This window comes from Acetobacter lovaniensis, from assembly GCF_014207635.1.
Classification (GTDB): domain Bacteria; phylum Pseudomonadota; class Alphaproteobacteria; order Acetobacterales; family Acetobacteraceae; genus Acetobacter; species Acetobacter lovaniensis.
Genome location: NZ_JACHIE010000001.1, coordinates 226972 through 342314, shown reverse-complemented (window position 1 = coordinate 342314; position 115343 = coordinate 226972). Strand labels below are relative to the sequence as shown.

The following is a 115343-nucleotide window of genomic DNA, read 5'->3' as shown; positions in this document are numbered from 1 at the left end:
AATTTTGGTATCAGCCTTGCCGCGCATTTTTTTAACCGCTTCATCCAGCGGTGTGCCGTCTATGGTGTGGCCATCCACGGCAATAATGTAGTCGCCCGGCTTGATCCCTGCGCGAAAGCCCGGTGTGCCATCAATGGGGGATACAACGCGGATGTGGCCGTCCTGCTGCTGGAGTTCCAGCCCAAGGCCGCCAAATTCGCCTTTCATCTGCACCATCATGTCATCATACTGTTTCTGGGTCATGTATGAGCTATGGGGGTCCAGACCGCTGAGCATGCCGTTCAGGGCGTTGGTGATCAGGTCCCGGTCGGAAACAGGCTCAACATAGTCCGCCCGCACAAGGTCCAGCACCGTACCAAACAGGGTCAGCAGGCGGTAGGTTTCCGCATGGTTGGTGGTGGGGGAGGCGTCCGGGGTGGTGCTTTCCGCCTGAGCCGGTGTGCTCAGGAACCCAGCGCCATTGTGGTATCCGGGGTGAAAAGTCAGGGCAAGGCCGGTCATGGCTGCGGCGCCGAGCATCAGACCTGTGCGGAACTTCATGCGATCTTGTCTCCTGTCGCAGGGCTTTGCCCGTGCGCTTGTTCTTCCTGTCTTTTCAAATACGCGCACCAACCAAAGTCGTGTGCATTGCGCGCCGTGCCGGAGCATGGCGGCATATTGCGCAAGACTAGCGTGTTCCGCAACAGAGGGAAACAGCCTGAGCGCGCAACCCGTCTCTCTCTTTACAGAAACGGAGCGGGGTTGACGGTTTTTTGTCCGTTACGCAACTGAATGAAAAGGGTAGCGGAACTGCCTGCTGCACTCATGTGTCCCACGGGTGCGCCTTTTGTCAAACTCTGTGCAGTGTCCACGCTCAACTCGGAAAGTCCTGCCAGAACAAAGCGGTAATGTCGCCCGCAGTTTAAAATAACCATCTGCCCATAGCTGCGGAACGCCCCGGCAAAGTCCACACTGCCAGAACAGGGGGCGCGCACACTTGCACCCGGCGGGGTGCGGTAGGTCATGCCGGTTGTGGGGCCGGAATCGCTGGCGACCCCCCAGCCCGAAACCAGTTTGCCAGCAACAGGCTGTGCCCCCGTACCCGTGCTGTGTTCAGCCAGACCCGGCCCCTCGTTCTGGCTGAGTGTGGCTTCCTGCTGGCGGGCAGTCCGTGCCCGCTCGGTCTGATGGGCCTGCTCGGCGGTGGCAATTTCGCGCTGCAGGGCGGCACGGGCGGTTTCTTCCAGTGCATCCAGCCGGGCAATCGCATCCTGCAGGCTGGAGGCGCGCTGGGTTGCGGCAAGCAGTTGCTGCGCAGTACTCTGGGCCAGTTTGTTGGCCTGCTGCTGGGTTATGCGGGCACGGGCCGCCTGCTGGCGTACGGTATCACGCTGCTGGCGCTGGTTCTGCTTTAGCCCTGCAAGGGTCGCGTACTGGGCGGAAAGGTCCGCATCTACGGCACTCAGGCGCGCCTGCTGAGCCCGCATGCCCTGTGCCTGCACCTCCATCTGGCGTGACAACCCCCGCAGGATCAAAAACCCGGTTACGGCCTCCCCCTGTGGTACAGGGGCTGCGAGAAGGGTATCGGATGGGTAAAGGGATAAGCGTTCAGCCAGTGGCAGAATGGGGGCTAGGGCCTGTGCGCTGGTGCGCAGGGCGTTTTGCAGGCCACGCTGCTCATTCCGGATTGCGTTAATGCGTTCGCTCAGGTCGGAGATCTGCTGTTCCGTATCATGCAACTGGCTGGTTGCGGCAACAGTTGCCGCAGACAGGGCGAGTGCCTGATTTCTGGCCTGCATGGCCGCTGCCTGTGCGGCTTCGTTTTTAAGGCGGGAAGCCTCTATGGCTGCTGCCTGCCGTTTTTTTTCCTGCTCCATGGCCAGATGCTGCGCGCGGGCGGCTTCTACCGCCGCCTGTGCCTGCAAAACGGAATGCCCCACCTTGCCGTGGACTGGAGGGCGCGTATTGGGCAGCGTATCCGGGGCCGGTGCGCCCGGTTGGCTGGCGTGCTTTTTTTTGTGCACGCTGGTGGCCCCTGCCTGCCGGGCATGGCGTGTGTGCTCTGCCCCCCAGACTGCCTGAAGAGGGCAGAACAGGCCCACCCCCAGCAGCAATGCTGCCCCGACCAGTGTGCCACCTGTTTTGGCAGAAGGGCCTGTGGCGTAAAAAAATGGCCGGGGAGTGCTCATTCAGTGCGCAAGCAGGGACTGGCCTGTCATTTCGGCGGGTTTGGGCAGGTTGAGGGCATCAAGCAGGGTAGGGGCCAGATCAGCCAGTTTGCCGCCGTCATGCAGTTTTGTTGCGCTGGCCCCAGCAACAATAAAGGGCACAAGGTTAAGCGTATGGGCGGTGTGCGGGCCGCCTGTCTGCGGGTCTTTCATGGTTTCGCAGTTGCCGTGGTCGGCTGTTACCAGCAGGATTCCGTGTTCCTCCTCCAGCGCGCGGGCAATGCGGCCCAGCCCGGTATCCACGGCTTCCACGGCGGTAATGGCCGCGGCCAGCACCCCGGTATGGCCTACCATGTCCGGGTTGGCAAAATTGAGCACGATCAGGTCGTATTCCCCGCTTTTAATGGCGGCTACGGCCTTGTCGGTCAGTTCCGGGGCCGACATTTCGGGTTGCAGGTCGTAGGTGGCCACTTTGGGGGAGGGCACCAGAATACGGTCTTCGCCTTCAAACAGTTTTTCGCGGCCACCATTCATGAAGTAGGTGACGTGCGGGTATTTTTCCGTCTCCGCCATACGGAGCTGGCGGAGACCTGCCTGCGCGACTACCTCGCCCAGCAGGTTGGTCAGTTCTTCCGGCGGGAACAGAACGGTCATGCGCCCTGCCAGAGCATCGCTGTAATGGGTCATGGCCAGAGCTGCGGCAAAATGCACCGTTTTGCTGCGGGCAAAGCCTGCAAAATCCGGCTCCAGCAACGTATCCATCAACTGGCGGATGCGGTCTGCCCGGAAGTTGAAGGACAGAATACCATCCCCATCCTGCATGCCCGCATAGCCTGCCAGCACGGTGGGGAGAATGAACTCGTCCGATACATCCTGCGCATAGGCCGCATCCACAACCTCTTCCGGCGTATTGGCCTGCGGGCCGGTGGCGCTGACCAGAGCGTTGTAGGCTTTTTCCACCCGGTCCCAGCGTTTGTCGCGGTCCATGGCGTAATAGCGGCCCGAGATGGTGGCAAGTTGCACACCGGCAGGCAAAGCCGCGCGGAGCTGTTGCAGGTAGGTGTGTGCCGAGCGGGGGGCTGTATCGCGGCCATCGGTAAACAGGTGCAGGGCTACGGGTACGCCTGCGTCACTGACAATACGGGCAAGGGCTGCGGCGTGGTCCTGATGCGAATGGACCCCACCTGTGGAAATCAGCCCCATAAGGTGGCAGGTGCCACCGGTTTTTTTGAGCGTGGCGATAAAATCAGTCAAAACCGGATTGCGCGCCAAGGACCCGTCCTCAATGGCGGTAAAAATACGCGGCAGTTCCTGCATGACCACCCGGCCTGCGCCAATATTGAGGTGCCCGACTTCCGAATTGCCCATCTGCCCCGCAGGCAGGCCCACGTCCTCCCCGCTTGTGCGCAGGAAGCTGTGTGGGTTGGCCTGCCACAACTGGTCAAAGTTGGGTGTTCTGGCCAGATGCACCGCGTTGTCTGACGGGTCTTCACGCCAGCCGAACCCGTCAAGAATGACCAGCATGGCAGTGCGCTTGGGAGGCTGAGGGATGGAGGACATGGTGTTGGACCTCATTTTTATGTTTTTTTGGTTCTGCGTGAATAATGCCACCAAAACGCGGGGAAGATAAAGAGGTCGCGCAGCAGGGCAGGCGGGTGGATACAAAAACGGGGTGGTGGAACAGCCTCCACCACCCCGTTCAGGGTTTATTCCAAAGTGCCATCCGGCCTTCAGGCCCTGCGTACGATGTAGGTGCGTTCCAGTGCTTTGGTAATAAGGGCTGCGTGTTCGGGATCACGCGCTTCTATCATCACCTCAAGCTGGGCGGCCTGCACGGAGGGGGCGGCAAAAAGCCTCTGGTGCGAGACTTCTATAATATTGCCGCCAGCTTCCCCGATGGTTTTGGAAATATCGGCCAGCACGCCGGGGCGGTCGGGAATTTCCATAACCAGCCGCAGGATGCGCCCGTCGCGGAGCATGGCGCGCAGGAGGGTGTTGGCCAGAATACGGCTGTCAATGTTCCCGCCAGAGATGGGAAGAGCCACCTTTTTACCCCGGAACAGGTCAGGGTAGGTCAGCACGGCGGCAAGAGCAGCGGCTCCGGCCCCTTCGCTCACCTGTTTTGCGCCTTCGGCCAGCAGGGTAATGGCGTTTTCAATCGCGCATTCGGAAACAACCAGAACCTTGTCCACCTGCTTGCGAATGATCACATCCGTCTGCTTGCCAATCTGGAGTACGGCAATGCCTTCGGCAATGGTGGAACCACCATTGGGGTGTGTGGCCGGGCCGGGGAAAGCCGCAAGGGAATCGTACGATTCAACCTGCACGCCAATCAGCTCCATGTTCGGGCGCAGTGCGCGCGCAGCAATGGAGCAGCCCGCCAGCAGGCCACCACCCCCAATGGGGGCGACCAGCATGTCCAGCTCGCCCGCATCTTCCAGCAGTTCCAGTGCGCAGGTGCCCTGGCCTGCCATAACGGCGACATCATCATACGGGTGTACAAAGGTCCGGCCTTCGCGCGCCTGCATGTCCTGTGCAAACATCAGGGCTTCGGCAAAGGTTTCCCCTTCCAGTATCACGCGCGCACCCCAGTTGCGGGTGCGTACCACTTTGCCGGTGGGCGTGAACTTGGGCATGACAATCACCGCGTCAATGCCCAGCAGGCTGGCATGGCGGGCCACACCCTGTGCGTGGTTGCCAGCGGATACGGCAATAACACCGCGTGCGCGTTCCTCCGGGGTCAGCAGAGCCAGCTTGTTGGCGGCCCCGCGTTCCTTGAAGGAACCAACGGCCTGAAGGTTTTCCAGCTTGAGCGTAATATCCGCCCCCGTTGCGCGGGAGAGCGCATGGGAGGGCAGTGTTGGCGTGCGGATAACCTTGCCACGAATGCGCTCGGCCGCGGCGGTGACATCTTCGAGGGAGATCATGTCAGACAAATTTGACGGACAGGATTTCGTAAGTCCGGTCCCCGCCGGGAGCGGGTACGGAAACGGTGTCACCTTCCTGCTTGCCAATCAGGGATTTGGCGAGCGGGGAGGAGATGGAAATCTTGCTCTGTTTGATGTCCGCCTCGTGCAGACCCACGATCTGGTAGGTGATTTCCTTGTCCGTATCTTCGTCAACAAGGCACACGGTCGCACCGAACTTGATGTGGCTGCCAGACAGGGAAGAAGGCTCGATCACCTCGGCGGTGGAGATCAGTTCTTCCAGTTCCTGAATACGCCCTTCAATAAAGGACTGGCGCTCGCGCGCGGCATGGTATTCAGCGTTTTCCGAAAGGTCGCCATGGCTGCGGGCTTCCGCAATGGCGCGGATAACAGCTGGGCGTTCTTCTGATCTCAGCTTGCGCAGCTCGTCTTCAAGCTGAAGCAGACCCTTGCCCGTCATTGGAGTTTTCTGCAAGACGTGTCCCCAGAATAAAAGCTGCCGGGCCTGCTGGCCCGGCGCAGTAGTTACACAATAATCGCGTCGGGTGACGCCTCACACTCGTGGGGTTTGGCCCGGCATGGAACGGGTGGGGCAGCCCTAAAGGCTACCCCGTGCGCTCAGAACGAACCGCTAAAGTATGACTGAAGTGGCGCAACATCAAGCGGTCCTTCACGCATTGCCGCAATCGCATGGATTGCCGCACGCGCGCCCGCCATGGTGGTGTAGTGCGGAATGCCCAGAACAAGGGCCGAGCGGCGGATGTCAAAACTGTCTGCCACCGACTGCGCACCCTGTGCGGTGTTGATGACCATCTGCACCTCACCGGAGCGAATGGCATCCACGCAGTGCGGGCGGCCTTCAAGCACCTTGTTGACCACGCTAACCTCGATCCCGGACTCACGCAGCTTGCGCGCCGTACCCCGTGTGGCCACGATCTTGAAGCCCATGGAAGCCAGCAGGCGGCCAAGTGGGGGCAGTAGGGGCTTGTCGCTTTCCCGCACGGACAGGAACACCGTGCCGCTCATGGGCAGGCGCACACCAGCCCCAAGCTGGGACTTGGCAAAGGCCCGCTCGAACGAAGTATCCAGCCCCATGACTTCACCCGTGGAGCGCATTTCCGGCCCAAGGATGGTGTCCACTTCCGCAAAGCGGTTGAAGGGGAACACCGCTTCCTTGACGGCCACATGCGGCACCACGGCGCGGTCGTCCAGATTAAAGGTGTTCAGCTTGCTGCCTGCCATAACCCGTGCGCCAATCTTGGCGACCGGCACACCCGTTGCCTTGGCCACAAACGGCACAGTGCGCGATGCGCGAGGATTGACCTCGAGCACAAAGATCTCCTGATCCTTGATGGCGTACTGGACGTTCATCAGCCCCACAATGCCAAGCTCGCGGGCCATGGCTTCGGTCTGGGCCTTGAGTTCGGTCACAATGGCGGGGGAGAGGGTGTAGGGCGGCAGGGCGCAGGCACTGTCACCCGAGTGAATGCCCGCTTCCTCAATGTGTTCCATAACACCGGCCACGTACACATCCGTGCCATCGGCAATACAGTCCACGTCTGCTTCAATCGCTTCGTTCAGGTAGCGGTCAAGCAGGATCGGGCCGGAGGAAATCTCATGCCCGGCAACCCGCAGCACGTCACGCATGTAACGCTGGAGGGAGGCGCGGTCATACACGATTTCCATCGCCCGGCCGCCCAGCACGTAAGATGGGCGGACAACCACGGGGTAGCCTACGCGCTCGGCTACGCTTTCGGCCTCTTCGGGGCTGCGGGCAATGCCGTTTTCGGGCTGGCGCAGGCCAAGCTTGTGCAGCATGGTCTGGAAGCGCTCGCGGTCTTCCGCACGGTCAATGGCGTCTGCTGGCGTGCCCAGCAGCGGAATGCCAGCGGCCTCCAGTGCGCGGGAGAGCTTGAGCGGGGTCTGGCCGCCATACTGCACAATGCAGCCCTTGACCGTGCCGTTACGCTGTTCGCAACGGATCAGGGCAATGACGTCCTCGGCGGTCAGGGGTTCAAAATACAGGCGGTCGGAAGTGTCGTAGTCGGTGGAGACCGTCTCGGGGTTGCAGTTGACCATAATGGTCTCATACCCGGCCTCACGCAGGGCGTAGGCGGCATGCACACAGCAGTAGTCGAACTCGATACCCTGACCGATGCGGTTGGGGCCACCGCCGAGAATAATGATCTTTTCGCGGTCCGTCGGGTTGGATTCACAGATCGGGGGGGCAAAATGCCCTTCGTAGCTGGAATACATGTAAGGCGTTGCGGAGGCGAACTCACCAGCACAGGTGTCAATCCGGCGGTAAATGGGGGTGACACCCGCTTTTGTGCGGAGCTGCTCCACTTCTTCAGGCTGGGTGCCCGACAGGCGGGAGAGCTGCACATCAGAAAAGCCAAGGGCTTTGAGGCGGCGCAGGCTCTGCGCATCCTTGGGCAGGCCGTGGTGTTCGACTTCCCGTTCCGCGCGGATGATTTTTTCCATCTCACGCAGGAACCACGGCTCAAACTTGCAGGCTTCGTGAATGGCCTCAACCGACAGGCCAGCCCGCAGCGCCTGAGCCGCCATGAGAATACGCTCCGGCCGCGGCTGGGAGAGCGCTGCACGGAAGGCATCTTCCCCACCATCGCCGGGGGCTTCCACGGGGTCCAGCCCGTGTAGCCCGGTTTCCATCGAGCGCAGGCCCTTCTGGAGCGCTTCGGGGAAGGAGCGGCCAATGGCCATGGCTTCCCCAACCGACTTCATGGAGGTGGAGAGCAGGGCCGGTGCGCCGGGGAATTTTTCAAACGTAAAGCGCGGGATCTTGACCACAACGTAGTCAATGGTCGGCTCGAAGGAGGCCGGGGTTGTGCGCGTGATGTCGTTTTTCAGTTCATCAAGCGTGTAACCCACAGCCAGCTTGGCCGCGACCTTGGCAATGGGGAACCCCGTAGCCTTGGAAGCAAGGGCCGAGGAGCGCGAGACGCGGGGGTTCATCTCGATCACCACCATACGGCCATCGGCGGGGTTTATGCCGAACTGCACGTTGGAGCCGCCTGTTTCCACCCCAATGGCGCGCAGGCAGGCCAGGGAGGCATCGCGCATACGCTGGTATTCTTTGTCGGTCAGCGTAAGGGCGGGGGCTACGGTAATGGAGTCACCCGTGTGGATGCCCATGGGGTCGATGTTTTCGATCGAGCATATGATAATGCAGTTGTCCGCGGTGTCGCGCACAACTTCCATTTCGTACTCTTTCCAGCCCAGAACGGACTCTTCAACCAGCACTTCCGTGGTGGGGGACGCATCCAGCCCCGAGAGGATGATCCGCTCGAACTCCTCCCGGTTATAGGCAATGCCACCGCCCGAGCCGCCCATGGTAAAGGAGGGGCGGATAATGGTGGGGAAGCCAATCTTCTTGAGCGCTTCGTGCGCTTCGGCCAGCGTATGGGCAATAAAGCTGCGCGGGCTTTCAATGCCAATGGCATCCATGGCTTCGCGGAACTTCTGGCGGTCTTCCGCACGGTCGATCACATCGGCCTTGGCGCCGATCAGCTCAACATTGTGCTTTTCCAGAAAGCCCGAGGCATGCAGCGCCATGGCCGTGTTCAGGGCCGTCTGCCCGCCCATGGTGGGCAGGACCGCGTCTGGCTTTTCCTTGAGGATAATGCGCTCGACCACTTCTGGCGTAATGGGTTCCACATAGGTGGCGTCCGCAAGGCCGGGGTCGGTCATGATGGTGGCGGGGTTGGAGTTGACCAGAATAACCCGGTACCCTTCTTCCCGCAGGGCCTTGCAGGCCTGTGCGCCGGAATAGTCGAACTCGCACGCCTGACCGATAACAATGGGACCGGCGCCGATGATGAGGATGGAGCGGATGTCTGTCCGTTTGGGCATGATGCGTTCGGTCCTGTTAGTGCTTGACGCCGTTGGTGTCGATCAGGGTGACAAACCGTTCAAACAGATAAAAGCTGTCTGACGGGCCGGGGCTTGCCTCGGGGTGATACTGGACGGAAAAAGCCGCGTATTTGTCGGATGCCAGCCCTTCGTTCGAGCCATCAAACAGGCTGACATGGGTCACATGCGCATCGTCGGGCAGGGTTTTGGCATCTACGGCAAAGCCGTGGTTCTGGCTGGTAATTTCCACCTTGCCGGTTGCAAGGTCCTGCACGGGCTGGTTGGCGCCCCGGTGGCCGCGTTCCATCTTGTAGGTCTTCGCCCCAAGAGCCTGCGCCAGAAGCTGGTGCCCAAGGCAGATGCCAAACAGCGGTATGCCCGCTTCCAGCACGGTGCGGATGGCAGGTACGGCGTAGGTGGCCGTGGCTGCCGGGTCCCCCGGACCGTTGGACAGGAACACACCTTCGGGCTTGAGGGCGAGGATCTGCTCACCCGTGGTGGTGGCGGGGACTACGGTCACATCACAGCCCGCACTGACAAGGCAGCGCAGAATGTTGCGTTTTGCCCCGTAGTCCACCGCAACAACCTTGCGGCGCTTGCCGGTGGGGGCTGCGGTGTTGTCAGGCCATGACCACACACCTTCGGACCAGTCATAGGGCGCTGCACAAGTGACTTCCTTGGCAAGGTCCATGCCCTCCAGCCCCGGCCATGCGGCAACTTCTGCGGCAATGGCGTCCAGATCGAACCTGCCATCGGCAGGGAAGACAAGGGCTGCGGTCTGTGCGCCGCCATCACGGATTTTCAGGGTCAGGCTGCGGGTGTCCACACCGGCAATGCCGGGGGTGCCGTGCTGCTTGAGCCACGCATCCAGACTGCTGGTTGCGCGCCAGTTGGCCTGCTCGGTCGGGTCTTCCTTGACCACAAGCCCAAGGGCTGCTGGGCGTGCGGCCTCATCATCCAGCGCGTTCGTGCCGACATTGCCGATATGCGGGAAGGTAAAGGTAATGATCTGACCGGCAAAGGAGGGGTCGGTCAGGGTTTCCTGATACCCGGTCATGCTGGTGGAAAAGCAGATTTCCCCAATGGCGGGCCTGGGCGTGAAGGCGCCAAAGCCTTTCCCCCACAATACGCTGCCATCTGCGAGAACAAGAGCGGCGGTCGCGCCATCCGGGCGGGCTTGAGGCATGGATGATCCTGTCTGGCTGCCTCCCGCAAGGGGGGAGGGTCTGTCTGTAACTGCGGGTGTGGGCTGGAGGTCCTGAAGGGAAAGACCCGTGGCCTGCGCAATGGCTGGCCAATGGCGGGAGGGAATGGCCTGCGCCTGCCGCCATTTGCGAATGGCCTCGGTGCCAACGCCGGTCAGCCGCGCTGTGGCATCTGCGCCGCCAATGCGGGCTATAATGGAGTCGATTGACATGGGCATGTGCAAAATGGTTCCTCCCGGAGCGCTCTTCTAGCAGCATGTCAGCGAGGTGGGAAGAAATTTCCCACCCGAAGAAAGCGAACGCGCGGGACGCTGGGAAGTTTTTTCCCGTAAAGCTTTTTTCCGTGCCGGGTGGTATGGTGCGGGGCGATTGTAAACACATATGGAGCGTAGAAGAAGCATGACCCTTCGTGAAAGCCTGATGGCAGACCTGAAAACCGCAATGAAGGCAGGCGAAAGTGCCCGCGTTGCAACCATTCGCATGGTGACGGCCAAGCTCAAGGATGTGGAAATCGCAGGTCGTGCAAAGGGGAATGAAGGGCTGAGCGAGGAAGAAGGCATGTCCGCCCTGCGCGGCATGATCAAGTCCCGAATGGAATCCGCTACCCTCTACCGCGAAGCCGGACGCCCCGAACTGGCAGACAAGGAAGAGGCCGAAATTGCCGTCATCCGTGGCTACCTGCCGCCTGAACTGGATGAAGCAACGCTGAATGCCGCCGTGGCCGAAGCTGTGGCTTCTACCGGAGCCGCGTCCATGAAGGATATGGGCAAGGTCATGGGTGTGCTAAAAGGCAGGTTTGGCGCTGCGCTGGATATGAGCCGCGCAAGTGCCGCCGTAAAGGCCCTGCTGGGCTAAGGCGCGGAGTAGCATACGCACCCCATGGCCATTGATTCCAACTTTCTGGATGAACTGCGCGCCCGTACGCCCATAACGTCTGTTATCGGGCGTAGGGTCAAACTCGCGCGTTCGGGGCGGAACTGGAAAGGGTGCTGCCCCTTCCATGGGGAAAAAACACCTTCCTTCTATGTGTATGATGACCACTTCCATTGCTTTGGCTGTGGTGTGCATGGGGATGTCATCTCCTTTGTCATGCAGATGGAGGGTAAAAACTTCCCCGAGGCGGTGGAGGAACTGTCCGCCGCCGCAGGGATGGAAGTGCCAAGGGACACCCGCGCCACGCGTGAGGAGGTGGCCCATGTCCGCTCGCTGGAAGATGTGCTGGAGGCCGCTCAGGCCGTGTGGTCCGCCGCCCTGTACAAGCCTGAAGGGCGTGCAGGGCTGGACTACCTGCTCGGCCGTGGCCTGACGCGTGAGACCATAACGGCTTTTGGGCTGGGCTGGGCCAGTGCGGGGCGTGGGCATCTGGTGGAGGCACTCGCCCCACAGGGCATAACCCCCGAGCAGATGGCGCAGGCCGGGCTCATGCGGGTGGATGAGGATGGCAGGCCAAAAGGCGAACTGTTCTGGGGGCGTGTGACATTCCCCATCCGTGACCGTAAGGGGCGGCTTGTCTCCTTCGGGGGGCGTATTCTGGGGGATGGGCAGCCCAAATACCTGAACGGGCCGGAAACGCCGCTTTTTTCCAAGCGCAGGCTGCTGTTCGGGCTGGACCGCGCCCGTGCGGCCGTGCGGGCGCCAAGGCCCAAAGGTGTGGTGGCCCCGGACCTGATTGTGGTGGAAGGGTATATGGATGTCATAGCCCTGCATCAGGCGGGCTTTACCGGGGCTGTAGCCCCCTTGGGCACCGCCCTGACACCTGAGCAGATGGACGTGTTGTGGCAGGTCGATCGGGCACCCATATTGTGTTTTGATGGCGATGGCGCAGGCAGGCGGGCTGCCGTAAAGGCGGCGGAAACCGGTCTGCCCCTGCTTGCCCCCGAGCACACGCTGCGCATCTGCCTGCTGCCTGATGGGGAGGACCCCGATAGTCTGGTCCGCCAGCGGGGAGCCGCCTTTGTGGCGGAGTTTTTTGCCGGGGCTTCCCCCTTGTCCAGCGTGCTGTTTGACCTGCTGGCCGCCGGGGTTACCAACCCGGGGCCGGAGGAACGTGCCGCCCTGCGGCGCAGGCTGACCGATGTTGCCGCCCTTATTCCGGACAAGGCTCTGGCATCGGAATACCGCGCGACATTGCTGGACCGGTTTTTTGCAACCTTCCGCCAGCAGGGGCGGGGGAAGGCAAAGTCCGGGGGAGGGAAGTCTGCTTTTGCCAGCCCCGGCGCCGTGCAGGATTCGCACACGGTTAATCTGGATCAGGCGCAGGAGCTGCAACGCCTGATGCTGCTGCTGCTGGTGGAGCATCCCCAACTGGTGGCGGAAATGGAAGAAGCCCTGTGTCGCCTTGACTTACCAGTAGATTTTGCGCCATTGCGTGGCGTGCTGCTGGATCTGTCGGCTGATGGTTGCCTGCCCCAAACGGAGGATGACCTGCGGGCATGGCTGAAGGCACACGGGCAGGAGGCAACTCTGGCGCCGCTCATGCGTGTTGATGGCGCAGGCCTGAGCCATGGCGATGTGGAGATTGTTGCTGCCAGAACACGATGGTGGCATTTTTACGGCTTGTTGTACCGTGACCACTTCATACGCGAGGTTATGGACGACGCGGCCCGTTTTTGTTTGGAAAAAACGGGAGATACCAGCCAATGGCAGAGATTACAGGCGCGGCTGGAGGCCATGGAGCGTCTGCGTCGTGGTGGACTGGATGAGGCGGATATCTGAGTAGTGGCTGAATGTTCCTGAGGGTGTTCCTCTTGACTTCGTGCTCAGTATATCCCACGTCCTGCCCGCCCCGAATAACGTGAACAGTGTAAGTGTGGTAAACTGGTCGTTCTGTATTCTGTCCGGGATACAGATGGGGGGAGGAGCAGGTCTGGCATGGCGACAAAAACGGCATCAACGAACGCAGCGCAGGAACAGGATGGTGATTCCAGCCTGTTGGATACTCAGTCATCCGCGGTCAAAAAGCTGATCGCAAAAGGGCGCGAGCGGGGATGCATCACGTTTGATGAGCTGAATGCCGTTCTGCCGCAGGATAAAATGTCCTCCGAACAGATCGAGGACATTATGGCCGTCCTGTCCGAAATGGGCATTCAGGTGGTCGAAAGCGAAGAGAGCGAAGAAGGCGAAGCCCAGAAGCCTGCCGATGACGATGAAGAATCGGATGAGGAAGAGCCTGAAGCCGAGGCCGATGCAGAAGGCCCGGCGGCAGGGAATGTGAACGAAAGCGCAGGCCGCACGGATGACCCCGTCCGGATGTACCTGCGCGAAATGGGCACGGTTGAACTGCTCTCCCGCGAAGGCGAAATCGCCATCGCAAAGCGGATCGAAGCAGGCCGTGATGAAATGATCGGCGGCCTGTGCGAAAGCCCGCTGACCTTCCGCGCCATTATCTCCTGGCACGAGAAAATCCTGAACAATGAAATGCTGCTGCGTGACATTGTGGACCTCGAAGCCATGCAGAGCGGTGGACCGATGGAGGAAGGGGCAGAGGGTGCCGAAGGCGAAGCCTTTGCCGAATCCGAGACCGAAGAGGCCGAAGAGACAGACAGCGAATCCGAAGGCGATATTGAGGGCGAAGGTAGCGGCCTGTCGCTTTCCGCGCTGGAAGAAAAACTCAAGCCAGAGATTCTGGCCCATTTTGCTGAAATCGAACCTCTGTACGAGGCCCTGCGCAAATTGCAGGTGCACCGGATTGAAGCTCTGACATCCGGTGAGGATGTGGATGGCGCGTTCGAAGACAACTACATCGCATTGCGTGACCAGCTGGTGAGCAAGGTTGAGCAGGTTCACCTGCACAACAACCGCATTGAAGATCTGGTGGCCCAGCTCAAGCAGATGTTCCAGCGCCTGAACGTGCTGGAAGGGCGCATGCTGCGTCTGGCCGAAAGCTGCCGTGTCTCCCGCGATGATTTTTTGATGAAATACCGTGGTCGTGAACTGGACCCGGGCTGGATGGACATGGCTGCCGCCCTGCCGGGCCGCTCATGGAAGAACTTTGTGGCCAAGCACGCGCCAGCGGTTGTTGACCTGCGGAACAGCGTGGCGGGTCTGGCGCAGGAAACCGGTCTGCCCATTGGCGAGTTCCGGCGTGTCTATGCAACGGTCGCCCGTGGCGAGCGGGATTCCGCGCGCGCCAAAAAGGAAATGATCGAGGCCAATCTGCGGCTGGTTATTTCCATTGCCAAAAAATATACCAACCGTGGTCTTCAGTTCCTTGACCTGATTCAGGAAGGCAATATCGGCCTGATGAAGGCGGTGGACAAATTCGAATACCGCCGTGGCTACAAGTTCTCCACCTACGCGACGTGGTGGATCAGGCAGGCGATCACCCGCTCCATTGCGGATCAGGCGCGGACCATCCGTATTCCTGTGCACATGATCGAGACCATCAACAAGCTGGTGCGCACCTCGCGCCAGATGCTGCATGAGATCGGGCGTGAACCCGCACCCGAAGAGCTGGCCGAAAAGCTGGGCATGCCGCTGGAAAAAGTGCGCAAGGTGCTCAAGATCGCCAAGGAGCCAATCTCCCTCGAAACCCCGATCGGGGATGAGGAAGACAGCCACCTTGGGGACTTCATCGAAGACAAGTCGGCTGTTATTCCGCTTGATGCGGCTATCCAGACCAACCTGCGTGAAGCTACAACCCGCGTTCTGGCCTCTCTCACTCCGCGTGAGGAGCGTGTGCTGCGCATGCGCTTTGGTATTGGCATGAACACCGACCATACGCTTGAAGAAGTCGGTCAGCAGTTCAACGTTACCCGCGAGCGTATTCGCCAGATTGAGGCCAAGGCGCTGCGCAAGCTCAAGCACCCCAGCCGGAGCCGCAAGCTGCGTTCCTTCCTGGATGATAACTGATCTGGGCTTTCTGGAACCGGTCACACGCATGCAGGTGCAGGTCACCTTCATGCGTATGGACCAGCCCCCGGCAACGCCCGCTCGGGCCTTGCCGCCGGGCTGGGTGCTTGAAAATGACGTGCGCCTGTCCTTGACCCAGTACCGTACCCTGCATTTTGGTGTGGGGCGCAACTGCTGCTGGTGGATGCGGCAGGTTCTGTCAGACAAGGCTTTGGCCAGTCTGCTGGCGACAGCTCCCATAAAAGTTGGCCTGCTGCGTGAGCACGAGCATATTCGCGGTTTTTACGAGCTTAATCTGGGTGACCCGCAGAACATCAATCTGGCCTATTTCGGACTGCTGCCCGAAGCCATAGGGCTGGGTGTTGGCCGGGCTTTTCTGGATGGGGTGCTGCGCCAAGCATGGGCTTATGGCCCGCAGAGCGTGCGGGTCAATACCTGCACGGCGGACCATCCCCGCGCTCTACCGCTCTACCGGCAGATGGGGTTTGAGATCATCCGCCGCGTGGATGAGGAATGGGACGTGCCAGACCGCCTTGGACTGGATATTCCTGCGCATCTGCGCTGCTAAATATCTTGCATTTTCGGGCTGGGTGTGGTTGACACTCCCTTTCCCTGCCGGGCTCAGGCATTGGTCCGGCTATACCCTCGCTTTCTGGCCAGTTCAGAGGCTCCGCTGCCGAAAGGGTTCGGCGTGGATGGGTTGATTGTATCCGAAGGGAGCAAACATGCCACTTTACGAAAGCGTGCTGATCGCACGTAATGATATTTCACAGCAGCAGGTGGACGCTATTCTGGACGGTATTGCCGCTCAGATCGAAGCAGACGGCGGTGCCGTTCGCAAGCGCGAATACTGGGGCCTGCGCAGCCTTTCATACCGCATCAAAAAGAACCGCAAGGGCCATTACGCTCTTCTGGGTCTGGAAGTGCGCTCCGAGCTGCTCAAGGAAATTGAACGCCAGCTGTCCCTCAATGAAGACATCCTGCGTCTGCTGACGCTGCGGGTGGATGAAATTGACGAAGCACCGTCCCCCGTTCTGTCCCGCAAGGGCGAAGACCGTGGCGAACGCGGCAGCTTCCGTGGTGGCGCCAAGCCAGCCGGTGGCCGTTTTGAAAGCGGTCGTGGCGGCCGTCGCGGTGGCGACGACCGGATTGCTGACCAGCCAGAAAACGCAGCGGAGTAATTCAGATGTCTGAAACCACAGAAATCAATCCCGCCGCCCGTCGTCCGGCTGTTGGCGCTCGCCGTCCGTTCTACCGTCGTCGCAAGTCCTGCCCGTTCTCCGGCCCCAACGCGCCGAAGATCGACTACAAGGACGTGCGTCTGCTCAGCCGCTTCCTTTCCGAACGTGGAAAGATCGTGCCGAGCCGCATTACGGCGGTTTCCGCAAAAAAGCAGCGTGAGCTGGCACAGGCTATCAAGCGTGCCCGCTTCCTGGCTCTGCTTCCTTACGTTGTGAGCTGAGGGGAACAACCATGGCTGCTACAGAAGTAATCCTGCTCCAGCGCGTTGCGCATCTGGGTCAGATGGGTGATGCGGTAAAGGTTCGTCCGGGTTATGCCCGTAACTACCTGCTGCCGCAGGGCATGGCCATTCGTGCGAACGAAGCCAACCGCGCCCGTTTTGATCGTGAACGTGCACAGCTTGAAGCACAGAACATCAAAAACCGCGAAGAAGCAGAACGTCTGTCCGAACGGATGGAAGGTCTGGCGGTTGTTCTGATCCGTCAGGCTGGTGACAGCGGCAGCCTGTATGGCTCCGTGAGCACCCGCGACGTGGCACAGTCCGTAACGGAAGCTGGTTTTACCATCTCCCGCCAGCAGGTCTCCCTTGCTCACCCCATCAAGTCCCTCGGGCTTTATGAGGTCAAGGTTGCTCTGCACCCGGAAGTTGTCGTGTCTGTTATCGTTAACGTTGCCCGTTCGCAGGAAGAAGCTGAACGTCAGGCACGTGGCGAAGCGACCTCCGTGGAAGAAGAAGCCACTCTGGCCGGTGACGAAGCCTTTGTCGAAGGCGAAATCGTTGCTGACGCAGAAGAAGTTGAAGCTCAGGACGCAACGGCCTGATTTTTCGCTTTTGCGAGAGTGTGAAAAGAGGATCGGCTCAGGCCGGTCCTTTTTTTTTGTCGGTTTGTCCGTTTCGTTCTATGTATTTGCTTAATTATTTTTAAGCATAGGGAAACGTGAGCATGAAGCGCGTTCTGGGGCCGATCTTGCGGCATTTTGTGGAAGCTGGCTCCCTGCGCGTGTTATGGCCAGACGCGACCACCACAGTTTACCAGGGCGCAAAACCCGGCCCGCAGGCTGGCGTGCATTTAAAGAATGCGGCTGCCGTTAAATCCCTTGTGCTCAACCCCGGTCTGGCCTTTGGCGAAGCCTATATGGATGGCGTTCTGGAGCCGCTGGACTGCACCCTGTACGACCTGCTGCACCTGCTTATGCTGAATGCCATGAACCCCGCTGGCCATATTGCAGAGCAGCTTTCCGCGGCTTTTCGCTATGTGCGGCGCGGTTGGATCCAGTTTAATTCCACCGCGCGCTCCAAGCAGAATGTGGCTCATCATTATGATCTGGGGAACAGCCTGTATGCGCTGTTTCTGGATAAGGACTGGCAGTATTCCTGCGCCTACTTCCCCACCGGGGAGGAAACGCTGGATGCAGCACAGGAAGCCAAAAAACACCACATTGCCTCCAAGCTCAAACTCGACCGGCCCGGGCTGGAAGTGCTGGATATAGGCTGTGGCTGGGGTGGCATGGCCCTGACACTGGCCAAGGATTACGGTGCCAGTGTTACGGGGATTACCCTCTCGGAAGAACAGCTGGCTTTTGCACGCCAGCGTGCGCAGGATGCCGGGCTTGCCGGGCAGGTGCGTTTTGAGCTGCTGGATTACCGCCACCTCACGCGCAGGTTTGACCGGATTGTCTCAGTTGGCATGTTCGAGCACGTCGGGGTCGGGCACTACAAGGCGTTTTTTGAAACCATCCGCAATGCCCTTACCCCCGATGGCATAGCGCTGATCCACTCCATAGGCCGGAGTGACGAGCCGGGCACAACCAACCCGTGGATGAACAAATACATCTTCCCCGGTGGGTATTCCCCTGCATTGAGCGAGGTTTTTTCTGCCGTGCAGCAGACGGGCCTATGGGTGACGGATTGTGAAATCCTGCGCCTGCACTATGCCAGAACCATTGCCATCTGGCGCGAGCGTTTTGCCGCACGCCGCCCCGAAGCCGTAGCCATGTATGACGAACGCTTTGCCAGAATGTTCGAGTTCTATCTGGCCGCAGCCGAACTGGCTTTCCGTGTGCAGGGGCACATGAACTTCCAGTTGCTGCTCTCCCCCTCCATAAGTGCTGTACCTTATACCCGCGACTATATGGTGGATGCAGAGCGGAGCAAAACTGGCGCGAACTAACCCAGCGCCAGATGGGCGCGGGCCAACTGGTCAAACTCTGCAATGCTCAGGGTTTCGGCCCGGCGGGTGCCGTCTATGGCGGCGGCATCCAGCAGTTTGGCACCGTTCAGGCTCTTGAGCGAGCCGCGCAGCATTTTACGCCTTTGGCCAAAAGCCGCGGCAGTAACACGCTCCATGGCTTTGAACAGGGCAGGGGCAGGCTGCTCGCGGTGAGGCGTAATGCTGGCCACAGCGGACCAGACCGCCGGAGGAGGCGTAAAGGCCCCCGGTGGCAGCTTCATTACCACGGCGCAATCGGCACACCACTGGCTTAGTACGGCAAGGCGGCCGTAATGTTCGCTATCGGGTGCGGCACAGATCCGCTCTGCCACTTCCAACTGGAACATAAGGGTCAGCCGCCCCCATGCTGTGCCCTGTCGTAACCAGCCTACAAGCAGAGGGGTGGCAACATTGTAGGGCAGGTTGGCGACAATCTGGCGGGGGGCAGGGCAGAGGGCTGTCAGGTCCTGTTTAAGGGCGTCAGCCTCGATCACGCTCAGGCGGCCGGGGTAGAACTGGGCCAGTTCCTGAATAACAGCCACAGCGCGGCTATCCAGCTCCACTGCGGTAACGCTGGTAGCCCCTGCCGCCAGCAGGGAGCGTGTCAGCCCACCCGGGCCGGGACCAACTTCAACAACATGCTGTCCGTCCAGCGTACCCGCAAGGGCAGCAATGTGGTCGGTAATGCCGGGGTCGAGCAAAAAGTGCTGGCCCAGCGCCTTGCGGGCGTCCAGTTCATGCCTGCGGATGACGTCGCGCAGGCTTTCCAGTTCGGGAGGCAGAGTTACGCCCCTTTCAGTTTAACGCGCAGGTCGATCATGGCGCGGCGGTGCAGGTCGCTATCAAGCTGGCGTGCGGCCTGTTCCACGCGCTCGTTCATCAACTGATCGGCAATTTCGCTCGGGGAGCGGTTGGAAAAGTTCTTTTCCGATTTGGAGCAGACCATCAGCAGGTCAATCCCCTCGCGTGAGACCATGGGGCGTGAAACCTGACCAATGGGAAGTTCGGCCAGCACAGACTGCATCTGTGGGTTCAGGCGCTCAAGCGGCAGTTCGCCGGGGTTGCTGGGGCGTTTTTCCCCTTCTCCCCTGTTGGCGGCTTCCATTTCCGGACAGCTATGGGTTGTCTGGCTGATGTGCATGGCCTTCTGGAGCGCGGCCTCCTGCTGGGGGGTCACATGCTGGGGATCGAGAGGTGTATCAAACGCCACAAAAGCCTGACGGATATCAACCATATGCCCGATTTCTTTCCCCACAACCCGTTTGCCGTTCAATGTGACAATCAGGAAGCCGCCGGGCACGGTAATGGGGTTGGAAACAGCGCCGATGCCCACAGGCATCCGGCGGACAATATCGACCACGCTGGGGTCCAGCTCATCTTCCTGCACCCAGCCCATGGAGCCACCGTCAAGTGCTGTCTGGCTCTGGGAGAACTGGGCGGCAACAATGGGGAAGGGAGCACCTTTGCGCAGTTCGTCAATAACCGTATTGGTAAAGGCGAGTTCTTCCTCCGCGTGGCGGGGGTCATCCACCTTGACAAAAATTTCGCTGATTTCGTATTCCGTCCGGCCTTCTTCGCGTTTTAGCGCGGCCTGACGCTGGGCAATATCGCCAGCGGATACGCGTGAGCGCGGCCCAAGTTCCTGCCGCAGAACCTGAATCCAGCCGATCTGGACGCGCAACTGGTCGATCAGCGTGGTCAGGGAGACACCATCCTTTGCAAGATGGTTGCGCAGGGTGCCTGCGGGCATACCATTGCGCTTTTCAATGTTGCCAATGGCTGCGGCAATCTGTTCAGGAGCAATGTTGATGTGGCGGCTCAGGATTTCCTGCGTGCGCAGCTTTTCATCAATCATCTGACGGATAATCTGTGGGCGCAGGCGCGCCATCAGGTCATCGGACACGGGCAGGCCGGTGGAGAGGGCAAACAGCTTGCCTCGGTTGTCCACGTCCCTTTTGGTCAGGGGAATACTGTTGACGACCGCAACGATCATGTCGTCCGGTTCGGGTTGTGCCCCGCTCGCAGGAGCCTGCGCGGATTTGGAGCCAGATGAATGGTGGTGGGTGGCCGCCGCGGCATGGGGAGCCGCCGCACAGACCGGAAGAGCCAGCGCGGTAAGAGAACAACAAGCCAGTGTTAAGGAGCGCAGACTCATACGGAACGGTCTTTCAGCTTTCTGCCATATCAGAACGATCTGTTTGTGATACCGGAGATGGCACTGTTTTTGAAGCGGTTCTTACTTGAGGCCGAAAGCCCCCAGCGTTTTAAGGCTCACCGTGATCAGATAGGTCGAGTTACGCTGCTGCCCACCAATGGTGGTGTATTGCTTCAGGTACATGAAGTCGATAGCGAAGCAGTCATTATCATACCCGATATCCCCGCCGAGAGAGACGAAGTTCTTGCGTGAAAGGCTGCGCCGGGAAAAGCCCGAGGCGTGCCAGCTCTGCCAGTCCACGGACACGCCGCCGCTGAGTTCGCTGGTCTGTGTCGTGTAGAGCTGATTGGGGGAATAGGCGCGGTAGTTGGTGGCAAAATAGTAGTAGGGTGTGACGGGTTCGTAAATGTAACCACCACGAACGCGGAAGTGCGGCACACCAGCGCTGAAGAGCGCATCGCCAAAGTTGATTTTGGTCTTGTGCGGGTCCAGACGCATGCGGGCCGTGAAGTCAAAATACTGGCTGGGAATAACCCGTGCGCGCGCCACCACGTCTGAAGCATGGTGGTCAAGACCGGAATAGGGGATCATGTCATGTGTAATGTGCTGCTGAAAACTTTCGCCTGCCAGCAGGTCCACAATGTGCCCGTCCCATGTCCAGTTGGCATGTACGCCCACGTTGCCGCGTAGCCCGCCATCCAGCCTGTCCGTACCCTGATACCGGTTGAGGGAAAACAGCGTGCTGTCGGTAAATTCGTAGCTCATGCTGTCTTCGTTGGGGATCATGTCATTGCCGTTATTGCCGGTATTGGGGGCGTAAATGCCCTGCACAATCGGCTCGATCAGCTGTGTGCCGCGACCGCGCTCAAAAGTGCGCACGAATGGCCAGTTGGTTTTAAGGGCTATGGTCGGCAGAACCTGCCCGGTAACGGAGGTATGGGCCGTATTGTAATAGGTCGGCTGCTGGTACAGTTTGCGGGCGCGGTAGACCATTGAATCCAGACGCAGGGTCAGCAGGAACTGCTGGCCCATTTTTGTGTGGAACGGGCGGTTCCAGTTCAGCTGCAATTCACCGCGCTGGTCGGAAACCCCGTTATCGCGCTTGACGTTGAAGTCTGTTGTGTTGACGCTCAGGCGCCCCCCCAGCATGTCAGGCTGGCCGGTAAAGCTGTAGGTGTAGCGGGGCAGCACAAGGGGCAGGTCCCTGTTGTGGATGATCCCCTGGTTCAGCCCTTCATAGTACTGCCCGTCCAGACGGTTGTAAGACCCGGTGCCAAACCCTTCCAGATAGGCGTTGGAGTTCAGGGTGTCTGCCCCATAACCCTGCACACGGTAGTCTCGCATATAGTTGGCGGAACTGGTGTAGTTGATGTTCGCGCCCGCGAGCCAGTATTTGTTGATGGAGAAGTTGCCGCTGACGAACACGTGGCCCTGCAAGCCATGGTTGCCACCACTTTTTTCCTCATCACCGAAGTTGTTCGTGTACATTTTGGCTCTGTGCGTATCGTAAGCGATACCGGCACGGACGCTCAGCAGACCAAAGTTCAGGCGGTTACGGTAAAGCCCGCTCAACTGTGGTCCCGTCTTGGTGGCGAGCAGCCCCTGTACGCTCATATCCGACTGCTGGTTGATCACCCAGTAGTAGGGAATGGTAATATAGGTGCCAAGGTAGCGGTCATGCGGGGTAAGCCCCGGCATGAGAAAACCGCTCCGTCGCTTGGCGGACGGATCGGTCATGGAAAAATAGGGCAGGTAGACGACCGGTACACCCAGAATATCAAGGTAGGCATCGCGGAAGTCTATCTTCTGGTGTTCAAGGTCCTGTGTCGCATCAAAAGCGCGGAACTGCCAGAAGGGCGGGCGGGTTTTGTCTTTTTCGCAGATTTCGCAGGCCGTATACACGGCGCGGCTCATGTCGTTGATCTTGCCGCCGGTGCGCCGCATGCCATTGGCGGCCAGTTTGGCGTTGTCTGGCATGGTGGCGTTCACATGCAGCATGATCCCGTCCTTCATGCCGCCTGTCAGCTCGGCATAATGGGCATATATGACCGAGCCATTGGGCTGGATGGTAACAACATTTCCACGTGCGGCCATAAGGCCCGTGTCCCTGTCATACACGATCTTGTCCGCACGCAGGACGCGGTCGCCCTGCCAGACCTGTACGTTGCCGGTCCAGGTTACGGTGTGTTCAACGTCGTTGTAATCAACCTTGTCGGCCTGAAAGGTGGCCGGGTCGTTGGGGGATGTCCGCTGCTGGGAGTTGACGTGCATGGACCGGGGTTTGAACTGCGCAAGAGCCGTTTTGGGCTGGCTGATCACCAGACAGGCAGCAACGCTCCCCAGTGCTGTTGCAGCACTCAGGGTGGAGCGGCGGCGCAGCAGAGCGCAGCAAAAGGGCCGGAGCGCCACGATCAATCAGCCATCCTCCAGATGAAGAAGTAGTGCAACAGCCAGACAGAGCCCGGCAAGGGTAGGTGCCCATGCAGCCAGAACGGGGGGAAGCGCTCCTGACTTTCCTAACTGCTCAGCGACTTTGGATATGGTGAAAAGCAGAAAACCCGCCGCAACACCAGACCCAACCATTTTGGCAACGCCCCCCCGCCGTGACGAACGCATGGAAAAACCGGCGGAAACCAGCGCCATGGTGCCTGCCAGTATAGGTAATGCCAGAAGAGACTGGAAATGAATACGGTGGCGAATGGATGAAAAACCTGAATGATCCAGCAAGGTTATAAAACCCGGCAGTGCCCAGACGGAAAGCGTGTCGGGTGAGGCAAAGCTTTCCTGCACCCGTTCAAGGGTCAGGCTTGTGGGGAGGATGACGACGCCAACAGGTGTTAGAATGTTGTTGGGCCGGACCACCGATGCCTCGGTAAGCTCCCATCCTGCGTTTTTCAAAGACCCTCTGGGGGATTCGATTCGCATGATCAGCTTGTCTTCATGGTCGAGCCGAAACACGCTGATATCGCGAATATGCAACTGCCCCTGCGTCACCTGTACATCCCCCGCATGCAGCATGGTTACGCCGTGGGGGTCGTATTGTGTGTCTGCCTGCCGTAGCCACAGTGAACCGCCAGAAAGGCTGAGTGGCCCTCCATCGGAGCGGAGATACTGCTGGTCCAGATCCGCGGCCCGACGGTACATGACCGAAGAAAAAGGGGAGATGACACAGGTCGCCAGAACGCCAAGCAGAACGGCGCAGGTCAGAGGTGCTGCCAGAAACTGCCAGACCGAAAGCCCCGCCGCGCGCGCCACAACCAGTTCGGATGAGCGGGTCAGCCGCCAGAAGCACACAATGCCCCCGAGCAGAATGCCAAATGGCAGAATTTCAATGGCAAAATAGGGTACGTGCAGCCCGGCGATTTCCGTTACGATGTTGGAGGAAACCTCCGGGCGGGAGGAGACGCGGCGAAACAGGTCAATCAGATCGAACAGGCAGATAATACCTGTGAGCGCCGCAATCATGATCAGCACCCACAGCAGGAACTGCCGCGCAATATACCGCGAGAGGGTGACGGCAACGATCATGCGTTCGGGCGTCCTCTCATGCCTGCCGGGGCTGGCGGCGGTTGGCCTTTATTTCCGGCACGAACAGCAGATAGGCGCAGATGATCCCGGGCAGGGTGGCAAGGAGCGGAATAAGGGGAATAAGCTGGATGTTGCGCCCGGCCAGATTCTGCAAAAGCATGGTTCCCGCCAGCAGCCCGACAATGCACAGCACCGCCACAAGCGGGCGTGTTATATTGCCGTGGCGGGAAAACGCCCCCCGAAGCATGGCGAACATGCCGATCATGGCAAAGGAAAAGCAGGTCAGCGGGGACGTCAGGCGTCGCCAGCCCTCAACCTTGAACTTGCCCGTATCCCGCGCCGAGACGGCGCTGGGGTCGGGGGAGAGCAGTTCGGACAGGGACATTTCGGCCGAATCACGCAGATGCTGGCTTGATGGGTGTGCGGTAGAAAAATCCATGGTGTCCTGTTTGAAAACCAGCATGTTCAACCGGCCGGTTTTACGGTCGAGAACCTGACGGGACCCATCGTAAAGCACAACGCGCGGCACGTCATTGACCATGACCATATTGCCCCGGCTGGCCAGAATTGTGGCATGGTTGTCGGGTTGCCGGTCATCCTCCACCAGAATACCCCACAGAACACCGTTCTGGTCGCGTGAGCGGATATAGACGGTCATGGTGTTTGACACTTTTGTAAAAACACCATCCTGCAGCATAAAAGCCGCCATCTTGTTCCTGATCTGGAGTTCGTACTGGCGGAACGCATGGTAGGAGGAGGGGACAACCCACACGTTGAGCACAAACACGATCAGGGTGGACAGTGCCGCGCAGATCAGCCCCGGCCGCGCCAGAGAGAAGGAGGAAAGCCCCGAAGCCTGCATGACCGTAAGCTCACGGTCGCTGGCCAGACGCTGGTAAACAAACAGGCTGACAATAAAGGTGGTAATGGGCATGACCACCGCCACAAAGGACGGCAGCAAAAGACTGGTCAGTCCAATGAAAACGCGCAGGGACAGGCCCCTGTCCACAACAAGCGGCACAAAATGCAGGGACTGCATGAGCCAGATCAGCGCCACCAGCCCCCCCGTTGTGGCAGCCAGTGCTATCAGCAACTGGCGCAGCACGTAGCGGTCCAGTGTCAGAAAATGGTGGTGGAGCCACGGGGGAAGAGAGCGGGCAGTCATGGTCTCGGTTATCTACCTCCGTGGGGTCGGAGGCAACAGTCCGGGCTGTAATCGGTCTATAAAATAGAGACGACAGAACCCCTTGACCGGACTAGAACATCAGCATGACACCACCCGATGCGGTGTTGTCGCTCTCCTTGCTGCCCCCGTGCGCGGAGGAGGAGGTGTGGGAATATTCGCCAACCACAGTCAGCCAGTCGGTCATCTGGTAATAGGCGGCCCCGACCTCGGACTGGTTGCGGCGGACAAGCCCCGCAGACCCTGCCTGACTTTCCAGAGCGGTATTCTCATCACCCGCCAGATACAGGTTACTCACACCATAGCTGCCAACCAGACGGAATTTTTTGGTAATACGGTAAGCACCCTGCACGTAGTAGCCTTCCGAGTCACGCTTGCGGCCACTGGCGTCAACACCATCAAAGAACAGACCCGTCGTGCCCAGCCCGCTGCCACGATAGTAGTAGGCGACACCTTCGAGCGGACCATAGGTGACCTTGGTGCCAATATCTCCCGCTTCCACCATGGCGCTTTGATGCTGGTCGGAACTGAGCAGAGGCGTTTTGCCATCTGCCTGCAGGCTGCTGAGGCCCTGCATGTGCTGGATCAGGAAGCTGGCCCAGATGTGGAACTGCACATCGGAGACAGAAAAATCATACACGGCGCGGCCCTGCACCATGGGAGAGGAATGCTGGGTGGACCCGGCCGAATACTGGCTGGCAGCGGAGGCTGCGGTGGGGTTGGTGGCGTCGGCGTAGCCAAATTCATCCAGTGGCTGGAAAATACCCACAGAGCCCTGAAAACCGCCCAGCTTGGGGGAGGTATAGGAGATCTGGGGGATCCAGTCCGCGTACACATAACCTACGCCAATGCGGCCCAGCGATGTATTGCCCGGTGATGCGTTGCTGCCCGTGGAGCCAACACTCAGCAGGGTTGCATCGTTCATGATGGCGTCGCTGGCGAACAGGGCCAGATCACGACCGACCTTGAAGGTCCCCATGTCCTTGTTGCCAAAGGTCATGTACACCTGACGAAGGTCGATGCCTGCCGTACCCAGCCCCACGGGGCTACCACCGGAGTTGGCGTTAAAGGCGGCGGGCTTGGCGTTGTCCAGCCCCGGATACATGCCCAGAACAGCGGAAATATCCATACCCTGCTGCACGGTGTTCATCTTGAGAATGAACCCGGCTGGCAGCAGCCCGTTCCTGACGGCGGAGGAATCAAAGCCCGAAGACCCCGAAGAAACGCCACCCGCAACGGGGCGCCCGCCCGCGGGACTGTTATAGGAGTAAAAGCCGTTCACAAAGCCGGAAAGGTTGATGTCTATGGGCCCTGCTTTAAAGGTCAGCCCCTTGCCCGGTACGTATTTGGCAACGCGTACAAAATTGCCGCTATCCAGTGCTCTGGCGGCTTCCTGCGCGGAGCGCGCGCTGGCTTCTGCCCGGTTGGCGGCGTCTTCCGCCCGCAGGGACATATCGTTTTCACCCGCGCCGGGGTCAAAGCGGATACCCGGCTCATAGCCCGATTGTGCACCATGGGCTGCATGCGCCATGGCCGTGCGGCTGCCGCCAGAGGCCACATGCGCCGGGTGTGCCGCACGGGGCTCGGCCGCAAGGGCGGCATGGTGGACATGCTTGGTCAGAAGAGTGTCATATTCATGCTTGGTCAGGCTGCCCTTGGCGCGCAGCACATCCAGCAGGTCTACGTAATCATCTGCATAGGCAGGCGTGGGGAGCATAGACGGCACCCCGGCAACTGATGCAGCCATGACAGTAGCCAACAGTGCCTTTTTTCGCGATGCCATGAACTGTGTACTCCCCTGAATTCTCCTGCTCTCTGTGGAAGCCAAGGCTTGCTGTCGTCAATATGTGGATAATGGGCGGCAAGGTGGTGTGGGGGGTGCGGATGTTATGCGTTTTTTGGTAATCTGATATGCCTGTATCGGATATCAGGTTGCCCCAGTGCATGCCCGGCCCGTTGGGTACTGCGTTATTTCAGTTAAAATAGTGTAATACTTTCAGGTATTTATATAATTTTTAGCATAGATTGATCCGGAAAAATTCTGTTTGGAGATGAGCCGACCCCGGATGGTCTGAGCCAGAGAATGGGGTGGAAAAGATGAAAAACAGGTGAACCATGGTTGCTTCGGGCTGTGGCTCATCACGCAGTGTTTATCGTCATAACAAGGGGTTCTGGTGCTTCCGGTCGGTTCGGAATCATAACGTGCAGGGCGCAGGCCGCGTGTTGGTCTGTGCGAAAACCTGTTTGGGATAAGCCTGAAAGGCACGTAATGTGGATGCAAGACCCGACTGCGGCAGGCAGGATGGGTGCTGTTCCGGTCTGGCTGTCGGGTCAGGCGTATTCTGCCAGGGAAGAAACCAGAGCGTGTTGGTGGACGATAAAAACAACAAGACCGACGGGGCCAACCCCGTATCCGCCCATGTAACCGTACCCGATGACGCCTTGCCCGCCTATGCAGGCAGGCCGGTACGCTTTTTGCTGCGCTATATGCGGGCGCGTCCTGTAGGGCATGCGCTGGTGTTTGGGGCCGTGGGCGGGGCCATAAGCTGCATTGTGCTCTCCTCCTACGGTATCCGCCATCTGGTGGACCTGATGACCAGCCACTCCGGCGCGGCTACGGTTTCGGCCGTGTGGGCGGCTGTGGGGGTGCTGATCGGGCTGATCGTGGCGGACAATATCTGCTGGCGGATTGCAGGCTGGTTTGCCGCCCGGACATTTGTGGCGGTTACGGGGGATATACGGCAGGACCTGTTCCGGTTTTTAACGGGTCATTCCCCGGCTTATTTTGCTGACCGTATGCCCGCATCCCTTGCTGCGCGCATTGCAACGGCGGGGAATGTCAGCTTCACCATCGAGAACATGCTGGCATGGAACGTGCTCCCGCCGAGCCTGAATGTTCTGCTCTCTGTGGTGCTCATGCTCTCGGTCAGCCTGACCATGGGCGGGGCGACCGTTCTGCTGGCTGGCGGTTTGTGCCTGATCATGTTCCGCCTCGCACTCAGGGGGCGCCGTCTGCATGGGCATTACGCGGTGGCCGCCGCCGGGCTGGAAGGGGAGACACTGGATGTGATGGGCAATATCGCTCTTGTCCGTGCCTTTGGTATGCGTAACCGCGAGCGCCAGCGCTTTAACGCCCTGACCGAGCGGGAAATGGGTGAGCGGCTTAAATCCCTGCGCTATATGGAACAGCTCCGTATGATCCATGCGGGTATGACCGCAGTGCTCACGACGGGTCTGCTGGTCTGGGCCGTGCTGCTGTGGCAGTGGCAGCAGGCCAGTGTGGGGCAGGTGGTTATGGTGATCACGCTGGGCTTTGCCATTCTGCACGGCACGCGTGATCTGGCGCTGGCGCTGGTGGAAACCATTCAGCACAATGCGCGCCTGTCCGAGGTGCTGTCCTCCCTGCTGGTGCCGCATGACATGCCCGACCCACAGGTTGCCGCCGACCTGCCCAGCCCCGTGCGGGGCGATGTCCGCTTTGGCGATGTCACTTTTGCCTACCCCGGAGGGGAGCCGGTTCTGGCGCATTTCAACCTGCACATTGCCGCAGGGAGCCGTGTGGGGCTGGTGGGGCGTTCGGGCTCGGGCAAAAGTACGGTGCTGGCCCTGTTGCAGCGCATGCGTTTTGTGCAGTCCGGTTCCATACTGATCGACGGGCAGGATATCCGGGAACTGACAGATGACGCCCTGCGGGCCTGCCTGTCTGTTGTGCCGCAGGATGTCTCGCTTCTGCATCGCAGCGTGATGGAGAACATCCGCTACGGTCGGCCTGATGCGAGTGATGAGGCCGTGCGCGCCGCCGCCGCCGCCGCCGGATGTGCCACGTTTATTGATGCCCTGTCCGAAGGGTTTGAGACAGTTGTGGGGGATCGGGGGGTCAAGCTTTCGGGCGGGCAGCGCCAGCGCATTGCCATTGCGCGGGCCTTTTTACGTAATGCGCCTATTCTGATTCTGGACGAGGCAACCAGTGCGCTGGATACGGAAAGCGAGGAGCACGTCCAGCGCGCACTGGACCGGCTTATGGTCGGGCGCACGGTTATTGCCGTGGCGCACCGCTTGTCCACCCTACGAAACTTTGACAGAATCGTTGTTATGCAGGATGGCAGAATTGCAGAGGACGGCTCTCCTGCGCAACTTGAGCAGCAGAATGGTCTCTACAGTCAGTTTCTGAACAGGCAAATGGCACATGCGCAATGACATTTAACACCATCACCATACCAGCGCAGGGTGAGAGCAGGCCCGAAGGGCGGGGCGCTCTGGCGGCGTATGCCTACCAGCAGATCCGTGACCAGCTGATTTATTGCCGGTATCAGGGTGGGGAGCGGCTGGTGCTGCGCCCACTGGCTGCATCGCTGGGTTTAAGCCCAACCCCTGTGCGTGAGGCCCTGCTGCGCCTTGTATCCGAGCAGGCACTGGTGCTGGATGAGCGCAATACGGCGTGTGTCCCGCTGACTTCCCGCCCTGTTTTTCTGGATATTCATGGGGTGCGCGAAGTGCTGGAAGAGCGCGTAACCCGCGATCTGGCGGCCCACATTACGCCCGAACAGATTGCAGTGCTTGAAGAAAAGCATGCGGCATTTATTGCTGCGTATGAGGCGGGCGAGCCGCATGCAACCGCCATAACCAATGTGTATTTCCATAGCACCGGAGCCGGTTTTTCAAGGTTATCGGTCACAGTGGGGCTGATCCGGGGACTATGGACCCGCATGGGACCAATTTATGCCGCCGCCAATGGCCTGCCCACCATAAGCCCCGCCAACCCCGACCACCCGCACCTGCAACTGCTCGAGGCCTTCCGCGCGGGGGATGCGGATGCCGCAGTAAAGGCTCTTAAACGGGACTTCATGCAGGCCAAGGAATGGCTGGAGCCTCTTCTGCCCGGCTAAGGCGCTCTTATGGCCCGTGTATAAAAAACGCCCTGTTCGCACCTTATCAGGGATAGGGCGCGAACAGGGCGTTCATGTCTCGGCGGCATACAGGCCGTTTGGGCCTGCGCCACCTGAGCGTAATGGGTGCGGTCAGTCTTCTTTCTTGGCGTTTTCGGCCCTGTCGGTCAGGCCGGGAACTTCCACGTCAATTTCCAGCACCGAACACTGCGCACCCCGGTCCATTTTAATCTGAACCTTGTCCTGATCGACTGCCACGTGCCGCTTGATCACTTCCATGATCTCGCGGTGCAGCTTGGCAAGCAGGTCATCCCTGCCATCACCAACAGCAATACGCTCGTGCGCCAGCAGAATCTGTAGCCGGTCGCGCGCAACCGGCGCCGAGGAGCGGCGCTTGAAAATGCTGGAGAGGAATGTCATGCGACTCTCCGTTTGAACAGCCAGTCAAACAGGCCCTTGCGTTCTGTGGGAATGGTGACTTCCACCTTCTCTCCCATCAGGCGGCGAGCGGCTTCGGTATAAGCGCGGGCTGGCGCGCTATCCGGTTCTGCAATGGTGACGGGCGCGCCCACGTTGGACGCCTTGAGCACGTCCGGACTTTCGGGGATAATGCCAAGCAGCGGGATGGACAGAATTTCCAGCACATCGTCCGTGCCCAGCATGTCGCCACGAGCGGCGCGCTGTGGGTCGTAGCGGGTGATCAGGAGAAACTTCTCCATTTTCTCACCAGCTTTGGCTTTTTCCGTCGTGCTGTCCAGCATGCCGATAATGCGGTCACTGTCACGCACGGAGGAAACTTCGGGGTTGGTCACGATCACGGCCATGTCGGCGTGGTGCATGGCCATTTGCGCGCCGCGCTCAATGCCTGCGGGGCTGTCACAGATCACCCAGTCAAACTTTTTGCTCAGGTCGGCGATAACCTTGGCCACACCTTCTGGCGTCAGGGCGTCCTTGTCGCGCGTCTGGGACGCGGGGAGGAGGGAGAGCGTATCGACCCGCTTGTCCTTGATCAGGGCCTGAGCAAGGTTGGCATCCCCCTGAATCACGTTGATCAGGTCAAACACCACGCGGCGTTCGGCTCCCATGACAAGGTCGAGGTTACGCAGACCAACGTCAAAATCCACCAGAACCACGCTCTGGCCAGCTCTGGCCAATGCTGCCCCAAGAGCTGCGGTGGTGGTGGTCTTGCCGACACCCCCTTTGCCTGACGTGACGACCAGAACCTTTGCCATCAGTCTTCCTCTTCCTTATGCAAGCCGGTAAAGGCGCGTTTTATGCCGCAGCCCAATCTTGGACAGACATTACAATCTGCGCGCGAAAATGAAACGTATAATATGACATTAATACGACTTTTATAGCATGTTTTATTCAAACCCGCATCAGAGTAGGGGTTTGAATACCAGAGTTTCCCCCGCCAGCATGACCTGAGTGGGTTTGCCGGTGCATTTTGCGTCCATTTCTTCCGCCGTGGCGTAGAATCCGTCGATGGCGACAAGTTCGGCAGCAAGGTTGCGGGTAAAAATCCGGGAGTCCGCATTGCCGCCAATGCCAGCAATGGCGCGGCCCCGCAGTGCGCCATAAATATGCACGGACCCACCCGCCGTGACTTCAGCCCCCGAGGACACGGCCCCCAGAATAACCACATCCCCATCGGGCCAGATAATGTGCTGGCCGGAGCGCACGCTTTCTTCCACCACAAGGGTTGGGGCCAGCGTTGGGGTTTTTTCCCCTTCGGGGATGCTGACCGGGCCAGAAGCACGGCCCCCCATCGGGCTTTCCGGCCATGCCCAGTCGGCTACGGCGGGCCATGACCTGTCACCCCCTTCTATGCCCAGCACGCGTATGCCGCGCTCTTGCAGGGCGGGCAGGAGATGGGGCAGGTCGGGCGTGTCCGCCCGCATGAGGCTGAGGTCCAGAATAACAGGTTTACCCGCAAAAAAGCCCACTGCGCGCTGGATCTGGTGGTCCAGTGCGGCCAGCCAGTCCACCAGCGGTGTTTCCGGCGTGAGGGTCAGGGCCAGAAAGGAACGCCCAGACATACGGATGCGCGAGGAGTTGGGATGTGTGCCGGACAACGAACAGATGCTCTCTCAAAAACAGGAATGCCAGTTAGCGTGTAGAATAACAGGGTCGTATTGCAACAGGGAAGTTTGTGTTGCAGGTTAGTTTTTGCCGCACAAAAGGAATATGTGGAAATTGATTGGGCTTTGCCCGGTTTTCCCTCTGGCGTGGCTGCATGCAATGGCATAAAGCACTAGGGTATGCGTACCCTGTTCCATTTCCCCCTTTCTCCCGCCAGCCGCACGGTGCGTCTTGTGCTGGGTGAAAAACGTCTGCCGTTTGAAGCCATTGTTGAACGCCCATGGGAAAAACGTCCCGAATTTCTGGCGCTCAACCCTGCGGGTGATGTGCCCGTTCTGGTGGAAGATAACGGATTGATCGTACCCGATGCGTACGTGATCAGTGAATATCTGGAAGAGGCGTATGCCGATATTCCCCTGCTGGGTCGCACACTGGCCGAGCGGGTGGAAGTGCGGCGTGTCGTGTCGTGGTTTGAAACGCTGTTCGCCCGCGAAGTCTCTGGCCGGTTTATTGATGAACGGGTGATGAAGCGCCTGAGCGGGCGCGGCAACCCTGATGGCGGAGCCCTGCGTGAGGCCTATGCCTCCATGCGTCCGCTCATGAAATACGTGAACGATCTGGCCGAAAACAGGAGCTGGCTGGGGGGGCACTTTTTATCCCTTGCCGATTTTACGGCGGCCGCACATCTGTCCTGCCTCGATTTTATTGGCGACATAGACTGGGCCAAGGTACCCGCCGTGCGTGACTGGTACGCCAAGATGAAGTCCCGCCCGTGCTTTCGTCCCCTGCTGAACGACCGGGTTTCCGGCATTACGCCGCCTGATTACTATACCAATCTGGATTTCTGACATTTTGACACAAAAAAACGTAACGCCGATGTTTGATGTTCTTGTCATCGGTGGAGGAGCGGCCGGGTTAATGGCCGCCCTGACGGCGGGCCAGCATGGCCGCAGCGTAGCCGTGCTGGAGCATGGGCCGGAAGTGGGGCGGAAAATCCTTATTTCTGGTGGTGGGCGGTGTAACTTTACCAACCAGACCATGCGGGCCGACCGGTTTTTGTCCGCCAACCCGCATTTTGTAAAATCGGCCATCAGCCGGTATCAGCCCAGCCATTTTCTGGACCTGCTGGCCAAACACCGTATTGCCTGGCACGAGAAAAAACTCGGCCAGCTTTTTTGCGATAATTCCGCACATGATATTGTGCAGATGCTCCTTAACGAGTGTGCCGCAGCCCGTGTGCGGATCCTGACCGATGTGCGGGTTTATGATGTCAGCAAATCCGATGTCTTCCGGGTCCAGACCTCCCGGGGGGATATGACCGCCCGTTCCGTGGTGCTGGCAACGGGTGGGCTGTCCATTCCCAAACTGGGGGCCAGCCGCTTTGCGTATGAAATGGCGCGGCAGTTTGGTCTTGCAGTCATTCAGCCCGAACCTGCTCTTGTTCCGCTGACCTTTGGTGGGGAGAGCGAGGAATGGGTGCGCTCACTGGCCGGGCTTTCGCTTCCCGTGCGGGTTACATGTGGCAAAACCACGTTTGAGGAAGCCCTGCTGTTCACGCATCGGGGCATGTCTGGCCCGGCCTTGTTGCAGATTTCCTCCTACTGGTCGGCGGGGCAGCCCCTGTTTGTGGACTTTCTGCCGGGGCAGGATATTGCCGCCCTGCTCATGAAGCTGAAAAAGGAAGGCTCCAAAGCCAGGGGTGCCGGGGCACTGGCACGCTGGCTGCCGCAACGTCTGGCCCACGCCATGGTGGAACTGGGCGCGCCCGAGCGTACACTGGCGGAATGGGCCGACCGGGATATCCGGCTTATGGCGCAGCGGGTCCATAGCATGGAGCTTAAACCGCAGGGGACGGAAGGCTTTGCCAAGGCCGAAGTCACGCGCGGAGGGGTGGATACCAAAGCCCTGTCTTCTCGCACCATGGAGGCGCAATCCGTGCCGGGGCTGTATGTGGTGGGCGAAGCCGTGGACGTAACAGGCTGGCTGGGGGGCTACAACTTCCATTGGGCATGGGCCAGCGGCCACGCCGCAGGCGAGGTTGCGGGCGCGCTCTAGCCTGCCGCGGCACCCCGGCCAGCAAGGGAGCCGGGGTGTTTTTTATGCTTCTTTTGCTTCTGCCGCCAGTTCCAGCGCGCGCGCATAGACCGTGCGTTTGGGCAGGCCCGCGGCTGCGGCTGCCAGTGCGGCGGCATCCTTGACCGAATGCGTACCCAGCAGGGCGCGCAATGTGGTGTCCAGATCATCTGCGGACGTTTCAACGTCCGGGGCCGGGCCGAGCAGTACGGTAATTTCGCCCCGTGGTGGGGTCTGGGCATAAAATGTGGCCAGTTCTTCTGCCGTGCCGCGTTTGACCTCCTCAAACCGTTTGGTCAGCTCCCGCGCTACGGCACAGGGGCGGTCGGGGCCGAATACACTGGCCATGTCTGCCAGTGTTTCCGCCAGACGGTGGGGTGCTTCATGCCAGATCAGCGTGGCACTCAGCCCTGCGCGTTCGGCTGCGTGCAGCCGGGCGAATGTTTCTTTCCGCGCGGCGGAGCGGGGGGGCGGAAAGCCCACAAACATATACGGGTGGGGCGGCAGGCCGGACAGGACAAGGGCCGTCAGCGCCGCGTTGGGGCCGGGGACAACGGTTACGGGAATATCGGCATCAATGGCGGCGCGCGTCAGCCTGAATCCGGGGTCCGAGAGCAGGGGCATGCCTGCGTCGGATACAAGGGCAATCTGTGCCCCTTCGCTTAAGCGCCGGATCAGGTTGGGTACGCGCTGGCGTTCATTATGTTCATGCAGGGCTTCTGTCCGGACAGAAATCCCCCGATCCGCCAGCAGGCGGGCTGTCATGCGGGTATCTTCACACAAAACCAGATCGGCCCGGGCCAGTGCCTCCGCCCCTCTGGGGCTGAAATCCCCCAGATTGCCAATAGGGGTCGCAACCAGCACAAGCCCACCTGAAAAACGCGCATGACTTGGCGCATGTCCTTCGGTATGCAAAGGTTCGATCCCATTGGAAGACGGTGCCTCGGACGGGGTATTGGTAGAGGATGATCTGGATGATGACGCGTGCATACTCGCTCCTGTCAGGGCTTTCCCGTCAAGGTCTGGCGGCAAACCGGGCATTGTGCAAGACCGGAGTGGCTGCCCTTGGCGTAACCGGGCTGATCCTTGCCGGATGCGCCGACCAGTCCGGGTCATCGGGGACAGGGGCAGGTAGGGGGGCTGTTACAGCGCCGGTTACGCAGGCTACCAGCCACAGGGTGGGGGTGCTGCTGCCGCTGAGTGGCACGAATGCAGCCCTTGGGCACGAACTGCTCGCCGGGGTGCAACTCGCCCTTGGGGGCGGAGGACTGCCCCCGGATATGCAGATGGATGTGCATGACACGGCAGCAATAGGGGGGGCAGCTTCGGCCACGTCTGCCGCCTTGCAGGCCGGGGATGGTATTCTGCTCGGCCCGCTGACCAGTGGAGACACCGCAATAGCGGCCCCGGCGGCACAGGCGGCAGGTATTCCCGTACTGGCCTTTACCAGCGACATTACGCAGGGGCGGCCCGGTGTGTGGGTGATGGGCATTACCCCCGAGGAACAGGTGCAGCAGCTTGTTGCGCAGGCCAAGCGGGACGGACGGCAGCATTTTGCCGCATTGCTGCCCGATAACGCTCTGGGCCACGCCATGGGGAATGGTCTGGTCAGCGCCTGCCGTGATCAGGGTCTGGCTGCACCTGCCATAGCCTACCATAACGGCACGGCGGACAGCATCACCCAGACACTGCGCCAGCTATCCAGCTACGATGCACGCGTTGCCGCGGTCAAGCAGGCCATGCCTGCAACCCCCGTGCCCGGCGCGACCACAACGAGTGGCAATCCCAGTGAAGTGACCGGGCTGACCGAACTGCCAAAGGTTGCGCAGTTGCCCGCCAGTCTGGCGGCTGCCCTTGGGCAGGACCCCAACCAGCCACCGGCTCCCGTTGCCCAGCCGGGGCAGGCATCGAATGGTGCTGCGTCCCCGGTAGCCCCGGCGGCCCCGCAGATTACACTGGGCGCTCCGCCGTTTGACGCCCTGTTGCTGGCCGATATTGGGCTGGGGCTGAAAAACGTGCTGGATGCACTGGTTGTCACGCAGGTCAATGCGCCTGATGTCCGCATTATGGGGCCGGGGTTGTGGGCATCTTTTGCCTCCAAGCTCGGGGCGATCAAGGGGGCGTGGTATGCGGCACCTGACCCCACGTCCCGTCAGGCTTTTGTCACGCGCTTCATAGCGCGTAATCACCACATGCCCAAGCCACTGGCTGATATGTCGTATGATGCGGCAACCGCAGCCCTGACCGTGGCCCGCAGCGGTGTGCCCGGCTACCCTGCTGAATCCCTGACACGCCCGGGTGGTTTTGCCGGGGTGGATGGCACCTTTATCCTGTTGCCAGATGGGCGCGTACGCCGCGCTCTTGGAGTGTTTGAGGTTATTGGGAACGGGAGCGACGCCCGTATGGTCTCAACCCCGGTGCAGGCACGGGCCGGAACGTCTGGCTAGACCGTTCCAGCCAGAACAGGCGAAAAAAGGCGGCCCGGCATAGCGCGGGCCGCCTTTTTTGCAGGCTGGTTCAGCGCCGCTGTGCGGCCATATCTGCCAGTGCCTGTGCAACGCGTATCATAACATTATCCCACTGGCGGGGTGTGGTCTGGCGGATAATGCGCAGGGTTGGGTACCATGGGGTATCCTCCCGCCCATGCAGCCAGCGCCAGCAGTTATCGTAGCGATCCATCAGCAGGACGGGTTTACCCAGCGCCCCCGCCAGATGAACAACCGAGGTATCGACCGTTACCACCACGTCCAGCCCCATGATCAGGGCCGCCGTGTCATCCAGAGTGTGCAGGTTGTCTGTCGGGTCGTAGAGCGCCATGCCTTCTGGCGGGTCCATTATCTGTTCAGCGTAAGGGCCTTTTTGCAGGCTGATCAGGTTAATGCCCGGTATGGCCCCTAATGGGGCGAGGGTGTGCAGGCTCATGGAGCGCCTGCGGTCAATCATATGGGCAAAGTGGGAGGTCGGGCGTGGAGCACCTCCCCAGACCAGCCCGACATTCAGTTTGCCATTCATGGGCAAAAGCGGGGCCAGTACTGCAACCTTGTGGCTGTTGGCCCGGATATACGGTACGGGCGCACCCCATGGCTGTGATGTTGCGGCAAAAACCCGTGGCAGGCTGATAAAAGGGCAATGCCAGTCATAGTCCGGGGTGGTGCCGCCAACCTGCACCGTGTGTACCCCGGCCATATTGCGGCACAGGTCTGCCAGTGCTTCTGGCACCCACAGGTGGGTTATGGCGCCACGCTCGGCCAGTGGGCGAACATAGCGCATAAACATGAGCGTATCCCCCAGCCCTTCTTCATGCGTGATCAGGATACGCTGGCCGTTCAGGTCGGTGTCGGGGCCAAGGGTTGGCAAAAGGCGTTCCATGGGCAGGCTGGTATGCCCGGGGAGCTGGAAGCGCCATTCATGCTCGCGCCAGCCCTGAGCGTACTGGCCAGCCTTGAGCAAGGCAACGGAGTGGTTGACCCTGATCCGGGCATCCTGCGGGCGCAGGGCCAGCGCTTGGGCAAAATAGCCAAAAGACTGCTCCATATGCCCCTGTGCCGCCAGAACGGAGGCAATATTGGCCAGAGTGGGCACATCGTTGGGGGTATGGGGCAGGCATGCCGTGAGGCATTGCAGGGCGGTGTCCAGCGCCCCGCTTTCGGTATACGCCATGGAGAGCAGGTTATGGGCAAGCATGTCCTGCGGGTGCGTGGTGGTTGCTTCTGTTAGCGTGGTTATGGCGGCCTCGAACTGGCCTGTCTGGACCAGCAGGTCGCCCAGAGCCGTGTGTATGCGTGTGTCTGCCGGGGCAAGACGGATTGCCGCACGGCAGACGGCAATGGCGGCAGGACGCTGGTCCAGAGCGGCCATGATCTCGCTCAGGTCCTGTAAGGGGTGCTGGCTGTTGGGGTTGCGCAGGCCAATGGTCGCCAGAATCCGGGCGGCCGCGTCGCTGTCTCCCTCCCCACACAGGCAGAAGGCGTGCAGAATTAAGGCCTGTTCGTTCTGTTGCGCTACAAGGGGGGCCAGCAGGGCGCGTGGCTGGCTGAACTGGCCTGCCTGAATGGCCTGCATGGCGTGGCGCAGTGTTGTAAGTTCCGTGCCGGGTGTTGTGGAGGGCGGGCGCATGGTTGTGTTCCGCATGGTTTAGGGGGCGGGCGGTAAAAACACAGGTTTCTGGCAGGGTATAAAAAACCCGGCAGGGCTGTGCGCCATGCCGGGTCAGGGTAAACTGGACCAGAAGAAAAACGTGCTTTGGCCCAAAAGCTCAGGCGGCTTTCATGACCGCGGTCAGTTCTTCCAGAACCGCGTTGGGTTCTTTCTTTTCCAGCACGGCAACTTCCGCCACAAAACGCTCCTGTGCGGCTTCGAACAGTTTGCGTTCGCTAAAGCTGCCATCCAGACTGTCCACGTTGCGGCGCAGGTCACGCAGGACTTCGGCAATCTGCACCAGATCACCGGAGTTGATTTTTTCCTGATACGCAACGGCCCGGCGGGCCCACATGCCTTTGCTGACATGCGGCTTGCCTTTGATGATGGACATGGCTTTGTCCACAATCTCGCGCGAGACAATCTTGCGCAGGCCGGATTTGCGGGCCTTGGAAAGCGGGATGCGCAAGGTCATCTGGTTGCCGGGGAAGGAAATCTGGATCACTTCCAGCTTGGTCCCGGCAATTTCGTCAATCCCGATCCGGTCTACACGCCCGACGCCGTGAGCGGCATAGACAATGGAATCCCCTTCCTGAAAAGGGTCTTCGTCTTTCACCTTGGTTTTGGCCTGGGCCGCAGTGGTGGCGGCAGCGGTGCGTGCCATTGCATCTGTCACGCCGCCTTTTGGAGGTGTTCTAAACGTGTTCATGGTTGGAACCTGTAGCATAAAATACGCTGTTTGTCTGCAATATAAAGAATAGGGGCGGCAATGCTCTTATTGCTGGACGCCATTTTGTGTCTGTAGGGGGGGCGCGGTCTGGTCACCCGTGGGCTGGACCACATCAATTTCAATATTACGGGCCATGGTTGCCATGGGCAGCGCATGCGGAGTGCCTGAAAAAGGGTTTTGCAGGTCGTCTGCACTTTTGTCCAGAATAAGGAACAGGCACCCCACAAGCGAAGACCCAAGAGGGGTAATCCATTCCAGCGTCTGCACCATGGAAAGGGGCAGAACAATACAGAAAATATTCACCAGCGCACGGGGCAGAACCGAAAACTGTATGGGCAGGGGAGTGTTGCGAATACGCTCCAGCCCGCCCTGTGCATTGGCGATGTCGGACAGGATGCGGTCAATCTGACCATGGACCGCCCCGTCTATGCCCTTGCGCGTGACCTCCTCGCTGACGCCCAGACCAATCTGGTAGAGAATGGCGTTGGGTTTATTGCGGTATGGCTCAATGGCCTTGAGCATAGAGGGGGGCAGCAGGCGCTCCACATCCGCGCTGGCATCAACCGGGCCAAGCGCCATACGCAGGGCGTGGGGGTAGGCGGCAATGGCGTACATCAGGTCGGGCCGGTCGCCCAGCAATGTGCCCGCCTGTCGGCCAAAGGAGCGGCAGTTATTGGTAATGGCGCCCCACAATGTGCGCCCCTCCCACCAGCGCGCATAGGCGTTGTTGGAGCGAAAACCCATGAACAGCGCCAGCGCCGAACCGATAAGGGAGACCGGCAGGCTGGGCTGCTCCATCCATTCCTGATGGAAAATCTGAAAAAGAATGACAACAACCAGATCCCACGCAGCCATAAGCAGGATGACCATAAGGATTTCCCGCGTGATAATGCGTAAGCCGACCTTCTGGTCAACGATCATTCAACAATCTCCGGTTTCTGTGTCACAGGGCGGAATGCCCGGTGTCATTTTAACACACAATACCACGCGGGGTTGCCAGTGCGATGATGGTTTGTGCATGCTGGGCAATGGTAAGCATGGGCATGAATGGCTGACCAGATGAAAAGGGGCATGGATATGACTGAAGCAAATGGGCTGACACTGCTGGAAGAACACCGGGCGCATGGCGGGCGCGTCATGTTTTATGAACATTCTTCCAGCGTGCTGGGCTTGCCCGCGCGCTTTGGCGTGTTTTTGCCACCAGCGGCAGAACAGGGCGGTAAAGTGCCGGTTGTGTACGCTCTGGCCGGGCTGACCTGCACGCAGGAGACTTTTCTTATCAAGGCGACCGCACTGGCCGAAGCCGCCCGGCTGGGTGTTGCTCTGGTCACGCCGGATACCTCGCCTCGTGGCGCAGGCATAGAGGGTGAGGATACGGACTGGGATCTGGGAACAGGTGCGGGGTTTTATCTGGATGCAACCCGGCAGCCCTGGGCGCAGCATTACCGGATGGGCAGTTACATAGCGCAGGAACTGCCTTTGCTGGTGGAATCCGCCCTGCCGCTGGATGGCGCAAGGCGGGGGATCATGGGGCATTCCATGGGAGGGCATGGTGCGCTGGTGCATGGTTTGCAGGCCCCCCTGTTCTGGAAGTCCATTTCCGCCTTTGCGCCTGTTGTGCACCCTTCTGTGGTGCCTTGGGGTAAAAAGGCGTTCTCTACCTATCTGGGGGCAGACCCTGCTGACTGGCGCGCGCATGATGCCGTGTGCCTGCTGGAAGATGGTTATACCCATCCCGCTCCCATTCTGGTGGATACGGGGCTGGCAGACCAGTTCCTGCAGCGCGAACTCCAGCCCCAGCACCTTGTGGCCGCAGCGGAAAAGGCCGGTCAGGCCCTGATCTGCCGCGAGCATGAAGGGTATGACCATTCCTACTGGTTTGTGCAGAGTTTTGTGGCCGACCACCTGCGCCATCATGCAGGGCTTCTGGGAGTGTGAGTTTCCTGCATTAGACCCCATTGGTGCATGGCCCGGTCCGCCGCTGCCGCGCTATGGATGACAGCGAGAAATGACGTTGCGTTTTTTTGTCTCTGGTGGCGCGAGCACGCCAGTCGATGAGTGCGCTGCTACTGTTTGCAGGTCCGTCGCTGGCGCTGCGCGCCAGGCAGAGCCGAAGGAGCGAGCGCCTATTGTGAGGAAGGCGGAGCCGCAGAGGCAGAGGCGGTTGAAGGGATTGATCGTATTCCGGAACTGTCTTCGAACAGACCTTGGAAGGCCATGATCGGACTGGCCAAAGACGATATTCCCCTCAGCGATACGGTTTGGAAGCGTACGATATTTCAGACGGAATTGATTATCGTAGAGGGACTTGTCGCAGGAGCCTATGTTCTGGACGAAACCCGGTAGACACGCCTGAACGCAAAGGCTGCAAAGCGTCTTCGTCCTGCCGTCTGCGGTAACAGGGCACATGCTCGAAACGGACCGTGCGTGACAGACTGACCTTATATTGTGTGGCCCAGCCACAAACTGCGTCTTTCAGTCAACCATCAGTCGCATAAAAGCCGAACAGCCGGACACAGAACTCCAATCTGTTCCTGTAAAAATGTGCGTCCATCATGTGAAAACTCTGATTTTTGGATGTTTGGCGCCGATATTCAGGCGGAAATGGAATGGAAGAACAATGTGTTTGTCAAAAATAAACAAAACATAAAGTATTTATAAAAATCAGTATTTTACGTTAATTTGAATGAAGTGCGATTTCATGTATTTTCGTAAATTAATATAATATTTAATTATTTTTGAGATTGTATGTATTCCGTATTTTTTCAGAAAAGCGAGAGTACTAATATGATAACCTGGATTTTATCCAGAGCGACTGCGCAACTGTCTTTGCCCTTTGTGAACGGGTTCAGAACATTGTTGCTGGGAAGTGCGTTCGGTATTGTTGGATATGCCATGCCCGCATCGGCCCAGACAGATGCTTATGGCAATAAAACACCAGATGCATCGAATACGGGTGCGAATTACCTCTATAACCAACAGAGTTTTCCATCGTCGGATAATGGGTACGTCAGAGCCGATCCTTCAGGAAATACGGCTTTCATTCCGGCAGGAGGTCTGGCTTTCCTTGAATCGTCATATACCGTTGGCAACAATTATGTAGGCCAGACCGTGTCCGCCAGTGGTGCGAACGGGTTGCTGAGCATGCCGATCAACCCGCCATCATCCACGCCGGAAGTTTCCCTTCTGGCGGGCAATTACATAACCCCGTCTTCAGTGACGTTGGAAATCGAGAACACCGCGCAAAATTCCTATGTGGTTCTGTATCAGAATTATGTATCCGGTGTACACATTACCAATGAAAACGCTGGCGTGATATATCTTGATGAAAATACGGCAGACGGGGTGGTGCTGCGCAACGATGAATCCAGAATGTATGTTCTGAATAATTCAGCGAATAGTGCGCATATAAGTAATGAATCCGGTAGTTTCATGAATTTTATCGGGAATAGTGCTGAAGGTGCATCCGTCAATAATGATGCATCCAGCATGAATTTCTTGAACAATCTGGCTAATAGCGCCGTAATAGTCAATAGTAATGGCGGCGATATGGTTATGGAAGATAACACGGCCAACAATGCGATTGTGACGAACGAGACCGGAGGTATTCTGTATCTGACAGGTAATACGGCGACAGGGCTAACAATAGGCAACACGGGAGCAACCCTGACTGCTGAAAATAATATCCTGTCCAATGCGATAGTAGTCAATAACGGTTCCGCCAATATGGTACTGAACAATAATAACATTGATGGAACATCGCTGAACAATAACGATTCAAACGTGAGCGTTGTTAATAATACGATACAGAATTCAGATTTGACCAATGCAAATGGCGCGACGATGGTCGTTTCCGGGACATCGGCCACAGGAACGAAGATCACGAATGGTTCTGCATCTGATTCATCAAACACCACAACACTGCTGAACAATACAACCTCAGGCATGACCATAGAAAATTATGGAACAATGGGCCTGTATGGCAACAGTATTTCTGGCTCGACACTGACGGCGGCCGCTAATGCCCAGACGACGATTGGTGACTGTTCCACAGGTATGGGCTGCACCAGTAATACGGGAAGCGTTATTCAGAATACAACATTTACCAATAACGGTACTTCTACCGTAACTGGTGGTGTGCAGCTTTCTGGCTCAACAATTATCAATAATGCGGCCCTTAATCTGTCCAATACGGCGCTCACGGGTGGTGGTGATCTGACCAATGCAGGCACCATCACCATGTCTGGCAACAATTCCGTAGAGTCCGACATGGACAATAACGGAACGGTCAATGTTGTAAGCGGAGTTTCCGCCCTCAGTGGCGCACTGGACGGGAATGGGGCGATGTCCATCACGGATGCATCCGTTCTGCTGTCTGGTAATGGCGCCTACACGGGAAGCATCTCGGTTCAGAATGGCGTTCTGAATGTTTCGGGCGCAATTCCCAACGCCACGGTTGACGCGCTAAGCGGCGGGACCATTCAGGGGAACGGCACGATCGGCACGACTACGCTTGCTTCAGGTTCCATTATTTCTCCCGTGGCGGGGGGGAGCATCGGCACATTGACCATCAACGGGAACCTTACGGTGGAAAATGGCGCGAAATATATTGCTGATGGCGGGGCAGGGACGGTCATAGGCACTGTCACCCTGCCTCTCCAGAGCGCGCCCCTGAACAGCATGGCCAGCGATCTGGTGTCGGTTACGGGTTCCGTCAATCTGGAAGGGGGGGATGTTTCCTTCGCCTCTCTGTCCGGTAAGGTGGCGCCGGGGCAGGTGTATCGCCTGCTGACTGCCGGGAGCGGGATCAGCGGGCGGTTTTCGGGCCTGACCACACCGTATGTTTTTCTTTCTCCCGCACTGCTTTATTCCACCAATGCCGTGGATGTTCTGTTGACCCGCAACGCGCTGAGCTATTCTGCGGTGGCGACAACACGCAATCAGTTCATGGCCGGGGTTGGGGTGGACGGGCTGAGTGCAGGCCATGACGTGGCTCTGGCGCTCGACGGCCTGACGGCGGCTCAGGTCCGGCCTGCGCTGGATAGCCTGTCTGGAGAAGTGCATGCCTCGGCCCGCACGGCTCTTATTCAGGACAGTTTTTTTGTCAGGCAGTCCGCGCTGGACAGGCTGGATACGGCGGATTGTGACGGAAGCATTGCGGACTCAACCCTGCATACGGCGTCTTTGAAAACCGGGCGCAGGGGGGGAGGGTGTCTGGCTGACCAGCCCGTGATCTGGGGGGAAGCATATGGCAGCCTTGGTCATAACAGCGGCAATGGCAATGCCGCGAACATGAATCATTCCACCGCCGGATTCATCATGGGTATGGATACGCTCGTGGCGCAGACATGGCGTGTAGGGGGGCTGTTTGGCTATGGTCGTTCCATGTTTGATGTGGGGGGTGACCGTGGGTCATCGGGCCATAGCAACAATGTGACTGTGGGTGGATATGCGGGTACGCACTGGGGCGGGCTCAATCTGCGGCTTGGTGCTGCCTATACATGGAACATGCTGAGCATGACCCGCAACGTCACGGTTGCGAGTTTCGGGGACCATCTGTCCAGCGACTACCTTGGTGGCACGGCGCAGGCGTTTGGCGAACTGGGTTACAAGTTCCATATCGGCCACGGCATGGTCGAACCCTTTGGCAATCTGGCGTATGTCAATCAGCAGACCAACAGATACAACGAACAGGGAGGTGCTGCCGCACTCCATGGCAGAGGAATGGATACGGGGGTGACATTTTCAACCTTCGGTATCAAAGCCTCTTCCCTGTTCCATGTGGGGAAACTTGCTCTGGTTCCCCATGGAACGCTCGCGTACCGGCATGCTTTTGGCCTGTCCACACCAACCGCGCATGAAATGTTCAGGCAGGCCCGTTATGGCGATATGGATATTGCGGGGGTGCCGCTGTCTGTTAACGCGGCGGTGGTTGACGCAGGGCTGACCGCAAAACTGACCGACAGGATTGATGTTGGCCTGTCCTATACAGGCCAGTACGGGAACCAGTCTGTTGATAGCGGGGCAAGGGCACAGGCGCGTTTCCGGTTCTGAGGGTCGGAGGCTGCTGGCGCGATGGAGGACAGGGGTCTCTTTCGTGCCAGCGTTCGTTCTGTTGATCCGAAGCGGATAAAGGACGCGCCGCTCGCCTGCCCCGGATGGACCTGTTGGTCGCCATCCTGTTGCAGGTCTTGGGGCGCGTCTCAAGGAGAGGCGCACTGCTGCTGCCAGATACGGAAAAACCGCGATGTCATCTCCCACGGTTATTTTCATCGCCCGCGGCAGTTGACTGGATCAAGTGCTGACAGGGCCGCATTTTTCAGACCTGAAGGGACGGGTTATGCTTCATGCCCGCCAGCGCGCCAAGCCATTTCATGTATTCCATGCCCATCAGGCGCAGGGTGGAGACCCGCCACGGGTGGTCCATGGCAGGGGGCATGACGGGGTAAGGTGTCAGGGTGACATCGGGCAATGTACGGCCGAGTTCAAGCATGGCGCGGCGCATATGGTAGCCTGCGGTAACAATAATCAGGCTGTTGATGTGGTGATCCGCAACCCATGCGGCCGTTTCTGTTGCGTTGCCAATGGTCGAACGCGCCTGATAGCCCAGTGTAATGCGGGCGGCCATATCCGGTGGGATGGAGGCGGGCAGTACTGCGCGCACCGATGTCTGTAAGTCCACGCCGGAAATAAGCAGGCGCGCATCGGGGTTGCTGGCAAGCAGGTGGAGGGATGCTTCCACCCGCCCTGTGCCCCCGGTCAGCGCCACAATACCATCGGCATGCATGGTGGGGGCGGGGGGCTGGCGTGCATCATGGACAAACCAGACAAACCCGGCCAGCCAGCATCCGGCCACCAGCAGGCAGGTTTTTCGCAGCAGGGGCAGGAACCGCCGGCTCAGGCGGGGCAGGGGTATGGTGTTGCGCATTATGGGAGGCGGAGCAGCCACAGGCGCACCATGACCTGAGTTGTAAACCAGCAGATGAATGCCGCGACAAAGGGGAGAAGTGCCAGCGCGCACAACATGTCAGACGGGATGGTGTTTGCCAGTGCCTGCCAGTTCTGGGGCAGGAGCCGTTCGGGGGTAGTCAGTGGAACGCTGGCGAAGGGGGCAGCCATTTGCAGGAGCAGCAGCAGGGGCAGGCAGGCCATAAGGGTTCCGCTCAGCCCGCCACCAAAACCAAGGGTTGCGGTCCGCCATGCAAAGCGACCGGCAATATAACTGTCCGAGGCTCCAAGCCCATGCAGGGTTTTGATGATATCCTTGCGCGAGGCAAGGCCGGTGCGCGTGGCAAGGCCGGTTATCATGGTGGCAATGCCGCCCACACTCAGCAGGGCCAGCCCCGCGCAGGCCAGCAGGCTGTTGGCCAGTGCCCGCAGGCGTTCGCCCCAGCGGGCGTTATGCTCCATGATGGTGCCGGGAACATGGGTGCTCAGTGCCTGCTCCAGTGTGGCAGGCACACTGGCGTCTGGTGGGAGTTTAACGCGGATAATTGCAGGTAGCGGCAGAGCGGAACTATCGGTTTCTCCCAGCCATGGTTCCAGCAGGCGAGCCAGTTCGGGAGGGGTCAACTGGTGTACTTCCGTGCCATCTGGCAGGCTGGCAAGGTCTGCCAGAACGGCCTGCACACGGGTTGTGGTGGCACTGCCGCCACCTTGTGCGGCCAGCGGAGCATTTGCATCTGGCACCTGAATGGTGAGCAACTGGGCTGCCCCCCCCGACCAGCGGGCGGAAAGTGCCCGCGCACCACTGGCCCCGGCCAGGGTGAGTGCTGCCAGAAAGCCCATCATGGCCACCAGCGCGAACAGGCTGCGATCCGGCAGGGCTTCGGAAAGGGAGAGGCCATCCTTACGGCCGGAAAAAGGCCGTGTCATGCCTGTGCATCTCCCTCTTCCACCAGCCGCCCCCGTTCAAGAAACAGAAAAGGCCGCTCAAGCCTGCGCACCAGAGATTCGTTGTGGGTCGCCACAATAACGGTGGTGCCCATGGCACTGAGTTCGGCAAACATGTCAAGCAGGCGGCAGGCCTGACTTTCCTCCAGCGCGTTTGTCGGCTCGTCCGCTAGAACAAGGCCCGGTCGGTGGATAATGGCGCGCGCAATGGCGGTGCGCTGCTGCTCCCCGCCCGAAAGCCGGGTGGCGGGGACATCCACGCGCTCGCCCAGCCCCACCCATTTGAGAATGGCGTGAACCTCGTCCTGAATTTCGTCCTCGGGGCGGTTTTGCAGGCGCAGGGGCAGGGCCACGTTATCGGCCACGGACAGGTCGGGCATGAGCTGGTAGTCCTGATGCACCATGCCGATTCTGTGGCGCAGGCGTACAAGGGCTGCACGTTTTTCGTCCTGTGCAACGGTTTTGCCCAGAATGGTCATCTGCCCGTCGGTGGGCAGGTTTTCAAGATGCAGCAGGCTGAGCAGGCTGCTCTTGCCCGCCCCGGAAGGCCCAAGCAGCCAGCGGAATCCGCCCTGCGGCACGGCAAAGGACAGGTGGGCCAGAACAGGCCCGCTCTCCTTTTTGCCCCGGCGCCAGGATACATTGTCCAGACGAATCATTTACCGTTTTCCGGGCAAAAAAGCATAAAAATAAGGCAGTTCACTCATTCTGCAACTGTAGCGGATAGTTCCATGCACTGTCGATTGAGAAGCGTCCTTCAGTGCTGAATTGAAAAAGGTGTTCCGTGCCTTTAGGATCGGGGGCTGGCACGGATTGCCTTTTCCTGTGATAGGAAGGGGGTTACGTCTATCTTCCGTCCTGATGCCCAGCCTGCCGTTCCAGCCGGTTCGGGGCAACAGGGAGAGGCCCTGCTAAGAGAGTGTTCATGAAGATTGTCTGTCCTTCCTGCGGTGCGGCCTATCAGGTTCCCGAAGCTCTTCTGGCTAAAAGGCATACGGTCAAATGTTCAGCTTGCGGGGTGAAGTGGCGGCTGACCCCGCCTGATGCACCAGAAGACGCACCCGCAGGCACGATTACTCCCGCGCCAAGCCCCGTTGCTGCTCCTTCTCCCGCAGTCACGGCCCCACCCGTTGAGGACGTGCCAGCAGAGCCTCAGGTTCCGCCGCTGCCGGTGCAAAGTGTTGCGGACAGGCCGGAACTCGCCCCGGAGCAGGTGGGGAACAAGGCAGAACAGGCTGCACCCACCCCAGCGGCAGCAGAAGACACGCAGGCCGAACCGCAGGAGCCGGTAGCACCTTCTGCCGCACCAGCCTCTCTGGAGGCCGAGACGGCCGGGGAGGGGGATCATGCCGACACAGGCATGGCTGTTCCTGCTCCATCTGCTCCACAGGTGGATATTCCTCTTGCATCCTCCCCCATTCAGCCCGAAAGCCAGCCAGAGCCAGAGCCAGAGCCAGAGCCAGAGCCAGAGCCAGAGCCAGAGCCAGAGCCAGAGCCAGAGCCAGAGCCAGAGCCAGAGCCTGTGGTTCCGGTTGTTGCCGTACCGGTAACGCCGGTTGTGGCTCCGGTGCCACCTGCTGTGCCGCAGGTAGCTCTTCCCGTCCAGACAGTCTCCACGTCAGCAGGCCTTGCGCCGATAGCCCCCGTGGTGGAGAGTGCTGTAACACCCGTCCCCACCTCGTCAGGCGCGGTTCAGACGCCGGGCCGGTTGCCAGCCCGTGCGGAAACAGACAGAACAGAGAGTGCACCGCTAGCGGCCCATATTGCGCGTCCGGCCTACAAGCTTGGCACAGGCTCGGCCTTGCAGATGGTGCGCGAGGCTGTGGCCAGCTTGTCCAAACGGGTCGCCGGTACGGATATGCGCGCCCTGCTGCAAAGCGAGCTGTTCTGGCGCAGGGCCTGGGTTGTCAGCTTTGTGCTGGCTGCACTGGTTGTGCTGGGTGTCTGGCACTGGTGGGCGGCGATTGTGGACGCATGGCCTGCCGCAGCCCGGCTCCACCAGCCGGGCTAATACCCATTTTATACCCCGCAGGCCGTGCGGGGCAGGTGGCTGCTAAAAAGAGGCTTAAAGCTTGCGGCCGACCAGCATGGCCAGCGTGGCGCCTGCGGCGGCCACGGCCATAAGCCCCAGACCATCGCAGATCAGTCCGCTTGCGGTCAGTTCGTGCCCGGCAAGCACAATCTGTTCGGGAATGGCGTTGGCAACGCTGGCAATGGCGTCATGCGCCTGCGGGTCGGCTGATGCGGTGGTGCGGGTCAGGGTTTTGACCAGCGCTGGCAGTGCCGCCCATGCGGCCCCTGCAATGAGCAGAAGAGGGGCAAACAGTTCGGCCATCTGCTGCACAAAGTAGAAAACGAAATAACAGGCGGCTCCAATGGCCGTACGCAGCACCCGCAGCCCGGCGGAGGCCGATGTGTTCTGGCGGGAGGACATGGCAAGAGGCTGCTGGGAAGCGGGTATAGGTGTGCGCGTGTCCATGGACCAGTGTTCCTTCAGGTCATCCTAGGCGGAAATGTCAGTCAATCTGCCAACGGGGCAGGCTGCTCAAGTAAAGAGCGGCCTTTATACCGTTCTTGTGTGTGTCTTGCCACCTTGCTTGCAAGGGGACAGATACAGGTGTCATGGTGGTAACGCATTCGAGAGCAGACGGTGGATGTTTTTGTTTGGTATGAGTCTAAAATCAGATTTAAGCGTAAAAAGGATGGGCCTAGGCGTCCAGCTATAGGCAGAATTTATGGATTTTCCTTCCTGCACCATCCTGTTCGCGGGTGTAAATGCAACGTGCGAACAGCAGCTTGTAGCCGAACTGGACAAACGCGGTCTGGGTGTGCGTGTCGCCGCAGATGGCCGCACGGTTTTTGCCGGGTTTGATACCGAACTGCCAAATCTTCTGGTCGTGCAGGACCGTCTGCCCGATATGTCCGCCGCCCAGTTATGCCAGCGTTTGCGGCTGACATCGGCCACGCGGAGTATACCTGTGGTGGTGCTGGTGGATGCGCATGACCCCGAACAGGAGCGGGAAATTCTGGAACGTGGGGCGGACGCCTGCTTTTGCGCCACGGATGACCCGGTTTTTCTGATCTTTCGCATATGCGCGCTCCTGCGTGACTTCGGGAACGAAACCGCCGAGCGCGAGGGCGCCGTTTTTCGCCAGCCATGCGTTTCTGTTGTGACCGCACCAGGAGGTATCTTATGGGCCTGGCCCGACGGGGCGAGCGTTGGCAAAACGCCCCGCCTTGTCCAGATGCTCCGCCAGAACGGTGAGGAAGCAACGCTGGTGGAAGACCCGGACAGGCTTGAACTCTCCAATGTCAGCGCCGGGCGTATCCAGCCTGACTGCATTGTGGTGGACCTGAGTTGCCCGGCCTTTAATGGTCTTGCGCTGGCGCAGACAGTCGCCGCCTTCCGGCGCAGGAGCCGCCAGTGTACCCGTGTGCTGGGGGTGGTCGAGCGCGGCCAGCTGACAGCCGAAAAAATGCGGCTGGTCTTTGACGCCGGTGTGGATGACCTGACGGACTCGGACATAACTCCCGCTCTGCTGGTTGCCCGCATAAGCAGCCTTGTGCGCCGCAAGACCTTGCAGGATGAAGCCCGGCGCGAGGAAGCGCATATAGAAAGTGCCCGTGCCCGTATGGCTCTGGCCGATGCCCTGCGCCGCGTGAATGCGGATCTGGCAGCCGCTAACCGTAAGTTGATTGATGCGCAGGTCAAACTGGTGCAGTCGGCCAAAATGGCGTCTCTGGGGGAGCTTGCCGCGGGTATTGCGCATGAGTTCAATAACCCGCTGGCTTTTGTTCTGGCGCATGAAAATACGGTCAAGCGCAGTATGGCGCAGGCTTTGCAGGCTGTAAGGCAGAACGACATTGGCATGGCCGAAACCGCTCTGACCAAAGGGGCCGAGCGTCTGGCCTCCTCCCTTGTCGGGTTATCAAGGCTGCGGGAGCTGGTGGCCAGCCTGCGGCGTTTTTCCCGTCTGGAGGAAGGCGAGTTCCGTCGTCTGGATGTGCCTGAGGCCATCGCTATGGTGCTGACACTTCTGGCGCCCAAACTCGGGCAGGAAATAGCGGTGGTATGCCGTCTGGAGGCACCGCCGGAACTGGTCTGTCAGGCAGCGCTGGTTAATCAGGTGGTCATGAACATTGTCAGCAACGCAGCCGACGCCATTCTGGAACAGCGCGAAACAGCCCGCAAACAGGGTGGTTCTGCACCGGCCAGAGGCAAGGATCAGATTCTGATCGCCTCTTTTTTGGAAAAGGTGGAGGCCAAAGGGGCCGAAAATTACGTGTTGCAGATATCGGATACAGGGCCGGGAGTGCCGCAGGAATTGCAGGAACGCGTTTTTGAACCGTTTTTTACAACAAAACCTGTAGGCTCGGGGACCGGGCTAGGTCTGGCAACGGCATATGGGGTTGTGCAGGCTCATGGTGGGAGTATTGTTATAACAAACTCGGGGGCTCTGGGCGGTGCCTGCTTTACCATTCGTGTGCCCTATAAATCAGGAGAGGAGAGGCGCGGTGAGCACGTTATATGAACCAACACAGCGCCCTTTTGTGCTCGTTGTGGATGACGAGCCGGAAATTCTGGTCGCACTGTCTGATCTGCTGGAAAGTGCCTACACGGTCCTGACCGCCTCCTCGGGGGAGGAGGGGCTTGAGCGCCTGCGCAGCAACCCCGGTGTTGCTGTTATTGTTTCCGACCAGCGCATGCCGGGCATGACGGGCGATGTCTTTTTGGCCCATGCGCGTGACCTGTCTGCGGCGGGGGCAATCCTGCTCACGGGGTATGCGGATATTTCCGCCGTGGAAGCAGCCCTAAACCGGGGCCAGATCTCCTTTTTTGCGTACAAGCCGTGGGATGATGAAACCCTGCTGTCCATGGTCGGGCAGGCGGCCGCGCGGTATTTTCTGGAAAAAGAGCTGGAGTGCGAACGCCTGCTTCTGCGCGGGCTGCTGGATAACCTGCCCTTTGGTCTTGCGGTCAAGGATCAGGCGGGCTGCTTTGTGCGGCTAAACCAGCAGATGGCAAGCCAGTTGGGCCATACGGTCGCGCAGTGCATTGGCCAGCGCGAAGAGGATCTGGTGGATGGCCCACGGCTGGAAAGCCTGAAGGAAGCACAGGGCCAGCTTGCCCAGACCGGGCGCGACCAGCAGGTGCTTCAGCTCCCGGCGCAGGATGGCCCCGCCCGATGGCATGACCTGACGCGCGTCAGGCTGGATAGCCTGCGCAACACTCCGGTCCAGTCCTCCATGCTCTCGGATTATTCCATTCTGATCGACCGGGATGTGAGCGAGCTTTTAAGTCTGGAGCAGCGGCTGCGGCAGGCACAAAAAATGCAGGCCATTGGCACACTGGCCGGTGGCATTGCGCATGATTTCAATAACCTGCTGACGGCCATTCAGGGCTCTCTGGAACTGGTGCAGGACCTTGAGCCTCCAAAGGAGGCCTCGGTTGTCCGGCTGTATGAAAACGCCATGGAAGCCGCCCGACGTGGCGCGGTGCTCACCCGCAAGCTGCTGGACTTCAGCCGCCCGAGGCATCTGGTCTGCCAGCGGGTGGATATGCATGATGTGCTGGAAAATCTTCAGACCTTCATGAAGCAGGGGAAGGTGCCCGAGGAAATCCGCGGCGCGCTGGATGCGTCCCGGCTGGAGGGCATGAGCCGCTTTAGCAGCGTACGCTTCAATATCCCTCAAGAGCCGCTGCCCCCGGTCTGGACAGATGCCGTCCAGCTTGAGCTGGCGGTGTTCAGCCTGTGTGTGAACGCGCTGGATGCCCAGTCGGAAGGAGGGGAAACCTGCGTTTCCGTCCGTCAGGTTGCGCGCCTGCTGGGGCGGCATGTGGGGCGCGAGCATGCTGGCGCATGGGTGGTCGTGCAGGTGACGGATCGTGGCATCGGCATGACCGAGGACATACGCGCCCGCATTTTTGACCCGTTCTTTACCACGAAAGGCACAGGGCATGGTGTGGGGCTTGGCCTGTCCATGATTTATGGCTTTATCAGCCATTGCGGGGGAGAGGTGCGGGTAGACAGCGTTCCGGGGGGCGGCACGTCCGTTGAGCTATGGTTCCCCGCCATGGATCAGGAGATGGCCGCCGCCATTCCCGCCGTGCCCGCCAGTACGGTGCAGACCATAGCTGCCGTTCTGCCTGAAAACGGTGCAGGCAGCACCATTCTGGTGGTGGATGACGAACCGGGTGTACGTGCGGTGACCAGCGGCTTTCTGCGCCGTGCCGGGTATGAGGTCATGGAAGCGGCCAGTGGTGCCGAAGCCGTGGAAAAGGTGCAGTCCACCCCCGGCATTGCCCTTGTGGTCATGGATGTGATGATGCCGGGCATGAACGGGGGCGAGGCCGCACGGCGCATCCACGACGTGCGTGCAGACCTGCCGGTTCTGTTTGTCACCGGCTATGCGGATTTTGGCGTGCTGCCAGAAGGGGTTGCCGTTTTGCATAAGCCCTACACGCGTGATGCGTTGCTGGGAGATGTAAGGGCTATGCTGGCAGCATAGCCCACCCCCTTGTGTCCTGCGCCAGAACGCCTATTTCTTGGTGTTATGGATAGTTTTCATTCTGCTTCGTCTTCGCATGATCCCGTCGGCTGGCACGGGACCACCATTCTTTGTGTGCGCCGTGGCGCGCAGGTTGCCATGGCGGGGGATGGTCAGGTGACACTGGGCAGCACCGTGATCAAGGGCAACGCCCGCAAGGTCCGGCGCATTGGCCCTTCCGGCACCATTCTGGCGGGGTTTGCCGGTGCTACGGCCGATGCCTTTACCCTGCTGGAGCGGCTGGAAGCCAAGCTGGAGCGCTACCCAAACCAGTTGGAGCGCGCCTGTGTGGAACTGGCAAAGGACTGGCGCACGGACCGTTACCTGCGCAGGCTGGAGGCCATGATGGCCGTGGCCGATGCCGAACACTCCTTTACCCTGACCGGCAATGGCGATGTGCTTGAACCCGAGGATGGTATTATTGCCATTGGTTCGGGGGGGAACTACGCCCTTTCGGCGGCGCGGGCACTGCTGACGGTAGAAGGGCTGGGGGCGGAGGAAATTGTAACCCGCGCCATGAAGATTGCTGGCGATATCTGCGTCTATACCAACCACTCCGTGCGGATAGAAACGCTGGATGCCAAAACGGCGGGAGAGAGAGTCTGATGCAAGCCCCCCATCTTTCCCCGCGTGATATTGTTGCCGAGCTTGACCGCTACATTGTCGGGCAGGGTGACGCCAAACGTGCGGTTGCCATTGCCATGCGCAATCGCTGGCGCAGGGCGCAACTGCCAGAAGTCATGCGTGAGGAAGTTGTGCCCAAGAACATCCTCATGATCGGCCCGACCGGCTGCGGCAAAACCGAAATCGCCCGCAGGCTGGCCAGACTGGCGCAGGCACCCTTCCTCAAGGTGGAAGCCACCAAGTTTACCGAGGTCGGCTATGTTGGCCGGGACGTGGATAGCATTGTGCGCGATCTGGTGGATGCCGCCATTGTCATGCTCAAGGACATGCGCCGCAAGGATGTGGAGGAGCAGGCGACTCAGGCGGCGGATGAACGGATTGTCACCGCGCTGGCGGGTGAAGGTTCCTCGGCCGATACCAAAAGCAAGTTCCGCACCATGCTGCGCAGCGGCCAGCTTGAGGATAAGGAAATTGACATCGCCATAACCGATCCCGCCCCCACGGGCCCGGCGGACATGCCGGGCATGATGCCGGGGAGCGTGATCAACCTTGGCGAGATGATGAAAGGGTTTATGAATCGCGCCCCGAAGCAGAAAAAACTCCGGATTTCCGACGCACGCAAACAGTTGCAGCGTGAGGAAGTCGAGCGTCTGCTGGATAGTGAGAGCCTGACGCGTGAGGCCGTAGCCCATGTGCAGAACAATGGCATTGTCTTTCTGGACGAGATCGACAAGGTCTGTGCCCGCTCATCCGAGGGTGGCGTAAAAGGGGGCGATGTCTCGCGCGAAGGGGTACAGCGCGACCTGCTGCCCCTTATTGAAGGCACGACCGTTTCCACCAAACATGGGCCGGTCAAAACCGACCATATCCTGTTTATTGCTTCTGGTGCGTTCCATCTGGCCAAACCGTCCGACCTGCTGCCGGAATTGCAGGGGCGTTTGCCTATTCGTGTGGAACTGCAACCCCTCTCACGCGATGATCTGCGGCGTATTCTCACCGACCCGGAACACTCCCTGCTCAAACAGTACACCGCCTTGATGAAAACTGAAGGTGTAAACCTGACCTTTGCCGATGATGCCGTGGATGCGCTGGCCGAACTGGCTGCGGACATTAACGAACGGGTGGAAAATATAGGCGCGCGCAGGCTTGCAACAGTGCTGGAAAAACTGCTGGAAGATATTTCCTTCACCGCACCCGAGCGTGGGGGCGAAAATGTTGTTGTGGATGGCGCCATGGTGCGGGACAAGGTGGCCCCACTGGCCCGCAAGGGCGATCTGAGCAGGTTTATTTTGTAATGGAAGCACCTTTTGTAACCCCGCAGGAAGACACTGCGGCAGAAGCCATCGAAGCCATTGGCGACGAACTGGACGTGTTTGATGACTGGATGGAACGCTACCAGTACATCATAGAAATGGGGCGCAAGCTGCCGCCATTCCCACCAGAATGGTGCAATGATGCGCACCGTGTGCCCGGTTGCCAGAGTCAGGTCTGGCTGGAGGCAAAGGAAGCTGATGGCAGGCTCTACTTTGCGGGCCTGTCCGATGCCGCCATTGTCAGCGGGTTGGTGGCACTCCTGCTGCGTGTGTATTCTGGCCGCACGCGGGAGGAAATTCAGGCAACGGACCCCGGTTTCCTGCGTGATCTGGGGTTGGTGCAGGCTTTGTCCACCAATCGCGGTAACGGGGTTGAAGCCATGGCCCGCGCCATGCGCTCGGCTGCTGCCGTATCTGCCTGATCAGGCCCGGTTGTCTGTGCCCCAGCCTGTGGGTTACAGGCTGGTTTGGGGGGAGTGGTGAGATACAAAGTGTTCAGTAGTCCACCACGCCGGGGTAAAAACAGCCAGCAAGATGTTCAATAATCTGTTGGTAACGGGCTTTTTCGGCTTTTGGGTATCTCAGTTCAAAATTTGAGAACTGGTGCTTTTTCCAGAATACCTTGGCGTAAAATTCTGATTTTTCGTCTATATCATCCGAAAGAACGGCCCAGTCCCGGTGAATGGTCCTGTAGGTGATATTGCGCTTTCCTTCGGCGATATAGGAAATTTCCTCCTCGAGAGTTTCAGGGGCGAAGGAGCCGTAAACCAGAAGGTCACCGCCATCTTTGGCCAGAAAATGCTGGCCGTCTCCATTCCCGGCTTCCCCCTGCGGCGTGAAGAGGTGAGCCGGGTAGCAGATCTGATACCCAAAACGTTCGTTTGTATAAGTCTGCCATGTAATGGCCTGTGTTCTGGCTGGTGCACAAAGCGCAGAGGTCGGCCCAGCACTTGCTAAGGCAAACGGCAATGCTCCCAGCAGGAGTATTTTTCGTACACTGACAGACATATCGGTTTTTCCTGCTGTTTTCTTGCAAAGAGCAGCCTACATGGTTCGGCTGTCTGGTGGAATGCAGGTGCTCAGGCACAAAAAAGCCGGTCCCCCATGCGGCGGACCGGCTTTTTTTAAAGTGTGGAAAGCCCGGTGCTTCAGGCGTTCCCTTTTTCCTTCAGCGCTTTCAGCACATCCGCCGGGCGGATGGGCAGGTGGCGCAGGCGCACACCTACTGCGTTGAAAATGGCGTTGCCCACGGCAGGTGCAATGGTTGTAACGCCCGGCTCCCCCAGACCCATGGGTTTTTCCGTGCTGGGCAGGAACTCAACATCCATTTCCGGCACATCCGCAATGCGCAGGGGGGTGTAGGTGTTCAGGTTACGGTCGCGCACGTTGCCGTCCACAATTTCTGTCCCTTCAAACAGGGCCATGCTCAGCCCCCACAGGGCACCGCCCTCGGTCTGGGCAGCGGCTCCGTCGGGGTCGATAATTGTGCCAGCATCCAGCACCAGCCAGATTTTCTGGCAGGTTACAACGCCTGTCTTGCGGTCAACATGCACCTGCACGGCACCAGCCGTCCATGTTGGCATGGCGCGTTCCTGCCCAAAGGTGGTGGCAATGCCAATGGCTGTATCCGCAGGCAGGGACACTTTGCCATAACCACATTTTTCCACCAGATGCCTGAGCACATTGGCCTGACGGCTGGCCCCACCCACGGAGTTGGGGGCGCTGCCTACATTGCGGCCTTTGCTGTCCAGCAGGCTCAGGCGGTAGTCCACCGGGTCCAGCTTACGGGCATGGGCAATTTCGTCCAAAAAGCTCTCATGCGCCCATGGGGTCCAGCCGGAACTGACCGAACGCAGCCAGCCGGGGCGGAAGGTCTCACTTGCCAGTTCATTGTCCAGCGCGCGCACCAGCATGGGGCCGACATCGTACCAGTGGTCGGCACCTGCAATGGCAAACTGGTCATAGGGTTTGCCGTCCGCGCCTTTTTCCATGAATGCGCTGGCCATAACACGGGTTGGCCAGCCAGCGGAGGCATGGTGCTGCCACGCAGTAATTGCGCCGTCCTGCCCCAGTGCCGCGCGGACCGTCTGCACGGAGGGGGAGCGGATGGAGTCAAACAGCACGTCATCCGAGCGGGTAAAGATCAGCTTGACCGGCTTGCCCCCGATGGCCTTGGAAATAAGGGCCGCAGGCACTGCGTAGTCCCCGTTCAGGCGGCGGCCAAAGCCCCCACCCAGCAGGTAGCTGCGCATGACCACTTCGGATTCAGGCACCTGTAGCGCCTTGGCGATAACGGGCAGGAACAGGGTCTGCCACTGGTTGCCGCAATGCACTTCCCATTTGCCTTCGTGCTGGCGGGCCAGCGCGTTCATGGGTTCAAGCTGGTAATGCAGTACGGAGGAGCAGGTATAGGTCTGTTCGACAACCTTGGCGGCTTTGGCGAATGTTTCGTCCACGCCGGGGTCGTTGAACACGCACGAACCACCGGCTTTGTCCGCAATCTGCCTGCGGCCGTAGTCCAGAATATCCTGCTCGGTTACGTTGGCGGTCTTGCCCGGGGTCCAGACAACCTTGAGCGCATCCGTTGCGCGGATGGCCGCAGGGTAGGATGAGGCCAGAACCGCAACCCAGCCCGGTACGGTATCGGACGGGTCTTCGAGCACAATGTAGCGGATGTACCCCTTGACCTTTTTGGCTTCGCTGTCATCCACAGAGACAACTTTGGAGCCATAACGCGTGGGCGGCAGTTTGGGGCGGGCGTACACCATGCCCTCAAGTTTGGCGTCTATGCCGTAAAGGGCGGTGCCGTTGGTTTTGGATGGAATATCCAGCGCCTTGACATCTTTGCCAATCAACCGGTGCTCGGATGCAGGCTTGAGCGGCAGCTTGGCCATTTCTTCTGGCGTATAGGTTTTGGTCGGGTGCGCACGGCTGACAATATCGCCGTAGCTGATCGACCGGCCGCCAGCAATAACCTGCCCGTTGCGGGCAATACAGGCAGCGGGGGAAACACCCAGCAGTTTAGCACCCTGTTCCACCATGACCGTGCGCGCAGCAGCCCCGGCCTGACGGAACTGGTCCCACGTCATCCACACGGACCAGGAGCCACCTGTTACCATAAGGCCCCATTTGGGGTCTGTATCCACATAGGTAATGCGGACCTTGTTCCAGTCGGCTTCCATTTCATCCGCAATAATGCGGGCAAGGGCTGTGCCAATATGCTGGCCCATTTCCGCACGGATGATGTTCACGTTCACCCAGCCATCGGGGGCAATGGAGCACCAGATCGTGGGTTCAAAGGCGGCGGCTTCCTTCAGGGCTTCCGGTGCGCCCTGCGGGTAAACCTGCGCTGCCTTGCCCTGGCGGGCAAACCCGAACAGAAAGGCAGAGCCTGCGGCGGTGAGCAGAAAACTACGGCGCGAAGGCCCACGGCCCGCCGCCCGGTCCTGCTGTGCGGCAATACGTTCGAGCTTACCCATTGGATGCCTCCTCCTTGCGCAGGGCGGCAGCTGCTTTTTTAATGGCTTTGCGAATACGGACATAGGTCATGCAGCGGCACAGGCTCCCGCCCATAACACCATCAATTTCCTCATCCGTGGGGTCGGGGTAGTCCTTTAACAGGCTCACGGCCTGCATGATCTGGCCAGACTGGCAGTACCCGCACTGGGGAACCTGAATGTCCTTCCATGCTTCCTGCACGGCATGTCTGCCATTGGGGTCCAGCCCTTCAATGGTGGTAACATCAGCCCCTTCCAGCGAACTGAGCGGAGTAATGCAGGAACGGGTTGCCCGGCCACCAACCAGAACGGTGCAGGCACCACACTGGCCTACGCCACAGCCAAACTTTGTGCCTGTCAGGTCCAGATCATCACGCAGCGCCCACAGCAGGGGGGTGTCGTCCGGCACATCGACAGAAACGTCACGGCCATTGAGTTTGAATTTTACCATCTCGTGCTCCGTGGTCCGTCTTAGTGCGATGAATTGACAGGAATGGTGGTAATGGTCTTGCGCACTGCGGCTGCTTTCTTTTCCAGGTCCGTCCATGGTGGCAGGGTGGTGCGGGTGCGGCGCAGGTAAGCGGCAATCCGCGCCATATCCTGATCGGACAGGGCATTGTAGAAGCTGGGCATGGCTACGCCGGACTGGCCTTCTTCCGCTGTCAGCCCATGCAGGATGACCTGATAGAGGTTGGTGGGTTCATCCAGCCAAAGCGCGTTGTTCAGCGCCAGATCGGGGCGGCCCAGTACGGGGGAAGGGGCTGCATTGTAATGGCAGGCCGCACATGCACCCTGATAAAGCTTGGCGTCGGGGTCCACGGTCGGGCCGATCAGGTCGATCTTGGACTGTTCCATGGCGCGGGCAAGGGCGGCCTTGTCATGCTTTTCACGCTCGGCGGCATGGTCCACATCGGCAAAATAATGCGCGATGGCGTGTACATCTTCTTCCGGTACGGTGGAGAGGAAGCGGTGCGGCACGGGGGACATGGGGCCACCAGCAGGCCCATGGAGCGGTGCCACCCCATAACGCAGGTACTGGAACAGCTCGTCTTCCGTCCACGTGGTGGGGGTCGGGTTATGCTCGTTCAGTGGGGGGGCAATCCAGTTGTCCACCACTGCGCCGTCGTAAGGAGCGCTCTTCTTTTCCGCCCCCATGAAGTCACGCGGGGTATGGCATGCGCCGCAATGGGCGTTACCTTCAGACAGGTAAGCCCCACGGTTCCACAAGGCATCATGCCGCGGGTCGGGCTTGTACACGCCGGGGGTGAAGTACAGCAGCTTCCAGCCGGCCTGCAGAATACGCAGGCTGAGCGGGAAGGGCAGCTCGTTGGTGCGGTGCGTCATGTGCACGGCAGGGCGTGTCATCAGATAAGCATAAAGATCGGAGACATCCTGCTCGGTCATTTTGGTGAAATGATCAAACGGGAAGGCCGGAATAAGATGAACCCCCTTGCGGGAAACCCCAAGATGCATGGAACGCTGGAAAGCTTCTTCCGACCAGTTGCCAATACCGGTTTCAGGGTCCGGTGTAATATTGGGGGAATAGATGGCGCCAAACGGTGTATCCATCTTGTAATCGCCAGCCAGTTCCGGTCCACCGCCCATGTCTGTGCGGGTGTGGCACTCCGCACAGTATCCTTCGGCGGCCACAATCCGGCCCCGCTCGATCTGCTCGGCGGAAAAACTGCCGCGGTCAGGGGGATCCACCGGTTCTATGGGGGGGTACCAAGCGTAATAAAGAAAACCCATGCCGGCCACGGCGCCAATGGCGGCTGCTCCTGCTAAAAGACGTTTGATCACTCTAATCCCCACCTTATGTGTAAACGTCCCGTCTGGAGGGCAGATGGATCAAGTCTGCCCAACACAGCCAGAGGAACAGCATTTGCGGTCTGTCGTTGATTAAGATCAATCGTATCTGGATTTCTGTCGTAGATAAACGCATAGAAGCAATGTTATTACACGACAAAGTGTATATGATTTATCTATATCGCAAGAATATTACAAAAACTGGCCTTTTCTGGGTATTATCTATATTCACAAAGATATAGATCGTCAGAAATTTGCATGTGCGGCATGCATTTTATTAGGGTGAGTGGCGGGGTCCAGCTTAGGGAAAGAGGCTGGATAGGCACAGGAGTGCCCCACAGAATCCGACCGGTCGAAGAATCGGTTACCCTTGTGGAGCAGATTTGTTGCAAGCAAAGGCTTGAAAGCTGCCCCCCTTTCTTTTAAGGAAGCGCATTCGCGCACGCGTCCGGGCCTGTGGGGCATGCCCGGCCGTGCAGAAGCCACTTTATTCCTTCGGGGGTAGGGCGGTTATGTCCAGCGTATTTCAGGAGTTAATGAAATGCCCAAAATGAAGACCAAATCGTCGGTCAAGAAGCGGTTCAAGATCACCGCGACCGGCAAGGTGCTCTCCGGCCCGAGCGGTAAGCGTCACGGCATGATCAAGCGTACCCAGAAGATGAAGCGCTCCGCTCGCGGCACGCAGGTTCTTCAGCCGCAGGACGGCCGTACGGTTAAGCAGTGGGCCCCCTACGGGCTGTAAGGAGCATCTAAGATATGGCACGTGTTAAACGCGGTGTAACCACACTCGCTCGCCACAAAAAAGTTCTGGAACTGTCCAAGGGTTACCGCGGCCGGTCTTCCACCAACTACCGCATTGCTCTGGAACGCGTTGAAAAGGCGCTCCAGTACGCATATCGCGACCGCCGCAACAAGAAGCGTGAATTCCGCGCTCTGTGGATCCAGCGTATCAACGCCGCTGTGCGTGAACACGGCCTGACCTACAGCCGTTTCATTAACGGTCTGGACAAGGCTGGGATCGAGATTGACCGCAAGGTTCTGGCCGCCATCGCATTTGATGACGCAGCAACCTTTGCCGAAATCGTCAAGAAGGCACAGGCCGCTCTGGCAGCCTGATTGCCGGTTCTGACAGATCCGGTATACAAGAAGGCCGTCCCTTACCGGGCGGCCTTTCTGCTTTCTGGCGGATGGTTTTTGGGCCTAAGGGCTTTTCTCCCGGAGCGGGAGATTGTATCCGCCCGGTAGTATTTTTTCCTCAGCGCGGGGTTCCATGAGCGACGATCTAGAAACTCTTCGGCAGGATGTCCTGTCCGAACTGGCTGGTGCCACAGACCTGCGGGCATGGGATGCCGTGCGCGTTGGCACTCTGGGCAAATCCGGCCGCCTGACCGGTCTGCTCAAGGCGTTGGGGAAAATGCAGCCCGATGAACGCAAGGCGCGGGGCGTTGCCCTGAACCGCCTGCGTGATGAGCTGACCCAGGCGGTAGAAGCCCGCGGCAAGGAGCTGGAAGCCGCTGCCCTGCAGGCCCGCCTGATTGCCGAAAAACTGGACGTAACCGTACCTCCCCCGGCAGAGGCCGCAGGCTACATCCACCCGATCAGCCGCACGATCGAGGAAATGACGGCCATTTTTGGTGTCATGGGTTTTCAGGTTGCTGAAGGGCCGGATATCGAGACTGACTGGCACAACTTTTCGGCCCTGAACACGCCCGACCATCACCCCGCGCGGACCGACCACGACACGTTTTACCTCCCGCCCGCGCCGGGGCTGGATGTGACCCGCGTCCTGCGGACCCAGACCTCGGGCGTGCAGATCCGCACCATGCTGGGGCAAAAGCCGCCCATCCGTATTATTGCACCCGGCCGGACCTACCGTGCGGACCATGATGCAACGCATTCCCCCATGTTCCACCAGTGCGAAGGTCTGGTTGTGGGGCAGGGCATTACTCTTGGGCACCTCAAGGGCTGCCTGATCGAGTTTTTGCGTGCGTTTTTTGGCAAGCCGTCCCTGCCGGTGCGTTTCCGCTCATCCTACTTCCCGTTTACCGAGCCGTCTTTGGAAGTGGATATTGGCTGGTCGCGCAAAACGGGTGAAATCGGGGCCGGGGAAGACTGGCTGGAAGTGCTGGGCGCAGGCATGGTCCATGCCCGTGTTCTGGCCAATTGTGGGCTGGACCCGCGCGTATGGCAGGGTTTTGCCTTTGGTATGGGGGTCGAGCGTCTGGCGATGCTGAAGAACGGCATCCCCGACCTGCGCTCGTTCTATGAAAGCGATATCCGCTGGCTGCGACATTACGGGGCAGACCCGCTCGCACCCGCACTGCTGCACGAAGGGGTGTGAGAGTATGAAATTCACGCTGTCATGGCTGTATGAGCACCTGGAAACACAGGCAACGCTGGCCGAAATATGCGCCATGCTCAACCAGATTGGCCTGGAGGTGGAAAGTGTCGAGAACAAGGGCGCCGCTCTCGAACCGTTTCTGACCGCGCGTATTCTGGACGCCCAGCCCCACCCCAATGCTGACCGTCTGCAGGTCTGCCGGGTGGATGCGGGTCCCGGTTTTTCGGATGTGCAGGTGGTGTGCGGCGCCCCCAATGCACGCAAGGATCTGGCGGTTATCTTTGCACCGCCGGGCGCTTATGTGCCGGGGCTGGATACAACCATCAAGGCAGGCAAGGTCCGGGGTGAACTCAGTGGTGGCATGCTCTGCTCCCTGCGTGAACTGGGGCTGGGGGAAGAAACCAGCGGCATTGCCGAACTGCCCGCCGACACACTGCCCGGCCAGTCCTACCCCGATTTTGCCGGGCTGGATGACGTGGTGATCGACATTGCCATAACCCCCAACCGGGGCGATGCACTGGGTGTGCGTGGCATTGCGCGCGATCTGGCCGCTGCCGGGCTTGGCACGCTGCGCCCGTGGCTGGCCGAAACGGTGGAAGGCACGTTTGCCTCCCCCGTGGAATGGGCCATTACCTACCCCGAGGCCTGCCCGTGGGTGCTGGGGCGGACCATCCGTGGGGTCAGGAACGGCCCCAGCCCGGAATGGCTGCGTAACCGGCTGGAAAGCATTGGCCTGCGCTCCATTTCCGCACTGGTGGATATTACCAACTATTTCTGTTTCGATCTTGGGCGGCCGCTGCATGTGTTCGATGCGAACACAATCGCCGGTGGCAGGCTGACCCTGTGCCGTGGCGCGGGGGAAACCTTCCGCACGCTGGACGGGCAGGATTGCACCGTAACAGCGGAAGACTGCGTTATTGCGGACCAGAACGGTGTGCAGTCCCTTGCCGGAATCATGGGTGGGGAAGCCACAGGTGCTACTGACGCCACAACCGATGTGTTTGTGGAATGCGCCCTGTTTGACCCCGTGCATGTGGCCCTGAGCAGCCGCAGGCTCGGCCTGTCGTCTGATTCGAGCTATCGCTTTGAGCGCGGTGTGGATCAGGCGCTTCCCGTAGCCGCTCTGGAAGCGGCAACCCGCATGATTATTGATCTGTGCGGGGGGGAAGCCAGCGAGGTTGTCTCCGCCGGGGAACCGCCCGCATGGCAGCGCACGGCAACGCTGCGCTTTGACCGGGTGCGCGATCTTGGCGGGCTGGACGTGTCGGCTGATGAGAGCGTCAGCCTGCTGGAAAAGCTGGGCTTTGAAGTGCGCGAGCGGACCGCCGAACAGGTGGAACTGGGTGTGCCTTCGTGGCGGAATGATGTGGCGCAGGCTCCTGTTCTGTCGCAGGGCAGGGACCTGCCCGCCGATGTGGCAGCCCTTGCCGCACAGGGTGTCGCTGCCATTGAGGCTGAGAGCGATCTGGTGGAAGAAGTTCTGCGCCTTAAAGGGCTGGACGCTGTTCCCGCTGTGCCGCTGCCCCCCATCAGTGTGGTGCCCGGTGCATCGCTCACTCCCGCACAGGCCCGTTTTGCACTGGCACGCCGCGTTCTGGCCGCCCGTGGCCTGACTGAGACTGTGGGCTTCTCCTTTGTCTCGCACGAGGAGGCCATGCATTTTGGCGGCGCGCCGGAAAGCCTGCGCCTGCTAAACCCCATTGCCTCTGATCTGGACCAGATGCGTCCGACCCCGCTGGTTAATCTGGTGGCGGCCATCCGGCACAACAGCGTGCGCGGGTGGGGAGATATTGGACTGTTTGAGATTGGTCCGGCCTTTGCCCAGTCCGCACAGCAGACGCTGGCAGCCGGTGTGCGCTCGGGTTCCACGCAACGTTACCCCGGTGTGCCCGGGCATGCGGTGTCGCTCTGGGCCGCCAAGGCGGATGCGCTGGAGGTGTTGCGGCAGTTTGGGGTTAACCCCGATGCCATAACCACCACGGCGGACGCCCCGGCATGGTACCATCCCGGTCGTTCGGGTGTGCTGCGGCAGGGGCCCAAAAACGTTCTGGCGTATTTTGGTGAACTGCATCCTTCCGTGCTTCAGGCTGCGGGGATTGATGTGCCGGTTGTGGCCTTCGAAGTGTTTGTCGAAGGCGTGCCGCAGCCCAAAAAGAAGAAGAAAACCGCGCCTGTTCTGTCTGCTTTCCAGCCGGTGCGGCGTGACTTTGCGTTTGTGCTTGCGCAGGATGTTCCAGTGGAAAGCGTGTTGCGCGCAGTACGTGGTGCGGACCGTCTGCTTGTGGCCGATGTCAGCCTGTTTGACATTTATACAGGGCCGCATGTGGCGGAAGGCACACGCTCGGTTGGGGTGGAAGTCACACTCCAGCCTACCGAGAAAAGTCTGACAGATGCTGAACTCGAAGCCGTATCCGAGCGTATTGTGGCTGCTGTCAGCAAGGCAACCGGGGCTGTCCTGCGCTAAGGGCAGGCCGCGGCAGAAGGAGCAGGTCATGGCATGTTATTCCCCCGCCCATGTAAGCCGCTGGGTCAAGGCCGGTTTTGCCGCTGTGCTGCTATGTGGTGGGTTTACCCTGCCGCATGCCGTACGGGCGGATGAAATTACAGGGGCGGGCTCAAGCTTTGCAGCGCCGCTGTATCAGGCTTGGTCGGCTGCTGCTCCTTCTGGCGTAGACGTGCGGGTGAATTACCAGACCATAGGTTCGGGTGCCGGGCAGAACCAGATTCTGGCCGGCACGGTGGATTTTGGCGCATCCGACGCCCCCATGGCTCATGCCCGTCTGGTGGCTGGCGGGCTGGTGCAGGTGCCTACCGCTATTGGCGGTGTGGTGGTAACGGCCAATGTTCCCGGTGTGGCTGATGGTGCCCTGCGCCTGAGCGGGCCTGTGCTGGCTGCTATTTATGCAGGCACCATAACCCAGTGGAATGATGCCCGGATTGCCGCCCTTAATCCCGGAGTCAATCTGCCAGATCAGGTGATTGCCCCTTTGCACCGGGCGGACGGCTCGGGCACGACCTATGTTTTTACAGATTATCTGGCCCATGTATCCCCCGAGTGGAAAAATGGCGTGGGTAAGGGCACTTCCGTGGCATGGCCGGTGGGTGCTGGCGCGCGTGGTAACGACGGTATTGCCGCGTATGTGCGGAATACGGCAGGCAGTATAGGTTACCTTGAATATGCCTATGCCGTGCGCAACCATCTGGCTCTTGTGCAGATGCAGAACCATGATGGTTTTTTTGTCAGTCCAACCGCCGCAAGTTTTGCGCAGGCTGCCCAGTCCGCGCGATGGGATGAGGCGGACCTGACCGCAGCCCTGAGTGATGTGGAAGGGGCGCAAAGCTGGCCCATTATTACCACCACCTATGTGCTGTTCCCGGCCACGGCAACCGCCGATAATCAGGGGCAGGCCGTGCGGCGCTTTTTCCGCTGGGGGCTGGTTGGTGGGGAGGCCGTGACCCGGCAGCTTGATTATGTGCCGCTCCCTGAGCAGATCCGTGCCCGTGTTCTGCTCAGGCTTGGCGGGGAGTGAGCCGTATGCGGGGGTTATCCCGCGCTCATTCCAGACTTGTCCTATATTTCATCCACAGATTCTGTGGATAACCGCCCCGGTGGTTAATGCAGCCAGACCTGAGAGAACAGGATCTGATTGACCTCGGTATAAAAAAAGTTCCGAACACGGGCGGATGTCAGCACCACGTTGTCTTTTTCAATCATGGGGGCGGCGGGTGCCTGCTCCATGATCAGCCTGTTGGCTTCCATCCAGAGCTGGTCGCGCTGGGTTGTGCTCAGGCTGGTATCCGTTTTGGCTCGCTCCATGACAGACTGGGCGTGGGGGTCGCAAAATCCCGGTATGTTAATCGAGCTGTCGGAATGGGGATGAAAATTCTCACACCCGAAGAGCGCGTCCACAAAGTTGGAGGCCGAGGGGTAATCGGCTGACCAGCTTGTGAGCGATATCTGCACATGGTTATCCGTGTTCTGGATGTAGGGCAGATGCAGGCTGCTGCTTATGGAGCGCAACACGGCCTGATAACCAAGGGATTGCAGCATGTCGCGCACCCATGCCCCCATGGCCATGTCCGCGCTGGTATTGTCCACGACCAGTGTAACCTTCTGCCCCGTGGTGCCGCTTGCGCGGACCAGATTGCGGGCCACCTGCATGTCCGGCGCCGACCATTGCTGTGCCGGTGCGGTGGGTGATGCCCCGCGTGTATAGGCGCAGTTCTGCCCCGCAACATCCAGAGCAGACGGAACAAGCCCGCATAACGGGCGGGCAATACCCGGTCCACCGTACAGAATAACCAGCGCTTTGCGGTTGAGAGCATAATTAACAGCCTGACGCACCCTTATGTCCGTAAAAGGGGGCTCATGCATGTTCATGGGTAAAAAGTAGATCGAGGGGTGGCGCATGACATGCGTCTGCCCCGCAAAGTGGCTGCCAAGTTCCCCCAGCCGGTCCAGGGGGATGGTATCAGCCATCCAGTCATACTGCCCGTTTTCCACCGCGGTTACGGCGGCCTCTTCGGGAATGCCAAAGGTATATTCAATCCGGTCCGGGTAGCCTGCGGGCTGTGCCTGCGGGTTCCAGACATGGAAGGCGGGGTTGCGGGCAAGATACAGAAAATTGTTGGGATCGTAGGCTTCCAGCCGGTAGGGGCCGGTGCCGGGCAGGGGGGTATTGCCCGTATCGTGGTCGGGGGTGCTGGCTGGCAGAATAACAGCGTGGGTAAAGGCCAGCTTTTGCAGGAACTCGGTATCGGGGTGGGTCAGGTGGAAGGTTATGCGCCGGGTGGCTGCATCGGCTTCTATTCCATGTTCGAGTGTGCAGTGTGTGGGGGGGCGCAGGCAGGCATCCGCTCCGACAAGAGCACCATAAAACGCCCCCGCTGTTGGCGCGCCAATACGGAAAAGGCGCTGGAAGGAGGCAACAACATCTGTCGTGGTCACAGGCTGACCGTTGGAGAAGGCAATGTTGGGGCGCAGCGTAAACGTGTAACTCAGCCCGCCATCCTGCGGGGCTGGCAGGGTTTCTGCCAGATCGGGCACGACCTCCTTGCCCGCAGGGCCGGTGACTTTGCGAAAAGTGGTGAGCCCATCATACACATTGGCAAAAAGATTGATGTATTTGCCAGTGTAGTTGATCTGGGGGTCCAGTGTGCCGCCAGAAGCAGAGGCAACCAGCCGGAGCGTTCCACCTGCATGTTCGGGCAGGGGGAGTTCGGGTGGAGGGGCTGGAGGGCTGGCGCATATCCCATGGGGAAGAGGCGAGGCCAGCAGACATCCCAGCAGTCCGCCTGCCAGCCGACTGTAAAAAGATGGTGGCTTTTTAGCGGGGTACATTCTGGCCCATGGTCTGGGCGGGCTGCCCTGGCATGGGTTGGCCGGTCATAAGGGCGGCAAAGCCGGAATACATGGTGCTCAGGACAATAATGCCAACCATGACAGCCCCGGCGATAACGGCCAGACGGACAACTTTTTCCGTCTTGTCATTATCGGTCATATTGTACGCCTTGCGGGGCGCCGACAGCCTGTTTTTCATACAGGTTCTGCGACTTTGTGTATTGGAAGGTGTTCTGCGGGGTTGCTGGCGGCCTGTACCAGTCGGGTGTGACCTGTCCTTTATGGATGCGTGCGTGGTAGTGGTGCGCATTGGGGTCTTCCGCACAGGCCGAAAGGCCCGTGAGCATCAACACAAGCAGGGCAAGCTGGGTACTGGAGCGTGTGGGCGTTTTCATGCCGCCGAGCATACTCCCAATTTTCCTGCCAGAAAAGTCTTGCCTTCTGTGGTGCTGTGATCACGCCATATGGCGGCGGCAGGTTTCGTAAAATGCACAGTTATGCGCCGCGTGCATGTTCCTTACCTGTGCTTGCAGGTGTGGCATGGTTGCCTCGGGCCTGTTAAAAGCGGAGCCAAAGAGCGGAGTTTGCCATTTCCTTGCCTTATCATTGTGTTAGCAAGGAAGGAATCAGACAGGTTTTGGCAGTAAAAGGGACATGGGTATGGCGGTAACAGGGCTGGCTGCGATACTGCTTGTTATTGCGCTTCTGCTGGTTGTGGTGAGTGCGGTACAGCCTATTGCCCGCAAGCTCGAACTCTCCGAAACCGTTCTGCTGGCTATTGTCGGCATTATTATTGGTTCGCTGGCGGATTTTGCGCTGCGCACGTCCTATGCTTCCGCCCTGAGCGGAATAGCCGAAACCCTGCTGGATTTTCCCATAAGCAGTGAGTCGTTCCTGCTTATTTTTCTGCCTGTGCTGGTTTTTCAGGGCGCGCTGGCCATTGATGTGCGGCGTCTTGCGCACGAGGCCGCAACCGTGCTGCTGCTGGCCGTGGTGGCTGTGGCGCTCTCCACCGCTCTGATCGGTTTCGCCCTTATGCCCTTTGCGGGTATGCCGCTTGTGGTCTGCCTGCTGCTTGGCTCCATTGTGGCGACCACGGACCCGTCCGCCGTGGCCGGGATTTTCCGCGATATTGGGGCCTCCACCCGTCTGACCCGGCTGGTCGAGGGGGAGGCGCTGCTCAATGACGCCGCCGCCATTTCCATTTTTTCCATTCTGCTGCCATCGGTCACGCTGCATCGCGCCATCCATCCGGGAGAGGCCGTTGTTTCGTTTGTCGTCTCCTTTGCGGGGGCTCTGGTGGTCGGGGTGCTGTGCGGGCGGCTGACACTGGCCATGATGTCGGCCATCGGCAGTTCCGCTGCCGAAATTACGCTCAGCGTCGCGCTGCCTTATGTTGTCTATATTATTTCGGACGAGTTTCTGGGGGTATCCGGTGTGGTGGCTACTGCTGCTGCGGGGTTGACGCTCTCGGTTTACGGGCCGTCCACCGTGCGGCCACAGACATGGCTGTTTCTCAACCAGCTCTGGCAGCAGCTGGTATTCTGGGCGGGGTCTCTGGTGTTCGTGCTGGCGTCCATGCTGGTGCCGCACCTTCTGGTGGGCATGACCCGCTGGGACTGGGTGCTGATCCTGATCGCCAGTGTGGCCGGGCTTACCGCCCGTGCAGCCGTAGTGTTTGGCATGCTGCCATTTCTGGCGTGGTCGCGCCTTTCTCCCCCCGTGCCAACACCGTTCAAGGTAACCATGGTGTGGGGGGGGCTGCGTGGGGCGATTACGCTGGCGCTGGCGCTGGCGGTGACTGAGAATGAGCACGTCGCAACGCCCATTGCCCATTTTATTGGTATTATCGCCACCGGCTTTGTGCTGATTACCCTGCTGGTCAATGGCACCACATTGCGCTCGCTTGTTCTGTTTTTAAAGCTCGACCAGCTTTCTCCCATTGATGAGGCCATGCGCCATCAGGTGCTGGGCATAGGTTTGGGGAATGTCCGCGAACGGGCGCAGGAACTGGGGAGAGAACTCGGCTTTAGCGCGGACGCCACGCGCCCCGTGCTGGACCAGATCGAGCGTCGCTCGGAGGAGGAACAGGCCGCCAATGTGTTCGATCAGGCTTTGTCCGATACCCAGCGTGTCAACCTTGCCCTGATCACCATAGCCAGTCAGGAGCGCTCCTTGCTGCTGGACCTGTTCCGTATGCAGGGTCTGTCGCGGCGGGTGATGGAAACCCTGCTGCGCTCCTCCGAAGCCGCGATTGATGGTGCAAGGCTGGAAGGGCGGCTGGGGTATGTGCGCGCATTACGGCGGCGGCTGAGTCCTTCCTTGCGGTTTGATCTGGCGCAATGGGTGCATAATTACCTGCACTGGGACCGGCCCCTGATGCTGTGCATGGCCGAGCGGTTTGAAATGCTGATGGTGGCGCATTTTATTTCCATCTCGCTGACCCGCTTCATGCGTGAACGACTCGAACCCACGCTGGGCAGCCGTATTGGGGAGATTGTGGCCGAGGTGCTTTCCCGCCAGCGCAAGCTGCTGGATGAGGCGCTTGAAACCCTGCGCCTGCATTACCATGGCTATGCCGAAGCGCTGGAAAACCGTATTTTCCGCCAGATATCCCTGCGTCTGGAAGGGGAGGAATACGACACCCTTCTCGCGGAATCCCTGATCAGTGATGAACTGAACCGCGAACTGCTCAAGGAACTGGAGCGCCGCAGGCACCGCCTGAACAAGCGCCTGAGCTTTGACCTGCGTAGCGGGATTGAGGACCGGATTAAAAACGCGGCCGTGTTCCGTGGGCTGCCGGGTGCGGAACTGCATGATCTGGCCACCACCACATCCCTGCGCTTTGTGGCACCGCAGGAACTGCTGTGCCGCAAGGGGCAGAAGATGCGCTACGTCTATTTTATCAGCGCCGGGCTGGTGGAGGCGCATGTGGCCGGGGTGGATGAATTGTACGGGGCAGGGGACCTGCTAGGCGCGCAGGAAGCTCTCCAGCGCTGGCGCTGTGTGGGCAATGTGCGGGCCGTGCAGTTCGGGCATTTCATGGCGATCAAGGCGTCGCGTTTCCGCCGTCTGGTAGATGACTACCCGGTGGTCATGCAGAACATCGAAACAATCCTGCGCAAGCGCGAGGCAGGGGAGCGCCCGACATCGCTCCTGCCAAGGCGGAAAATAGCCGCTATGGATGAGGATGGTCTGGCGGCCAGAGCCCTGCTTGCACCCGAAGGGGATGTGCTGGCTCTTATGCCGCCGGAAAAGCCCGATGCAGGCGCATCAGACGATAAAGAGGCAGGCGGGGCGTAAGTCCCCTGCCTCCTTGGAGTATCAGGCAGGTCTAGCGCAGGTTGCTCTGGCGCAGCGCAAGGCCGAACTGTACCCAGCCAATGCCGCTTGCTATCAGTTCAACGGCGATAAAGGTGCCAATCAGCCACAGGCCGGACCAGGGCAGGCTGAGATACAGGCACATGCCCACCACAAGGCTGATCAGCCCGCTGCCCAGAATAATACCCCAGCCCGGTAGCCCACGGTACTGCAACGCCATGATCGAGCGCAGAACACCCACCACAACAAAACAGGCCGAAGCAAAAACCGTAATGGCCACGGAGCCGGAGACAGGTTCCTTGATCAACAGGGCACCGGCAAGAATATAAAGCCCGCCGCAGAGCAGGGAAAACAGGAAGCCCCCCCAGTCCTTGACCGCAAGGGCATGCACACCCTGCATGATCCCGGCAAAAATAAGCAGGCCACCAATAAACATGGTGCTGGCGAGGGTAACGGACACCGCATCAAGGCAGGCAACAAAGCCCAGTATGACCAGTGCAACGCCCAATCCGACAAAGAGGGCCCATTTGTGTGCAAATGGCATGGAGTATATCCTTGCGTCCCAGAGTGAAGAGTAGTGCTGTTCTGATAGTATGTTGGTGCGTGTTAATACAAAATAAAAACGGTGCCGCACGCCTCTTGTATCCTCACCCGCATGGCTTTTGTTGACAGGCCGGTGACGTTCTCGTAAACTCTGCGACCATTGCCGGGAATGTGGACAGACCGGCCAGCGCCTTTTTGCTGGTAATGCGGTGTGCGCCCGCTCCGATCCGTGGTGGACGGAGACTACCGGTGTAATGACGGGCTGTTTCTCCCGGCCCGCCTGTTGAGAGATGAAGAGCGCACTATGAGCAAGCGCCTTGAGAGCAAGTACAAAATCAACCGCCGCCTTGGCGTAAACCTGTGGGGCCGTGCAAAGTCCCCCGTTAACCGTCGTGAATACGGTCCGGGTCAGCACGGTCAGCGCCGCAAGGGCAAGCCTTCTGACTTCTCCGTGCAGCTGATGGCCAAGCAGAAGCTCAAGGGCTACTACGGCAACATCACGGAAAAGCAGTTCCGCCGCTACTATCAGGAAGCCGTGCGTCGTAAGGGCGATACGTCTGAAAACCTGATCAACCTGCTCGAACGTCGTCTGGACGCGGTGATCTACCGCATGAAGTTCGCGATCACGCCGTTTGCTGCACGTCAGTTCATCAGCCATGGCCACATTCTGGTTAACGGCCGCAAGCTGAACATCCCGTCCTACATCGTTAAGGATGGTGACGTGATCGAAGTGCGTGAAAAGTCCAAGCAGCTTGCCATCGTTCTGGATGCAACCCAGTCCGCTGAGCGTGACGTGCCGGAATACATGGAAGTGGATCATCGCCAGATGAAGGGTACGTTCCTGCGAGGCCCGCAGCTTTCCGATGTGCCGTATCCGGTGCAGATGGAACCGAACCTGGTGGTCGAATTCTACTCCCGTTAATCGGGAACTCCGGTTCGACCTGTGGACGCCGGGTGGAGGGTTTTCTCTCCATCCGGCGTTTGCCGTTTTTATTCATGCCAGAAGCCCCGGAACTGATTTATGTCTGATACCGCCAATCCTGAACTGGGTAAGGAAATTGTCCGCCGTCGTACGTTTGCGATCATCTCGCACCCCGACGCCGGTAAAACCACACTGACCGAGCGTATTCTGCGCGCGGGGGGTGCCATTCAGCTGGCGGGGAACGTGCGGGCCAAAGGCGAGCGCCGCCGCACACGTTCGGACTGGATGGCCATTGAGCGCGACCGTGGTATTTCGGTTGTCAGTTCGGTCATGACGTTTGATTACGGCGGGTGCGTGTTCAACCTGCTCGACACGCCGGGCCATGAAGACTTCTCCGAAGATACGTACCGGACCCTCACCGCCGTTGACTCGGCCGTTATGGTGATTGACGCGGCCAAGGGGATAGAAGACCGGACACGCAAGCTGTTCGAAATCTGCCGCCTGCGCGATATTCCCATTGTGACCTTCATCAACAAGATGGACCGCGAGGCACAGGACCCCTTTGCCCTGCTGGACGAAATTGCCTCATCCCTCGCACTCGATACATGCCCCGCCACCTGGCCGGTTGGCCGTGCGGCTACGTTTGTTGGCACGTATGACCTGCTGAACGGCAAGCTCAACACGCTCACACCGCTGGCGGAGGACGATGCCCGTCTGGTGCAGATGCGTGAAGAACTGGAACTGGCCGAGGCCGCTCTGCCGGAGTTTGACCGCGCCTCGTTCGATGCCGGGCACCTGACCCCCGTGTTTTTCGGGAGTGCGATCAAGGAAATAGGCGTAACCGACCTGTTGGACGCGCTTGTGGCCTTTGGCCCGTCCCCCCGTGCGCAGGCGGCGGAAAGCCGCACAGTCACGGCCGATGAGCCCGGCATGACGGCTCTGGTATTCAAGATTCAGGCCAACATGGACCCCAACCACCGTGACCGCATTGCCTTTGCGCGCATATGCTCCGGCCGTTTAACGCGGGGTATGCGGCTCAAACACACGCGCACAGGCAAAAGCTTTGCCGTGCACACGCCCCAGTTCTTTTTTGCGCAGGACCGGCATCTGGCGGAAGAAGCCTTTGCAGGCGACGTTGTGGGCATTCCCAACCACGGCACCTTGCGTATTGGTGACACACTGACCGAGGGGGAGGACATCCGCTTTACCGGCGTTCCCCATTTTGCCCCCGAAATCCTGCGCCGTGTGCGCCTTGATGACGCCATGAAGGCCAAAAAGCTCAAACAGGCTCTGGTGCAGCTGGCGGAGGAAGGGGTCGTGCAGCTTTTCAGGCCGCAGGATGGCGCGCCCCCAATTGTGGGTGTGGTGGGCACACTTCAGCTTGATGTGTTGCAGGCCCGGCTGCAGGCGGAATATGGCGTTGGCATCGGGTTTGACTCCACACCGTTCTCCCTTGCGCGCTGGATTACCGGACCGCGGAGTAAAATTGAGGCATTTGCCGCCTCCAACCGCTCTGCCATGGCGGATGATCTGGATGATGACCCTGTTTTTCTGGCAACGTCGGGCTTTATGATGCGCCGGACAGAAGAGCAGAACCCCGACATCAAGTTCCACGACATTAAGCAGATCGGGATCGAAATCGGCTAAGGGGCGCGCGCACAGGTGTTTTTGCGGCAACTCAGTTACCTGATCGCGCTGGACCAGCACCGCCATTTTTCGCGCGCAGCACAGGCGTGTGGGGTGTCCCAGCCAGCACTTTCCTCTGCAATCAGGCAGTTGGAAAACGAGCTGGGCATTACCATCATCAACCGCAACCGCCGGTTTTTCGGGTTGACGGAGGAAGGCCAGCGCGTGCTGATCTGGGCCCGCCAGACCCTGGCGGATCTGGACAGTCTGCGGCAGGAGGCCGCTTTTGCACAGGATGTGGCGGGCGGGTTTGTCTCCATTGGTGTCATGCCGCAGGGGGTGCAGGTTGTGCCGCTGCTGCTGGAGCATTTTCGCAGCGCCGTGCCTGCCCTGCGGGTTGAGGTCACCGTTTACCCCAATGCGGAAATCCTGCATCAGCTCAGGGAGCAGCGCATTCATCTGGGGCTGATGTATCTGGAGCAGGTGCCCAAGGATGGACCGTTTGAGGTCCAGCGCCTGTACGCCGAGCATTACGTGCTGATTGCAGCGCCTTCCATTCCATTGCCAGTGGAGCACAGATGCGGCTGGGCAGAGGCGGCCACCCTGCCGCTGGGGCTGCTTAATCGCAACATGCACAGCAGGCAACTGGTGGATGCCTGTTTTGCACAGGCTGGCGTGGTGCCGCAGGTCATGCTGGAAACCAATGTGCTGGAACTGCTGCATACGGAAATCATGGCAGGCAAGGTGGCGGGTATTATGCCCATATCCGCCTTGCCTGAGCGTACGGGCCTTATGCCACCATTGCAGGTGTGCAGGCTGGACCCGTCCCCAGCGCCGGATGTTGGCGTGCTCCGGCTGAACCAGCCTAATTCCACCGCGCTGCTCACCCGCCTGTGGCATGTTGCCACCACTTTGGAACTGGATAGTATTTATACCGCTTAGCAGATTGTGGGTTCATCATAAATCCTGCTTATGATGTAATCAGAACAAACGCTTGGACTTATGCGGACGATCTGAACATCGTGCGGTTTTTTCGGTTGGCTGAGTACAACACACCATGAACAATATGGACCCAGACGCAGGCGTGCCCGGCCATCGGTGCGGGGGTATGCTGTTGCTGGCTGCGTGGCAGACGTTCAGCGCACACTGGGCGGGTAAGCTTAAATGGCTTGTTGCCCCGTCCTGCGGGGATGTCGCTTTTGCCGTACGCTCGGCCTTTGCCGCCGGGTTGTCCCTTGTCATCGCCATGGCCATGGAACTGGACAGCCCCCAATGGGCACCGCTGACCGTATGGGTGGTTGCGCAGTCCTCCCGCGGGGAGAGCTTATCCAAGGCACGGTGGCGTATTGCGGGTACAATTCTGGGCTGTTGTGTGGCGGTGGGGCTTATTGCCGCTTTTCCGCAAAGTCCTGCCCTGTTTTTTGGTGTGCTGGCCTGCTGGATTGGTCTGTGCTGCGGCATGGCCACCTTTTTGGAAGGGTATAAAGCTTACGGGCTGGTCCTGACCGGCTTTACATCCGCCATTGTGGCTACCGGGGCCATTATGCAGCCTGATCAGGTGTTTGACATCGCCATGGCGCGCGGCACGTATATTGTGCTGGGCGTGGTGTGCGAGGCCCTGCTGGCCCTGCTGTTCATGCCCGGCCTTCAGGCCCATGCGCGTGTCCGGCTTATAACCCGGCTGGAAAGCGTACAGGCGCTGGTGCGCAACCGTGTAACCTGTCTGGTGGAAGGGCACCCGACAACCGAACTGGACCAGAGCCCGCTGCTGGGCGAACTGACCGCCGCAGGCAGTCGTATTGAATACGATGCGCTGGAGGCCGGGGGGTATGGCCATATGGCCGACCATGCCCGTGCCGCGCTGGCGGGACTGCTGGTTATGCTGGCCCGGGCAGAAGGGCTGGCGACCCTTAAGCTGCTGCCTGCCAGCAAGGTGCCAACATCCATCCGCAAGGATGAGCGTAGTATTGATGAGCACGTGCAGGCCTGCCTGACACACCGGCGGGGAGACCATTTCCGTTTTCGTATCCGCTCGCGCAGGCATACGCTGGAAGCGGTGGAAAACGGTGTTCGCGCCTGTGCGGGTATTCTGGTTGGCTGGCTGCTGTGGGAGGTCACGGCATGGCCTGCGGGGCCAACCTTTATGTCGCTGCTGGCACTTGTGTACGGCCTGCTGGCCACGCGGGAAAACCCGGTTGTGGCCTCGGCTCCGTTCTTTCGGGGGGCCGTGTGGTGCGTGCTGGCGGCCGGGATTTACGTAACGCTGGTTCTGCCCGCGCTCAGTACGCCTGAACTGCTGGTAATCCTGCTTATGGTGCCTATGGTCATTGGCGGGCTTGCCGCGCGCAACCCGGCGACGGCGGGCTATGCGTTTTCGTTCAACATGTTTCTGCCTGTTCTTATGGGGCCGAATAATCAGGGACGGTATGATGAGGTTTCGTTCCTCAACACGGCCCTTGCATTTCTGGGGGCTGTGCTGGTGGCGGGTTGGACGTACCGCACGGTTCTGCCGTTCAGGCCCGATTCCCACATGCAGCGCACGGCACGCTGGACCAGCAGGCAACTGAGGGAGCTGGCTTCTGCCAATAACCGGGTTTCGGTCTATCAGTGGTTGTCAGGCAATGCGGATAGTCTGGTGCGGATTGTGCGTAATGCTCAGGGTATTGCCCTGCCACAGCGCAAAGCCTTTGCCCGCCAGCAGTTCTCGGGCATGGTGAGCGGAATGCATGTTATTCTGCTGCGTGAGCTTGCTCTGGCCCCCGACACGCCGCGCAATGTGCAACAGGCGTTCCGGGCTTTTCTGCGGCACTGGGAGCAGGATGATGGGGTGGTGGTAACCCGGCAGGCGGCCATAACCGCCCGCTGGCTTGACAGGCAGGTTGCACAGATGCCCCCCCAGCAGCAGGAAATATTTGAGCACGCCTTGCTCAGTCTCCAGCTTCTGGCCTGCGCGCAGCCAATGGAACTGCCATAAAAAAAGGGGATGCCGGAGCACCCCCTTATGGTCACCCTCCGCTACCGGGCCTGCCCGTAGCGGAGGAGGGGACCTGTAACTTAGGCCAGACCCTGCTTGAGAGCTGCCGTCAGTTCCTTGGATGTGACATTGCCGCCCAGATCCTTGGTGCGGACGCCGCCTTCGGTGATCACTTTTTTGATCGCGGCATCAATCCGGTCAGCCTGTTTGTTGTGGCCAACATGGCGCAGCATCATGACCGCAGCCAGCAGCAGGGCCAGCGGGTTGGCAATGCCTTTGCCTGCAATGTCGGGTGCAGAGCCATGGACAGCTTCAAACACGGCGGCTTTTTCGCCAATATTCGCACCCGGTGCCATACCCAGACCGCCCACCAGACCAGCGGTCAGGTCGGACAGGATGTCCCCGAACAGGTTGGTGGTCACAATCACATCAAACTGCCACGGGTTGATGACGAGCTGCATGGCGCAGGCGTCCACAATCCGTTCGTTAAAGGCGATGCGGCCTTTGTATTCCTCGGCAACCTTGCGCCCTTCTTCAAGGAACAGGCCGGTCAGCAGCTTGAGGATGTTGGCCTTGTGCACGATTGTAACCGTCTTGCGGTTGTTTTTTTCGGCATAATCAAAGGCGTATTTGACAATCCGGCGGCATTCCGCGCGGGAGGTAAAGCCGGAGCTCAGAGCAATACCCTTGGGGTCTTCACCCACGGGAATGTAGTGCTCCATGGCGGCATAATAGCCTTCCAGGTTCTCACGGAAGAGAACGAGGTCAATGTCCTCAAACCGGCCACCGGGGACAATGGTCTTGGTGGGGCGCAGGTTGGCGAACAGGCCGAATTCCTGCCGGAGTGTCACATTGATGGACTTGAAGCCACCACCAACTGGTGTGGTCAGTGGGCCTTTAAGGGCAAGGCCCGTACGGCGGATGCTCTCAATGGTCTGCTTGGGCAGTGGGTCGTTAACCGCATCTACACCAGCCATGCCGGCCAGCTGACGGTCCCATACAAACGGGGCGTCAACCGCGTCCAGAATTTCGATAACCGATTCAACAATTTCAGGGCCAATGCCATCACCGGGAATAAGTGTGGCGGGAATGGTCTTGCTATGTGCTGTCATTCTGAGAAGCTCCCTTTCAACGTTCGGTGCCTGTTCTGCGCCTCTTTGGACGCACAGGCGATTCCCATTTACGTGACCATTGGTGGCCAGCGCCTGCTATCACGCCTTGTTGAGAGGCGCACAGGCTGTTTGCAGCCAATTTTTTGCATCTGTGGGCAGGTGTGGGCCAATCTGGTGCAAGATTTCTGCATGGTAGCTATCCAGCAGGGCCGTATCTGCTTCTCCCATCAGGGAGAGGTCGATCAGTCTCCGGTCGAACGGGGCCAGGGTCAGGGTTTCAAACTCCAGAAAAGACCGCGTGGAGTCTGCAACTTCGGCCGGGCGGACCAGAACAAGGGTTTCCAGCCGGATGCCGTATGCACCGGGCAGGTAAAAACCCGGCTCGTTGGACAGGACCATGCCCGCCTGCAACGCAATGGTGGAAACAGCCTTGGAAATACGGGCAGGCCCTTCATGCACCGATAAAAAGCTGCCAACGCCATGGCCGGTCCCGTGGTCAAAATCCAGCCCTGCCTGCCACAGGTCGTACCGTGCCAGTGCGTCCAGCGCATGGCCTTTTGTGCCCGTGGGGAAGCGCGCATGGCCAAGGCGCAGGTTGCCCTTGAGCACGCGGGTAAACGCGGCTTTTAGCTCTGGCGGGGGTGTGTTGGGGCCACACCAGAGCGTGCGGGTGACATCGGTTGTGCCATCGGGGTACTGGCCACCGCTGTCGATCAGGTAAACGTCGTTGGCGGTTATGGCGCGGTTGCTCTGCGGGGTTACGCTGTAGTGGATAATGGCCCCGTTTGGCCCAGCGCCTGAAATGGCCGTAAACGAGTCCTCCACATAGTCTGCCGCGGCACGCCGGAATGTGGCGAGCTGTTTGGCGGCATCCAGTTCGGTTGTGGTGGTGGCGTGGGTGTCCATCCAGTGCAAAAAGCGGCACAGGGCCACGCCGTCGCGCAGGTGGGCTGCGCGCATGCCCTGCTGCTCAACCGGGTTTTTGCAGGCTTTGGGTAACAGGCACGGGTCGGGCGTGGCGGCAACGGTTGCGTTATGGCGGCCCAGTATTTGCGTAAACCACACGGCATTGCTTGCCGGGTCCACCCCCACGGTGCGCCCGGTTAATGAGGCCAGCACCTGCTCCAGCTCTGTGGGCGCATGGATACGCACCTCCGCCCCCAGCCATGTGCGCACGTCTGCGGGTATTTTGTCGGGCTGGATAATCAGGTCAACGCCTGCATCGGCATGGATAATGGCAAAAGCCAGCACAACGGGGGTGCAGGGAATATCCGTCCCACGGATATTGAGCAGCCAGGCAATGGAGGCTGAATCACTCAGCACGGCGGCATCCTGCCCCAGATGGCGCAGGTCGTGCGCAATGCGCTCACGCTTGCTGGCCGAACTTTCGCCCGCATAACGCAGGGGGTGTATAAACGCGGGGCCAGCGGGCAGGGCAGGGCGGTCCTGCCAGAGTGCATCCACCAGATTATGCGCGGTGGGGGTAAGGCAAAGCTGCTCGTGTTGCAGGTAGGGGGCCAGTTCCGCGGCACTCATAATGCGTGGGTCGTAGCCAATGCTGGCATCGGGCCGGGCGTTGGCGGCCAGCCATGTGGCGGGGGGCAACTGCCCGCCATGCACACGCTCCCAGCACGTGCCATCCACCTGCTGGTCCATTTGTGTGATGTAGCGACCATCGGAAAAAACGGCGGCCTTGTCTGCCAGCACAATGGCTGTGCCAGCGCTGCCGGTAAAACCGCTTATCCATGCCAGCCGCTGTGCGCAGGCCGGGGTGTACTCCCCCAGAAACTCATCACCATGCGGAATAATCACGCCATCCAGCCCGTTCTGGCGCAATACGGTACGAAGTGAGGTGAGTCTGCTCATGGATAAGGAAGCCAAGGTACTACTCCGCAGATGCTGGGCTAGGGTCGGGCGCAGGGTGGTCCAGGCATAGGCTGCCCTGCGCAAAGGTGCGGCAAAAGATCAGGCGGGATAAGAACCGCCGGGGCGGCGCAGGATCAGCGTTGCCCAGTCCCCTTCGGTCAGGACCTGCTCAAGCACCAGCCCCTGCCTGCGGTGGGCCGCCAGCACCATGCGGATTTGCGTTCGCAGCAGGCCAGCCAGAATAACCGTGCCGCCGGGAGCCAGTGCCTGTGCCAGATCCTTGGCCATAAGGCACAGCGGGCGGGCCAGAATATTGGCAAAAACCAGATCATACGGTGCGTTTTTGCGGATGGCGGGCGTTTGCCAGCCATTGCCAAGGCGGCAGGTAAGGGCACGGTTGAGCCGGTTGCGCCGCGCATTCTGGGCGGAAACACGGACCGACCACGGCTCAATATCCACCGCCAGCACCTTCTGGTGCAAAAGGGCCGCTGCGGCCATGGCCAGAATACCCGTGCCACAGCCAAGGTCCAGAATGCGGCGGGGGTGGCGGTGGGCAATGCGTTCCAGTGCGCGCAGGCAGCCTCGGGTGGAACCATGCTCGCCCGAGCCAAAAGCCACACCCGCATCCAGCGTGAGCACAATGCGGGTTGCCTCGGGTGCATCGGGCAGATGGGTGCCGCGCACCACAAAGCGTTTGCCCACCTTCTGTTCGGGAAAAGCCTCATAAGTGCGGGCAAGCCAGCCTTCGGCTTCGGTTGCTGCGCGTTCCAGCGGGGCGGAGACGCCACTGGTCAGTTCGGCCAGCATAAGGGCCAGTGTCAGTTCGTCCTCACGGTGGCCCGTGTCTTTTACGCCTTCAACCCGCCACTGAGTGCCTTCGGGGTTGGCCTCAAAAATACCAACCGTGGTGCAGACGCTGCCAATGGCGTTTTCGTACGCTTCCACAGCGGCTTCGGGTACGGTGACAGAAATGGTTTCCAGGTTTGTAGCGTGGCGGCGGGGTGTGGGAGCCATTATAGTTTCTCGATAAAGGAGGAAAGAAGCCGTTTTGTGCCCGCGTCTTCAAACGCGATTTCCAGATGGTTGCGGTCAGCCGCAATAACGATGCCCACGCCAAAACGGGGGTGGCGAACCTGTTGCCCCAGCTCAAAGGCCGGTTCTGCCTCTGGCGGGCGTTTGCGGCGGGTAACAACGGGGCCGCTGTCAAACAGGCTCTGCTCGGCAAACAGGCCGCGGCGGGCGGAGCCGCCTTCGTTTTTGCGGCTGATGTGCTCCTCTGGCAGTTCATCCAGAAAGCGGCTGGGCATGGAAGGCTGCCAATTGGCGTAAATGCGTCTGCTCCCGGCATGGAAGATCATGGCCTGTTTGCGCGCACGGGTAATGCCCACATAGGCCAGACGCCGTTCCTCCTCCAGCCCTTTAAGCCCGCCTTCATCCAGCGTGCGCTGGGAGGGAAAAACGCCTTCCTCCCAGCCGGGGAGGAATACCGTATCAAACTCCAGCCCTTTTGCTCCGTGGAGCGTCATGATCGAGAGTTTGGCATCCTGCGCTTTTTCGTCCGTCTCCATCACAAGGGAGACATGCTCCAAAAACTCGCCCAGCGTGCCAAAATCAGCCAGAGCGCGCACAAGTTCCTTCAGGTTTTCCAGCCGTCCGGGGGCTTCGGGCGAGCGGTCGAGGCGCCACATTTCAAGGTAGCCGCTCTCTTCCAGCAGGTGTTCAATGGCCAGCACGTGGCCTTCGCGGCTTAGAATATCCCGCGTGGTGTTCAGGGCATTGGTGAGTGTGCGCAACTGGTCGGCCATTTTGCCCTTGAGCTGGCCGGTTTCGAGCATGGTCTGGGTTGCAACACTCACCGGAGTATTGGCAAAGCGGGCCGCCTCGCGCAGTTTTTGCAGGCTGGCCGGGCCAACGCCGCGCTTGGGCACGTTGATGATCCGCTCGAACGCCAGATCATCCGCCGGTTGGCTGACCACGCGCATATAGGCCAGTGCATCGCGGATTTCGGCCCGCTCGTAAAAGCGTACGCCGCCAACAATGCGGTAGGGCAGGCCGGTCTGTACAAGCCGCTCCTCAAATGCACGGGTCTGGAACCCGGCACGGACCAGAATGGCCATTTCCGCCAGAGACTGCCCCTTGTGGTGCAGGCGCTCGGCTATGTCGCACACACTGCGGGCCTCGGCGTCCGAATCCCATACGCTGGTGACCAGCACTTTTTCCCCATCCGAGGGGTCATCCCGCCCCGAGCGCAGGGTTTTGCCCAACCGTTCCCCATTATGGGCGATCAGCCCCGCAGCGGCACCCAGAATGTGGCGGGTCGAGCGGTAGTTCCGTTCCAGCCGGACAATTTTTGCGCCGGGAAAATCTTTTTCAAACCGCAGAATGTTTTCAACTTCCGCACCACGCCAGGAGTAGATGGACTGGTCATCATCCCCCACGCAGCAGATATTGGCCGTGCCATCGGCCTGTTTGGCCAGCAGGCGCAGCCACAGATACTGCACGGTGTTGGTGTCCTGATACTCATCGACCAGAATATAGCGGAACAGCCGGTGGTACTGGGCCAGCACATCGGGGCGGGTCCGCAGGATTTCGGTCACGTGGAGCATCAGGTCGCCAAAGTCGCAGGCGTTGAGCTGTATCAGGCGGGCCTGATAAGCCTCGTAAATGGCGCGGGCGTGATGATTGGCAAAGTCCGTATCTTCAGACGGGGTGACACGCGCAGGCGTTAACCCCCGGTCCTTCCAGCGCTGGATCACCCCAAGCAGGCCGGGTGCGGGCCAGCGTTTGGTGTCGATCTGCCAGGGTTCCATAACCTGCTTGAGCAGGCGGAGCTGGTCGTCCGTGTCCAGAATGGTAAAGCTCTGGGTCAGTCCCACATATTCCGCGTGGCGGCGCAGCATGCGTGCGCACAGGGCATGGAAGGTGCCAAGCCACAGCCCCTCCGCCGGTGCGCCAAGGAGCAGGGCAACACGCTCGCGCATTTCCCGCGCGGCTTTGTTGGTAAAGGTTACTGCCAGTATCTGCCACGGTTTGGCGCGCTCGGTCAGCAGAATATGGGCAAAGCGTGTGGTTAGCACACGGGTTTTGCCGGTTCCCGCACCAGCCAGAACCAGCAGCGGGCCATCTGTTGTCTCAATGGCCGCGCGTTGCTCGGGGTTCAGGCGCGCAAGGTAGGAGGAGCCGCTCTGCGGAGCAGTGTGGGAGGCGGGATGAGAAGGGGGCTCGAATGTCGTCACCATTCTCTTATATAGTGATGTTCGCCTCAGGCCAATCGGAGCAATAGGATGGCGAAAACAAAGATGTCGCCAACCCCTGCTTCTTCCGTTCAGGAAGGGGCGAGCGGGTTTGCATCAACCGGGCCAGCGGGGCATCGCAGGCGTATGCGCCAGAGGGTGCTGGCCCATGGTGCGGGCGGGCTGGCCGATTACGAATTGCTGGAAATGCTCCTGTTTTACGGTGTGCCCCGGCGGGACACCAAACCTCTGGCCAAAAGCCTGATCAACCAGTTCGGGTCTTTTTCCGCCGTGCTCGATTCCGCGCCCGCAGTGTTGCAGGGGGCCGGTGTGCCGCACGGCGGCGCAGCTTTATGTGCACAGTTGCCGGATGTGGCCGCCTGTCTGGTACGCGATAGTGGCAGTCGTCGCGTTTATCTGGGCGACTGGGACAGTCTTTTGCAGTATTGCAACACGGTGTTACGGGCTGTGGAACGGCCGCAGATGCGTATGCTGCTTCTGGACAGCCGCAACACCCTGCTGGCGGATGAGCCGCTGGCAGGAGTTACGCCAAAAGCAAAACCCGCGGCGGAGTTTGTGCAGCAGACTGTGGCTCATGTTCTGCAACGCGCGCTGGAGGTGCAGGCCTGTGCTGTTGTGAGCGTGTATCTGGCCGAACCGGGGCAGGACGTGCAAACCCTGCTCCAGACTTGCGCGCCTTTTATTACGGGTCTGCGCAAGTCTGCTCCCTTGCTGGCGATCAGCCTGCATGACCATCTGGTGGTTGGGGCTAACGCATGGGCAAGTGCTCGCCAGATGGCGACAGACTGGTGAGTCGCCCCTACACTCCACCGGGCATGGCCGATGGCGGGGCTTTTTTTGCAAGACCGCAGGAAGAACTGGCGCAGGTTCAACCTCTGGCCGGGGCCTTACCTGTGGGGCCGGATCACCGGCAATGCCTTGCCGCATTACTTGGGGCCGCAGGCATGGTGCCTGTGCAGGCACACGAGAAGGCTGAAGCCCTTGTGGGAGAATATGCCACCCTGTCTGCCGTGCTGCTGGCTGCGGCACAGCAGGAGGGAAGTGTACGTCTGCTCCCCGAAGCCGTGCGTGTGTTGCTGATCCTTGTGCGTGAGAGCGCCTTGCGCCTGCATCGCGCCCGCTTGCAGCGTGAGAGCGTTCTGTGTGAACGTCCCGCCCTTAACGCTTATCTGTCGGCTCTTATGGCGCATGAAAAAACCGAGCAGATGCGTGTGCTGTTCCTTGATGCAGCGAACCGGCTTGTGGCGGACGAAGTCATGGGGCGCGGTACGGTGGACCATGCGCCTGTTTACCCGCGTGAGATTGTAAGGCGCGCACTGGTCTTGCAAGCCAGCAGCTTTGTGCTGGTGCATAACCATCCGAGTGGGGATGTTCAGCCTTCCGCAGAGGATATGCGCATGACCGGGCAGATTATTGCCGCTGCCCGCGTTGTAGGGCTGAGCGTGGCCGACCATCTGATCGTGGGGCGGGAGCAGGTCCTGAGCATGAAGGAGGCGGGGTTGCTGTAACCACCTCTTCCGCTCAGGCCGTGGGTCTGCTCAGTCCTCGTCTGCTGGTGGGGGAGAGGCGCATTTGGTTGCCAGTGGGCCAAGAGCTGCCTGTATGCCCCAGTCCCCGGGGAGTGCGCCGTAGGGAAACAGAATATTCACATGCCCCATCTTGCGCCCTTCACGGGCTTCTTTTTTTCCATACAGATGCGGAATATGGCCCGGATTAGCCAGAATGGCGGGCCACAGGGCCATATCTTCGGGGCCGACAAGGTTTTTCATCACCGCATCCGAATGGCGGGTGGCGTGGGGCAGGGGCAGGCCCGCAACCGCGCGGATGTGCATATCAAACTGGTCCTGTGCGCAGGCATCCATGCTCCAGTGGCCCGAATTATGGGGGCGCGGGGCAACCTCGTTCACCATCAGTGAGCCATCGCGCACAAGGAACATCTCCACGCCCATAATGCCAACCAGATCAAACCGCTCGGCAATCAGGGCTGCCAGTCGGCCTGCTTCTTCCGCAACGCTTTCGGGCACGGGGGCGGGGGCGAGTGTCAGGTCCAGAATACCGTGCCAGTGGTGGTTGAGAACCGTGTCAAAGCATTGGATTGTACCGTCTGTGCCGCGGGCGACCATAACGCTCAGTTCGCAGGCAAAATCGACCATACCTTCGGCCACCAGCGGGTGCGGTGCGAGTGCAGCAAAAGCTTCATCCAGTTCCGCGACATTCTGCACACGGCGCTGGCCCTTGCCATCATACCCGTTGCGGGTGGTCTTGAGGATAAGCGGAAAACCCAGCCTGTCTGCCGCTGCGTGCAGGGAGGCATGGTCCGTTACCGCATGCCACGGCGCCAGCGGCACCCCGGCTTCTGCCAGAAAGGTCTTTTCCGCCAGCCGGTCCTGACTGATGCGCAGGATATTGCCAGACGGGCGCACAGGGCAATGCCTGCTCAGCCGGTCCAGTGCATCGGCACTAATGTTTTCAAACTCGAAGGTGACCACATCAACGGCTTTGGCAAAAGCGTCCAGTGCTGCGGGGTCATCATACGCACCAAGGGTTATGGCGCTGCAAACCTGTGCGGCCGGGCCATGGGCGTCCTGAGTGAGAATATGCGTTTTATAGCCCAGTCGGGAGGCTGCAACAGCAGACATGCGGCCAAGCTGCCCTCCACCCACAATGCCGATAACGGCGTTGGGGGCCAGAGCTGCGTGTGTGTGGGTCATTCGTTTTCTGTCACGGGTGTGTCGGCAACCGATGCGGTCTGTATCGCGCGCCATGCTTCCAGCCGTGCGGCCAGTTCAGGGTTTTGCAGGGCCAGAATGGAAGCCGCCAGCAGGGCCGCGTTCTTGGCCCCTGCCGCGCCAATGGCCAGCGTGCCAACGGGTACGCCACCGGGCATCTGCACAATGGAGAGCAGGCTGTCCATGCCCTTGAGTGCGCGGGATTCCACAGGCACACCCAGCACGGGCAGGCGGGTCCATGCCGCACACATGCCGGGCAGGTGGGCGGCGCCCCCAGCCCCGGCGATAATAACAGACAACCCCCGTTCCGCTGCCGTACGGGCGTATTCCGCCAGCCGGTCCGGTGTACGGTGGGCCGAGACAATACGGGTTTCGTGCGGGATTTCCAGCGTGTTCAGAATGGCATCGGCATGGCGCATGGTTTCCCAGTCTGACTGGCTGCCCATGATAATGCCAACCTTGGAGGGCGCGGCCGCTGTGCTGTTATCTGCTGGGTGGGAGGTGGTGGTCTGGGGGGCTGTTGTGTTCACAGGGGGAGGGTATCCGGTCTTGCTAATGCTGGTCCTGTTGCAAAGTCAGGCAATATTGTCGGGTATCAGCTGGCTTTCAACCCGCGTTATGCGGTCTTTGAGCAGTAATTTCCGTTTTTTCAGCCGCTGAAGGTACAGCTGGTCGATAAAGGCTGTCTCACTGGTCATTCTGTTGATGACCGTATCCAGATCACGATGCTCGCTTCGCAGTTCAAGAAGCTGCCCCAGTAGTGACTCGCGGTCCTGCATCATGGCGCTGGTTCTCCCTGTGTGCATCTGACTCGTGCATTCAATCGGATTACTCCGTTGTCGCATTTATGGCGCTCTTTACCAATCATGCATTGCGCGGCCAGCTTGTGCAAACTGGAAAAAGTTCCATGTGCGCAGCGCATATCGGCATGCAGTGGAATATGAAATTAACATGAAGTTTCTGGCCGTCTGTACGCTAGCGTCAATGAGTCACTAACCGAATGGAGGCAGCCATGGCGCGCCTAGCAAGGATAGAGTCTCTCAAACACCGCCATTCCCATATTGACCAGAAAATTGCTTCCGAAGGGGGCAGGCCCAGACCGGATGAGCGCATTCTGATGTGCCTGAAACTGCAAAAGCTCAGGATCAAGGAAGAAATTGAACGGCTGGCGGGCTAAACACGCAGTGCGGATTGATCTGCCATGTAAGTAGCCACGGCAGATCAATCCGGCAGGATTTTATTCAGCAGAAAAATCGGTCTCGCCTGCATCCAGTGCCGGTACGGGAATTTCCGCCCCTTCACGTTCAAGCCGGGCATTGGCCTCGGCTACAGCGGCGTTCAGGTCTGTCTGGCTGCACAGACCAACGGTCACCGGGTCACGCGGTTTGATGTTGGGGGTGTTCCAGTGCTGCTTGTCGCGCACTTTGGCAATAGTGTCCTTGGTGGTGCCAAGCAGTTTTACAATCTGCTGCTCGCTCAGCTGCGGGTAGTTGCGCAGCAGGAAGGCAATGCCATCCGGACGGTCATGGCGCTTGGCAACCGGCGTGTAGCGCGCCCCCTTGGAGCGGCGGCGCACGGGGTTGTTGGTGGCCATGATTTTAAGTCGCGCCGTGGGTGTGGCCTCGCAGCGGCGGATTTCTTCAAGTGCGAGCTGGTGGTTGGCAACGGGGTCATAGCCAACAATGCCTTGAGCGACTTCACCATCGGCAATGGCCTGCACTTCCAGCGGGTGCATCCCACAGAAAGCGGCAATCTGTTCAAAGCTGAGCGCGGTCTTTTCGATCAGCCACACAGCGGTTGCTTTTGGCATCAAGGGTAAGGTCGTCATTTGGCTTCTATCCTGTCGTCGGGCGGCGCTCACGCAGGCACCGGTAAATTGACGGCCTGGAACCTTTTCCGAAGCCTGCGTGCCTGCCGACGCGCATCTATGCCCCCGATATGGGGGGAGCAGCCCGTTCAGGTCAAGCCGCAAAAATACAACACAAGGGAGCGGAACCGGAGTTCCACTCCCTTTTTGGCCTGCAAGGCAGGTTCAGGCCGCGTCTGGCACGCTCTGGTTATGCGGTGGGGTCGAGGTTGCCAGCGTGGGATTGGGGGCAAAGGGCACGTGGTCCTGATGGGATGGTGCGGAAACCCTGTCCACGCTGCGCCCCTCTGTCTGGCCTGCATTGACAGGAATACGTCTGGGTTTGAGCGCTTCTGGCACAATCTGGCGCACGCTAATGCGGAGCAGGCCGTTATTCATGTCCGCCCCCGTGACCTCAACATGGTCAGCCAGTGCAAAGCGGCGTTCAAAGGCACGGCGGGCAATACCGCGGTGCAGCACTTCGCCTTCGTCCAGTGGGGTACTGACCCGGCCGGACACCACAAGAGTGTTGTCCTGCACCAGTAGTTCAATATCATCCGGGGCAAAGCCTGCCACGGCCATGGTCAGGGCGTAGCTGTCGCTCCCGGTCTTGGCAATGTCATAGGGGGGATAGCTGGGTGTGCCCGTATTGCGGGCTGCGGTGTCCATTACCTGTGCCAGCCGGTCGAAGCCGATGGCGGTACGGAACAGGGGCGCAAAATCATAAGTCATGTGGAACCTCCTCGTTCAGCAAGGTTCTGCCGTACAGCAGGCCCCATAAGGCGGCCTGTGTGGCAGGTCTTTCTGGCTAACCCCCTTGGGGCGTCAGCCATGCTCCAAACGTGGAAAGCCCCGCCTCCTTTTTCAAGAGGGCGGGGCCAAAAGCACACGGCAAGGCTTGAAAAATCAGCCTTTGGAACGGGTGCCGATCCCGGCAAAGCGCTTGTTGAACTTGGCGACCTGGCCCCCGGTGTCCATGATGCGCTGCACGCCGGTCCACGCCGGATGGGACTTGGTGTCAATGTCCAGACGGATGGTGTCACCAGCTTTGCCGTAGCAGGAGCGGGTGGTGTATTCCGTGCCGTCGGTCATGATGACGGTGATTTCATGGTATTCGGGATGAATGCCGGACTTCATGGGACAGGTCTTTCTTTACAGCAGACGAAGGCCCGATACCGACCGGGCCGAATTGCCGTGCATATAACGGTATGCGGCAGCAGGATCAACCGTTGATTATGCACCTTTTGCCTGTAACTGGCGTTAAGGCCACAGCCTGTTACGGGGTAACGTCCTGAATAGACTACGCCAATAACGATGTGGCAGGGGCCGATATGGCAAAGATTTTTGGTTATTCCAGCAATAATGCTTGAGAAATGGCCAGCCGGACGGATACAGAACAGTATCTTTGCAGAAAACCCTTTAAAACAGGACACTGAATTTATGGTTGATCTTAAAACTGATCTTAAGGCCCGCGTGCGTACACCGGGCTGGGTGGGGGAGTTCCGCGCCTTTATCATGCGCGGCAATGTTGTTGATCTGGCAGTAGGTGTGGTTATTGGTGCGGCGTTTACAGGAATTGTGAACAGTCTGGTCAAGGATGTATTCAACCCCGTTATTGGTCTTCTGGTCGGCGGGATTGATTTTTCCAACCTGTTCGTCACCCTTAAAGGCCCGCACGAGGCAACGCTGGACGCCGCGCAAAAAGCTGGCGCGGTAACCCTTAACCTCGGCCTGTTCGTGAATGCGGTGATCCAGTTCCTGATCGTGGCAATGGCCATTTTCTGGATGGTCAAAGCCCTGACCCGCCTGCATGTGCGTGAGGAAGCCAAACCCGCAGCCCCGCCCGCACCAACCCAGACGGAAATCCTGCTGACCCAGATCCGCGATGAACTTGTGGCGCGTAACACGCAGCAGACCCCCCCGCAGGGCTAAAGGCTGGGTCGTGGGCAGGCGCTCTGGCGTATACCCCGGCAGGCACTGTGTTTTCGACAGGCGGAATATGGAGTAGGCTCTCAACCATGAAGCCCTCTGTATTCCGCTTTTTTTATAAAGCGCCTCCGTTTGTCGCGCTGCTTGCCCTTGTTGGCGTGGCAGGGTGCCAGAGTGCGCCGTATCAGCTCAAGGTGGAGCAGACGCCCAGCACGCTGCTGTACAGCTACGCCATAGCCAACGGCATGGCGCGCGGGCAGTTGATGAGTGGTGGTCTGAGCCTGCCGCAGATTGTCCAGATCGTTACAGCCGACCGGGAGGCTCTGGCCGCCATTCTGGTTTTTCGGGACCATCCGGGCAGCAACACGCTCAAGGTGGCAGGGCTTAAGGTGGAGGCTTTTCTGGCAACCATTGATGAACCTGCCCCATTAGGGAACAGCATGCTGGTGCTGCCCAACGGTGTGCCCGTTCCACTCTCCCGCCATTAAGGCGTAAAAAAACGGAGCCGTCAGACGGCTCCGTTTTTTTGTGTCAGGCGTAATTGCGGTGGGGCTTCAGGCCGATGGGGCCGTAGCCTTGCCACTTTTGGCGCCGCGCTTGAGACGACCTTCCCCCATGAACAGCAGCAGAGGTGCTGCGATAAAGATGGAGGAGGACGTGCCAACAACAATGCCAAACAGCATGGTCCACGCAAAACCGGACAACGTGGCGCCTCCCCACAGGGCCAGCGGCAGGGATGCCAGAAAGACCGTGGAGGACGTGCCCAGCGTACGGTTGAGTGTTTCGTTGATTGAAAGGTTGATCAGGTCGATCAGCGGCATTGTGCGGTATTTGCGCAGGTTCTCACGTACACGGTCATAAACCACCACCTTGTCGTTGGTGGAATAGCCCAGAATGGTCAGGATTGCGGCGACCATAACCAGATCGAACTCAAAGCCGGTCAGGACCAGAAAGCCCACGGTCTTGGTCAGGTCGAGTATGAGAGTGATGACAGCACTCAGGGCGAACTCCCATTCGAACCGGAACCAGATGTAACCCAGAATCATGGCAAGGCTGAGGGCCAGAGCCAGCATGCCGTTGCGGAACAACTCGGCCGAAACCGAAGCCCCGACCGCATCGGCCCGCAGGATGGTGGTGCCGGGCAGGGATTCGGCCACGGTGTGGCGCACCTTGTCCACAATGGCCTGCGTATCCTGCTCCGAGCCCGCATCCAGCCGGATCAGAACATCATTGGCAGCCCCGAAGGACTGGAAGGAGGCGTGCGATACCCCATGCTCGGCCAGAGCCGCACGGATTTTGGCAAAATCAGCCGGGCCGGGGGTCTGGGCTTCCACCACAATCCCCCCCCGAAAATCCAGGCCCAGCGTAAGGCCGGGATGGAAGAACAGAACAAGCGATGCGATCGAAAGCACGGCCGAGACAATCAGCCCCATGAAGCGGCCGCGCATGAAGTTGATGTGCGTATCCTTGCGGACAAAACGCAGGAGAGGACGTCCGAACATAAGTAGCGCCTCGTTCTTCAAACAGGCAGGCTGGTAGGGCGCGTACGCGCGTACCAACGGGCCATGAGCATGCGGGAGAGCAGCAGGGTGGTGAACAGGGTGGTCACAATGCCAATGGTAATGGTGAGTGCAAACCCACGGACCGGACCTGTGCCAAAAACAAACAGCATCACATGGGCCAGCAGGGCCGTGGCGTTACTGTCGATAATGGTGGAGGTCGCTTTTTCAAACCCTGTCTGCATGGCTGCCAGCGGGGTGCGCCCACGGGCAATTTCCTCGCGTATGCGTTCGTTGATCAGAATGTTGGCGTCCACCGCCATACCCAGTGTAAGCAGCATGCCCGCCATGCCGGGCAGGGTGAGTGTTGCCTCAAAGAGCGAGAGAATGGCCACCATGAGCACAAGGTTGGCCAGCAGGGCAAAGTCCGCGTACCAGCCAAAGCGGCCGTAGAACAGCACCATAAAAGCCACGACCATAATAAAGCCGACGCCAAGGCTGATCATGCCCGCGCGAATGGAATCCGCTCCCAGTGACGGGCCAATGGAGCGCTGCTCAATAACGCTCAGCGGGGCGGGCAGGGCGCCTGCGCGCAGCATAAGGGCAAGGTCGGTTGCCTTTTGTGCATCAAACCCGCCGGTAATCTGGCCATTGCCGCCTGTTATGGGGCTCATGATCACGGGTGCTTCGATAATCTTGTTATCCAGCACAATGGCGAATCGCTTGCCAACATTGGCCTGCGAAACAGCGGCAAAAGCATGCGTGCCTGTCGAATCGAAAGAGAAGCTGACCGCCCATTTGCCGCTCTGCTGGTCAATGACCGCACCGGCGTTGGTCAGGTCCGAGCCATCAACATCCACATGGTCAAAAACGGGGAGGGGGCCACCCTCCGCCGGGTCGGCCATTGGCAAAAGGCTGACCCCCTGTGGCGGGTAGGTTGCGTGCAGCGGGTTGGCATCGACCAGATGGAAGCTCATCTTGGCCGTGGTGCCCAGCAGCGCCTTGATCCGCTCAGGGTCACTAATACCGGGCAGTTCCACAACAATGCGGTCATCACCCTGGCGGGTAATTTCGGGGTCAACAGCCCCCGTGCCGTCAATGCGGCGGCGCACGATCTCAATGGACTGGGTTACGGCCTCACGCGCACGGGTGCGGATGGATTCGGGAGCCAGAACAAGGGCTATGCTGCCATCTTCACGCTTGCTGACGCTGAATTCGTTGGGCACTGCACGGGGCAGGGCGTTCAGGGCCGCTATGTCTGCCTCGGTTTCCGCAGCGGAGCGCGGCATGAACGAGATGGTGCCTTTGGTGGCATCCACCGCAATGTTCTGGTAGCCCAGATGCGCGTTCAGCAGCGCATCGCGCGTGTTTTCCGAGAGGGTTTGCAGCCTGTCATGGGTCAGGCTTTGCAGATCCACCTGCATGAGCAGGTAGGAACCACCCCGCAGATCCAGTCCAAGGTGGATCTGTCGCCATGGTATGGAAGGGAGCGGCTTGCGCATGCCGTTGGGCAGGCACAGCAGCAGGCCTAAAAGGCATATGCCCAGTACCGAGGCCAGTTTGAGGCGGCTGTAATACATTCTTACCTGATCGCTTGCGGTTTTGCTGCCCGGAACATGCCGCTCAACCCTGACAGATGCAACCCGTTCGCGTGCTTATGGGTGGAATGCTTTGCTTTTTCGCTCATTCTGCGTGGCTCAGGCGCATCACCCAGTCGTAAATGGGGTGGGTGGGCATGGCAGGTAGCGCATGGGCAGGAGCGGGGCTTGTTTGCATTCGGGGGTGAGGCTGCTACCCCTTGGGGGAAGCAAAACACAGGCCAGATCAGGCAGGGGCTGTAACACATGAGCACAACGTTGCGCGTAGGGGTTATTGGGGCAGGGCATTTTGGACGGTACCACGCCCTGAAAATACGTGACGTGCCGGGGGAGAGCCTGTCCGGCCTGTTTGACCCAGACCCCGCCCGGGCCCAGCTGGTCGCGCGCGAGGCCGGGTGCCCGGTTATGGCGGATGTGGATAGCCTGCTTGCCCAGTCCGATGCGGTGGTGGTGGCAGCCCCGGCAGAGTTCCATTTTGAACTGGCCGTGCAGGCCCTGCGGGCAGGGCGGCATGTGCTGGTGGAAAAACCGGTAGCGGCCACGCTGGAACAGGCAGACATGCTGGTAACGCTGGCGCAGCAGAGCGGGCTGGTCTGCCAGGTTGGGCATTTGCTGCGCTATTCCGCCGAGCATGCCGCCATAAGCGCGCGCATAACCCGCCCGCTCTATATAGAGGCCACGCGCATTGCCCCATACAAGCCGCGTGGAACAGACGTGTCGGTTATTCTGGACCTGATGATCCATGATCTGGATCTGGTTCTGGCCCTTGTGGACAGCCCGATTGCACAGGTGGATGCGCTGGGGGCTGCGGTCAGTTCCGCGCATGAGGATATTGCGAATGCGCGGGTGCGGTTTGAAAACGGGTGCGTGGCCAGCATTACCGCAAGCCGCATATCGCTCAAGACCGAGCGGCGGATGCGCCTTTTTTCCGAGGAAGGGTATCTGTCGGCTGATTTTGTGAAACGTGAGCTGAGCATGATCGGGCGCGAGCGGGGCCTGCCGCTGCCGGGCACCGGTGGATTCCGGCGTGAGGGCATAAGCTGGGCTGAACATGATTCGCTGTTCGCGGAGCATCAGGCATTTGTGGCGTCGTGCGTGCAGGGCGCACCTGTTGTGGTGGATGCGGTGGCCGGGCGGCGCGCTCTGGCGGCGGCTTTGGCGGTGGCGGATGGAATCACCACCTCGCGCAGTCTTATGGAGCAGTCCGGGCTGATCCGGGGAGGCTGAAAAAAGACGCGTTTGGGGAAGCGGGAAGAATCAGCCATTTTTTGAAGAAGCAAGTCTAAAATCGTGCATCATGGGTAAAAAAAATCCTAGATATGGGGGCAAAGTAGGGTAAGAAGCGCGATATATGGTGTATGCGGCTGCATCAGCCCCATACCAACATGATCGTTCGCAAAAACCGGAGAGTAAGCGCCATGAGTCTGATTGACGTGCATGAGAATGACGTTCGTCGTTCCCATTCAGGAGCATCAGGCTCGGCTGAAGAACCGGACCTGTTCGGCGCTGAGCAGATGCAGGACATGGTGCAGCTTCCCGGGCACCATCAGGTGCGGGTTGACCGCTCGCGCGATGCGCTGCTGACCCCCTTTGGCAAAGCCACGCTTGATAACCGCTACCTGCTGCCTGATGAGAGCTATCAGGACCTGTTCGGGCGTGTGGCGTCCTATTACGGGGCGGATGCGGAGCATGCCCAGCGTATTTACGACTATATCAGCCGCCACTGGTTCATGCCCGCAACTCCGGTGCTGTCCAATGGTGGTACAACGCGCGGTCTGCCTATTTCGTGCTTTCTGAACGAAGCCAATGACAGCCTCAAAGGCATTGTCGATCTGTGGAACGAGAATGTGTGGCTGGCCAGCAAGGGTGGGGGCATTGGCTCCTACTGGGGCAACCTGCGCTCCATTGGCGAGAACGTGGGCCGCAACGGCAAAACCTCGGGGGTTATTCCCTTCATCCGCGTGATGGACAGCCTGACACTGGCTATTTCCCAGGGGTCTTTGCGCCGTGGGTCGGCTGCGGTCTATCTGCCGGTCTGGCACCCCGAGATTGAGGAGTTCATAGAACTCCGCCGCCCCACGGGGGGGGACCCCAACCGCAAGGCGCTCAACCTCCACCACGGTATTCTGGTATCCGACGCGTTCATGCGCGCGGTGGAAGCGGATGACGAATGGGCGTTGCTCTCCCCCAAGGATAACTCGGTTATCCGCAAGATTTCAGCGCGCGGGTTGTGGATTCGCATCCTGACCGCACGCATGGAACAGGGCGAGCCCTATATTGTTTACTCCGACCATGTGAACAACGCCCGCCCCGAGCACCACAAACTCGCGGGGCTGGAAGTCAAGACCTCCAACCTGTGCTCCGAAATTACGCTGCCAACGGGCATAGACCATCACGGCAAGGCACGTACGGCAGTGTGCTGCCTGTCCTCCCTCAACCTTGAGACATGGGATGAATGGTCGGATAATCCCCAGTTCATCGAGGATGTGATGATCTTCCTCGACAATGTTCTGCAGGACTTCATCGACCGTGCGCCAGAGGACATGGAGCGGGCCAAATACGCCGCCATGCGTGAGCGTTCCGTAGGGCTGGGGGTTATGGGGTTCCACTCCTTCCTCCAAGCCAAGAACGTGCCGTTTGAAAGCGTGATCGCCAAGGTCTGGAACCGCAAGATCTTCAAGCACATTCGCGCACAGGCCGATGCCGCCTCCCGCCATCTGGCCGAGCTGCGTGGCCCTTGCCCCGATGCCGAGGAATACGGGATCAAGGAACGTTTTTCCAACAAGATGGCCATTGCGCCCACGGCGTCCATTTCCATTATTGCAGGGAATGCCAGCCCGGGTATTGAGCCCATTGCTGCCAATGTGTTCTTGCAGAAAACCCTTTCCGGCTCGTTTACGGTACGCAACCGGCATCTGCTGAAGCTGCTGGTGGAAAAAGGGCAGGACACGCCAGAGGTGTGGTCCTCCATTACCACCAGCAAGGGCAGCGTGCAGCATCTGGACTTTTTGACCCAGCAGGAAAAGGACGTGTTTAAAACCGCGTTCGAGCTGGACCAGCGCTGGGTGGTGGAACATGCGGCCGACCGGCAGCCCTTTATCTGTCAGGCGCAGTCGGTCAACCTGTTCCTGCCTGCGGACGTGCATAAGCGCGACCTCAACCAGATTCATTTTCAGGCATGGAAGAAGGGGCTGAAGTCCCTCTACTACTGCCGCAGCCTGTCCATCCAGCGGGCGGATACGGTGAGCAACGTGCTCGCCAAGTCCGAGGTGCTGGGGGCCGGTGTTGCCGAACGGGCGGCTGCTGAGCATGCCGCCGGTGGCAACAATTATGACGAATGTCTGGCCTGCCAGTAAGGGCAGGCTGGTCAGGGTCTGTTTTGTAAAAAGTCGAGAGGCGGCCACCTCGGGGAGTGCCGCCCGATGGAGGCATCATGAGCGAGCATAAAGCCAGCCAGCAGCCGCAGGAAGAGCGTTTTGACCTGCTAACAGCCAATCCGGTGTACAAGCCATTTCGGTACCCGTGGGCGTATGATGCGTGGCTGACGCAGCAGCGCGTACACTGGCTGCCCGAAGAAGTGCCTCTGGCTGATGACGTAAAAGACTGGCACCGCGTGCTCAACGAGAGCGAGCGCCACCTTGTGACCCAGATTTTTCGCTTCTTCACCCAGTCGGATGTGGAAGTGAACAACTGTTACATGAAGCACTACAGCCGGGTTTTCAAACCGACTGAAGTGCTGATGATGCTCTCGGCTTTTTCCAATATCGAGACCATCCATATTGCAGCTTACAGCCACCTTCTGGATACGCTCGGCATGCCCGAGGAGGAATATTCCGCATTCCTTAAGTACAAGGAAATGAAGGATAAATACGATTACATGCAGTCCTTCAATGTGGACAGCAAGCATGAAATCGCAAAAACACTGGCAGCCTTTGGCGCGTTCACCGAAGGGCTACAGCTGTTTGCCTCCTTTGCCATCCTGCTCAACTTCCCGCGCTTTAACAAGCTCAAGGGTATGGGGCAGATCGTGTCTTGGTCGGTGCGGGACGAAACCCTGCATTGCCTGTCCATTATCCGCCTGTTCCGCGTGTTCATTCAGGAAAACCCGCATATCTGGACCGATAAGTTGCGGCAGGAACTGACCGAGATCTGCAAAACCATTGTGGAGCACGAAGAGGCCTTTATTGATCTGGCGTTTGAAATGGGGCCGGTAGAAGGGCTGGATGCCGCACAGGTTAAAACCTACATCCACTTTATTGCCGACCGCCGCCTGACCCAGCTTGGGCTGGACCCGGTTTACAACACGACCACAAACCCGCTGCCCTGGCTGGACGATATGCTCAATGCGGTCGAACACGCCAACTTCTTTGAAAACCGCTCGACCGAATACAGCCGTGCCTCCACCCTGGGCACGTGGGAAGAAGCGTTTGAAAGCTCTGTCTTCTCGTAATATCGGGCGGAGGGAGCGGGTTTACAGGCCCGGCAGGGCCGTGCCGTTTTCCAGCACATCGCGCGCCTGAGGGGTAAAGGCACCGTCCGCTTCGTGTAGTGTCAGGCCAGACAGTACACGGGCGGGGCTTTTAACGCCCAGTTTGGCCTGAATAAGCAGGATACGCGCTTCCCGGCCTGTTTTGGGCCAGAAGGGGTAAAGGGTTACACCCCCAAAACCATGGGCGCTCAGCTCCGCTATGGCCCTGTCGGTCAGGGCTGTGGGGAGTGCGAGCGTCAGGCTGCCTTTATGGCGCAAAACGGCAGCGGCTCCCTTAATCCAGAGTGGCAGGGTCTGCATGTCCATCCTGCGGGCAAGGTCCCGGCGCGGCTCGGGTGAGGCGGTGCCGGTGGGGGCATGCCATGGCGGGTTGGTCATGCAGTGGTCAAACCGCAGGAGGTCGGGCACCCCTTCGGGGAAAGATGCTGTAATTACCGACGCTTGCACCTGTTTGTTGGCGAGCAGGTTGGTGCGGGCCAGTGCCGCTGTTTCGGAGTCTTTCTCCACCCCTGTTCCGTGCAGGTCTGGTACGCGGTGCATCAGGCATAACAGCCCTGCACCGGCTCCGCAGCCGATTTCGAGCACATGCTGGCCCGGGCGCGCGGCTACGGCCGCAGCCATCAGAATGGGCTCAAGCCCTGTGCGGTAGCCTTGCTGGAACTGGCTGTAAGCGATACGTCCACGCAAAAGAGTGCCTTGCGAGGTCGGTGGAAGGTGGAGTGATGGGGCTTGCTGCATCGCTGTATCTGGCTGGCTTGAATGTGTTGGTGCTTGACCGTTTTTCAGGTGCCTCGCATATAAGAGGACGTCAACTCATCCCGAGGCTGGGGGAATAGCATTTGGGTGTTGCAGTCAGTCTGTCGGAAATGGACAGTGCCGCGAGCCAGCATGGATCTGGAGTTTCTGTGAGTAAACCAGGGGAAGCTGGCCTTAAGGCGCTGGCTGATTATCTCGCTGCGGATATGCAGGCATGTAATCAGGTCATTGTGGACCGCATGCAAAGCTCCGTAGCGCTTATTCCGCAGTTAGCTGCGCATCTTGTGGCCGCTGGCGGCAAGAGGCTGCGGCCACTGCTCACCCTCGCTTCTGCGCGGCTGTGTGGCTACAACAATCAGGACGGGCGCATGCGGCATGTGGAAATTGCCGCCTGTGTCGAGTTCATTCATACAGCAACACTGCTGCATGATGATGTTGTGGATGACAGCCAGTTACGGCGTGGTCTGGCCAGTGCCAACGCCATTTTTGGCAACAAGGCGTCCGTGCTGGTGGGGGACTTCCTGTTTGCCCGGTCGTTCCAGATTCTTACGGCTGACGCCTCGCTGGATGTCATGGCGATTCTCTCTGCTGCATCGGCTACGCTGGCGGAAGGCGAGGTTATGCAGATGACCACGCAGAACGACCTTTCCACTTCTGTTGAGCAGTATCTTCAGGTTATTTATGGCAAAACAGCGGCGCTGTTCGCGGCCGCATGTGAATCTGGTGCTATCATAGGGGACGTTACCCCTGCCGAGCGTGAGGCCCTGCGTGTTTACGGCGCCAATCTGGGCATGGCGTTCCAACTGGTGGATGATGCACTGGACTACTCGGCTGATCAGGCCGTGCTGGGTAAGGAGGTCGGGGACGACTTCAAGGAAGGCAAGGTTACACTGCCAGTGCTGGCAGCGTACGAGGCAGGCAGCGAGCAGGACCGCGTATTCTGGCGGCGTGTGATTGAGGAGTGCGAACAGCAGCCCGAAGATCTGGATGCCGCACTGGCTCTTATTGCCCAGACCAATGCGATTGGTGTGACACTGGCCAAGGCGGAAGAATACGCCACATTGGCCCGTCAGGCGTTGCAGGGCTTCCCTGATAACGAGCTTAAGACCCTGTTGCTCGAAACCGCGAGTTATTCCGCCAGCCGCGCAAGCTAGGCTGGCCTGTGGCCGTTTTGGCAGGATCGGTAAAAATGCCGATTGTAATGCTCAAACGGCCTTTATCTGTCCGCCAGAATGATCCCGCGTTCAGGCCGAGCAGGCACGTTGCTGGTTTGCCGGTTCGGGCCATAGTGTAATCTGGTTAAAACCAAAGGCGGGTAGATGCGCGCTCAGGGCGGCTGCGTCGGTTGGCATGGCCGTAAACCATGCCTGCTCTGGTTGTGTGTCTGATCTGGGCATGGGGGGCAGGGTTTGCAAAACCGTGCAGGTCTGCCGTGCGACCGCGTCTGCCGGGTCCAGCCATACCATGCCTGCCGGGGTTATCCTGCGTAGCTGGTCAAGCATGAATGTGTAATGGGTGCACCCGAGGCCCACGGCATCAAGCCGTGCGGAGTCCGGGTGGCTGAGCAGGCCCTCAATATCTTTATAAACAAGATCATCAGGTACGGAGCGTCCGCGAAAAACCTGCTCGGCATAGCTGGCCAGATGTGGTGCCGCATGGGCGATGAGCGTGCATTCCGGCGCATATAGCGTGTGCAGGCGGGACAGGTAGGGGCGGCGGATGGTTGCCCGGGTGGCCAGCAGGCCGATAACACCGGTTTCTGTCTGGCGTGCCGCCCAGCGGATGGGGGGCACACAGCCAATAAACGGCAGGCTGGGGCAGGTGGCGCGCAGGGCGTCCAGCGCCAGAGTGCTGGCCGTGTTGCAGGCAATGACAACTGCCTGTGGCCGCAGGCGTTCAACTGCGCGGGAAAGAAGGGAAATAATGCGTTGGGTCAGGACCGCATCATCCTGCTCACCGTATGGAAAAACGGCGGTGTCGGCCAGATAGTCTACCTTGACCGAAGGGGCATGTGCCCGAATGGCCCGCACAATGCCCAACCCACCAATGCCTGAATCAAACGCCAGAACACGGTAGGGGCCAGTCAGTGCGGGGCCAGTCGTCTGCACGGTGTTATTTGTCCTTGCGCGCCTTGAACGCGGCGGCTTCTTCCAGACTGCCTACGCCGCCACGGCGGGCGGACCAGCCACAGGGGTCTTCCAGAAAGCGGCGGACTTCAGATGCCGCTTCTTCGGAGAAATACGGGCGGCTCGCGCAGGCTTCAAGCACATCCCACCATGTGCACAGGGAGTGCAGGGCCACGTTCATGTCTGTCAGCGTCTGCTGGGCACCGGGGAAAACGCCGTAATAGAACACCACAAAGGCATGGTTCACAATGGCGCCTGCATTGCGCAGGGCATTGGCGAACTGCACCTTGGATGCGCCATCTGTGGTCAGGTCTTCCACCAGCAGGGTCCGCATGTTTTCGGGTACGTCGCCTTCAATCTGGGCGTTGCGGCCAAAACCCTTGGGCTTTTTGCGCACATAGGCCATGGGCAACAGCATGCGATCAGCCATCCATGCGGCAAACGGAATACCGGCTGTTTCGCCCCCTACAATGGCTTCCAGACTTTCGTAGCCAACGTGGCGGCCAATTTTTTCTACGCCTAGTTCCACAATTTTTGCGCGCGCGCGCGGGAAGAAAATAATCCGGCGGCAATCAATATAAACAGGGGATTTCCAGCCAGATGTCAGGGTGTAGGGGTCTTCAGGGCGAAAATTGACTGCCTTGATTTCAAGCAGCAGGCGTGCGGTGGTCAGGGCGGCGTCACGATCCCATTCGCTGGACTCTCCGGTGGGAGAGGCAATGCCTGCTGGCGACATCATGGCAGATTCCTTGAAAGTTATGGTGGTTAAAGTTGGATTGGCATACCTCTAGCCGGGCCGAAAATCCATGCCTCATCTGCCTGTATATGTGATTTGCTGCACAGTATGGGCCGTTAATAAGGAGGATTTATGCACGGGACAGCAAAACAACGGACACAAGCAGATTGTGATTTTATGTGTAAAGTAAAATAGAACTTAATCCTTGCGTTGGGGCTGGATGTGGCGTCTAATTGCCGAAGTTGAGATCGATTATCAGTTAAGGGTGAATGTCGTGGCTATGGAAGCAAGTCGGATCGCACGAAAATGCGAGCGGGCCGTCATCACGGCTTACACAGAACTACGCGAAGTGGGTACGGCGGATGTTGCTGCGTTTAACGCCTGCACCACTCTGTACCGTATTCATCACCCCGAATCGTCTTTGAGCGAAGCGCGCATGCTGGTCTCCGAATGGATTGACCATCATATGGTGCGCAAGGTAGATGGCCCGACCGCCGGATGTAACTGTAGCTAAGTAATCGGGTGTGAGCGGTCCGTCTGGTTGGCCGACAGCACAGGACAGATTTGGCGGATGCTCATGGGGACATGAGCATCCGCTTTTTTTATGGTTGATAACGGTACGGCGTTAGTCTGGTTTCTGTCATGAATAAAAAAACTGGCCCGCGTTGCCGCGGACCAGTTTCTCATAACACCAGAGCAATCAGCTTTTAGCGCTTGCTGAAGGGGACAAAATCCCGCTCCGTAGCACCCAGATACAACTGGCGTGGGCGGCTGATACGCTGGCCCGGTTCCTCGATCATTTCTTTCCACTGGCTTACCCAGCCGGTAGTGCGCGCAACCGCAAACAGCACGGTAAACATGCTGGTGGGAATGCCCATGGCCTTGAGGATAATGCCGGAATAGAAGTCCACGTTGGGGTAGAGCTTACGCTGCACGAAGTAGTCGTCGCTGAGTGCAATGTTTTCAAGCTCGACTGCCAGATCAAGCAGCGGATCATCCTTGATGCCCAGTTCTTTGAGAACTTCGTGGCAGGTCTGCTGCATGATTTTGGCGCGCGGGTCGAAGTTCTTGTAAACGCGGTGGCCAAAGCCCATGAGCTTGACGCCGCTGTTCTTGTCTTTGACCTGAGCGATAAAGGCCGGAATGTTTTCTTTTTTGCCAATATGGGCCAGCATTTTCAGCACGGCTTCATTGGCCCCGCCATGGGCGGGTCCCCACAGGGCGGCAATGCCTGCGGCAATACAGGCAAACGGGTTGGCCCCGGTGGAGCCTGCCAGACGCACGGTGGAGGTGGAAGCGTTCTGCTCATGATCGGCATGCAGGATCAGGATCCGGTTCATGGCGCGGGCCAGAACGGGGTTGACCTTGTAGGGTTCGGACATGCGCGCGAACATCATGGACAGAAAGTTTTCCGCGTAGTTCAGGTCATTCCGCGGGTAAATAAAGGCATCGCCCTGTGTGTATTTGTAAGCCCAGGCCGCAATGGTCGGGATTTTGGCGATCAGGCGCATGGCGGCCAGTTCCCGGTTTGCGGGAATGGCGATGTCGCTGGCATCAGGGTAAAAGGCAGAAAGAGCGCCAACCGTGCCACACAGAATGGCCATGGGGTGGGCATCACGCCTGAAGCCGTTAAAGAAGTTGCGGATCTGCTCATGGAGCAGGGTATGGTTTGTCAGCGTGGTGGAAAAAGCGTCGTACTGCGTCTTGTTGGGCAGTTCGCCATTGAGCAGGAGGTAGATTACCTCTTCGTAGGAAGCATTTTCCGCCAGTTGGGCAATAGGGTAGCCACGGTGTAGCAGGATGCCCTTGTCACCATCAATAAAGGTGATCTTGCTGTTGCAGGAGGCCGTCTCGCCGTAACCGGGGTCGAACGTGAACACGCCCAGTTCCGAGGGCAGCCTGCGAATATCAATAACATCCGGCCCAAGGTTGCCAGAAAGTACGGGCATCTCGGCGGTTTTGCCACCGATCGAAATGGTAGCGGTGGACTGCTTACCCTCGTTCTGCGACACGCTCATGGTGTTTCCTTTTGCATAATGGGGTCACGGTCGCGGCTGCGGCCTGCTGTTTGAGTGTTGTCTCCCATTCAGGAGCAAACAAAAAGGTTCATCCTGATAAACCGCGCGTTATCACGCGCGCACATCGGCAGAAAACCGGGATTTTTTCTCTCAGGGTCGCGTGAATGTGTGCAAAGTGAGGCTCAGACTGTCACAGTTTGCCCAGGAGGTCTGGTCGGGAACAAGGTCGCTGCCGATCATCTCGAAGACTGCGAGTGAAGCCGGAGCGAATCCCTGATCAAGCATTTCGTTCCTGCCATCCAGCCAGCGCGCAAAGTCTGAAATGCCGGGATTATGCCCGACCAGTAGAATCGTGCGGGCCTGAGGCGGTGCCTGCCGGAGCACCCTGATCAGGCTATCAAGGTCGGCCTCGTATATTTCGGGGCGTAAAAACACGGTATCTGCGCTGGAAGGGGGGAGGGCGCTCTGCACGGCGGAAAAGGTCTGCTGTGTTCTTGCCGCCGGGCTGCACAGGACTGCATCGGGGGCCAGTCCATTCTGGTGGAGCCACATCCCGCACCGCATGGCGGCGTGTTCGCCATCTTGGGTCAATGGGCGCGCCATGTCTGATTCGACAGAAAAATTGCCCGGATCAGGTGCAACCGCCTCCGCATGACGGAGCAGGATCAGGCGGCGGGGTGTTGAGAGAGCAGACATGGAATCACATGATGTTATGGGGATGATGAGTGGGGAACCGCCGCAAGTGCGATGGCCTCATGGTGGCGGATCACCTCATGGATGATGAAGTTGAGGAACTTCTCCGCAAAATCAGGGTCAAGATGTGCATCTTCCGCAAGGCGGCGCAGGCGCGCAATCTGCTGGGTCTCACGCGCGGGGTCCGCAGGGGGGAGCTTGTACAGAGCCTTGAGGGCTCCCACCGCTTTGGTGCAGCGGAAGCGTTCTGCCAGCATGGCCACAAGAGCTGCGTCAATATTGTCTATGCTGCGGCGGAGGTCCTGCAGGGCTTCCGGGGGGCACGGCTGATTTGTCACGGTGATCAAGGTCTCTGGCTGCTGGTAAAGAACATCATGGGATCGTTATAAATGTGTAACGCCCGGACGTTAACAGACAAAAAGCTTTTCTTCCACAGGCGGGTAAGGCAGGTCCACCCATGCCAGATGTCCACCTTTGCCTGCGCCCGTATCCACAAATATGGCGCGCCCACCGGCCCGGCCATGGATGGTCAGGGGGCAGCCGTTGGTCGAGCGCTGGTCGTGGCCGCAGTAAACCGTATAGCCGCTGGGAATGTGGTTGACCCAGTTGAGCGTGCGTTCGGGGTAGCCATCGGCCTGTATGCGGCTTGTGGTTTCGCCAAACAGTGCGCGGGAGAGCAGGTAGGTGACACGCCCGAGCGGCGGGGGCGGGGGCTCGTTCAGCATGTGCGGCTCAAACGCACCATGCACAAAAATGGTCCGTCCCATGACCAGCCATGCCGGAGCCTGTTCCAGTGCGGGGAGCACGTCATGCAGGACATCCACGTTATCCGGCGTACTCAGCTGGGCCAGCGTTTCGTCCAGATGGGGGGATGAGCGAAGCTTCTTGCCCATAAGCGCACGCCCCAGCTTGCGGTCGTGGTTGCCAATCAGGAACAGCCCGCGCCCTTCACGCTGGACCTGGAGCATCAGGCGCAGAACGCCTGCGCTGTCTGGCCCGTAATCCACCAGATCACCCAGCTGGATGATAAAACGATCCGTAGCCACGGCATGGCGGAATGCTTCCAGATCCCCATGCACATCGCCCACAATGCGGAGTCCTTTGCGCATTGCGTTCTTCACGTTTTCGTCATGCCTGGTATCCGTGGACATGCCATCCCTATCCGTTCTTTCCCAATCTTCATGTAGGCTTTTCGAGCGAAAACAGGAACGGTGCTGGCAAGTTTTTTTTGAAGGGACTTATGCATGCACAAGTATGTGACACGCCAGAGGCTTCTGTTTGCGCATAGGGTGCAAGAACTTTCAGGGGCGGAAACAAGCCTGAAAATGCGAAAGTACGGCAGAGCCACAGTCTGGTGGCGCATAGCTCCCGACCGGAGCGTGACGCAGGAACTCTGGGGTGGTTTGCAGCTTTTGTATGTTCGGAACAGTTTGAGAAGAAAAAACAGGAAGGCCTCTCATGACAGAGCGCATTCGGAACGTCGCGCTGCGTAGCAAGGTTTGCCCGGCAGAAGCCGCGGCAAAGCTGATCCGAAACGGTGACGTAGTTGGCACCAGCGGTTTTACTGGCGCAGGCTACCCCAAGGCCGTGCCCATGGCCCTGGCCAAGCAGATGGAAGCCGCCCATAATAATGGGCAGGAACACCGGATCAGCCTGATTACGGGCGCATCTACCGGCCCGCAGCTTGATGGCGAGCTGGGCAAGGTGAACGGTGTTTACTTCCGCTCCCCGTTCAACACCGACCCGGCCATGCGCAACCGCATTAACGCTGGCGAGACGGATTATTTTGATAATCATCTCGGGCAGGTGGCCCTGCGTGCGGCACAGGGCAATTACGGCAAGTTCGATGTTGCCGTGGTGGAAGCCACCGCCATTACGGAAGAAGGCGGCATTGTGCCGACTTCCTCCGTTGGTAATTCGCAGGCTTTTCTTGATCTGGCCGACAAGGTCATCATCGAAGTCAACGAATGGCAAAATCCGGGGCTGGAAGGCACGCATGACGTCTGGGATGGCAACAGCTATGGCGCCGCCCCGCGTGATATTATTCCGCTTTCCCGTGCGGACCAGCGCATTGGCCGTACCTTCCTCAAGGTTGATCCGGCCAAGATTCAGGCCATCGTCCGCACGAATGACAGCGACCGCAACGCCCCCTTTGCCGCACCTGATGGCACGGCAAAGGCTATTGCGGGCTACCTGCTTGATTTTTTTGAGCACGAAGTCAAACAGAACCGTCTGCCGCCCTCTCTGCTGCCGTTGCAGTCCGGCGTAGGCAACGTCGCCAATGCTGTGCTCGATGGCCTGAACGAAGGGCCGTTTGAAAATCTGGTTGGCTTTAGCGAAGTTATTCAGGATGGCATGCTTGCCATGCTGGATTCGGGGCGTATGCGTATTGCCTCGGCAACCTCGTTTTCTCTTAGCCCCGAAGCGGCGGAAGAGATCAACAACCGGATGGACTTTTTCCGTTCCAAGATCATTCTGCGCCAGCAGGACATCAGCAACAGCACGGGTGTTATCCGCCAGCTAGGCTGTATTGCCATGAACGGCATGATCGAGGCGGATATTTACGGTAACGTCAATTCCACCCGTGTCATGGGTTCCAAGATGATGAATGGTATTGGGGGTTCGGGGGATTTTGCCCGCAACGCCTACCTGTCCATCTTCCTGTCACCGTCCACAGCCAAGGGCGGCAAGATTTCTGCCATTGTGCCCATGGCGGCCCATGTGGACCACATCATGCAGGACACCCAGATTTTTGTGACCGAGCAGGGGCTGGCCGATCTGCGCGGGCTTTCGCCCGTCAAGCGCGCCCAGACCATTATCGAAAAATGCGCACATCCGGATTACCGCCCGATGTTGCAGGATTATCTGGACCGTGCCTGCAGGGACTCCTTTGGCAAGCATACACCACACCTGCTGACCGAAGCCCTGTCCTGGCACCAGCGGTTTATTGAAACAGGCTCGATGCTCCCCGCGTAAGCGGGCTGCATCATCCGGCCACAAGGCCCCTGCTCCTGTAAAAAGGGCAGGGGCTTTTTTTATTGGGGGAGTTTAAGCCGCCACCCGACCTGCTATCCGGTTTTGCGGGGAGCAAAGGGTGCGGGGGGAGATGTTATTCGGGATGGGTGGTGGAAGACCCGGACACCGCAAGGGATGTGGTCAACTGGTAAGGCTGGTGGGTAATGACAATATCAACCGGCCTGTTTGCCAGAAAATCCGCCGTGGATATTTTGGCCGGAGGGGTATCGGTAATAATGGCCTCGGCATCGCGGTGAACCAGAGAGAACAGACTGGGCGCCGCAGAGGATGGAAGGTAGGCCGCGTAAGGGTGGCGCCCGGCCATGCGGTGCGCGTTATAGGCATCCCGCTCGGAGCTTATGGGAATGGCCACCATAACCTTGGAATCGGCTTTCAGAACCGCGGCAGTGCTTTTGTAGTCGGCTGGTACAAAAATGACCCGGTCACGCATGTGGGCATTGCTGACCTCCTGCGCTACTTCTTTTGGGTCTGCTCCATGCAGGTCGAGCATCAGCAGGGTGTTGGTGTGGCGGGCGTTGTCCAGAACAGTGGCAAGCGCGCTGCTGCCCGGCTCTACGGCAACCTGCCCATCCGCGCCACTGGTCAGACCAAGGCGTACCATGCCGGGCTGTTCCGTGGAGGAAATGGTCGCAGCCTGTGCCACGCTTTGTGTGCCCGTATTGCTGGCGCAGACAATAAGTCCGTGATGAATGCGCGCCATAATACCACTGGTTTTGGTGTGGTGGATGGCCAGTACGGCTACGGACGCAGCGCACAGGGTTGCCGCAAAGGCAATTTTTTTCAAACACCTGCGCGAGGTGGTGGCACCGCAGCAAACAGACATGTCAGCTCCCATTTCAGGATGTGACATCAGTGGGTTCCTTGTCCTTCTGGCCGACCATGGAGGCCGCTTTAGCCAGATCAACAGAAAGAACGCGGCTTACTCCGCGTTCCTGCATGGTTACACCAAAAAGCTGGTCCATATGGGCCATGGTGAGCTGGTGGTGTGTCACGACCAGAAAACGCGTACCGGCTTCTGCAACCATATCGCCCAGCAGAGCGCTAAAGCGGCCCACATTGGCGTCATCCAGTGGGGCATCCACTTCGTCCAGCACGCATATCGGTGCAGGGTTACAGCGGAACACGGCAAAAATCAAGGAAAGCGCGGTTAAAGCTTGTTCACCTCCGGACAGGAGCGAAAGTGTGGCCAGCTTCTTGCCCGGTGGCTGGGCATAGATTTCCAGCCCGGCTTCCAGCGGGTCATCACTCCCGACAAGGCCCAGATGGGCGCGCCCACCGCCAAACATGCGGGTGAACAGGGACTGAAAATGCTGGTCCACCTGTGTGAACACCGCCATAAGCCGCTCACGCCCTTCCTTGTTGAGCGAGCCTATGGAGCCGCGCAGGCGGTTTATGGCTTCCTCCAGATCATGCATTTCCGCCCCGAGGGTCTGGGCCTGGGTGGAGGCTTCCTCCGCTTCCATCTCGGCCCGCAGGTTGACCGGCCCCATATCATCGCGCTCGCGGGTCAGGCGGGCAATCTTGCGGCGCAGGGAGGTCTCGGCCCCTTCCGTCAGGTCGGAAACGGGTTGTCTGGGCGGGTTAGGGGTTTCTACCAGCAACTGGTCCAGAATGGCCTGAGCCTGCTCGCTCTTGCCTTCCGCTTTAAGCAGGTTTTCACGCGCGGTGGCCAGTTCGCCCTCTGTTCTGCGGCGCAGTTCGTGGGCAGTGGTCAGGGCGGCTTCGGCTTCGGCCCGCAGGCGGTCGGTCTGGGCAAAGTGTTCCTCTGCATCTTCCAGTGCCGCCAGTGTGCTGGCTTTTTGCTGCTGTGCCGCCGTGGGGAGTTTGGCCACCTTATCGTGGTTGGCCCGTGCTGCTTCCAGCCGCTGGAGGGCATTTGTGGTGTCTGTCCGGGCAAGGCTCTCACGCGCGCTCCACTCGGCCTGTGCGGTGTTGAGCGTGTTAATCCGGTCTGCCAGCGTGGTGGATTCGGCCTGCAGGGCGGCACGGAGTTCGCGCGCGGCATCAAGCCTGCCCAGCAGGTCGGCCTTCTGGGCGTGCAGGTTGTCCAGTCTGGTCTGTGCATCTTCTGGTACCGCGGCGCAGGCGGCCTCCAGCGCGGCCTGTGCTGCAAGCAGGTTCTGCTGGGTGTCCGTATGTTCGCTGTGCAGTTCGGCCTGCCGTGGAGCCAGCCCCGCCAGACGGCTGCGCAGGGTAAGGGCCTGCTCGTGCAATGCGCGGCTGGTCTGCGCGGTTGCAGCCATCTGCGCATCGGCCTGCAAGGTGGTCTGGGTTGCAGCCTGTAGGGCCGTGCTGGCGGCGTTCAGCTTTTCCTGCGCTGCGTGCAGGGCATTCTGGGCCTGCTGCATGGACTGGGCGGAGGCCAGCTTATCTTCCATCTCTGCAACGGTTGTGGATTCCGTTGTCAGATTATGGCGCAGGCGTTCAAGCTCGGGGGTGAGCGTTTCCAGCCGCGTTGTGGCGGAGGCGTGCTGCTGTTCGGCGCGGGCCAGTTTGTCCCGGGCTGTTTGCAGGGCCGCCTGTGCCTGTTTGAAGGCAGCATGCGCCTGCTGCTCGGCGGTTTGTGCTGCGGTGTTTCTCTCGCGCGTGGTGGCGAGGGCGCGCTGGGTATCCTGTAAGGATGGCAGGCTCTCATGCGCGAGCCGGGCATTGATGAGTGTGGCCTCGGCTTCGGCTAGAGCGGCCTGTGCGCGCTCATGCTGAGGGAGTGTGGCATCCAGCCTTGCGCGGTAGGAGGCGTAGCGGCGCTCTGTTTCGGTCTCATGCGCGCGGGCTTTCTGGAGTGCTTGTTCCTGCGTGTTGCGGCTGCTGCGCAGTTGCCTGAGCAGGTCCTCATTGGCTTGGACTGCGGCAGCACAGCTTGCAACGTTTGCCTGTATGGCGGGCAGGTCGGCCTGCAACACGCTCAGGCGGCTTTGGGTTTCGCGCAGAACACGGCGTTGGGCCAGCCTGCGCGCAGCCGTGCTGGTTCCTCCTGCCTGAGTGTAAAACCCGTCCCACCGCCACAGGTCCCCTGTGGTGGAGACCAGACATTGCCCCGGAGCCAGCAAGGGCTGAAGTGCTCGCCCATCCGCACCTTCGGGCAGCAGTCCGGTACAAAGCAGAACCCTGTCCAGCTCCGGTGGTGCCGTAATGTGGTTTTTGAGCGGCTGAGCGCCGCCGGGCAGGGCAGGTAGGGATTCAGGCGGGAGATGCCGCCAGCCTTGGGGAGCGTCGGGGGTTGCGGGGGCGTCCAGCCCTTCCGCCAGAGCGGCAGCCAGAGCGTTTTCGTATTCTTCGGGAACGGTAATCTGGGCGGAAACCGGGTTCTCCGCCACAGCACTCTCCTGCCCCAGAGCCTGATCCAGCCCTTCGGCCTGTGCTTGCAGGCGGGTCAGTTCGGTCTGGAGTGTGGTCTGCTGGTTCTGGGCTGTTGCGTACTGGGCCTTGTGCGCGCTCAGCGCGTGTTCGGCCTGCTCCAGTTCGGCCCCGGTCTGGGCCAGTGCATTTTCCTGCTGGGTGCGTGTCTGTCGGGCGCTGTCCAGAACCGTATCGGCAATGGCCTCGGCCCGAACCTTATCCAGTTCCCGCGTCAGGGTCTGTGCTTCGTGCTGCGCGCGTTGCTGCGTGGTGCTGGCCGTGCGCAGGGCTTCGGCAGCACTGCGCTGATGTGCTTCGGCTTCCTGCGCAGCGCGGCTGGCCTCGGTAAAGGCGGTGCTGGCCGCACGGCGTTCGGCCTCGGTTTTTTCCTGCGTTTGCGTAGCCTGTTCCAGCGCGGCGGTGGCCTGCTGGCTGCTGGTTTGGAGCGCATCCAGCACATCGGGGCTGATGAGCGCCTCCAGCGCTTCGGCATGGCGCTTTTCTGCCCCATGCAGTTCAGCCTGTAGGGCTGTCAGGCGCTGGCGGGCCTGTTGCAGGGCTTTTTGTTGCTCGTTTTGAGCGGCTTGTGCTGCCTGTGCATTATTTTTGGCAATGGAGAGGTCAATATTGCATTGCGCACAAAGGCGCTCGGCTTCCTCCTGCGCGGCTTTGGTTGCCTGCTGGGCCTGTGCGGCCTGCTCTGCCTGCTCCTGCGCCGTAGCCAGTGCCTGCTCGGAGGGAAGCTGGCTTTCCAGTTCCGCCAGTTCAGCCTGAATGGTGTTGAGTGCGAGGGCAACCCGCTCGTGCCGTGTGCGGGCGTTGTTCAGGCTGTCTTCGGCCCGTTCCTTGCCTGCGCGGGCCGCACTCAGCTCGGCTGTCAGGCTGGCAAGGGCCTGTTCGGTTTCGGTCTGCTGGGTGCCCAGTCGCTGTATCTGCTGCTCGGCCTCGGCCGTGCGGGTGGGGAGCGATGTCTGGGCGGCCAGCACTTCGGCCATATCAGCCTTAAGGCGTTCTAGCGTGTCCAGCACGTCCTGCAGGCGGGTCTGTGCGGCCTGTGCATCGGCCTCGTGCTGTTGCAGCAGTTCGGCTGCGGCCTGCGCCTGAGCGGCTGCGCGTTCTTCTTCCTTGACCACGCCTTCGGCCAGAACGCGGCAGCGCTCCAGTGCCGTGCGGGCGGCATCGGCTTTCTCACGCAGCGCGGGGAGGGCTTTGGTGGCTTCAAATTCGGCCAGAACAGCGGTTTCTGCCGCGTCTTCATGCGCCGTCAGGGTTTTGCGGGCCTGCACGGCGGCATCTGCCGCGCGCTCCACGGCCAGTCTGGCCCGTGCGTGCAGGACTGCCAGCAATTCGGTTTCCGCCTCCCGTAGAGCCGCTGAAATTTCGCGGTAGCGCGTGGCCTCGCGCGACTGCTCGGCCAGACCACTGAGCCGTTCGGTTAACTGCACGCGGCGGTCTTCGGCGCGGGTCAGGTTGCCTTCGGCTGCACGGAGCTTGATCTCGGCTTCGTGCCTGCGGGCATGCAGGCCGGTAATGCCTGCGGCTTCTTCCAGAATACTGCGCCGCTCTTCCGGGCGGGCACCGACCAGCATGGCCACCCGGCCCTGACTGACCATGGCGGAGGAGCGCGCGCCAGATGCCAGGTCGGCAAACAGGGTCTGCACATCCCTTGCGCGGACGGGGCGGCCATTAATGCGGTAATCGCTCCCGGCACCGCGTTCGGCCCGGCGGGTAATCTGGAGTTCATCCAGATCGGCAAAGGCTGCGGGGCCAAAGCCTTTTGTGCCTTCCAGCGTTACGGTGACTTCCGCCAGTGAGCGGGCTGGACGCCCGCTTGTGCCAGCAAAAATGAGGTCATCCATTTCCCCCCCACGCAGGGAGCGGGCGGAGGATTCCCCCATAACCCAACGGAGTGCTTCCACCACGTTGGATTTGCCGCATCCGTTAGGACCAACAACGCCGGTCAGACCGGGGAGCAGTTCCACGGTTATGGGGTCGGCAAAGCTTTTGAACCCCACAATACGGAGGCGAACAAAACGAACCGTCATACAGATCTGTGTTTTTCTGGTCGGGAGGGCTGACTGTTAAAAAACAGTCAGCTTGCCTTGGTCAGATATTTAACAAAGTCGTCGTAGGAGAGGGCGCTGGACACCTGCTCCTTGTTGTTGAAGCGGAAGGTGGGAGTGGACTCAATGCTGTATTTGTCCTGCGCTTCGCTCTGCTCGGTCATGATGAACTGGAGCAGTTTCTGGTCCGTTACCGCTTTTTCAAATGTTTCGGCGGGCATGCCAGCAAAGGCCGCCATTTTTTGCAGTTCGGCCTTGTGGTCGACTTCGTTATTGTACGCCCAGCGGTCCAGACTGGACAGCACGGCCGAGCAGAAAGGTTCGTACCGTTCTTCGGGCAGGGTGCGGGCGACCATGGCGGCAAGTGTTGCAAGCTGATCGGTGGGGAAGTCATGGAAAACGTAACGGATTTTGCCCGTATCGATCAGGTTTTTCTTAACCTGCGGGAAGGTTTCTTCCGCAAAATGCGCGCAGTGGATGCAAGTCAGGGAGAACCATTCCTCTACCACCACCTTGGCGTTGGGGTTGCCCAGCACGCGCGGGGTAAAGCGCGTATCGGCTGCATCGGCCGCAAAAGCCAGCCCGGAGAGTGAACTGGCGGTGAGGGCGGCGCCCGTAGCGACAAGAAAAGAACGACGTGTAAAGGACATGAGGAACCAAGCCTTCCCGATCAATGGACCATAATGCTGCGAACAGGGATGGCGGCAGAAAGAACTGCCGTCAACCTGTTGTTGCAGTCTGACCTGCCAGAGCCTGTGGATTGGAGGTGTTTTCCCCCTCGCTGCCCAGCTTGCGCACCCGCACCCGGCGGATATGCCGTGCATCCGCATCGAGTACGCGGAACAGATAGCCGTTCTCGTGCGTCAGCACCTCTCCGCGTGCGGGCACATGCCCGGCCATGCGAAAGACCAGACCGCCAATGGTCTCGATTTCGGCTTCTTTTTCGCTATCGGTCAGAATCGGGCCGATCTTCTGCTCGAACTCTTCCACCGGGCAGCGGGCATCCACGTCATACGATCCATCGGGGCGGGGGGTAATCAGCACCGCCTCGGGTTCGTCATGCTCGTCGGAAATATCGCCCACAATGGTTTCGATCAGGTCTTCAATTGTTACCAGACCGTCAATGCCGCCGTATTCGTCAATCACGAGGGCAAGGTGCATGTGGCGCTGGCGCATTTGCAGCAGCAGGTCCAGCACGGGAATCTGCGGGGCAATAAACAGGGGCTGGCGGAGCAGGGGTTCCAGATTGAACGCCTCGCTGGTGCCCACATAGGCAATAAGGTCCTTTACGTGGATCATGCCAACAATGTCATCAAGCTGGTCGCGGTACACGGGCATGCGCGAGTGGTTCTCGCGCCGCATCATGGCCAGAGCCTCGTCCAGAGAGATGGAAACCGGCATGGCCACAATATCGGCTCTGGGCACCATCACATCATCGGCCGAAATATTGCGCAGACGCAGGATATTGGCGATCAGCGCGCGTTCCTGCCGGTCGAGTTCGGGTTTTTCCCCGTCTGGTGCGCTTTCATCCCCCGCTTCGGCAGCCTGCTGCACAAGGGCTGCAATGGAATTGCGCAATCCCCCCGGAGGCTTCTTGCGATGAAAAAACGAAAACAGGCCACGTCCGGAAGGCTCCGCCCGTTCGGCTGAAGTCTCGTGCTCGTTCATGACCGGGTTTTCCACGGGTTAGGCACCTTCATGCGGGAAAGCAGGCGGGATTCCAGCATTTCCATCTCCCGTGCTTCGCCGGGGTGGTGGTGGTCATAGCCAGCCAGATGCAGGCTGCCATGCACAACCAGATGCGCCAGATGGTGGCTGACTGGCCGCCCAGCCTTGCGTGCCTCGCGCACAACCGTTTCCAGCGCCAGAATAATATCCCCCCCGCCATAGCCGGGCGGGGGTTCAAAGGTCAGCACGTTGGTTGGTTTATGCTTGCCCCGGTGCCTGCCGTTGAGCAGCCGCACTTCCCGGTCGCCTGCCAGCACAACACTGCCGGGTTCAAGCCCATACCGCGCACAGGCCGCCAGAGCGCGGCGCACGGTTTTTTCGGGTGCGGGGGCGTAGGAGCGCCAGCGTGCGTCCCGGATCAGCACATCCGGGCCATTCTGCGTCAACGCATCATGAAACCCTGCTGGATACGGGTCCGTATCCACAGGGTCGGCCACGTCCTGCGTCAGGACAGGGCCAAGGCTACTTCGCGGTTCCATTGTTCTCCTGACGGCCCTTGTGGCGGGAGTGCCCTTTTTTATCAGCCGTCGTCGTTTTTGCATCATAA

The 115343-nt window shown here is 59.6% G+C and carries 100 protein-coding genes (2 of these 100 only partly in view); 43 read left to right on the top strand and 57 right to left on the bottom strand.

What is annotated here, in order from left to right; all coding sequences use genetic code 11:
- From HNR55_RS01560 to carA, 7 genes are all read right to left on the bottom strand, one after another.
- A protein-coding gene (locus tag HNR55_RS01560) for a S41 family peptidase (protein WP_166110397.1) crosses the window boundary here: on the bottom strand, positions 1–540 show its start. Its footprint begins 909 nt before the window's first position; 540 of the gene's 1449 nt are visible here — the first part of the coding sequence; it begins with the start codon at positions 538–540; the stop codon falls past the left edge of the window.
- A 182-nt stretch (positions 541–722) separates the two neighbouring features.
- Complete coding sequence (locus tag HNR55_RS01555) at positions 723–2168, bottom strand: murein hydrolase activator EnvC family protein (protein WP_166110395.1); 1446 nt, start codon at positions 2166–2168, stop codon at positions 723–725.
- Positions 2169–3707, bottom strand: a complete 1539-nt coding sequence (gene gpmI / locus HNR55_RS01550) for a 2,3-bisphosphoglycerate-independent phosphoglycerate mutase (protein WP_184382508.1) — start codon at positions 3705–3707, stop codon at positions 2169–2171.
- Positions 3708–3877: 170 nt separating this feature from the next.
- Positions 3878–5074 (bottom strand): threonine ammonia-lyase, encoded by a 1197-nt coding sequence (locus HNR55_RS01545; protein ID WP_166110392.1) that lies wholly within the window; start codon positions 5072–5074, stop codon positions 3878–3880.
- Between the two features lies 1 nt (position 5075).
- Positions 5076–5549 (bottom strand): transcription elongation factor GreA, encoded by a 474-nt coding sequence (gene greA / locus HNR55_RS01540; protein WP_166110389.1) that lies wholly within the window; start codon positions 5547–5549, stop codon positions 5076–5078.
- 143 nt (positions 5550–5692) lie between these two features.
- Positions 5693–8947, bottom strand: coding sequence for a carbamoyl-phosphate synthase large subunit (carB, locus tag HNR55_RS01535; protein WP_166110385.1), 3255 nt, complete (start codon positions 8945–8947; stop codon positions 5693–5695).
- Between the two features lie 16 nt (positions 8948–8963).
- A complete protein-coding gene (carA, locus tag HNR55_RS01530; RefSeq protein WP_166110382.1) occupies positions 8964–10370 on the bottom strand; it encodes a glutamine-hydrolyzing carbamoyl-phosphate synthase small subunit in 1407 nt (468 codons plus the stop codon).
- 181 nt (positions 10371–10551) lie between these two features.
- Here carA and HNR55_RS01525 point away from each other — a divergent pair, with 181 nt between their 5' ends.
- The 8 genes from HNR55_RS01525 (at position 10552) to HNR55_RS01490 (ending at position 18416) form a co-directional block, all read left to right on the top strand.
- A complete protein-coding gene (locus tag HNR55_RS01525) occupies positions 10552–11007 on the top strand; it encodes a GatB/YqeY domain-containing protein (RefSeq protein WP_166110379.1) in 456 nt (151 codons plus the stop codon).
- A 24-nt stretch (positions 11008–11031) separates the two neighbouring features.
- The gene (dnaG, locus tag HNR55_RS01520) at positions 11032–12867 is read left to right on the top strand and encodes a DNA primase (RefSeq protein ID WP_166110376.1); all 1836 of its coding nucleotides are present in this window, start codon (positions 11032–11034) and stop codon (positions 12865–12867) included.
- A 156-nt stretch (positions 12868–13023) separates the two neighbouring features.
- A complete protein-coding gene (rpoD, locus tag HNR55_RS01515; protein WP_166110371.1) occupies positions 13024–15003 on the top strand; it encodes an RNA polymerase sigma factor RpoD in 1980 nt (659 codons plus the stop codon).
- Positions 14993–15571 (top strand): GNAT family N-acetyltransferase, encoded by a 579-nt coding sequence (locus tag HNR55_RS01510; protein WP_166110369.1) that lies wholly within the window; start codon positions 14993–14995, stop codon positions 15569–15571. Before rpoD ends, HNR55_RS01510 begins: the two co-directional genes overlap by 11 nt.
- Positions 15572–15728: 157 nt before the next feature.
- The gene (rpsF, locus tag HNR55_RS01505; protein ID WP_166110366.1) at positions 15729–16184 is read left to right on the top strand and encodes a 30S ribosomal protein S6; all 456 of its coding nucleotides are present in this window, start codon (positions 15729–15731) and stop codon (positions 16182–16184) included.
- Between the two features lie 5 nt (positions 16185–16189).
- Positions 16190–16465: a 30S ribosomal protein S18 gene (gene rpsR / locus HNR55_RS01500; RefSeq protein WP_025827191.1), complete on the top strand. Its 276-nt coding sequence runs from the start codon at positions 16190–16192 to the stop codon at positions 16463–16465.
- Between the two features lie 11 nt (positions 16466–16476).
- Positions 16477–17067 carry a 50S ribosomal protein L9 gene (gene rplI / locus HNR55_RS01495; protein ID WP_086647172.1) on the top strand — a complete coding sequence of 197 codons (591 nt, stop codon included), beginning with the start codon at positions 16477–16479 and terminating at the stop codon, positions 17065–17067.
- A gap of 122 nt (positions 17068–17189) precedes the next feature.
- Complete coding sequence (locus HNR55_RS01490) at positions 17190–18416, top strand: SAM-dependent methyltransferase (RefSeq protein WP_166110363.1); 1227 nt, start codon at positions 17190–17192, stop codon at positions 18414–18416.
- Here HNR55_RS01490 and rsmA read toward each other — a convergent pair.
- The 6 genes from rsmA to HNR55_RS01460 all read right to left on the bottom strand — a co-directional run bounded on the left by rsmA (position 18413) and on the right by HNR55_RS01460 (position 27104).
- Positions 18413–19237 (bottom strand): 16S rRNA (adenine(1518)-N(6)/adenine(1519)-N(6))-dimethyltransferase RsmA, encoded by an 825-nt coding sequence (gene rsmA, locus HNR55_RS01485; RefSeq protein ID WP_166111233.1) that lies wholly within the window; start codon positions 19235–19237, stop codon positions 18413–18415. The two genes, HNR55_RS01490 and rsmA, sit on opposite strands and share 4 nt — an antisense overlap.
- Before the next feature lie 2 nt (positions 19238–19239).
- On the bottom strand, positions 19240–20610 hold the full coding sequence (locus tag HNR55_RS01480; protein WP_166110360.1) for a peptidylprolyl isomerase: 1371 nt from the start codon (positions 20608–20610) through the stop codon (positions 19240–19242).
- An 81-nt stretch (positions 20611–20691) separates the two neighbouring features.
- Positions 20692–23019 (bottom strand): LPS-assembly protein LptD, encoded by a 2328-nt coding sequence (locus HNR55_RS01475; RefSeq protein WP_166110357.1) that lies wholly within the window; start codon positions 23017–23019, stop codon positions 20692–20694.
- Between the two features lie 6 nt (positions 23020–23025).
- Positions 23026–24138, bottom strand: coding sequence for an LPS export ABC transporter permease LptG (gene lptG, locus HNR55_RS01470; protein ID WP_166110354.1), 1113 nt, complete (start codon positions 24136–24138; stop codon positions 23026–23028).
- A gap of 16 nt (positions 24139–24154) precedes the next feature.
- Positions 24155–25303, bottom strand: coding sequence for an LPS export ABC transporter permease LptF (gene lptF, locus HNR55_RS01465; RefSeq protein WP_166110351.1), 1149 nt, complete (start codon positions 25301–25303; stop codon positions 24155–24157).
- A 91-nt stretch (positions 25304–25394) separates the two neighbouring features.
- Positions 25395–27104, bottom strand: a complete 1710-nt coding sequence (locus HNR55_RS01460; protein WP_166110348.1) for a porin — start codon at positions 27102–27104, stop codon at positions 25395–25397.
- Positions 27105–27691: 587 nt separating this feature from the next.
- Between HNR55_RS01460 and HNR55_RS01455 the strand changes: the two genes are divergently transcribed.
- Positions 27692–29518, top strand: a complete 1827-nt coding sequence (locus tag HNR55_RS01455) for an ABC transporter ATP-binding protein (RefSeq protein WP_253544984.1) — start codon at positions 27692–27694, stop codon at positions 29516–29518.
- Complete coding sequence (locus tag HNR55_RS01450) at positions 29515–30207, top strand: GntR family transcriptional regulator (protein WP_166110342.1); 693 nt, start codon at positions 29515–29517, stop codon at positions 30205–30207. The genes HNR55_RS01455 and HNR55_RS01450 overlap by 4 nt, the downstream gene beginning before the upstream one ends.
- A 132-nt stretch (positions 30208–30339) precedes the next feature.
- On the opposite strand, the gene minE is transcribed toward HNR55_RS01450, so the two are convergent.
- The 3 genes from minE to minC all read right to left on the bottom strand — a co-directional run bounded on the left by minE (position 30340) and on the right by minC (position 32282).
- Positions 30340–30627, bottom strand: coding sequence for a cell division topological specificity factor MinE (minE, locus tag HNR55_RS01445; protein ID WP_166110339.1), 288 nt, complete (start codon positions 30625–30627; stop codon positions 30340–30342).
- Positions 30624–31439: a septum site-determining protein MinD gene (minD, locus tag HNR55_RS01440; protein WP_166110336.1), complete on the bottom strand. Its 816-nt coding sequence runs from the start codon at positions 31437–31439 to the stop codon at positions 30624–30626. Before minD ends, minE begins: the two co-directional genes overlap by 4 nt.
- A gap of 147 nt (positions 31440–31586) precedes the next feature.
- A complete protein-coding gene (gene minC, locus HNR55_RS01435) occupies positions 31587–32282 on the bottom strand; it encodes a septum site-determining protein MinC (RefSeq protein ID WP_166110333.1) in 696 nt (231 codons plus the stop codon).
- Between the two features lie 186 nt (positions 32283–32468).
- On the opposite strand from minC, the gene HNR55_RS01430 reads away from it, so the two are divergent.
- Both HNR55_RS01430 and HNR55_RS01425 read left to right on the top strand, forming a co-directional pair.
- Positions 32469–33137 (top strand): glutathione S-transferase family protein, encoded by a 669-nt coding sequence (locus HNR55_RS01430; RefSeq protein WP_166110331.1) that lies wholly within the window; start codon positions 32469–32471, stop codon positions 33135–33137.
- 28 nt (positions 33138–33165) lie between these two features.
- Complete coding sequence (locus HNR55_RS01425; RefSeq protein ID WP_086647185.1) at positions 33166–34344, top strand: BaiN/RdsA family NAD(P)/FAD-dependent oxidoreductase; 1179 nt, start codon at positions 33166–33168, stop codon at positions 34342–34344.
- A gap of 42 nt (positions 34345–34386) precedes the next feature.
- Here HNR55_RS01425 and rsmI read toward each other — a convergent pair whose 3' ends face one another.
- Positions 34387–35352, bottom strand: a complete 966-nt coding sequence (rsmI, locus tag HNR55_RS01420; RefSeq protein ID WP_166110328.1) for a 16S rRNA (cytidine(1402)-2'-O)-methyltransferase — start codon at positions 35350–35352, stop codon at positions 34387–34389.
- Here rsmI and HNR55_RS01415 point away from each other — a divergent pair.
- Positions 35340–36809 (top strand): penicillin-binding protein activator, encoded by a 1470-nt coding sequence (locus tag HNR55_RS01415; protein WP_166111231.1) that lies wholly within the window; start codon positions 35340–35342, stop codon positions 36807–36809. The two genes, rsmI and HNR55_RS01415, sit on opposite strands and share 13 nt — an antisense overlap.
- Positions 36810–36879: 70 nt before the next feature.
- Here the strand turns inward: HNR55_RS01415 and HNR55_RS01410 are convergent, their stop codons facing one another.
- The 3 genes from HNR55_RS01410 to HNR55_RS01400 form a co-directional block, all read right to left on the bottom strand.
- Positions 36880–38478 (bottom strand): tetratricopeptide repeat protein, encoded by a 1599-nt coding sequence (locus tag HNR55_RS01410; RefSeq protein WP_166110325.1) that lies wholly within the window; start codon positions 38476–38478, stop codon positions 36880–36882.
- A gap of 139 nt (positions 38479–38617) precedes the next feature.
- Complete coding sequence (locus HNR55_RS01405; RefSeq protein ID WP_086647188.1) at positions 38618–39208, bottom strand: CarD family transcriptional regulator; 591 nt, start codon at positions 39206–39208, stop codon at positions 38618–38620.
- 66 nt (positions 39209–39274) lie between these two features.
- Positions 39275–40150: a bestrophin family protein gene (locus HNR55_RS01400; RefSeq protein ID WP_166110322.1), complete on the bottom strand. Its 876-nt coding sequence runs from the start codon at positions 40148–40150 to the stop codon at positions 39275–39277.
- Positions 40151–40306: 156 nt separating this feature from the next.
- Here HNR55_RS01400 and fghA point away from each other — a divergent pair, with 156 nt between their 5' ends.
- The 3 genes from fghA to HNR55_RS16855 all read left to right on the top strand — a co-directional run bounded on the left by fghA (position 40307) and on the right by HNR55_RS16855 (position 45283).
- Complete coding sequence (gene fghA / locus HNR55_RS01395) at positions 40307–41167, top strand: S-formylglutathione hydrolase (RefSeq protein ID WP_373318131.1); 861 nt, start codon at positions 40307–40309, stop codon at positions 41165–41167.
- 120 nt (positions 41168–41287) lie between these two features.
- Entirely contained in the window at positions 41288–41575 is a 288-nt protein-coding gene (locus tag HNR55_RS01390) for a hypothetical protein (protein WP_166110316.1), read from the top strand.
- Positions 41576–42016: 441 nt separating this feature from the next.
- Positions 42017–45283, top strand: coding sequence for an autotransporter outer membrane beta-barrel domain-containing protein (locus HNR55_RS16855; protein ID WP_166110313.1), 3267 nt, complete (start codon positions 42017–42019; stop codon positions 45281–45283).
- 265 nt (positions 45284–45548) lie between these two features.
- Here HNR55_RS16855 and HNR55_RS01380 read toward each other — a convergent pair whose 3' ends face one another.
- From HNR55_RS01380 to HNR55_RS01370, 3 genes are read right to left on the bottom strand one after another with little or no spacing between them, the layout of a single operon-like run.
- The gene (locus tag HNR55_RS01380; RefSeq protein ID WP_166110310.1) at positions 45549–46157 is read right to left on the bottom strand and encodes a YdcF family protein; all 609 of its coding nucleotides are present in this window, start codon (positions 46155–46157) and stop codon (positions 45549–45551) included.
- Positions 46157–47104 (bottom strand): cell division protein FtsX, encoded by a 948-nt coding sequence (locus tag HNR55_RS01375; protein WP_166110307.1) that lies wholly within the window; start codon positions 47102–47104, stop codon positions 46157–46159. The genes HNR55_RS01380 and HNR55_RS01375 overlap by 1 nt, the downstream gene beginning before the upstream one ends.
- Entirely contained in the window at positions 47101–47781 is a 681-nt protein-coding gene (locus tag HNR55_RS01370; RefSeq protein WP_166110304.1) for a cell division ATP-binding protein FtsE, read from the bottom strand. Before HNR55_RS01370 ends, HNR55_RS01375 begins: the two co-directional genes overlap by 4 nt.
- A 266-nt stretch (positions 47782–48047) precedes the next feature.
- Between HNR55_RS01370 and HNR55_RS01365 the strand changes: the two genes are divergently transcribed.
- Positions 48048–49133: a zinc-ribbon domain-containing protein gene (locus HNR55_RS01365; protein WP_166110301.1), complete on the top strand. Its 1086-nt coding sequence runs from the start codon at positions 48048–48050 to the stop codon at positions 49131–49133.
- 54 nt (positions 49134–49187) lie between these two features.
- On the opposite strand, the gene HNR55_RS01360 is transcribed toward HNR55_RS01365, so the two are convergent.
- On the bottom strand, positions 49188–49601 hold the full coding sequence (locus HNR55_RS01360; protein ID WP_166110298.1) for a hypothetical protein: 414 nt from the start codon (positions 49599–49601) through the stop codon (positions 49188–49190).
- A gap of 256 nt (positions 49602–49857) precedes the next feature.
- Between HNR55_RS01360 and HNR55_RS01355 the strand changes: the two genes are divergently transcribed.
- From HNR55_RS01355 to HNR55_RS01335, 5 genes are read left to right on the top strand one after another with little or no spacing between them, the layout of a single operon-like run.
- A complete protein-coding gene (locus tag HNR55_RS01355) occupies positions 49858–51654 on the top strand; it encodes an ATP-binding protein (RefSeq protein ID WP_166110295.1) in 1797 nt (598 codons plus the stop codon).
- On the top strand, positions 51638–53632 hold the full coding sequence (locus tag HNR55_RS01350; RefSeq protein ID WP_166110292.1) for a response regulator: 1995 nt from the start codon (positions 51638–51640) through the stop codon (positions 53630–53632). The genes HNR55_RS01355 and HNR55_RS01350 overlap by 17 nt, the downstream gene beginning before the upstream one ends.
- A 45-nt stretch (positions 53633–53677) precedes the next feature.
- A complete protein-coding gene (gene hslV / locus HNR55_RS01345; protein WP_166110289.1) occupies positions 53678–54277 on the top strand; it encodes an ATP-dependent protease subunit HslV in 600 nt (199 codons plus the stop codon).
- A complete protein-coding gene (gene hslU, locus HNR55_RS01340; protein ID WP_166110286.1) occupies positions 54277–55590 on the top strand; it encodes an ATP-dependent protease ATPase subunit HslU in 1314 nt (437 codons plus the stop codon). The genes hslV and hslU overlap by 1 nt, the downstream gene beginning before the upstream one ends.
- Entirely contained in the window at positions 55590–56030 is a 441-nt protein-coding gene (locus HNR55_RS01335; RefSeq protein WP_095348939.1) for a SufE family protein, read from the top strand. Before hslU ends, HNR55_RS01335 begins: the two co-directional genes overlap by 1 nt.
- 73 nt (positions 56031–56103) lie before the next feature.
- On the opposite strand, the gene HNR55_RS01330 is transcribed toward HNR55_RS01335, so the two are convergent.
- The 4 genes from HNR55_RS01330 to HNR55_RS01315 all read right to left on the bottom strand — a co-directional run bounded on the left by HNR55_RS01330 (position 56104) and on the right by HNR55_RS01315 (position 60905).
- Positions 56104–56616 carry a hypothetical protein gene (locus tag HNR55_RS01330; protein ID WP_166110284.1) on the bottom strand — a complete coding sequence of 171 codons (513 nt, stop codon included), beginning with the start codon at positions 56614–56616 and terminating at the stop codon, positions 56104–56106.
- A 140-nt stretch (positions 56617–56756) separates the two neighbouring features.
- Positions 56757–59087 carry a xanthine dehydrogenase family protein molybdopterin-binding subunit gene (locus HNR55_RS01325; protein ID WP_166110281.1) on the bottom strand — a complete coding sequence of 777 codons (2331 nt, stop codon included), beginning with the start codon at positions 59085–59087 and terminating at the stop codon, positions 56757–56759.
- On the bottom strand, positions 59080–59556 hold the full coding sequence (locus HNR55_RS01320) for a (2Fe-2S)-binding protein (RefSeq protein ID WP_166110278.1): 477 nt from the start codon (positions 59554–59556) through the stop codon (positions 59080–59082). Before HNR55_RS01320 ends, HNR55_RS01325 begins: the two co-directional genes overlap by 8 nt.
- Before the next feature lie 20 nt (positions 59557–59576).
- Positions 59577–60905, bottom strand: coding sequence for a cytochrome c (locus tag HNR55_RS01315; protein ID WP_166110275.1), 1329 nt, complete (start codon positions 60903–60905; stop codon positions 59577–59579).
- A 547-nt stretch (positions 60906–61452) separates the two neighbouring features.
- On the opposite strand from HNR55_RS01315, the gene rpmI reads away from it, so the two are divergent.
- The 5 genes from rpmI to pstS all read left to right on the top strand — a co-directional run bounded on the left by rpmI (position 61453) and on the right by pstS (position 66782).
- A complete protein-coding gene (gene rpmI, locus HNR55_RS01310) occupies positions 61453–61653 on the top strand; it encodes a 50S ribosomal protein L35 (protein ID WP_086638528.1) in 201 nt (66 codons plus the stop codon).
- Between the two features lie 14 nt (positions 61654–61667).
- Positions 61668–62027 carry a 50S ribosomal protein L20 gene (gene rplT, locus HNR55_RS01305; RefSeq protein WP_166110272.1) on the top strand — a complete coding sequence of 120 codons (360 nt, stop codon included), beginning with the start codon at positions 61668–61670 and terminating at the stop codon, positions 62025–62027.
- Positions 62028–62181: 154 nt separating this feature from the next.
- A complete protein-coding gene (gene pheS, locus HNR55_RS01300) occupies positions 62182–63252 on the top strand; it encodes a phenylalanine--tRNA ligase subunit alpha (protein WP_086647200.1) in 1071 nt (356 codons plus the stop codon).
- Positions 63253–63256: 4 nt separating this feature from the next.
- Positions 63257–65716, top strand: a complete 2460-nt coding sequence (pheT, locus tag HNR55_RS01295) for a phenylalanine--tRNA ligase subunit beta (RefSeq protein WP_166110268.1) — start codon at positions 63257–63259, stop codon at positions 65714–65716.
- Between the two features lie 28 nt (positions 65717–65744).
- Entirely contained in the window at positions 65745–66782 is a 1038-nt protein-coding gene (gene pstS / locus HNR55_RS01290) for a phosphate ABC transporter substrate-binding protein PstS (RefSeq protein ID WP_166110265.1), read from the top strand.
- Between the two features lie 83 nt (positions 66783–66865).
- Here pstS and HNR55_RS01285 read toward each other — a convergent pair whose 3' ends face one another.
- Genes HNR55_RS01285 through HNR55_RS01275 form a run of 3 tightly spaced genes read right to left on the bottom strand, consistent with a single transcriptional unit; the run spans position 66866 to position 68988 of the window.
- Positions 66866–68593 (bottom strand): ABC transporter substrate-binding protein, encoded by a 1728-nt coding sequence (locus HNR55_RS01285; protein ID WP_166110263.1) that lies wholly within the window; start codon positions 68591–68593, stop codon positions 66866–66868.
- Positions 68580–68753 (bottom strand): hypothetical protein, encoded by a 174-nt coding sequence (locus tag HNR55_RS01280; RefSeq protein WP_166110260.1) that lies wholly within the window; start codon positions 68751–68753, stop codon positions 68580–68582. The genes HNR55_RS01285 and HNR55_RS01280 overlap by 14 nt, the downstream gene beginning before the upstream one ends.
- On the bottom strand, positions 68743–68988 hold the full coding sequence (locus HNR55_RS01275) for a hypothetical protein (protein WP_166110257.1): 246 nt from the start codon (positions 68986–68988) through the stop codon (positions 68743–68745). Before HNR55_RS01275 ends, HNR55_RS01280 begins: the two co-directional genes overlap by 11 nt.
- A gap of 265 nt (positions 68989–69253) precedes the next feature.
- Here HNR55_RS01275 and HNR55_RS01270 point away from each other — a divergent pair, with 265 nt between their 5' ends.
- Complete coding sequence (locus HNR55_RS01270; protein WP_166110253.1) at positions 69254–71896, top strand: cation:proton antiporter; 2643 nt, start codon at positions 69254–69256, stop codon at positions 71894–71896.
- Positions 71897–71927: 31 nt separating this feature from the next.
- On the opposite strand, the gene HNR55_RS01265 is transcribed toward HNR55_RS01270, so the two are convergent.
- Positions 71928–72458, bottom strand: coding sequence for an HdeD family acid-resistance protein (locus HNR55_RS01265; protein WP_166110250.1), 531 nt, complete (start codon positions 72456–72458; stop codon positions 71928–71930).
- Positions 72459–72761: 303 nt separating this feature from the next.
- On the opposite strand from HNR55_RS01265, the gene rpsD reads away from it, so the two are divergent.
- From rpsD to HNR55_RS01245, 4 genes are all read left to right on the top strand, one after another.
- A complete protein-coding gene (rpsD, locus tag HNR55_RS01260) occupies positions 72762–73379 on the top strand; it encodes a 30S ribosomal protein S4 (protein WP_025824941.1) in 618 nt (205 codons plus the stop codon).
- Between the two features lie 99 nt (positions 73380–73478).
- Positions 73479–75026, top strand: coding sequence for a peptide chain release factor 3 (locus HNR55_RS01255; protein WP_166110247.1), 1548 nt, complete (start codon positions 73479–73481; stop codon positions 75024–75026).
- Positions 75027–75041: 15 nt separating this feature from the next.
- The gene (locus HNR55_RS01250; RefSeq protein ID WP_166110244.1) at positions 75042–75947 is read left to right on the top strand and encodes a LysR family transcriptional regulator; all 906 of its coding nucleotides are present in this window, start codon (positions 75042–75044) and stop codon (positions 75945–75947) included.
- 166 nt (positions 75948–76113) lie between these two features.
- A complete protein-coding gene (locus HNR55_RS01245) occupies positions 76114–77979 on the top strand; it encodes an FUSC family protein (protein ID WP_166111229.1) in 1866 nt (621 codons plus the stop codon).
- An 80-nt stretch (positions 77980–78059) separates the two neighbouring features.
- On the opposite strand, the gene HNR55_RS01240 is transcribed toward HNR55_RS01245, so the two are convergent.
- The 4 genes from HNR55_RS01240 to HNR55_RS01225 all read right to left on the bottom strand — a co-directional run bounded on the left by HNR55_RS01240 (position 78060) and on the right by HNR55_RS01225 (position 84196).
- Positions 78060–79091 (bottom strand): isocitrate/isopropylmalate dehydrogenase family protein, encoded by a 1032-nt coding sequence (locus HNR55_RS01240; protein ID WP_166110241.1) that lies wholly within the window; start codon positions 79089–79091, stop codon positions 78060–78062.
- Positions 79092–79190: 99 nt separating this feature from the next.
- Positions 79191–80972 carry an aminopeptidase P family protein gene (locus HNR55_RS01235; RefSeq protein ID WP_184382506.1) on the bottom strand — a complete coding sequence of 594 codons (1782 nt, stop codon included), beginning with the start codon at positions 80970–80972 and terminating at the stop codon, positions 79191–79193.
- A gap of 84 nt (positions 80973–81056) precedes the next feature.
- Complete coding sequence (locus tag HNR55_RS01230; RefSeq protein WP_166110235.1) at positions 81057–81971, bottom strand: 50S ribosomal protein L11 methyltransferase; 915 nt, start codon at positions 81969–81971, stop codon at positions 81057–81059.
- Positions 81971–84196 (bottom strand): ATP-dependent helicase, encoded by a 2226-nt coding sequence (locus HNR55_RS01225; protein ID WP_166110232.1) that lies wholly within the window; start codon positions 84194–84196, stop codon positions 81971–81973. Before HNR55_RS01225 ends, HNR55_RS01230 begins: the two co-directional genes overlap by 1 nt.
- A gap of 60 nt (positions 84197–84256) precedes the next feature.
- Between HNR55_RS01225 and HNR55_RS01220 the strand changes: the two genes are divergently transcribed.
- Together HNR55_RS01220 and HNR55_RS01215 are read left to right on the top strand one after the other, a co-directional pair.
- A complete protein-coding gene (locus tag HNR55_RS01220; protein ID WP_166110229.1) occupies positions 84257–85003 on the top strand; it encodes a JAB domain-containing protein in 747 nt (248 codons plus the stop codon).
- A complete protein-coding gene (locus HNR55_RS01215; RefSeq protein ID WP_198911904.1) occupies positions 85000–85719 on the top strand; it encodes a JAB domain-containing protein in 720 nt (239 codons plus the stop codon). The genes HNR55_RS01220 and HNR55_RS01215 overlap by 4 nt, the downstream gene beginning before the upstream one ends.
- Positions 85720–85749: 30 nt before the next feature.
- On the opposite strand, the gene HNR55_RS01210 is transcribed toward HNR55_RS01215, so the two are convergent.
- The 3 genes from HNR55_RS01210 to HNR55_RS01200 are packed head-to-tail and all read right to left on the bottom strand — an operon-like array spanning position 85750 to position 87722.
- A complete protein-coding gene (locus HNR55_RS01210) occupies positions 85750–86922 on the bottom strand; it encodes a 5-(carboxyamino)imidazole ribonucleotide synthase (RefSeq protein WP_166110223.1) in 1173 nt (390 codons plus the stop codon).
- Positions 86919–87470, bottom strand: coding sequence for a 5-(carboxyamino)imidazole ribonucleotide mutase (purE, locus tag HNR55_RS01205; RefSeq protein WP_264813743.1), 552 nt, complete (start codon positions 87468–87470; stop codon positions 86919–86921). Before purE ends, HNR55_RS01210 begins: the two co-directional genes overlap by 4 nt.
- A gap of 45 nt (positions 87471–87515) precedes the next feature.
- Positions 87516–87722: a YdcH family protein gene (locus HNR55_RS01200; protein ID WP_166110220.1), complete on the bottom strand. Its 207-nt coding sequence runs from the start codon at positions 87720–87722 to the stop codon at positions 87516–87518.
- Positions 87723–87952: 230 nt separating this feature from the next.
- On the opposite strand from HNR55_RS01200, the gene HNR55_RS01195 reads away from it, so the two are divergent.
- The gene (locus HNR55_RS01195) at positions 87953–88117 is read left to right on the top strand and encodes a YdcH family protein (protein WP_166110217.1); all 165 of its coding nucleotides are present in this window, start codon (positions 87953–87955) and stop codon (positions 88115–88117) included.
- A 60-nt stretch (positions 88118–88177) separates the two neighbouring features.
- On the opposite strand, the gene HNR55_RS01190 is transcribed toward HNR55_RS01195, so the two are convergent.
- The 3 genes from HNR55_RS01190 to rpmE all read right to left on the bottom strand — a co-directional run bounded on the left by HNR55_RS01190 (position 88178) and on the right by rpmE (position 89923).
- Positions 88178–88768 carry a DUF1013 domain-containing protein gene (locus tag HNR55_RS01190; RefSeq protein WP_166110214.1) on the bottom strand — a complete coding sequence of 197 codons (591 nt, stop codon included), beginning with the start codon at positions 88766–88768 and terminating at the stop codon, positions 88178–88180.
- Positions 88769–88972: 204 nt separating this feature from the next.
- On the bottom strand, positions 88973–89518 hold the full coding sequence (locus tag HNR55_RS01185; protein WP_242005374.1) for an Hsp20 family protein: 546 nt from the start codon (positions 89516–89518) through the stop codon (positions 88973–88975).
- A gap of 174 nt (positions 89519–89692) precedes the next feature.
- Positions 89693–89923: a 50S ribosomal protein L31 gene (rpmE, locus tag HNR55_RS01180; protein WP_086638545.1), complete on the bottom strand. Its 231-nt coding sequence runs from the start codon at positions 89921–89923 to the stop codon at positions 89693–89695.
- Between the two features lie 303 nt (positions 89924–90226).
- On the opposite strand from rpmE, the gene mscL reads away from it, so the two are divergent.
- Both mscL and HNR55_RS01170 read left to right on the top strand, forming a co-directional pair.
- Complete coding sequence (gene mscL, locus HNR55_RS01175; protein WP_166110211.1) at positions 90227–90718, top strand: large-conductance mechanosensitive channel protein MscL; 492 nt, start codon at positions 90227–90229, stop codon at positions 90716–90718.
- A gap of 86 nt (positions 90719–90804) precedes the next feature.
- Positions 90805–91203: a hypothetical protein gene (locus HNR55_RS01170; protein WP_166110208.1), complete on the top strand. Its 399-nt coding sequence runs from the start codon at positions 90805–90807 to the stop codon at positions 91201–91203.
- Between the two features lie 66 nt (positions 91204–91269).
- Here HNR55_RS01170 and secF read toward each other — a convergent pair whose 3' ends face one another.
- Both secF and secD read right to left on the bottom strand, forming a co-directional pair.
- Positions 91270–92217: a protein translocase subunit SecF gene (gene secF / locus HNR55_RS01165; protein WP_166110206.1), complete on the bottom strand. Its 948-nt coding sequence runs from the start codon at positions 92215–92217 to the stop codon at positions 91270–91272.
- Positions 92218–92234: 17 nt separating this feature from the next.
- The gene (gene secD / locus HNR55_RS01160) at positions 92235–93794 is read right to left on the bottom strand and encodes a protein translocase subunit SecD (RefSeq protein WP_166110203.1); all 1560 of its coding nucleotides are present in this window, start codon (positions 93792–93794) and stop codon (positions 92235–92237) included.
- 264 nt (positions 93795–94058) lie between these two features.
- On the opposite strand from secD, the gene HNR55_RS01155 reads away from it, so the two are divergent.
- From HNR55_RS01155 to HNR55_RS01145, 3 genes are all read left to right on the top strand, one after another.
- The gene (locus HNR55_RS01155; protein WP_166110200.1) at positions 94059–95039 is read left to right on the top strand and encodes a Gfo/Idh/MocA family protein; all 981 of its coding nucleotides are present in this window, start codon (positions 94059–94061) and stop codon (positions 95037–95039) included.
- 191 nt (positions 95040–95230) lie between these two features.
- The gene (locus HNR55_RS01150; RefSeq protein ID WP_166110197.1) at positions 95231–97168 is read left to right on the top strand and encodes a ribonucleoside-diphosphate reductase subunit alpha; all 1938 of its coding nucleotides are present in this window, start codon (positions 95231–95233) and stop codon (positions 97166–97168) included.
- Positions 97169–97245: 77 nt separating this feature from the next.
- On the top strand, positions 97246–98262 hold the full coding sequence (locus tag HNR55_RS01145; RefSeq protein ID WP_166110194.1) for a ribonucleotide-diphosphate reductase subunit beta: 1017 nt from the start codon (positions 97246–97248) through the stop codon (positions 98260–98262).
- Positions 98263–98283: 21 nt separating this feature from the next.
- On the opposite strand, the gene HNR55_RS01140 is transcribed toward HNR55_RS01145, so the two are convergent.
- Positions 98284–99039 (bottom strand): tRNA1(Val) (adenine(37)-N6)-methyltransferase, encoded by a 756-nt coding sequence (locus HNR55_RS01140; RefSeq protein ID WP_166110191.1) that lies wholly within the window; start codon positions 99037–99039, stop codon positions 98284–98286.
- A 101-nt stretch (positions 99040–99140) separates the two neighbouring features.
- On the opposite strand from HNR55_RS01140, the gene HNR55_RS01135 reads away from it, so the two are divergent.
- Entirely contained in the window at positions 99141–100211 is a 1071-nt protein-coding gene (locus tag HNR55_RS01135) for a polyprenyl synthetase family protein (RefSeq protein ID WP_184382504.1), read from the top strand.
- A 90-nt stretch (positions 100212–100301) separates the two neighbouring features.
- On the opposite strand, the gene murI is transcribed toward HNR55_RS01135, so the two are convergent.
- Entirely contained in the window at positions 100302–101165 is an 864-nt protein-coding gene (murI, locus tag HNR55_RS01130) for a glutamate racemase (protein ID WP_166110188.1), read from the bottom strand.
- A gap of 4 nt (positions 101166–101169) precedes the next feature.
- Positions 101170–101922: an orotate phosphoribosyltransferase gene (locus HNR55_RS01125; RefSeq protein WP_166110185.1), complete on the bottom strand. Its 753-nt coding sequence runs from the start codon at positions 101920–101922 to the stop codon at positions 101170–101172.
- Positions 101923–102193: 271 nt separating this feature from the next.
- Here HNR55_RS01125 and HNR55_RS01120 point away from each other — a divergent pair, with 271 nt between their 5' ends.
- A complete protein-coding gene (locus HNR55_RS01120; protein ID WP_166111222.1) occupies positions 102194–102433 on the top strand; it encodes a hypothetical protein in 240 nt (79 codons plus the stop codon).
- 193 nt (positions 102434–102626) lie between these two features.
- Here HNR55_RS01120 and gltA read toward each other — a convergent pair whose 3' ends face one another.
- The 4 genes from gltA to HNR55_RS01100 form a co-directional block, all read right to left on the bottom strand.
- The gene (gene gltA, locus HNR55_RS01115) at positions 102627–103937 is read right to left on the bottom strand and encodes a citrate synthase (RefSeq protein ID WP_166110182.1); all 1311 of its coding nucleotides are present in this window, start codon (positions 103935–103937) and stop codon (positions 102627–102629) included.
- 150 nt (positions 103938–104087) lie between these two features.
- Positions 104088–104633, bottom strand: coding sequence for a SixA phosphatase family protein (locus HNR55_RS01110; RefSeq protein WP_166110179.1), 546 nt, complete (start codon positions 104631–104633; stop codon positions 104088–104090).
- 14 nt (positions 104634–104647) lie between these two features.
- A complete protein-coding gene (locus tag HNR55_RS01105) occupies positions 104648–104968 on the bottom strand; it encodes a chorismate mutase (RefSeq protein WP_373318135.1) in 321 nt (106 codons plus the stop codon).
- 69 nt (positions 104969–105037) lie between these two features.
- The gene (locus HNR55_RS01100) at positions 105038–105781 is read right to left on the bottom strand and encodes a metallophosphoesterase (protein ID WP_166110176.1); all 744 of its coding nucleotides are present in this window, start codon (positions 105779–105781) and stop codon (positions 105038–105040) included.
- A 307-nt stretch (positions 105782–106088) separates the two neighbouring features.
- Here HNR55_RS01100 and HNR55_RS01095 point away from each other — a divergent pair, with 307 nt between their 5' ends.
- Positions 106089–107606 (top strand): acetyl-CoA hydrolase/transferase family protein, encoded by a 1518-nt coding sequence (locus HNR55_RS01095; protein ID WP_166110173.1) that lies wholly within the window; start codon positions 106089–106091, stop codon positions 107604–107606.
- A gap of 133 nt (positions 107607–107739) precedes the next feature.
- On the opposite strand, the gene HNR55_RS01090 is transcribed toward HNR55_RS01095, so the two are convergent.
- The 6 genes from HNR55_RS01090 to HNR55_RS01065 all read right to left on the bottom strand — a co-directional run.
- Positions 107740–108516, bottom strand: coding sequence for a hypothetical protein (locus tag HNR55_RS01090; protein ID WP_166110170.1), 777 nt, complete (start codon positions 108514–108516; stop codon positions 107740–107742).
- Positions 108503–113050, bottom strand: a complete 4548-nt coding sequence (locus tag HNR55_RS01085) for a coiled-coil domain-containing protein (RefSeq protein WP_166110167.1) — start codon at positions 113048–113050, stop codon at positions 108503–108505. Before HNR55_RS01085 ends, HNR55_RS01090 begins: the two co-directional genes overlap by 14 nt.
- 47 nt (positions 113051–113097) lie before the next feature.
- Positions 113098–113718, bottom strand: a complete 621-nt coding sequence (locus tag HNR55_RS01080) for a DsbA family protein (protein ID WP_166110164.1) — start codon at positions 113716–113718, stop codon at positions 113098–113100.
- A gap of 70 nt (positions 113719–113788) precedes the next feature.
- Positions 113789–114736, bottom strand: coding sequence for a hemolysin family protein (locus HNR55_RS01075; protein ID WP_166111218.1), 948 nt, complete (start codon positions 114734–114736; stop codon positions 113789–113791).
- Entirely contained in the window at positions 114733–115275 is a 543-nt protein-coding gene (gene ybeY / locus HNR55_RS01070; protein ID WP_166110161.1) for an rRNA maturation RNase YbeY, read from the bottom strand. Before ybeY ends, HNR55_RS01075 begins: the two co-directional genes overlap by 4 nt.
- Positions 115259–115343 carry the end of a PhoH family protein gene (locus HNR55_RS01065; RefSeq protein ID WP_373318136.1) on the bottom strand. Its footprint extends 1013 nt past the window's final position, so the window shows 85 of its 1098 coding nt (coding positions 1014–1098); its start codon lies beyond the right edge, outside the window; its stop codon occupies positions 115259–115261. Before HNR55_RS01065 ends, ybeY begins: the two co-directional genes overlap by 17 nt.

Bases quoted from the DNA above. Each gene is read 5' to 3' on its own strand.
- HNR55_RS01555 (WP_166110395.1), bottom strand. From the start codon at position 2,168: ATGAGCACTCCCCGGCCATTTTTTTACGCCACAGGCCCTTCTGCCAAA.
- gpmI (WP_184382508.1), bottom strand. From the start codon at position 3,707: ATGTCCTCCATCCCTCAGCCTCCCAAGCGCACTGCCATGCTGGTCATT.
- HNR55_RS01545 (WP_166110392.1), bottom strand. From the start codon at position 5,074: ATGATCTCCCTCGAAGATGTCACCGCCGCGGCCGAGCGCATTCGTGGC.
- carB (WP_166110385.1), bottom strand. From the start codon at position 8,947: ATGCCCAAACGGACAGACATCCGCTCCATCCTCATCATCGGCGCCGGT.
- carA (WP_166110382.1), bottom strand. From the start codon at position 10,370: ATGCCCATGTCAATCGACTCCATTATAGCCCGCATTGGCGGCGCAGAT.
- HNR55_RS01525 (WP_166110379.1), top strand. From the start codon at position 10,552: ATGACCCTTCGTGAAAGCCTGATGGCAGACCTGAAAACCGCAATGAAG.
- dnaG (WP_166110376.1), top strand. From the start codon at position 11,032: ATGGCCATTGATTCCAACTTTCTGGATGAACTGCGCGCCCGTACGCCC.
- rpoD (WP_166110371.1), top strand. From the start codon at position 13,024: ATGGCGACAAAAACGGCATCAACGAACGCAGCGCAGGAACAGGATGGT.
- HNR55_RS01510 (WP_166110369.1), top strand. From the start codon at position 14,993: ATGATAACTGATCTGGGCTTTCTGGAACCGGTCACACGCATGCAGGTG.
- rpsF (WP_166110366.1), top strand. From the start codon at position 15,729: ATGCCACTTTACGAAAGCGTGCTGATCGCACGTAATGATATTTCACAG.
- rpsR (WP_025827191.1), top strand. From the start codon at position 16,190: ATGTCTGAAACCACAGAAATCAATCCCGCCGCCCGTCGTCCGGCTGTT.
- rplI (WP_086647172.1), top strand. From the start codon at position 16,477: ATGGCTGCTACAGAAGTAATCCTGCTCCAGCGCGTTGCGCATCTGGGT.
- HNR55_RS01490 (WP_166110363.1), top strand. From the start codon at position 17,190: ATGAAGCGCGTTCTGGGGCCGATCTTGCGGCATTTTGTGGAAGCTGGC.
- HNR55_RS01480 (WP_166110360.1), bottom strand. From the start codon at position 20,610: ATGAGTCTGCGCTCCTTAACACTGGCTTGTTGTTCTCTTACCGCGCTG.
- lptG (WP_166110354.1), bottom strand. From the start codon at position 24,138: ATGATCGTTGCCGTCACCCTCTCGCGGTATATTGCGCGGCAGTTCCTG.
- lptF (WP_166110351.1), bottom strand. From the start codon at position 25,303: ATGACTGCCCGCTCTCTTCCCCCGTGGCTCCACCACCATTTTCTGACA.
- HNR55_RS01460 (WP_166110348.1), bottom strand. From the start codon at position 27,104: ATGGCATCGCGAAAAAAGGCACTGTTGGCTACTGTCATGGCTGCATCA.
- HNR55_RS01450 (WP_166110342.1), top strand. From the start codon at position 29,515: ATGACATTTAACACCATCACCATACCAGCGCAGGGTGAGAGCAGGCCC.
- minE (WP_166110339.1), bottom strand. From the start codon at position 30,627: ATGACATTCCTCTCCAGCATTTTCAAGCGCCGCTCCTCGGCGCCGGTT.
- minD (WP_166110336.1), bottom strand. From the start codon at position 31,439: ATGGCAAAGGTTCTGGTCGTCACGTCAGGCAAAGGGGGTGTCGGCAAG.
- HNR55_RS01430 (WP_166110331.1), top strand. From the start codon at position 32,469: ATGCGTACCCTGTTCCATTTCCCCCTTTCTCCCGCCAGCCGCACGGTG.
- HNR55_RS01425 (WP_086647185.1), top strand. From the start codon at position 33,166: ATGTTTGATGTTCTTGTCATCGGTGGAGGAGCGGCCGGGTTAATGGCC.
- HNR55_RS01415 (WP_166111231.1), top strand. From the start codon at position 35,340: ATGACGCGTGCATACTCGCTCCTGTCAGGGCTTTCCCGTCAAGGTCTG.
- rsmI (WP_166110328.1), bottom strand. From the start codon at position 35,352: ATGCACGCGTCATCATCCAGATCATCCTCTACCAATACCCCGTCCGAG.
- HNR55_RS01410 (WP_166110325.1), bottom strand. From the start codon at position 38,478: ATGCGCCCGCCCTCCACAACACCCGGCACGGAACTTACAACACTGCGC.
- HNR55_RS01405 (WP_086647188.1), bottom strand. From the start codon at position 39,208: ATGAACACGTTTAGAACACCTCCAAAAGGCGGCGTGACAGATGCAATG.
- HNR55_RS01400 (WP_166110322.1), bottom strand. From the start codon at position 40,150: ATGATCGTTGACCAGAAGGTCGGCTTACGCATTATCACGCGGGAAATC.
- fghA (WP_373318131.1), top strand. From the start codon at position 40,307: ATGACTGAAGCAAATGGGCTGACACTGCTGGAAGAACACCGGGCGCAT.
- HNR55_RS16855 (WP_166110313.1), top strand. From the start codon at position 42,017: ATGATAACCTGGATTTTATCCAGAGCGACTGCGCAACTGTCTTTGCCC.
- HNR55_RS01380 (WP_166110310.1), bottom strand. From the start codon at position 46,157: ATGCGCAACACCATACCCCTGCCCCGCCTGAGCCGGCGGTTCCTGCCC.
- HNR55_RS01375 (WP_166110307.1), bottom strand. From the start codon at position 47,104: ATGACACGGCCTTTTTCCGGCCGTAAGGATGGCCTCTCCCTTTCCGAA.
- HNR55_RS01370 (WP_166110304.1), bottom strand. From the start codon at position 47,781: ATGATTCGTCTGGACAATGTATCCTGGCGCCGGGGCAAAAAGGAGAGC.
- HNR55_RS01365 (WP_166110301.1), top strand. From the start codon at position 48,048: ATGAAGATTGTCTGTCCTTCCTGCGGTGCGGCCTATCAGGTTCCCGAA.
- HNR55_RS01360 (WP_166110298.1), bottom strand. From the start codon at position 49,601: ATGGACACGCGCACACCTATACCCGCTTCCCAGCAGCCTCTTGCCATG.
- HNR55_RS01355 (WP_166110295.1), top strand. From the start codon at position 49,858: ATGGATTTTCCTTCCTGCACCATCCTGTTCGCGGGTGTAAATGCAACG.
- hslV (WP_166110289.1), top strand. From the start codon at position 53,678: ATGGATAGTTTTCATTCTGCTTCGTCTTCGCATGATCCCGTCGGCTGG.
- hslU (WP_166110286.1), top strand. From the start codon at position 54,277: ATGCAAGCCCCCCATCTTTCCCCGCGTGATATTGTTGCCGAGCTTGAC.
- HNR55_RS01335 (WP_095348939.1), top strand. From the start codon at position 55,590: ATGGAAGCACCTTTTGTAACCCCGCAGGAAGACACTGCGGCAGAAGCC.
- HNR55_RS01330 (WP_166110284.1), bottom strand. From the start codon at position 56,616: ATGTCTGTCAGTGTACGAAAAATACTCCTGCTGGGAGCATTGCCGTTT.
- HNR55_RS01325 (WP_166110281.1), bottom strand. From the start codon at position 59,087: ATGGGTAAGCTCGAACGTATTGCCGCACAGCAGGACCGGGCGGCGGGC.
- HNR55_RS01320 (WP_166110278.1), bottom strand. From the start codon at position 59,556: ATGGTAAAATTCAAACTCAATGGCCGTGACGTTTCTGTCGATGTGCCG.
- rpmI (WP_086638528.1), top strand. From the start codon at position 61,453: ATGCCCAAAATGAAGACCAAATCGTCGGTCAAGAAGCGGTTCAAGATC.
- rplT (WP_166110272.1), top strand. From the start codon at position 61,668: ATGGCACGTGTTAAACGCGGTGTAACCACACTCGCTCGCCACAAAAAA.
- pheS (WP_086647200.1), top strand. From the start codon at position 62,182: ATGAGCGACGATCTAGAAACTCTTCGGCAGGATGTCCTGTCCGAACTG.
- pheT (WP_166110268.1), top strand. From the start codon at position 63,257: ATGAAATTCACGCTGTCATGGCTGTATGAGCACCTGGAAACACAGGCA.
- pstS (WP_166110265.1), top strand. From the start codon at position 65,745: ATGGCATGTTATTCCCCCGCCCATGTAAGCCGCTGGGTCAAGGCCGGT.
- HNR55_RS01285 (WP_166110263.1), bottom strand. From the start codon at position 68,593: ATGTACCCCGCTAAAAAGCCACCATCTTTTTACAGTCGGCTGGCAGGC.
- HNR55_RS01280 (WP_166110260.1), bottom strand. From the start codon at position 68,753: ATGACCGATAATGACAAGACGGAAAAAGTTGTCCGTCTGGCCGTTATC.
- HNR55_RS01275 (WP_166110257.1), bottom strand. From the start codon at position 68,988: ATGAAAACGCCCACACGCTCCAGTACCCAGCTTGCCCTGCTTGTGTTG.
- HNR55_RS01270 (WP_166110253.1), top strand. From the start codon at position 69,254: ATGGCGGTAACAGGGCTGGCTGCGATACTGCTTGTTATTGCGCTTCTG.
- HNR55_RS01265 (WP_166110250.1), bottom strand. From the start codon at position 72,458: ATGCCATTTGCACACAAATGGGCCCTCTTTGTCGGATTGGGCGTTGCA.
- rpsD (WP_025824941.1), top strand. From the start codon at position 72,762: ATGAGCAAGCGCCTTGAGAGCAAGTACAAAATCAACCGCCGCCTTGGC.
- HNR55_RS01255 (WP_166110247.1), top strand. From the start codon at position 73,479: ATGTCTGATACCGCCAATCCTGAACTGGGTAAGGAAATTGTCCGCCGT.
- HNR55_RS01245 (WP_166111229.1), top strand. From the start codon at position 76,114: ATGCTGTTGCTGGCTGCGTGGCAGACGTTCAGCGCACACTGGGCGGGT.
- HNR55_RS01240 (WP_166110241.1), bottom strand. From the start codon at position 79,091: ATGACAGCACATAGCAAGACCATTCCCGCCACACTTATTCCCGGTGAT.
- HNR55_RS01230 (WP_166110235.1), bottom strand. From the start codon at position 81,971: ATGGCTCCCACACCCCGCCGCCACGCTACAAACCTGGAAACCATTTCT.
- HNR55_RS01225 (WP_166110232.1), bottom strand. From the start codon at position 84,196: ATGGTGACGACATTCGAGCCCCCTTCTCATCCCGCCTCCCACACTGCT.
- HNR55_RS01220 (WP_166110229.1), top strand. From the start codon at position 84,257: ATGTCGCCAACCCCTGCTTCTTCCGTTCAGGAAGGGGCGAGCGGGTTT.
- HNR55_RS01210 (WP_166110223.1), bottom strand. From the start codon at position 86,922: ATGACCCACACACACGCAGCTCTGGCCCCCAACGCCGTTATCGGCATT.
- HNR55_RS01200 (WP_166110220.1), bottom strand. From the start codon at position 87,722: ATGATGCAGGACCGCGAGTCACTACTGGGGCAGCTTCTTGAACTGCGA.
- HNR55_RS01195 (WP_166110217.1), top strand. From the start codon at position 87,953: ATGGCGCGCCTAGCAAGGATAGAGTCTCTCAAACACCGCCATTCCCAT.
- HNR55_RS01190 (WP_166110214.1), bottom strand. From the start codon at position 88,768: ATGACGACCTTACCCTTGATGCCAAAAGCAACCGCTGTGTGGCTGATC.
- HNR55_RS01185 (WP_242005374.1), bottom strand. From the start codon at position 89,518: ATGACTTATGATTTTGCGCCCCTGTTCCGTACCGCCATCGGCTTCGAC.
- rpmE (WP_086638545.1), bottom strand. From the start codon at position 89,923: ATGAAGTCCGGCATTCATCCCGAATACCATGAAATCACCGTCATCATG.
- mscL (WP_166110211.1), top strand. From the start codon at position 90,227: ATGGTTGATCTTAAAACTGATCTTAAGGCCCGCGTGCGTACACCGGGC.
- HNR55_RS01170 (WP_166110208.1), top strand. From the start codon at position 90,805: ATGAAGCCCTCTGTATTCCGCTTTTTTTATAAAGCGCCTCCGTTTGTC.
- secF (WP_166110206.1), bottom strand. From the start codon at position 92,217: ATGTTCGGACGTCCTCTCCTGCGTTTTGTCCGCAAGGATACGCACATC.
- secD (WP_166110203.1), bottom strand. From the start codon at position 93,794: ATGTATTACAGCCGCCTCAAACTGGCCTCGGTACTGGGCATATGCCTT.
- HNR55_RS01155 (WP_166110200.1), top strand. From the start codon at position 94,059: ATGAGCACAACGTTGCGCGTAGGGGTTATTGGGGCAGGGCATTTTGGA.
- HNR55_RS01150 (WP_166110197.1), top strand. From the start codon at position 95,231: ATGAGTCTGATTGACGTGCATGAGAATGACGTTCGTCGTTCCCATTCA.
- HNR55_RS01145 (WP_166110194.1), top strand. From the start codon at position 97,246: ATGAGCGAGCATAAAGCCAGCCAGCAGCCGCAGGAAGAGCGTTTTGAC.
- HNR55_RS01140 (WP_166110191.1), bottom strand. From the start codon at position 99,039: ATGCAGCAAGCCCCATCACTCCACCTTCCACCGACCTCGCAAGGCACT.
- HNR55_RS01125 (WP_166110185.1), bottom strand. From the start codon at position 101,922: ATGATGTCGCCAGCAGGCATTGCCTCTCCCACCGGAGAGTCCAGCGAA.
- gltA (WP_166110182.1), bottom strand. From the start codon at position 103,937: ATGAGCGTGTCGCAGAACGAGGGTAAGCAGTCCACCGCTACCATTTCG.
- HNR55_RS01110 (WP_166110179.1), bottom strand. From the start codon at position 104,633: ATGTCTGCTCTCTCAACACCCCGCCGCCTGATCCTGCTCCGTCATGCG.
- HNR55_RS01100 (WP_166110176.1), bottom strand. From the start codon at position 105,781: ATGTCCACGGATACCAGGCATGACGAAAACGTGAAGAACGCAATGCGC.
- HNR55_RS01095 (WP_166110173.1), top strand. From the start codon at position 106,089: ATGACAGAGCGCATTCGGAACGTCGCGCTGCGTAGCAAGGTTTGCCCG.
- HNR55_RS01090 (WP_166110170.1), bottom strand. From the start codon at position 108,516: ATGTCACATCCTGAAATGGGAGCTGACATGTCTGTTTGCTGCGGTGCC.
- HNR55_RS01085 (WP_166110167.1), bottom strand. From the start codon at position 113,050: ATGACGGTTCGTTTTGTTCGCCTCCGTATTGTGGGGTTCAAAAGCTTT.
- HNR55_RS01080 (WP_166110164.1), bottom strand. From the start codon at position 113,718: ATGTCCTTTACACGTCGTTCTTTTCTTGTCGCTACGGGCGCCGCCCTC.
- HNR55_RS01075 (WP_166111218.1), bottom strand. From the start codon at position 114,736: ATGAACGAGCACGAGACTTCAGCCGAACGGGCGGAGCCTTCCGGACGT.
- ybeY (WP_166110161.1), bottom strand. From the start codon at position 115,275: ATGGAACCGCGAAGTAGCCTTGGCCCTGTCCTGACGCAGGACGTGGCC.